Annotated in this window: 102 protein-coding genes and 1 tRNA gene (1 of these 103 running past the window's edge); 70 read left to right on the top strand and 33 right to left on the bottom strand. The window is 47.6% G+C overall.

Annotated elements, in window-relative coordinates; all coding sequences use genetic code 11:
- The 4 genes from EXY25_RS03815 to EXY25_RS03800 form a co-directional block, all read left to right on the top strand.
- The coding region annotated (locus EXY25_RS03815) for an RHS repeat protein (RefSeq protein ID WP_165419249.1) crosses the window boundary (this coding region is incomplete at its 5' end): on the top strand, positions 1-489 show 489 of its 1,323 nt. The annotated region extends 834 nt beyond the left edge of the window.
- A 5-nt stretch (positions 490-494) separates the two neighbouring features.
- Positions 495-4,133: an RHS repeat domain-containing protein gene (locus tag EXY25_RS03810; protein WP_130565771.1), complete on the top strand. Its 3,639-nt coding sequence runs from the start codon at positions 495-497 to the stop codon at positions 4,131-4,133.
- A gap of 40 nt (positions 4,134-4,173) precedes the next feature.
- Positions 4,174-9,051, top strand: coding sequence for an RHS repeat-associated core domain-containing protein (locus tag EXY25_RS03805; protein WP_165419248.1), 4,878 nt, complete (start codon positions 4,174-4,176; stop codon positions 9,049-9,051).
- A 12-nt stretch (positions 9,052-9,063) separates the two neighbouring features.
- The gene (locus EXY25_RS03800) at positions 9,064-9,498 is read left to right on the top strand and encodes a hypothetical protein (RefSeq protein ID WP_130565769.1); all 435 of its coding nucleotides are present in this window, start codon (positions 9,064-9,066) and stop codon (positions 9,496-9,498) included.
- A gap of 716 nt (positions 9,499-10,214) precedes the next feature.
- Here EXY25_RS03800 and EXY25_RS18720 read toward each other — a convergent pair.
- Positions 10,215-10,388 (bottom strand): hypothetical protein, encoded by a 174-nt coding sequence (locus EXY25_RS18720; protein WP_165419247.1) that lies wholly within the window; start codon positions 10,386-10,388, stop codon positions 10,215-10,217.
- Positions 10,389-10,645: 257 nt separating this feature from the next.
- On the opposite strand from EXY25_RS18720, the gene abiEi reads away from it, so the two are divergent.
- Both abiEi and EXY25_RS03785 read left to right on the top strand, forming a co-directional pair.
- On the top strand, positions 10,646-11,170 hold the full coding sequence (abiEi, locus tag EXY25_RS03790; protein ID WP_130565768.1) for a type IV toxin-antitoxin system AbiEi family antitoxin: 525 nt from the start codon (positions 10,646-10,648) through the stop codon (positions 11,168-11,170).
- Position 11,171: 1 nt separating this feature from the next.
- Positions 11,172-12,062 (top strand): nucleotidyl transferase AbiEii/AbiGii toxin family protein, encoded by an 891-nt coding sequence (locus tag EXY25_RS03785; RefSeq protein ID WP_130565767.1) that lies wholly within the window; start codon positions 11,172-11,174, stop codon positions 12,060-12,062.
- 735 nt (positions 12,063-12,797) lie between these two features.
- Here the strand turns inward: EXY25_RS03785 and EXY25_RS03780 are convergent.
- Positions 12,798-14,054 (bottom strand): L-lactate MFS transporter, encoded by a 1,257-nt coding sequence (locus EXY25_RS03780; protein ID WP_130565766.1) that lies wholly within the window; start codon positions 14,052-14,054, stop codon positions 12,798-12,800.
- A 221-nt stretch (positions 14,055-14,275) separates the two neighbouring features.
- On the opposite strand from EXY25_RS03780, the gene EXY25_RS03775 reads away from it, so the two are divergent.
- The 3 genes from EXY25_RS03775 to EXY25_RS03765 all read left to right on the top strand — a co-directional run bounded on the left by EXY25_RS03775 (position 14,276) and on the right by EXY25_RS03765 (position 16,018).
- Complete coding sequence (locus EXY25_RS03775) at positions 14,276-14,785, top strand: glycine cleavage system transcriptional repressor (protein ID WP_130565765.1); 510 nt, start codon at positions 14,276-14,278, stop codon at positions 14,783-14,785.
- A 382-nt stretch (positions 14,786-15,167) separates the two neighbouring features.
- Positions 15,168-15,653, top strand: a complete 486-nt coding sequence (locus tag EXY25_RS03770; protein ID WP_130565764.1) for a DUF3429 domain-containing protein — start codon at positions 15,168-15,170, stop codon at positions 15,651-15,653.
- Entirely contained in the window at positions 15,650-16,018 is a 369-nt protein-coding gene (locus EXY25_RS03765; RefSeq protein WP_130565763.1) for a thiol-disulfide oxidoreductase DCC family protein, read from the top strand. Before EXY25_RS03770 ends, EXY25_RS03765 begins: the two co-directional genes overlap by 4 nt.
- 64 nt (positions 16,019-16,082) lie before the next feature.
- Here the strand turns inward: EXY25_RS03765 and EXY25_RS03760 are convergent, their stop codons facing one another.
- Positions 16,083-17,057: an NAD(P)/FAD-dependent oxidoreductase gene (locus tag EXY25_RS03760; RefSeq protein ID WP_130565762.1), complete on the bottom strand. Its 975-nt coding sequence runs from the start codon at positions 17,055-17,057 to the stop codon at positions 16,083-16,085.
- 324 nt (positions 17,058-17,381) lie between these two features.
- Here EXY25_RS03760 and EXY25_RS03755 point away from each other — a divergent pair, with 324 nt between their 5' ends.
- From EXY25_RS03755 to EXY25_RS03735, 5 genes are all read left to right on the top strand, one after another.
- Entirely contained in the window at positions 17,382-17,945 is a 564-nt protein-coding gene (locus tag EXY25_RS03755; protein WP_130565761.1) for an SOUL family heme-binding protein, read from the top strand.
- 363 nt (positions 17,946-18,308) lie between these two features.
- On the top strand, positions 18,309-19,214 hold the full coding sequence (locus EXY25_RS03750; RefSeq protein WP_130565760.1) for a hypothetical protein: 906 nt from the start codon (positions 18,309-18,311) through the stop codon (positions 19,212-19,214).
- A 16-nt stretch (positions 19,215-19,230) separates the two neighbouring features.
- Positions 19,231-19,728 (top strand): hypothetical protein, encoded by a 498-nt coding sequence (locus EXY25_RS03745; RefSeq protein WP_130565759.1) that lies wholly within the window; start codon positions 19,231-19,233, stop codon positions 19,726-19,728.
- A gap of 531 nt (positions 19,729-20,259) precedes the next feature.
- Positions 20,260-21,198, top strand: coding sequence for a hypothetical protein (locus EXY25_RS03740; RefSeq protein WP_130565758.1), 939 nt, complete (start codon positions 20,260-20,262; stop codon positions 21,196-21,198).
- The gene (locus EXY25_RS03735) at positions 21,195-21,908 is read left to right on the top strand and encodes a hypothetical protein (RefSeq protein WP_130565757.1); all 714 of its coding nucleotides are present in this window, start codon (positions 21,195-21,197) and stop codon (positions 21,906-21,908) included. The genes EXY25_RS03740 and EXY25_RS03735 overlap by 4 nt, the downstream gene beginning before the upstream one ends.
- A gap of 385 nt (positions 21,909-22,293) precedes the next feature.
- On the opposite strand, the gene EXY25_RS03730 is transcribed toward EXY25_RS03735, so the two are convergent.
- The 3 genes from EXY25_RS03730 to EXY25_RS03720 form a co-directional block, all read right to left on the bottom strand.
- Complete coding sequence (locus EXY25_RS03730) at positions 22,294-23,073, bottom strand: MipA/OmpV family protein (RefSeq protein ID WP_130565756.1); 780 nt, start codon at positions 23,071-23,073, stop codon at positions 22,294-22,296.
- Between the two features lie 90 nt (positions 23,074-23,163).
- Positions 23,164-23,784, bottom strand: coding sequence for a TetR/AcrR family transcriptional regulator (locus EXY25_RS03725; protein ID WP_130565755.1), 621 nt, complete (start codon positions 23,782-23,784; stop codon positions 23,164-23,166).
- Between the two features lie 352 nt (positions 23,785-24,136).
- Positions 24,137-24,736, bottom strand: coding sequence for a TetR/AcrR family transcriptional regulator (locus tag EXY25_RS03720; protein ID WP_130565754.1), 600 nt, complete (start codon positions 24,734-24,736; stop codon positions 24,137-24,139).
- A gap of 226 nt (positions 24,737-24,962) precedes the next feature.
- Between EXY25_RS03720 and EXY25_RS03715 the strand changes: the two genes are divergently transcribed.
- The 5 genes from EXY25_RS03715 (at position 24,963) to EXY25_RS03695 (ending at position 31,675) form a co-directional block, all read left to right on the top strand.
- A complete protein-coding gene (locus EXY25_RS03715; RefSeq protein ID WP_246019488.1) occupies positions 24,963-26,069 on the top strand; it encodes an efflux RND transporter periplasmic adaptor subunit in 1,107 nt (368 codons plus the stop codon).
- Positions 26,070-29,147 carry an efflux RND transporter permease subunit gene (locus EXY25_RS03710; protein ID WP_130565753.1) on the top strand — a complete coding sequence of 1,026 codons (3,078 nt, stop codon included), beginning with the start codon at positions 26,070-26,072 and terminating at the stop codon, positions 29,145-29,147. It abuts the gene before it with no gap.
- A 20-nt stretch (positions 29,148-29,167) separates the two neighbouring features.
- The gene (locus tag EXY25_RS03705) at positions 29,168-29,530 is read left to right on the top strand and encodes a hypothetical protein (protein WP_130565752.1); all 363 of its coding nucleotides are present in this window, start codon (positions 29,168-29,170) and stop codon (positions 29,528-29,530) included.
- A gap of 338 nt (positions 29,531-29,868) precedes the next feature.
- A complete protein-coding gene (locus EXY25_RS03700; RefSeq protein WP_130565751.1) occupies positions 29,869-30,810 on the top strand; it encodes a YbgA family protein in 942 nt (313 codons plus the stop codon).
- Between the two features lie 157 nt (positions 30,811-30,967).
- Complete coding sequence (locus EXY25_RS03695) at positions 30,968-31,675, top strand: VC0807 family protein (RefSeq protein WP_114336364.1); 708 nt, start codon at positions 30,968-30,970, stop codon at positions 31,673-31,675.
- Between the two features lie 94 nt (positions 31,676-31,769).
- Here the strand turns inward: EXY25_RS03695 and EXY25_RS03690 are convergent, their stop codons facing one another.
- From EXY25_RS03690 to EXY25_RS03675, 4 genes are all read right to left on the bottom strand, one after another.
- The gene (locus EXY25_RS03690; protein WP_130565750.1) at positions 31,770-33,413 is read right to left on the bottom strand and encodes an alpha-amylase family glycosyl hydrolase; all 1,644 of its coding nucleotides are present in this window, start codon (positions 33,411-33,413) and stop codon (positions 31,770-31,772) included.
- A gap of 149 nt (positions 33,414-33,562) precedes the next feature.
- Complete coding sequence (locus tag EXY25_RS03685) at positions 33,563-34,858, bottom strand: sensor histidine kinase (RefSeq protein WP_130565749.1); 1,296 nt, start codon at positions 34,856-34,858, stop codon at positions 33,563-33,565.
- A gap of 3 nt (positions 34,859-34,861) precedes the next feature.
- A complete protein-coding gene (locus EXY25_RS03680) occupies positions 34,862-35,590 on the bottom strand; it encodes a response regulator (protein ID WP_130565748.1) in 729 nt (242 codons plus the stop codon).
- 1 nt (position 35,591) lies between these two features.
- The gene (locus tag EXY25_RS03675) at positions 35,592-36,449 is read right to left on the bottom strand and encodes a DUF3019 domain-containing protein (RefSeq protein ID WP_130565747.1); all 858 of its coding nucleotides are present in this window, start codon (positions 36,447-36,449) and stop codon (positions 35,592-35,594) included.
- Between the two features lie 454 nt (positions 36,450-36,903).
- Between EXY25_RS03675 and EXY25_RS03670 the strand changes: the two genes are divergently transcribed.
- Positions 36,904-37,110: a hypothetical protein gene (locus tag EXY25_RS03670; protein WP_114336365.1), complete on the top strand. Its 207-nt coding sequence runs from the start codon at positions 36,904-36,906 to the stop codon at positions 37,108-37,110.
- Between the two features lie 229 nt (positions 37,111-37,339).
- On the opposite strand, the gene EXY25_RS03665 is transcribed toward EXY25_RS03670, so the two are convergent.
- The 4 genes from EXY25_RS03665 to EXY25_RS03650 all read right to left on the bottom strand — a co-directional run bounded on the left by EXY25_RS03665 (position 37,340) and on the right by EXY25_RS03650 (position 41,039).
- A complete protein-coding gene (locus EXY25_RS03665; protein ID WP_130565746.1) occupies positions 37,340-37,720 on the bottom strand; it encodes a YbaN family protein in 381 nt (126 codons plus the stop codon).
- Between the two features lie 197 nt (positions 37,721-37,917).
- The gene (locus tag EXY25_RS03660) at positions 37,918-38,577 is read right to left on the bottom strand and encodes a DUF3313 family protein (protein WP_130565745.1); all 660 of its coding nucleotides are present in this window, start codon (positions 38,575-38,577) and stop codon (positions 37,918-37,920) included.
- A gap of 118 nt (positions 38,578-38,695) precedes the next feature.
- Positions 38,696-40,444: an amidohydrolase gene (locus EXY25_RS03655; protein WP_130565744.1), complete on the bottom strand. Its 1,749-nt coding sequence runs from the start codon at positions 40,442-40,444 to the stop codon at positions 38,696-38,698.
- A gap of 166 nt (positions 40,445-40,610) precedes the next feature.
- Positions 40,611-41,039, bottom strand: a complete 429-nt coding sequence (locus EXY25_RS03650) for a phosphate-starvation-inducible PsiE family protein (protein ID WP_114336369.1) — start codon at positions 41,037-41,039, stop codon at positions 40,611-40,613.
- A gap of 177 nt (positions 41,040-41,216) precedes the next feature.
- On the opposite strand from EXY25_RS03650, the gene EXY25_RS03645 reads away from it, so the two are divergent.
- Together EXY25_RS03645 and chrA are read left to right on the top strand one after the other, a co-directional pair.
- Positions 41,217-42,509, top strand: a complete 1,293-nt coding sequence (locus EXY25_RS03645) for a metal-dependent hydrolase family protein (protein WP_130565743.1) — start codon at positions 41,217-41,219, stop codon at positions 42,507-42,509.
- A 153-nt stretch (positions 42,510-42,662) separates the two neighbouring features.
- Positions 42,663-43,826 carry a chromate efflux transporter gene (gene chrA / locus EXY25_RS03640; RefSeq protein WP_130565742.1) on the top strand — a complete coding sequence of 388 codons (1,164 nt, stop codon included), beginning with the start codon at positions 42,663-42,665 and terminating at the stop codon, positions 43,824-43,826.
- 96 nt (positions 43,827-43,922) lie between these two features.
- On the opposite strand, the gene EXY25_RS03635 is transcribed toward chrA, so the two are convergent.
- The gene (locus EXY25_RS03635; RefSeq protein WP_130565741.1) at positions 43,923-44,456 is read right to left on the bottom strand and encodes a DUF2058 domain-containing protein; all 534 of its coding nucleotides are present in this window, start codon (positions 44,454-44,456) and stop codon (positions 43,923-43,925) included.
- 217 nt (positions 44,457-44,673) lie between these two features.
- Here EXY25_RS03635 and EXY25_RS03630 point away from each other — a divergent pair, with 217 nt between their 5' ends.
- From EXY25_RS03630 to EXY25_RS03620, 3 genes are all read left to right on the top strand, one after another.
- Positions 44,674-45,003 (top strand): hypothetical protein, encoded by a 330-nt coding sequence (locus EXY25_RS03630; RefSeq protein WP_130565740.1) that lies wholly within the window; start codon positions 44,674-44,676, stop codon positions 45,001-45,003.
- A 226-nt stretch (positions 45,004-45,229) separates the two neighbouring features.
- Complete coding sequence (locus tag EXY25_RS03625) at positions 45,230-45,514, top strand: DUF3081 family protein (protein ID WP_158537911.1); 285 nt, start codon at positions 45,230-45,232, stop codon at positions 45,512-45,514.
- A complete protein-coding gene (locus EXY25_RS03620; protein WP_246019487.1) occupies positions 45,477-46,187 on the top strand; it encodes an HAD family hydrolase in 711 nt (236 codons plus the stop codon). Before EXY25_RS03625 ends, EXY25_RS03620 begins: the two co-directional genes overlap by 38 nt.
- A gap of 40 nt (positions 46,188-46,227) precedes the next feature.
- On the opposite strand, the gene EXY25_RS03615 is transcribed toward EXY25_RS03620, so the two are convergent.
- On the bottom strand, positions 46,228-47,436 hold the full coding sequence (locus tag EXY25_RS03615; RefSeq protein WP_130565739.1) for an EAL domain-containing response regulator: 1,209 nt from the start codon (positions 47,434-47,436) through the stop codon (positions 46,228-46,230).
- Positions 47,430-49,106, bottom strand: coding sequence for a response regulator (locus EXY25_RS03610; RefSeq protein ID WP_130565738.1), 1,677 nt, complete (start codon positions 49,104-49,106; stop codon positions 47,430-47,432). The genes EXY25_RS03615 and EXY25_RS03610 overlap by 7 nt, the downstream gene beginning before the upstream one ends.
- Before the next feature lie 141 nt (positions 49,107-49,247).
- Between EXY25_RS03610 and EXY25_RS03605 the strand changes: the two genes are divergently transcribed.
- The 4 genes from EXY25_RS03605 to EXY25_RS03590 all read left to right on the top strand — a co-directional run bounded on the left by EXY25_RS03605 (position 49,248) and on the right by EXY25_RS03590 (position 56,681).
- Positions 49,248-52,829 (top strand): ATP-binding protein, encoded by a 3,582-nt coding sequence (locus EXY25_RS03605; protein WP_165419246.1) that lies wholly within the window; start codon positions 49,248-49,250, stop codon positions 52,827-52,829.
- A gap of 26 nt (positions 52,830-52,855) precedes the next feature.
- Positions 52,856-54,226: a CHASE4 domain-containing protein gene (locus tag EXY25_RS03600; RefSeq protein WP_165419245.1), complete on the top strand. Its 1,371-nt coding sequence runs from the start codon at positions 52,856-52,858 to the stop codon at positions 54,224-54,226.
- 10 nt (positions 54,227-54,236) lie between these two features.
- Positions 54,237-55,655 carry a CHASE4 domain-containing protein gene (locus EXY25_RS03595; RefSeq protein ID WP_130565735.1) on the top strand — a complete coding sequence of 473 codons (1,419 nt, stop codon included), beginning with the start codon at positions 54,237-54,239 and terminating at the stop codon, positions 55,653-55,655.
- Positions 55,656-55,967: 312 nt separating this feature from the next.
- Positions 55,968-56,681: a Crp/Fnr family transcriptional regulator gene (locus EXY25_RS03590; protein WP_165419244.1), complete on the top strand. Its 714-nt coding sequence runs from the start codon at positions 55,968-55,970 to the stop codon at positions 56,679-56,681.
- Positions 56,682-56,761: 80 nt separating this feature from the next.
- Here the strand turns inward: EXY25_RS03590 and yfcE are convergent, their stop codons facing one another.
- On the bottom strand, positions 56,762-57,310 hold the full coding sequence (yfcE, locus tag EXY25_RS03585) for a phosphodiesterase (RefSeq protein ID WP_130565733.1): 549 nt from the start codon (positions 57,308-57,310) through the stop codon (positions 56,762-56,764).
- Positions 57,311-57,700: 390 nt separating this feature from the next.
- Between yfcE and EXY25_RS03580 the strand changes: the two genes are divergently transcribed.
- Genes EXY25_RS03580 through EXY25_RS03565 form a run of 4 tightly spaced genes read left to right on the top strand, consistent with a single transcriptional unit; the run spans position 57,701 to position 63,447 of the window.
- Positions 57,701-58,381 carry an ABC transporter ATP-binding protein gene (locus EXY25_RS03580; RefSeq protein ID WP_130565732.1) on the top strand — a complete coding sequence of 227 codons (681 nt, stop codon included), beginning with the start codon at positions 57,701-57,703 and terminating at the stop codon, positions 58,379-58,381.
- Position 58,382: 1 nt separating this feature from the next.
- The gene (locus EXY25_RS03575; RefSeq protein ID WP_165419243.1) at positions 58,383-60,947 is read left to right on the top strand and encodes an ABC transporter permease; all 2,565 of its coding nucleotides are present in this window, start codon (positions 58,383-58,385) and stop codon (positions 60,945-60,947) included.
- Complete coding sequence (locus tag EXY25_RS03570) at positions 60,944-62,173, top strand: lipocalin-like domain-containing protein (RefSeq protein ID WP_130565730.1); 1,230 nt, start codon at positions 60,944-60,946, stop codon at positions 62,171-62,173. The genes EXY25_RS03575 and EXY25_RS03570 overlap by 4 nt, the downstream gene beginning before the upstream one ends.
- Positions 62,173-63,447, top strand: a complete 1,275-nt coding sequence (locus tag EXY25_RS03565; RefSeq protein ID WP_207232098.1) for a PQQ-dependent sugar dehydrogenase — start codon at positions 62,173-62,175, stop codon at positions 63,445-63,447. Before EXY25_RS03570 ends, EXY25_RS03565 begins: the two co-directional genes overlap by 1 nt.
- A gap of 36 nt (positions 63,448-63,483) precedes the next feature.
- Here EXY25_RS03565 and EXY25_RS03560 read toward each other — a convergent pair whose 3' ends face one another.
- Positions 63,484-63,981 carry an NUDIX domain-containing protein gene (locus tag EXY25_RS03560; RefSeq protein WP_130565729.1) on the bottom strand — a complete coding sequence of 166 codons (498 nt, stop codon included), beginning with the start codon at positions 63,979-63,981 and terminating at the stop codon, positions 63,484-63,486.
- A 254-nt stretch (positions 63,982-64,235) separates the two neighbouring features.
- Between EXY25_RS03560 and EXY25_RS18715 the strand changes: the two genes are divergently transcribed.
- Together EXY25_RS18715 and EXY25_RS03555 are read left to right on the top strand one after the other, a co-directional pair.
- Entirely contained in the window at positions 64,236-64,442 is a 207-nt protein-coding gene (locus EXY25_RS18715; RefSeq protein ID WP_131416245.1) for a hypothetical protein, read from the top strand.
- A 436-nt stretch (positions 64,443-64,878) separates the two neighbouring features.
- Positions 64,879-66,240: an SLC13 family permease gene (locus EXY25_RS03555; protein ID WP_130565728.1), complete on the top strand. Its 1,362-nt coding sequence runs from the start codon at positions 64,879-64,881 to the stop codon at positions 66,238-66,240.
- A 210-nt stretch (positions 66,241-66,450) separates the two neighbouring features.
- On the opposite strand, the gene EXY25_RS03550 is transcribed toward EXY25_RS03555, so the two are convergent.
- The 3 genes from EXY25_RS03550 to EXY25_RS03540 form a co-directional block, all read right to left on the bottom strand.
- A tRNA-Pro gene (locus EXY25_RS03550) sits at positions 66,451-66,527 on the bottom strand.
- A gap of 107 nt (positions 66,528-66,634) precedes the next feature.
- Complete coding sequence (locus EXY25_RS03545; RefSeq protein ID WP_130565727.1) at positions 66,635-68,506, bottom strand: DUF3413 domain-containing protein; 1,872 nt, start codon at positions 68,504-68,506, stop codon at positions 66,635-66,637.
- A gap of 30 nt (positions 68,507-68,536) precedes the next feature.
- The gene (locus EXY25_RS03540) at positions 68,537-68,746 is read right to left on the bottom strand and encodes a YejL family protein (RefSeq protein WP_114336400.1); all 210 of its coding nucleotides are present in this window, start codon (positions 68,744-68,746) and stop codon (positions 68,537-68,539) included.
- Positions 68,747-68,822: 76 nt separating this feature from the next.
- On the opposite strand from EXY25_RS03540, the gene EXY25_RS03535 reads away from it, so the two are divergent.
- The 14 genes from EXY25_RS03535 to cowN all read left to right on the top strand — a co-directional run bounded on the left by EXY25_RS03535 (position 68,823) and on the right by cowN (position 83,174).
- A complete protein-coding gene (locus tag EXY25_RS03535; RefSeq protein ID WP_114336401.1) occupies positions 68,823-69,833 on the top strand; it encodes a nucleoid-associated protein in 1,011 nt (336 codons plus the stop codon).
- A 411-nt stretch (positions 69,834-70,244) separates the two neighbouring features.
- On the top strand, positions 70,245-71,435 hold the full coding sequence (gene malE, locus EXY25_RS03530) for a maltose/maltodextrin ABC transporter substrate-binding protein MalE (RefSeq protein WP_114336402.1): 1,191 nt from the start codon (positions 70,245-70,247) through the stop codon (positions 71,433-71,435).
- Between the two features lie 70 nt (positions 71,436-71,505).
- Positions 71,506-73,155, top strand: coding sequence for a maltose ABC transporter permease MalF (gene malF, locus EXY25_RS03525; protein ID WP_130565726.1), 1,650 nt, complete (start codon positions 71,506-71,508; stop codon positions 73,153-73,155).
- 15 nt (positions 73,156-73,170) lie between these two features.
- Entirely contained in the window at positions 73,171-74,061 is an 891-nt protein-coding gene (gene malG / locus EXY25_RS03520; protein WP_114336404.1) for a maltose ABC transporter permease MalG, read from the top strand.
- Between the two features lie 52 nt (positions 74,062-74,113).
- Positions 74,114-75,277 (top strand): ABC transporter ATP-binding protein, encoded by a 1,164-nt coding sequence (locus EXY25_RS03515; protein ID WP_114336405.1) that lies wholly within the window; start codon positions 74,114-74,116, stop codon positions 75,275-75,277.
- 151 nt (positions 75,278-75,428) lie between these two features.
- Positions 75,429-76,310, top strand: a complete 882-nt coding sequence (locus EXY25_RS03510) for a 6-pyruvoyl trahydropterin synthase family protein (protein ID WP_130565725.1) — start codon at positions 75,429-75,431, stop codon at positions 76,308-76,310.
- Positions 76,261-77,100, top strand: coding sequence for a M23 family metallopeptidase (locus EXY25_RS03505; RefSeq protein ID WP_130565724.1), 840 nt, complete (start codon positions 76,261-76,263; stop codon positions 77,098-77,100). The genes EXY25_RS03510 and EXY25_RS03505 overlap by 50 nt, the downstream gene beginning before the upstream one ends.
- Positions 77,101-77,389: 289 nt before the next feature.
- Positions 77,390-78,271 carry a nitrogenase iron protein gene (gene nifH / locus EXY25_RS03500; RefSeq protein ID WP_114336408.1) on the top strand — a complete coding sequence of 294 codons (882 nt, stop codon included), beginning with the start codon at positions 77,390-77,392 and terminating at the stop codon, positions 78,269-78,271.
- 60 nt (positions 78,272-78,331) lie between these two features.
- Positions 78,332-79,798 carry a nitrogenase molybdenum-iron protein alpha chain gene (gene nifD / locus EXY25_RS03495; protein ID WP_114336409.1) on the top strand — a complete coding sequence of 489 codons (1,467 nt, stop codon included), beginning with the start codon at positions 78,332-78,334 and terminating at the stop codon, positions 79,796-79,798.
- Between the two features lie 95 nt (positions 79,799-79,893).
- Positions 79,894-81,465: a nitrogenase molybdenum-iron protein subunit beta gene (gene nifK / locus EXY25_RS03490; protein WP_114336410.1), complete on the top strand. Its 1,572-nt coding sequence runs from the start codon at positions 79,894-79,896 to the stop codon at positions 81,463-81,465.
- Positions 81,466-81,520: 55 nt separating this feature from the next.
- Positions 81,521-81,733 (top strand): putative nitrogen fixation protein NifT, encoded by a 213-nt coding sequence (gene nifT, locus EXY25_RS03485; RefSeq protein WP_114336411.1) that lies wholly within the window; start codon positions 81,521-81,523, stop codon positions 81,731-81,733.
- Positions 81,734-81,766: 33 nt separating this feature from the next.
- Positions 81,767-82,450 carry a NifB/NifX family molybdenum-iron cluster-binding protein gene (locus EXY25_RS03480; RefSeq protein WP_165419242.1) on the top strand — a complete coding sequence of 228 codons (684 nt, stop codon included), beginning with the start codon at positions 81,767-81,769 and terminating at the stop codon, positions 82,448-82,450.
- A complete protein-coding gene (locus tag EXY25_RS03475) occupies positions 82,444-82,776 on the top strand; it encodes a DUF6129 family protein (RefSeq protein WP_130565723.1) in 333 nt (110 codons plus the stop codon). Before EXY25_RS03480 ends, EXY25_RS03475 begins: the two co-directional genes overlap by 7 nt.
- Positions 82,773-83,174: a N(2)-fixation sustaining protein CowN gene (gene cowN / locus EXY25_RS03470; RefSeq protein WP_207232097.1), complete on the top strand. Its 402-nt coding sequence runs from the start codon at positions 82,773-82,775 to the stop codon at positions 83,172-83,174. Before EXY25_RS03475 ends, cowN begins: the two co-directional genes overlap by 4 nt.
- Before the next feature lie 57 nt (positions 83,175-83,231).
- On the opposite strand, the gene EXY25_RS03465 is transcribed toward cowN, so the two are convergent.
- The gene (locus EXY25_RS03465) at positions 83,232-83,786 is read right to left on the bottom strand and encodes a PEP-CTERM sorting domain-containing protein (protein WP_130565722.1); all 555 of its coding nucleotides are present in this window, start codon (positions 83,784-83,786) and stop codon (positions 83,232-83,234) included.
- A gap of 339 nt (positions 83,787-84,125) precedes the next feature.
- Here EXY25_RS03465 and EXY25_RS03460 point away from each other — a divergent pair, with 339 nt between their 5' ends.
- Positions 84,126-84,743, top strand: a complete 618-nt coding sequence (locus EXY25_RS03460) for a hypothetical protein (RefSeq protein WP_130565721.1) — start codon at positions 84,126-84,128, stop codon at positions 84,741-84,743.
- Positions 84,744-84,766: 23 nt separating this feature from the next.
- On the opposite strand, the gene EXY25_RS03455 is transcribed toward EXY25_RS03460, so the two are convergent.
- Entirely contained in the window at positions 84,767-85,354 is a 588-nt protein-coding gene (locus EXY25_RS03455) for a DUF938 domain-containing protein (protein ID WP_130565720.1), read from the bottom strand.
- Between the two features lie 222 nt (positions 85,355-85,576).
- Between EXY25_RS03455 and EXY25_RS03450 the strand changes: the two genes are divergently transcribed.
- Together EXY25_RS03450 and EXY25_RS03445 are read left to right on the top strand one after the other, a co-directional pair.
- Positions 85,577-87,292 carry an NAD-dependent malic enzyme gene (locus EXY25_RS03450; protein WP_130565719.1) on the top strand — a complete coding sequence of 572 codons (1,716 nt, stop codon included), beginning with the start codon at positions 85,577-85,579 and terminating at the stop codon, positions 87,290-87,292.
- Positions 87,293-87,316: 24 nt separating this feature from the next.
- The gene (locus EXY25_RS03445; RefSeq protein ID WP_207232096.1) at positions 87,317-88,459 is read left to right on the top strand and encodes a hypothetical protein; all 1,143 of its coding nucleotides are present in this window, start codon (positions 87,317-87,319) and stop codon (positions 88,457-88,459) included.
- A 254-nt stretch (positions 88,460-88,713) separates the two neighbouring features.
- On the opposite strand, the gene EXY25_RS03440 is transcribed toward EXY25_RS03445, so the two are convergent.
- The 4 genes from EXY25_RS03440 to EXY25_RS03425 all read right to left on the bottom strand — a co-directional run bounded on the left by EXY25_RS03440 (position 88,714) and on the right by EXY25_RS03425 (position 91,218).
- On the bottom strand, positions 88,714-89,160 hold the full coding sequence (locus EXY25_RS03440; RefSeq protein ID WP_130565718.1) for a hypothetical protein: 447 nt from the start codon (positions 89,158-89,160) through the stop codon (positions 88,714-88,716).
- A 112-nt stretch (positions 89,161-89,272) separates the two neighbouring features.
- Positions 89,273-89,686, bottom strand: a complete 414-nt coding sequence (locus tag EXY25_RS03435) for a DUF4279 domain-containing protein (RefSeq protein WP_130565717.1) — start codon at positions 89,684-89,686, stop codon at positions 89,273-89,275.
- 116 nt (positions 89,687-89,802) lie between these two features.
- The gene (locus tag EXY25_RS03430) at positions 89,803-90,675 is read right to left on the bottom strand and encodes a hypothetical protein (RefSeq protein ID WP_130565716.1); all 873 of its coding nucleotides are present in this window, start codon (positions 90,673-90,675) and stop codon (positions 89,803-89,805) included.
- 111 nt (positions 90,676-90,786) lie between these two features.
- On the bottom strand, positions 90,787-91,218 hold the full coding sequence (locus EXY25_RS03425) for a hypothetical protein (protein ID WP_130565715.1): 432 nt from the start codon (positions 91,216-91,218) through the stop codon (positions 90,787-90,789).
- Positions 91,219-91,250: 32 nt separating this feature from the next.
- On the opposite strand from EXY25_RS03425, the gene EXY25_RS03420 reads away from it, so the two are divergent.
- From EXY25_RS03420 to EXY25_RS03360, 13 genes are all read left to right on the top strand, one after another.
- Positions 91,251-91,565, top strand: coding sequence for a hypothetical protein (locus tag EXY25_RS03420; RefSeq protein WP_130565714.1), 315 nt, complete (start codon positions 91,251-91,253; stop codon positions 91,563-91,565).
- 307 nt (positions 91,566-91,872) lie between these two features.
- Positions 91,873-93,327 carry a nitrogenase iron-molybdenum cofactor biosynthesis protein NifE gene (nifE, locus tag EXY25_RS03415; RefSeq protein ID WP_114336421.1) on the top strand — a complete coding sequence of 485 codons (1,455 nt, stop codon included), beginning with the start codon at positions 91,873-91,875 and terminating at the stop codon, positions 93,325-93,327.
- Complete coding sequence (gene nifN / locus EXY25_RS03410; RefSeq protein WP_130565713.1) at positions 93,314-94,738, top strand: nitrogenase iron-molybdenum cofactor biosynthesis protein NifN; 1,425 nt, start codon at positions 93,314-93,316, stop codon at positions 94,736-94,738. The genes nifE and nifN overlap by 14 nt, the downstream gene beginning before the upstream one ends.
- Before the next feature lie 17 nt (positions 94,739-94,755).
- On the top strand, positions 94,756-95,238 hold the full coding sequence (locus EXY25_RS03405) for a NifB/NifX family molybdenum-iron cluster-binding protein (RefSeq protein WP_130565712.1): 483 nt from the start codon (positions 94,756-94,758) through the stop codon (positions 95,236-95,238).
- A gap of 444 nt (positions 95,239-95,682) precedes the next feature.
- Positions 95,683-95,985 carry a ferredoxin III, nif-specific gene (gene fdxB, locus EXY25_RS03400; protein ID WP_114336424.1) on the top strand — a complete coding sequence of 101 codons (303 nt, stop codon included), beginning with the start codon at positions 95,683-95,685 and terminating at the stop codon, positions 95,983-95,985.
- Between the two features lie 12 nt (positions 95,986-95,997).
- Positions 95,998-96,540, top strand: coding sequence for a SoxR reducing system RseC family protein (locus EXY25_RS03395; RefSeq protein WP_130565711.1), 543 nt, complete (start codon positions 95,998-96,000; stop codon positions 96,538-96,540).
- A 508-nt stretch (positions 96,541-97,048) separates the two neighbouring features.
- Complete coding sequence (nifU, locus tag EXY25_RS03390) at positions 97,049-97,921, top strand: Fe-S cluster assembly protein NifU (protein WP_130565710.1); 873 nt, start codon at positions 97,049-97,051, stop codon at positions 97,919-97,921.
- Complete coding sequence (gene nifS, locus EXY25_RS03385) at positions 97,918-99,171, top strand: cysteine desulfurase NifS (protein ID WP_130565709.1); 1,254 nt, start codon at positions 97,918-97,920, stop codon at positions 99,169-99,171. Before nifU ends, nifS begins: the two co-directional genes overlap by 4 nt.
- Before the next feature lie 69 nt (positions 99,172-99,240).
- On the top strand, positions 99,241-100,413 hold the full coding sequence (gene nifV / locus EXY25_RS03380) for a homocitrate synthase (RefSeq protein ID WP_130565708.1): 1,173 nt from the start codon (positions 99,241-99,243) through the stop codon (positions 100,411-100,413).
- Positions 100,414-100,423: 10 nt separating this feature from the next.
- Positions 100,424-100,747: a nitrogenase-stabilizing/protective protein NifW gene (locus EXY25_RS03375; RefSeq protein WP_114336429.1), complete on the top strand. Its 324-nt coding sequence runs from the start codon at positions 100,424-100,426 to the stop codon at positions 100,745-100,747.
- A gap of 30 nt (positions 100,748-100,777) precedes the next feature.
- Positions 100,778-101,248: a nitrogen fixation protein NifZ gene (locus EXY25_RS03370; RefSeq protein WP_130565707.1), complete on the top strand. Its 471-nt coding sequence runs from the start codon at positions 100,778-100,780 to the stop codon at positions 101,246-101,248.
- A 526-nt stretch (positions 101,249-101,774) separates the two neighbouring features.
- Positions 101,775-102,641, top strand: coding sequence for a nitrogen fixation protein NifM (gene nifM / locus EXY25_RS03365; protein ID WP_130565706.1), 867 nt, complete (start codon positions 101,775-101,777; stop codon positions 102,639-102,641).
- Between the two features lie 195 nt (positions 102,642-102,836).
- Positions 102,837-103,247, top strand: coding sequence for a hypothetical protein (locus EXY25_RS03360; protein WP_130565705.1), 411 nt, complete (start codon positions 102,837-102,839; stop codon positions 103,245-103,247).
- 27 nt (positions 103,248-103,274) lie between these two features.
- Here the strand turns inward: EXY25_RS03360 and EXY25_RS03355 are convergent, their stop codons facing one another.
- The gene (locus tag EXY25_RS03355; protein ID WP_130565704.1) at positions 103,275-104,018 is read right to left on the bottom strand and encodes a tRNA (adenine(22)-N(1))-methyltransferase; all 744 of its coding nucleotides are present in this window, start codon (positions 104,016-104,018) and stop codon (positions 103,275-103,277) included.
- A gap of 283 nt (positions 104,019-104,301) precedes the next feature.
- Here EXY25_RS03355 and EXY25_RS03350 point away from each other — a divergent pair, with 283 nt between their 5' ends.
- Complete coding sequence (locus tag EXY25_RS03350) at positions 104,302-105,666, top strand: hypothetical protein (RefSeq protein WP_130565703.1); 1,365 nt, start codon at positions 104,302-104,304, stop codon at positions 105,664-105,666.
- A gap of 163 nt (positions 105,667-105,829) precedes the next feature.
- Positions 105,830-106,171, top strand: a complete 342-nt coding sequence (locus tag EXY25_RS03345) for a hypothetical protein (protein WP_246019486.1) — start codon at positions 105,830-105,832, stop codon at positions 106,169-106,171.
- Here the strand turns inward: EXY25_RS03345 and EXY25_RS18950 are convergent.
- The 4 genes from EXY25_RS18950 to EXY25_RS03325 all read right to left on the bottom strand — a co-directional run bounded on the left by EXY25_RS18950 (position 106,168) and on the right by EXY25_RS03325 (position 111,554).
- Positions 106,168-106,485, bottom strand: coding sequence for an alpha/beta fold hydrolase (locus tag EXY25_RS18950; RefSeq protein WP_207232095.1), 318 nt, complete (start codon positions 106,483-106,485; stop codon positions 106,168-106,170). The genes EXY25_RS03345 and EXY25_RS18950 overlap by 4 nt on opposite strands.
- Positions 106,486-106,550: 65 nt before the next feature.
- A complete protein-coding gene (locus EXY25_RS03335) occupies positions 106,551-109,337 on the bottom strand; it encodes a choice-of-anchor Q domain-containing protein (RefSeq protein WP_130565701.1) in 2,787 nt (928 codons plus the stop codon).
- 397 nt (positions 109,338-109,734) lie between these two features.
- The gene (locus EXY25_RS03330) at positions 109,735-110,493 is read right to left on the bottom strand and encodes an alpha/beta fold hydrolase (RefSeq protein WP_130565700.1); all 759 of its coding nucleotides are present in this window, start codon (positions 110,491-110,493) and stop codon (positions 109,735-109,737) included.
- Entirely contained in the window at positions 110,490-111,554 is a 1,065-nt protein-coding gene (locus EXY25_RS03325; RefSeq protein WP_130565699.1) for a DUF2817 domain-containing protein, read from the bottom strand. Before EXY25_RS03325 ends, EXY25_RS03330 begins: the two co-directional genes overlap by 4 nt.
- Positions 111,555-111,780: 226 nt before the next feature.
- Between EXY25_RS03325 and EXY25_RS03320 the strand changes: the two genes are divergently transcribed.
- From EXY25_RS03320 to EXY25_RS03305, 3 genes are all read left to right on the top strand, one after another.
- Positions 111,781-112,266: a YcxB family protein gene (locus tag EXY25_RS03320; protein ID WP_130565698.1), complete on the top strand. Its 486-nt coding sequence runs from the start codon at positions 111,781-111,783 to the stop codon at positions 112,264-112,266.
- 189 nt (positions 112,267-112,455) lie between these two features.
- Positions 112,456-114,885 carry a hypothetical protein gene (locus EXY25_RS18710; RefSeq protein WP_246019483.1) on the top strand — a complete coding sequence of 810 codons (2,430 nt, stop codon included), beginning with the start codon at positions 112,456-112,458 and terminating at the stop codon, positions 114,883-114,885.
- Between the two features lie 76 nt (positions 114,886-114,961).
- Complete coding sequence (locus EXY25_RS03305) at positions 114,962-115,330, top strand: hypothetical protein (RefSeq protein ID WP_130565696.1); 369 nt, start codon at positions 114,962-114,964, stop codon at positions 115,328-115,330.
- Positions 115,331-115,343 lie beyond the last annotated feature (13 nt).

The raw sequence follows: 115,343 nt of genomic DNA, 5'->3' as shown, positions 1-115,343 counted from the left end.
ATCCGCCTGATGGAACAGCCTCATATGCCCGCACGTCAGCAACAGTTCAGCTATGACGCGCTAAACCGGTTGACCGAGGCCTATGGGGCTTACGGTGACTATGCGTACAACTACGATCCGGTGGGCAACCGTACTGCACTGACCCAGGATAATGATACTGACACCTGGCAGTACCAGGCGCAAAGTAATCGTCTGACGCTCCCGTACGCCCATGATGAAGCAGGTAACCGCATTGCTGACACCGCCCACCTTTATCGCTATGGCGCTCATAACCGGATGATAGAGCTAATAGATAGGCAGCGGCACATGAGTACCGACTATGGCTATAACGGTCTAGGACAGCGGGTCATCAAAGCCAATCTGTTTGGGCAGGTCGAGTTTATTTATGACGGCGCAGGTCAACTGATAGCGGAAGCGGACAGTGAAGGTTTGGTAGTAAAGGAATATATCCCGCTGGGCGGTCAGCCGCTAGTGATGGCGGTGGAGTAAGAAAAATGACAGGAAATAAAAGAACCAGGCGTGCTGGTATTGCTCTTTCAAAAATGTTCATTGGGTGGTTGATGTTCTGCGGCTCATTGCATGCAGCAATAGAGCCATATTTCGATGAAGTTCCAGCACAGCAGTTGTTTAAACCTTCAAGAATTGGTGCCGACTTTTTTATAAATGCGGATGAAGCCTGCAAGAGCATTATGCCGCCGCCACGCGGAACGAATCCCGAAATCACAACTCATGAGCCTGTTTACGCCCATGCTCACCCAGATTACGGATTAGGCTGCTGGATGACTGTGCAATGGGACTACCCGGGCGACCATGGTTTTGATGAGAAGAAACCTGTTTTCCATCAAGGCTGGGTTGGTGCCTACTGGTTCTGCCCGAAGGGTTATATCAATAAGAAAGGTGAGCCCCAGACGTGCCAGAAGCGCATTATCAGCAATGATGGAACTTGCCCCCTCGGTAACCCATTTCTGCTTGGAAGCGGGCAAAAAACAGAGCTGGATACCGACTACCAGAGCGCTTTCGCACACTCTCCTGAGTTAACACTCTCTCGAAGCTATACCAGCGGCCAATACAACAAGCCTCGTGGGGAGTTTGGAAACAACTGGTTTCTTCATCGATTCGGGCGTTCAGTATTGCTGGATGCAGACGGTCAGAGGCTGCACTATCGTTCTTCTCCGTCTAGGCTTATCAGCTTTACGCTCAACAGTGACAGCACCTTTCAGCACGACGGTGGTAAAACCTATCAGATCGATGCACTTGAGAACGGTAACTACCGAATTAAGGACATTGCCAATAATCGCGCCGAGGTCTTTAGCCCGGAAGGCCGGTTGCTGAGCATTGTTCAGTCCAGCGGCGTTGAACTGACACTGACCTATGAGCAAAATCTTAAGTACATTCAGAGCGCTTTTGGGCAGCGTATCGAGCTTCAGTGGACGAATGGCTTAATCACTAAAGCGCTCATGCCGGATGGAAGCACCGTTCGATACAGTTATACAAAGGTTAATGGAGCCGATGCGTTAACCTCCGTTCAGTACGACGATGGTTCATTGAAACGCTATGAATATGAAGCGCTTGCTGATCCTCTTCTGCCGTATGATGAGCAGGAGGAGGCCGCTCTCTCTGAAATCACCAGCCGTTTACTTGTGGCGGCCAACAAAGGGGAGAACAGTATTACAGGCGTTCCCTCCACTCAGAATCATTTGCTTGCTTTCAACAAAAGTCGTGCCGATCACTACGGTTTCTATCTATGGGGGCAAAACGTTAACCTCAAGCTAACTAAACGTATCGACGAGAACGGTATTGTTTATGGCACTTACGCATACAACGAAGAAGGGCAGGTAGTATCTGAGCATCATTACGGTAGTGCAGAGAGTTATCTGCTGGAACGGGATACATCAAACGGGCTGCTTGTTACCAGCCCGCTTGGCAACCAGGTACGGTATAAGTTTCAGATAACTGATGGCCGTATTGTCACATCTGAAATTCAAGGGGTGGAGACCGAAGGCTGCAGTATTGGACATTCCGCGTTTCACTATACGAGCGATGGAAAAATCTTAAGAAAATCTGACGCCAATGGTACCTATACCGATTACGTATACAACTCGGATGGATTGAAGTCAAAAGCTACAGTGGCAAACGGCAAGCCTGAGGAGATATCTACTAGTTACGAGTACTACTCTGAAGGTACTTTAAAGAGTACTGAAAACGGGGTAACCAGAACAGAGTACGGATATGACTCAGAAGGTCGTGTGACCAGTGTTCTGGAAAGAGATATCAGTTCCGGTGCTTATCGAGCGCATGCTTATGTTTATGGTGAAAATGGCTTACTAAAAAGCATTGATGGCCCACGTAGTGATGTCTCTGATAACACTACCTTCGGCTACGATGCTTATGGAAATATAACTACTATCACCAATGCGTTGGGACATGTCACCTCACTTAAGGATCATGACGCCAACGGTCAGCCTCTTAGTATCGCTGATGCGAACGGCGTTGCCATCACTTTTAAATACGACGTCCGCGGCCGGCTGACTGAAAGCAGCACTGCCGGTGAGACCACCCTGTACAGCTACGACAAGGTCGGTCAGCTGACACAGCTGACCTTGCCGGGTGGCGAGCAACTGTTCTACAGCTACAACGGCGCCCGCTATCTGACTGAAGTCAGGGACAGTGCTGGCAACAGCCTGAGCTACAGTCACGACCAGGCCGGTAACGTCACTGCCATCGAGGTGAAGGACAGCAGCGGCAACCTGGTGCAGACTCAAAATCAGGCGTACGACAGCCTTGGCCGGCTGGCCACCTACACCGATGCACTGGGCAATACCACCGCTTATGAATATGATCCGCTGGGTAATCTGCTGCGAAGCACCAGCCCGCTACTCAACGTCACGAAGTATGACTACAACGGCTTAGGTCAACAGACTGAAAGTACCGATCCTGCGGGCGGTAAAACGCATTATGCCTACGATAAAACAGGTCGGGTTACACAAGTGACCGATCCGAATGGTGCGATCACCCGCTATGAATATGACGGGTTGGGAAATCTGGTGAAACAGCACAGTGCAGATACCGGGGTGACAACTTATACCTACGACGCTGCCGGCAACCTGTTGACTAAAACAGATGCGAATAAGATCACCACCGCTTATCGTTACGATGCCCTGAACCGTCTGACGGCCATCGACTATACGGATGATGGTCTGGATGTGACGCTGACTTACGATGAAGGGGCTTACGGCAAAGGGCGGTTAACCACGCTCACTGATGGCAGTGGCAGCACCCGTTATCGTTATACCGCCCTGAGCCAGGTCGCAGAGCAGACGACCACCATAGGTCAACACAGTTATACGCTGACTTACCGCTATCGTCCCGGCGGAGCCCTGGCAGAGGTGACTTACCCAAGTGGACGGGTACTCACCTACCAGTACAACACACACGGGCAGTTAAGCGGGATCAGCCAGCAGCATCGTGAGCAAACCAAGGCACTGGTAACCGACATTATCTATCAGCCATTCGGTCCACTCAGTCGTTACACCCTGGGGAATGGCAAGACGGTGAGCCGCCAGTTCGATCTGGCGGGGCGGTTAACAGAGATCCACTTACTGGGTGTCTACCACAGTCAGCTGAGTTATGACGCTGACGGCAATATCCGCCTGATGGAACAGCCTCATATGCCCGCACGTCAGCAACAGTTCAGCTATGACGCGCTAAACCGGTTGACCGAGGCCTATGGGGATTACGGTGACTATGCGTACAACTACGATCCGGTGGGCAACCGTACTGCACTGACCCAGGATAATGATACTGACACCTGGCAGTACCAGGCGCAAAGTAATCGTCTGACGCTCCCGTACGCCCATGATGAAGCAGGTAACCGCATTGCTGACACCGCCCACCTTTATCGCTATGGCGCTCATAACCGGATGATAGAGCTAATAGACAGGCAGCGGCACATGAGTACCGACTATGGCTATAACGGTCTAGGACAGCGGGTCATCAAAGCCAATCTGTTTGGGCAGGTCGAGTTTATTTATGACGGCGCAGGTCAACTGATAGCGGAAGCGGACAGTGAAGGTCTGGTAGTAAAGGAATATATCCCGCTGGGCGGTCAGCCGCTCGTGATGGCGGTGGAGTAAAGGAATGCAAATCAGAATGGATACATTAAGGAAAGGCGCGATGAGGTTTTATACCGTTATTGGATTACTACTCTGGGCATGCCATTCGCCACTATTTGCACTCACGCTTGATGCTGACACAGTGTTGGCTTCCGGAGAGCATACTTACAGCGAAGATCTTGTTGTACCTACTGGTGTCACCCTTACTATCGAGCCCGGTGCAAAATTAGTATTTAGTGGCAGTAGAAAATTAAAAGTTGAGCAGGGGGCAGTGCTACTAGCAAGCGGCACATTAGATCGTCCAGTTGTATTTACCAGCAATGCACTATCGCCCACCAAGGGAAGTTGGGGAGGCATTCACGTATATGGTGGTCGTGCTGCTGACACTATTCAATTCGATCATGTTCGAATTGAATATGCAACTTATGGGATTAATCTAAGTGGGGCTGATGTAAAGGCTCGCCTGACCAACTCCGAGTTACATAGCAACACTTATGGCGTGTACGGTAATGGCAGTGAAACAGGTGGAGAGTTTCATGATAATTATGTACACGATAATAGCTATGGTTACTATTTTAACTGGAGCTACGGAAGTCCTCAGAATGGTATACCGATAAGCATTCATGGCAACGATTTTGAAGATAACAGCACTCGCCATTTGGAGGTGCGGTATTTCGGTGATGCCATCGATCATGTCATCGATGCCACAGGGAACTGGTGGGGCAGTGACGACCCGTATGTGATCGCCAGCAAAATATACGATGGTCAAGACTCTCTGAGTTACTCTCCCTGGGTTGATTTTAGTGGTTATCTTGACAGTCCCTCGGGGACGCCTGTCGCTGGTGATATGTATTTGTTGCCCGTGACAGAGAATACGGTTTGGCACAGCCTCAACGGGCGATTACTACGAACCGTGCCTGTACTTGATGGAGCTACACTGACGATCGCCGAAGGCACTGTTATAGAGGCGGAAAAAAATGCGGGGTTAACGGTTCAAACGGGCGCGCAACTTCATCTATCAGGGTCAGCAGATAATCCCGTAACGTTGACATCTTCTTCATTATCTCCAAAGAAAGGCGATTGGTTTGGTATCAAGGTGGAGGGGCAGAGAGAAGCGAACAGTATCCAGTTCAGCCACGCAATCATCGAGTATGCAACTTATGGTTTAACACTAAGCCAGACAGATACGAACGCACTGATTGCAGACAGTGAATTTCGCTACAACAGCTACGGTATTTACTTCAATGGTGCCCGCACAGGCGGGCAGGTTTATGCTAACTACCTTCACGATAATCAATATGCCATCTATTTAAATGGTGGCAGTAGTGTGCTTGCCGACCATCCTACACCCACCTTTAGGGAAAACCGGTTCGAAGAAAACAACTATCACCTTTATACGCTGGGCTTTAGAGATGAACTATTGGCGACGGTCGATGCTAAAGACAATTGGTGGGGCTCCCAAGATCTAAGTGATATTAATCGGAAAATCTACGATAGTCAGGACAGCACGAACCAGCGGCCTACGGTTGATTTCAGTGGGTTTTGGTTAGATCCAGACGGTACGGTGTCAGTTGGTACACAGTACTTAAAACCTATCGTGACAGATACAACCTGGTCGGCGACAGACGGGTGGGTATTGAAGCCAGTCAAAGTGGCCAACGGCGCCACGCTGACATTGGCCGCTGGCACACAACTGAAGTTCAGTGATGGCGCGGGATTGACGGTTGAAGAGGGAAGCTCTCTTAGAATACAGGGAACTGAGGCGCAACCAGTTTTCCTCACTTCAGATCGTGAACAGCCCTCCAAGGGAAGCTGGCAAGGTATCACTGTTAAAGGTCAGCGAGATGCAGATTCAATCGTGGTTGAACACGCTAAGTTGGCGTTTGCCAGTTATGCGTTAAAACTTGAGGCTGGGGCCAAGGCGATACTGCGGGACAGTTATCTGCACGATAATACGTATGCGATATATCTTTACGGCGCCAATAGTGGTGGCGAATTTACAACTAACCAGATTACTGAAAATAGTTATGGCTTTTATGTATACGGAGGAAACGCATCACCTGACCAACAGCCAGTTTTAACCGTTAGTCGAAACAGCATTTCAGATAACACAAGCTATAACTTCTATGTTCGAAACTACGGCAATGCAAGCTCATCCGTTGTCGATGTACGTCAAAACTGGTGGGGTAGTGCAGAGCCATCAGCCATTGACCAGAAAATCTATGATCAGAGTGATACGACTAGTGCGCCTTGGCTAGACTTTACTGAATACTTGCTCAGTGAAGGTGGGCAGGCGTCTGGCGGGACTCAGTACGGTGTCGGCATTTTTGAAGATACCATCTGGGATGCGCCGGACGGTGTTTTGCTTCGAAAAATCAAAGTAAGTGATGGCGCGACCTTATCTGTCATAGCTGGTGCCTATACGGAAGCGGTGAAAAATGCGGAAATTATCGTAGAGCAGGGGGCGAACTTGCACCTTCTAGGCTCAGCTCCTCAGCCAGTAGTGTTTACTTCCATTAAAGCGACGCCAGCCAAAAACGACTGGGCAGGGATAACCATTCGCGGGGTTCGCACACCTGACAGTGTTACGGTGCGTTATGCTGAAATTGCTTATGCATCAAAAGCAATAAATCTATCACAAAACGACACCGCAGCCCAAGTTGAAGACAGCGCACTCCATGACAGTACCTATGGCGTTTATGTATACGGACAGCGCGTAGATGCCTCAATTCAGCGAAGTAATATCCAAAACAACGGTTATGGCGTCTATATCAGTGGTGCTAATGGTGTTTTGGATAACCACCCCAGAGTGAGGATTAATCACAGTCGACTGGAAAGCAATAGTAGCTACAACGTATATGCCTCGTCCTTCAAAGACGCATCTAAAGCGCTTATAGACGCTACAAACAACTGGTGGGGTACTGCGGAGCCCAATCAGATAAACAATAAACTGTATGACTATCAGAAAAACAACAATAGCGGCGCGTGGGTTGATTTTCGAGGGTACTGGCTTGACGCTTCGGGTGAACATATTGCATCCACCGAACAACTCTTGGGCAGTATTCACGGAGAAACAAGGCTAAGTGGTAGCTATGAGCTAATAACAAAATTGTTCGTTGAACCGGGTGCGAGTCTCGTTTTTGCGCCAGGCACGGATATTCGAGCACATAGTCAAACCGGTATTACTGTAAGGAAAGATGCAAGCTTAATAAGCAACGGTGCGAGTGTGTCGCAGGTGGTGCTTCGAAGTGCCAAAAACGATGCTAGCCCCAGCGACTGGATTGGGGTGACTGTCGAGTCTGATAATGCCCAAGTGGCGATGCGGTATACCCGTATCTCAGATGCGGACAAGGCGCTGAATTTTTATGGCAAAAGAACCAAGGGTACCGTCACGCAGTCAACACTATCAGACAATCATTATGGTGTTTATGTCTATGGTGGTAATAGCTATTTTAATGACCACCCGGTTCCTGTCGTCAGCAGCACTCAGATCACTGGAAATACCAGTTACGGCTACTACAGCTCCGGTTTTTATGATGGTTCGCTAAGGATGCTAAATGCGCGAGGAAACGCGTGGGGCACAATGGATGAAGCGAGTATCGAGTCACTCGTTTACCATCACAATGATTACAGCAGAGCTCCTATCGTTGATTTTGGTGTATATCGTACTGTTGGTTCCGCACCTATTCTGGTTTCGGCTGAAGCTCCAGCAACGACCTATGCGGGGATGACGGTCAACTTAAGCGGTAGTGATACTATCGCAACAATGGGAGACGTAGCCAGTTATGAGTGGCGTCAGTTAACTGGTCCCGTGCTAGAGCTTATTGCAGGAGACAATGGCTCAGCCACGTTTATTTCTCCAGATTTAGACACCGCTCAATTGGCCACGCTATTGCTCACAGTAACCGACAGCAATGGCGTTGTGGCTACGGAGATAGTCAATATAAACCTGGCACCTTTGACTGATTACAACCAACCTCCCGCTATACAGTCAATGGCAACGCTTGTTGTTGATGCTGATACTGCAGTAGTGATTGCACCTGAAGTAATAGATGGTGACGGTGATACGTTGAGTTATCACTGGGAGCAGCTTAGCGGCCCAGAGGTATCGTTGGTTGCAAGTGACAGGATAGATCTTGAGTTTACATCACCGAGCTTAGGTCAGCCTGAGCTAATGAGTTTTGCCCTCACTGTGAGTGACGGTTACTACGATGTTCGGGAAGTTTACACGGTGGGAGCCAGAGCAAGGCGCGAATCTACCGGGGAGTATTACTTCGCGAATGACCATCTGGGCACACCGCAACGTTTGACTGACAGTGACGCTAACCTAGTTTGGGATGCCGTATACACGCCCTTTGGTCTTGCTGATGTTAAGCTGGAAACGGTCACCAATAACCTGCGCTTCCCGGGCCAATACTATGACGGTGAAAGTGGGTTGCATTATAACTACTTCCGGGATTATGACCCTAATACCGGGCGCTACATTCAGTCTGATCCGATTGGCCTGAACGGTGGGTTGAATACTTATGGGTATGTTGGTGGAAACCCCCTTAGATTTGTAGATCCTACTGGGGAAATTGCTATTTTGGCCGTTCCAGTCGCTCAGTTTGTAATTGATGCTCTGGCAGTTGGTATTGGAATCGTCATGATGATTGACGATAGGCCAGAACAACTTCAGTTCCCAGCAGCATCTGAGCGTTTAAGGTATAAGGATTTTTGTAACAACCCCCCTCCTGAGACAGGCAACAGATGCCATGATAAGAGGGCTAAGATTGAGTGGATGCAGACTTGTAGAGACATGAGGCAGCAATGGGATGACCGTTACTTTCCTGGTAGACATGAACCTGACATTCGAGATCTTGATAAAGGAATTAGAAAGTTGAAGAGACAATACGCTCGTTCTTGGGAGTGTAAAGATGAGCCATTAGATTGTGATTAAGGTGATTCGAACATGACACGTAAAATTCCTTGTTCTCAAGACTGGGGTGATTTATCAGACCCAGATGCATTTGATTCATATGAAAAGTTTTATCAAAAAAGCAATGATGAGATGCAGGTAGAGTTTAAAAAAAATGTAATTCAGAGTTGTAGTGGTTTGAGGTGGATGCCAATAAAGCCTTTCATGTATTACATCTTTGGTCTGAAGCAGTATATAGAGTCTAATGACTTCGGTTTTTATGATAAATCTGATGCTGTAAGCTGTTTCTTTGAATTGATTAATGAAAAAGCTGCAACCTACCCGGAAAATGTTAAGGAAATATATTCTGAGCTAAAACCTCTTCTGGATTATATTTCAGAAAACCAGAGTGAATATGATGCAGATGTTGATATTTACGGGGATTTTGGGCGGAAAAATGATGAGATAATTAAAATGATGAGTAACTGATTGGTTTTATCTCTTGCATTAGTGCTGACTGATTTAAATGGCTTGGATTAGTAGTAGGCTAAATTAAACAGCAGAACTGATCACTTCTAAACAGCAGCTATGTCAGGTTGGTGCAGCGCCGCTATCGTCATTTTGACCAGCAGCGTCTGCAAACCTTTCTGGCTTCAGTTGCAAGGCTTTGCAGTACCGTCTGCAATCAGGGGCAGCGTCTACACCTACGAAGTCTGGTAACGGAATTTTAGTCTCATATGGCACAAGTTCGTATGGGGCGGACCTTTCTGAGCATTCTGGGCTTTGGCGTGAAGCCAGGGGTGAAGGGATTAAAAGGTACAAACGGAAGTTTTTTTCAAACAGCCAGCGCTCAAGGCAGACTCTTTACGAAGGATTATACATTCCGAAAATAGCATTGGTTCTTATAACCAAATCAGCCTTTTACAACCAAAAGTGTGCTGATGTTTATTCGGAAAATCATAGTCTAGACGGCTTGCTCAAGGCGATTATGATGGGGATTTAAAATCCCTCGCTTGAAAGAGCGTGCCGGTTCAAGTCCGGCCCCGGGCACCAATTCTTAATCAATATATCCCTTAGTTCATCAATCTATTTGTGCCCCTTTTAACGGGATGGCAGATGGTTCAGTGTCGTGATCAATTCAAAATGAATTTAGATTGTGAGCAACGGAGTCCGCTGCTCTGCAAAATCTTTATCGAGTTCGGTTGTTACTGGATTGCCGGACACCAATACGGTATCAGCGTATACAGCCGGTCCACTCGACTCAATATCTGATGAAATAGCTTCGCCGTCTCATAGTAGATTTGGTGGTTTTCCATGCTGTCGAGAAACTGTTTCGGGATGCGATACAGTTCATACGGCAACATTCCTTGGGCAATCATAATATCGCTCGTTCAGTCATCATATTTGATAACGTCGAGCACCATCTGGCTCAAAACAGGCCATTGTTAAGCCGGATGTTAGCTTTCATTTCTTTCTTAACTAGTCGAGCGAAGTACACTAACGCAGGTTGTTTAGTTGGGAGGGGGCGATTAACAAAATATAACTATTTTAGTTTGGTTGTGTAGACCACTAATTGCTCTCTATAAGTATTAGGTCTACACTAAGTTACATATAAAGTAATTTTGTGTAGACCTAAATGACCAAAGCCAACGAGTTGCTGAGTGTGTTAGCCAATGCCGTTAAAGCGGGCGGCGGTATTCATACTGCTGCTGAGTTGGCATTGATGTTGGAGAGGCCCTGCGATCCGGTCTTTATCAAATTTCTGTCGGATAGGGTTAAAAAGGGTCAGCTTAGGCGTGTCGTGAAAGGCTTGTATGAAAGCACGTTGACGCCACCACCTCCCAATGCTGCGATCTATAAAATCATCAAAAAGATGCGCAGCGGTGTACTTAACTACATCAGTCTGGAAAGTCAGTTGAGTTATACCGGTGACATCTCACAAGTCGTGATGGACAGAGTCACTGTGGTGACTAAAGGACGAAGTGGCGTTTTTTCTACACCCTACGGCGTTATTGAATTTACCCACACCAAAAAGCCAATCGAGCAGATTGCGCCCAATTTGTATTTTGATCCCGACATTCAAATGTATCGTGCGACAACCGAACAAGCGGTAGCAGACCTAAAGCACTGCCGGCGCAACCTGCATATGCTGGAGAGTTAAAATGCTGAAAGAGCAGATCCGCCAAATCGTTCAAGCCAATCCTGATTATGCAGCTGTTGCTCCTGTGATAGAAAAAGAGATCCTGCACCACGACATTATGGATGTGTTGATTAAACAGGGCGCAATGCAAAAGCTTACCTTCATTGGTGGTACCTCATTGCGTATGTGCTACAACAGCGCCCGTTTGTCTGAAGATCTTGATTTTAATGGTGGCCACGACTTTCGACCGGCAGATTTTGATGGATTGGAAACTGAGATCCAACAATATATCCAGCACAAATACGAAACCGATGTCTGGGTAAATAAACCAACAGAAGACAGGCAGGGCGATACCGCATCTTGGAAAATCAGTATCGTCAAAGAAGCTAACCGGCCGGATCTGCCTAGGCAAAAAATGCATATTGATGTGTGTGCTATCCCATCCTTTGATGTAGAGAAAAAGCCTCTACTGAATCACTACAATGTAGTCGTGCCAACAGAAGGCCTCTTAGTTCCGGTGCAATCGCTGCAAGAGATACTGGCTGACAAGATGATCGCGCTGGCCTATCGCGCAAGAAGGATAAAACCCCGAGATATCTGGGACATCGTTTGGATAAAGCAGCGCGGTATCGCGTTGTCAAAAGCCTTGGTTGATCAGAAATTAGTTGCCAGAAACAAGCAAGCCGATGACTTTCGATCAGCGCTTGCCACTCAACGGACTAAATTGATGAATGACGATGAAGTGCGCAACGATTTCAATATGGAAATGAGCCGCTTTGTTCCGCAACAGATAAAAGAACGGACGCTGGATAATCCAGAATATTGGCCGTACCTGCAGTCCGAAGTCAGCGAGGTAGCATCTGTGCTGATCAACGATGAAGTAGCCAAGAGCAAGTTTGATATGGGGTTGTGACGACCTCGAAGAAAGCAGCGTTTACAGCGTAGCGTGACAGCCCCTCATTGCTGGCTGAACTAAATCAGCCTGCTTGAGTTCTTCAAAAGGCAAGGATGCTTATATGACGTGTTTCCGCTCGGGATTAGATTTACCCACCGTTCCCCTTTCTTATCACGGTGTTTACTGTCGAATTGTGTGCATATGCGGTGATTTCCAATCATTGTCATTTAGTAGACAGAGAAGTATCTGAACGTGGGCTGCCATTATGGTGGGTCACTCTCTAGCAGGAACGCTCATCAAGGATACGGAAAAGCTGGTCGTTGTCGATATCATCCCGAAATGAGGTCGTTAACAAGCCTCAAGTCATTTTTTAGCGCTAGCGCTATTGAATCAATCTTACTCGAAGGTGATGATTTGCTTTCATCTAGAGATGGCTGTCCTTGGTGCTTGGTCCTTGGCGTTTTGGTGTTTATCACGCTAGTTCAGATCCTACTATCCAGCAAACCGATACCTCACAGTGATATCCGCGTGATTTTCAGTGTGAGTGAAGCGTGTAAGTATTGATGCTGCAATTTTCTATGATTAGATATGCAATGGTTTTCTTGAGTTGTGCGCCTTTTGTCGCTGGTGCAGTGATCTTCGCTTCAAGGCAAGAGTGATGAAATTGGGGAGCTGCCAGCTTTGGATCATAAATGAATAACTAATTAAAAAGGAGCGCATCGCGCTCCTTTTCCCTAGCTAAAAGATGCAGGTTTATGCGTGCGCTGTATTTCCTGTTATCTCACGTTCTGCTCGCGCTTTATTCACGTAACGCTTCATCAGTATGGATACGATCAATGCAAGAATAAACACGGCAGCAAAGATGTAGAGCGTCATCTCATAACTTCCCGTTACTGTTCGCACATACGCTGCGATTTGTGGGCCTGCTAAGCCTGCCGCTGCCCAAGCGGTAAGGACATAACCATGAACCGCACCAAGTTCTTTGGTGCCAAATAGATCGCCGATATAGGCGGGTAGGGTAGCGAAGCCACCACCATAGCAGGTGAGGATGATGTACAGGACAACTTGGAACAGGATAACGCTGGTGATGTTGGGAAGCAGATAGAAGGCGACAATCTGTATGATGAAGAATGCCATGTAGGTGCTGGGGCGCCCCAAGTAATCTGACAGTGATGCCCAGGCTATTCTGCCCAGGCCATTAAATAGCGACATCAGACCGACGACGGCGGCAGCTTCTACAGCGGACAGGCCGATACTTTCTTGTGCCAGCGGTGAAGCAGAGTAGATCACGGCGATGCCGCAGCTAATGTTTATAAACATCATTATCCAAAGCCCATAGAAAGGGCCTGTTTTGGCTGCTTCATTTGCGGTTAACTGGGACAGGTCTTCTACTTTTTTTTGTTTACCAGATTCAATGGCTTCTTTCATATGCTCTGGCATCCACCCCTCTGGCGGACGTTCTAGGTAAAGTGCGGATGCATACATCAACACCATATACACGCCGCCCATAATGAAGAAAGTCATTGGAATACTGAGGGTGTCCATAATGGCGTTGAAGATGGGTGCGCCAATCATGGCACCAAAGCCAAAGCCCATGATGGCGAGCCCGGTGGCCATGCCCCGCCTATCAGGAAACCATTTGACCAAAGTTGATACCGGTGTGATATAGCCGATGCCAAGACCAATGCCCCCGATTAAACCGTAACTAAGCCAAAGCATTTCCAGACTACCAAGCGAGGTTGCAACCCCTGCGCCTAGCATGCCCAACCCCCAAAGCGTGCCGGCAACTAAGCCAGCGATTCTGGGGCCTCGCTTTTCGATAAAATGGCCGCCAATAGCAGCTGATAAGCCAAGGAAAAAGATGGCAAAGCTAAATGTCCAAGCCACTTCGTTTTTTGACCAGCCGAATGCTTGTTCCAATGGAAGATTGAAAACGCTCCAGGCATAAACAGAGCCAATCGACACATGAATGCCAACTGCGGCGGCGGCAATGAGCCAACGGTTTTTCATCGTAGGGCCTTTTCTTATTGGTGTTTATTTGTACTGAAATGTAGCGGAAGCATTAACTATGTTGGGTTGATGTTGATCAACTGATTAAAAGCTGACCAGATTAAACTCGTGAACAGTTGTAGTAAGTCACAAATGTGTCTGCTGTGACGTGCAGCTAGTGGTTTTACTCGAATTAAAAAAGCCTACCCCAAGGCTAATTCTAATAAGTAGGGATAACACGTATGACGGTCGTTACTTTGGTAAGTTTTGTTGGTAGTTCGCGCCCTGGACTCCTTAAAGATCTAGCAGAACAATGTCACCAGTTAGGTGCTAGATGGTTAAATAGTAAAGTGAGTTATCTTGGCGGACAAATCGCAGCACTGATCCGAGTTGAGATGCCAGAAGAAAAATCAGTGCAATTAGAGTCTGTTTTCAGGGGATGTGGTTGCATCAATGTGCGATTTTCAGAGGTTCAAGAAGAGAAACGGCAACAACGCTCACAACTGAAGCTATCGGTCGATGCTGAAGATCGCCCAGGGATTGTCAATGAACTCACCCAACTATTTGACCGGCAGGGGGTTGAGTTGGTCGATTTAGAAAGTCACAGGATGGGCGTGGTGGAGCTTGGTGGGAATGTTTTTACTGCTGGTATCACGTTGAACTTACCTCCCGAAATTACCCAGGAGCAACTGGTTACTGAGATTGAGTCTATTGCGGGTGATCTGGTCGTTCGTGACGCTGTGCCGGCTTAGCTCTCCTTTATGGCGCCAAATTAAAAAGCGCCGAACAGTGTTCGGCGCTTTTTTTACCTAACAGGTATCTCAGACAAGATAAGTGACAGACGCAGATCACGCTGTTCACGACAGTATTTGCCATTGCAATCAATGCGTACTTGTTGATGGGTGTTTGCTGATAGGTGGCAGCCAGCATATGCTCGCGCAGTTCAATCACTCACCTTGAAAATGGCAGATTTGCTTAGATATACAGCCTGTTTAAGCCATCGTTAAAGCTTTATTGCCAAGTGGCCACTGCTTGTTTAATAAAAATGAAATTGATACTTAGTCACGGATAAACTGATCGCTCAGCGGCAGCACACGTACCTTGTGTTAACTTATTATTTGTTGAGCGAGAAATATGAGCCGTTCTCAAACTGTTTCTGTGAGCCTGGGCTATGCGGGATTAATACCGTTTTTTATCGCCATCGCTTTGATCTTGATGGAGCAAACGATATGGGGTGTTGAGGGCTTGCTCCTCTTTACCTCTTACAGTGCGATTATCCTCAGTTTCTTGGCGGGCGCTCTGTGGGGACGTGTCATCGATCGCTCATCTGTTTTGCCCATCAAGCCTGCTATTTTGATCGTCAGCAATTTGTTCGCCTTATGGGCATGGGCGGGGATGCTTGCGGGGCGTGCCGACGCCGCCATTATCGTGTTAGCCATTGGTTTTGCCTTGTTGATTGCGGTAGAAACTTATCTGTTTAAAGAAAATGAGCCGGCGACTAAGCCGCTCGAACTCCAAGCCATTGATGGAGAAGCGCAGGGCCGTTTTTGTTACGTGCAATTACGCAGAAACCTGACGATCATGGTGGTCGGTTTGCACTTAGGGGTCATAGCGTTATGAGCATTCAAGCGACAGCGATAGAAACGCTGTACTTCGATGGTCGCTGCGCCATGTGTAGTCGCGAGATCGCCTTCTTAAAACGCCATGCAGACAGCGAGATCTGTTTTGTCGATATCCATGCCGGCGTGTTGCCGGACGGCAGTGATAAACAAGCCATGCTTGAAGTGCTTCACATGCAAGATGCCGATGGTGGTTGGCGTATGGGGATTGATGCAACCTTGTTGGCTTGGTCACACACCCCATTTAGTTGGATCGTCAGCCCATTAAAAATAGGGTGGCTCAGGCCGCTTTTCGAAACCTGCTACGCCAAATGGGCAAAGCGACGTTACTGTCGGTTGTATATGACGCAAGCTAAACAAAAATAGGCGTTGGCGGCCTATTTGCAGAGCTGCCGTCATAAGATTTTGTTATTGATGGTATCGAGTGACGCTATTTGAAATGCCGTGCAATCAGATCCATTGCCGACAAATAAGCTCCTTCAACTCGTCCACCCGAACACCAATCCCCAATGAGCGCGATGTTTGTATCAGGGTTAACCTTTGGACTTGTACTTTCAACGTCCTTATCTAGGTGGGCGTAGCGCCAAAAATGAAGATACTCATGTTCAACAGCTAACTCTGTTCCAAGCACATGACTAAGCCAATCCGCGCCGATTGCTGCCACCCGCTTTCTTGCGTCTTTGCCATGAGACTTAGACCACTCAGGGGAGAAGTGAAGGGTCCACAGATCATCACAACCATCGGGAACTGTACGTCCCGGCTTTGCCGACAGTCGTGATACCCAGGAGATCACATCATCGCCAAATACGCCTTGGATCTCTGGGTTTACATCACCGGCGGTGCCCAGCACCAATGCCCAGCAGGGCTTCATTAAAGATTCCGCAGATGCAATTGGCAGTGTGTTGCTTGGCATTAATTTTTGAGCCTGCGCGGCGGGGATAGCTAAGACCACCCAGTGGTAACCCTGCCACGCCTGCTGCTTCTGGTCTACAAGCGACCAATGGCTATCGCGCCTATCTATCTGTTCTATCTGAATGTTCAGGTTAACACTTAGGCTGTCAGCCAGATGGTGCGCCATGCTGTTCATGTTCGGCGTCCCAACAAACCGCAAAGTGTCGTCTGGTGATGGCTGAAGTTGTCCATCGATTAGTTTGTGTGGGGTAAATGGCCACAAAGCTGCGACGCCTGTGTTGCACCAATGCTTAACTTCTTGGATGAATCGTGGATCCCGCGCCGTAAAATACTGGGCTCCGGTGTCTGCTGCGCCCCAATCCAATCGCTTGGTTGCTAGTCTGCCGCCACGGCCACGGGATTTTTCAAATATATCGACATTGTGCCCAAGAGTTTGCAGCTCTCTAGCAGCTATTAAACCGGATAAACCCGCGCCAATCACTGCGATCTTCATACGTTACGCTCCGACAGTCCGTTGGAAACAACCTTTTTATCTCCCATCAGTTACGCGATGAAACGGTGAGTTGATCAATCAGTGCTGAATTTAGCTACTCACTCATGTTTCTACTCATGCTATGTACGCATGCTATTTACCATCTGTCTCGTGGGCGCAGTTCGCAGCACTGACTGAGCCAATAAAATTAGCGATCCAACACCCTCTTCATGACGTAGTTTTGGTAGAGATAAAAACATCCTCACGCAACTCATTTATTGAAGTGGTGATATATCAATGTATCGAATAGTCGGTTTACTGCTGTCCATATTTACTGGAGTGGCCATGGCAACTGAAGAGCCCAAATACACAGTTTTGGAAACATCAGAAACGTTTGAACTGCGTGCCTATGCTCCAATGATCATTGCTGAAACGCTGGTTGACGGGCAGATGGATGACGCATCCAGCGCCGGGTTCAAGGCCATTGCCAATTACATTTTTGGCAATAATACGGCCCCCTCTGGCAAAGCAGAAGAGATCAGTATGACAGCCCCCGTAGCCATGGCAGCAGGATCTGAAAACATCAATATGACCGCGCCGGTAACTATGCAAAGCGTTGACAGCAAGTGGCGAGTTCATTTTGTGATGCCCAGTGAATACACCATGGCAACCCTGCCAAAACCAAATAACCCAGCGGTTAAGATCCGGCAAATTCCGCCAACAAATTATGCAGTGATCCAATTTTCCGGTTTTACCGGAGAGGAGAAGGTAGCTAGCCAGACGACACAGCTACTCGAGTGGATGAAGACTAAGGGGATCACGCCGCGGGGGACACCTCAACTTGCTCGATACAACCCGCCGTGGACATTACCCTTCTTGCGCCGCAATGAGGTGATGATCGCTTACTGACTGTCGGCACATGGGTGTTGAGAAGGTCGCGGCATGGAAAGGGGCGGCCAGCTGTTCCGTTCTACAGCAGTGCAGGACAAAGGAAGCGGCACGCCCCTGGCTGTGGTGGCACGCTATCGTTGAGAGAACTTCGTTACACCCATCAACCGAAAATCACTGAACATTAAACCCACTGCCAAGTGGGTAACGTTTGCTATTTGTCGAAAGCGTCCAGAATGGACGTTCACAGCGGTAATGTTCGTATCAACAAGTGCTAAGTCATATTTCTAACTGAAAGAGCGTTGTGTCAGATTTGCTTCTGGGTGATTATTTGGTGCTATTGAGGGTTGAATACCCCTGCGCCATAGAAAGAGCTTTAGAACAATGGAAAATTTATTTTTACATACCAAAGATAAAAAGTGGATTAAACGGCGAGAAGCATTTTGGAACAAGCACCTTGAATACGATTTCAAAATGGAAGGGGTGACTAAAGCGCAAACTCAAGCCTATAAAAACTACTATTTAACCGGTGACATTGCCTTGCTTTTAAAGAAAGTAAGCAGAAAAAAGTTACCTGTATCTATGTTTGAAGTTGTAAGGTATGGTCCATTTGGAAGTCAGGCCGAATTTAACTTTGTTGTTCATTACTATTGTGAAAATTATCTGGCTGATAAAGTTAGCTGTAGTGATATTAATGTAGATGTCACCAAGGAAGAGATTCAAAGCTACTTGATCGATCTGGTTAATAAATTAGATGATGAGTTCATTGGTGATTTCGCCTATGGCATGGTTAAAATTTTGCACGGTGAGACAATTAGTGAAAAACCGGTGGAGTACCCCACTGAATTCTCTGTGATCGGTAAGCTGTCCTTGTCTTTTAATCCAAATAAAATTATCCAACGGCTTTTGTCAAAGTTTAGAGATTATCTATTTAATAAACAGAGGCATAAAACACATTATAAGTATAAAGAGTTAACCGGCTATTTGTTGTCTGTGCTGCCTATCATTGATACATTGCCTTTTAGTACAAAGTTGATAGAGAAAAAATATTACGGCGATGAATACGATTATGATCCTTATCTAAATCAAGGTTCCATTAGATTGTTCTTCTCTAACCTTTATGGCTATATGCATGATCTAAATGAGAAAAAGTACTTTGGATTTTTTGATCCTGAATATCAATCGTTTCTTAAGGATAAAGTGGAAGAATTAGAGTTGGGTGAAGAATTCAATGCGATGATCGATATGGTTCATCGCCATGAAGGAAAAATAATATATATTTCAGAGTGAGCAGGAGTTGTAAGTTATGAATGTAAGACCACAAGTGGAAGCTTGGCTTAATAAGTGCAATATACCCTTTACCAGTGATGTAACAGAATATTTGGAAGATGTTGACTTTCGTTATGAGGTTGAGGAAGTGCTGTATGGTATGGCTAAAAAGAACACATCTACATTTAGTTATGATGTTGAAGCGTTTGATGAAAGTTTTTACCAAGACTTACTGCAAAGCTATTTAACTCTAGCGGGAAAAGAGTGGGAATTTGTTTGTTCCGAAGATGTTGCTGGAGACGCAGCTGTCAAAATCATCATGCAGAAAGGAAGTGAACAGAGGGAGATTGTTGCCGGTGGTATTGAATTTGAAGGGGACTTTCCTGCAAGCTTGCATAGCGAGATGGAAAAATTTACAAGAAAGCACGCAAAAAAAACCGTATTGAGCTTCCATTGTGATGAATCTGTCGAGTTATATGGTTGTAGCCATGAGCAGGCCGATGAGCTGATAGCTATTTTTAAAAAGTTAAAATAAACAGCAGGACAAGTGCGAGGGTGCAGAAGATATATGTGGGCGCCCTCGGACATTACACGAGGCTATTCAGGAATAGGTATGCAAAGGATTGAGTAGCGCCATTTTTTCTTTCTTATTTTATTGCGTTAACGGCTCTCGCTTTGCCTCCCTCGACTGCTGCTGTGTCTGTGCGCTCGCTACAGGCTCACAGCTGAGGGCTAGGAGATTATTCGTCCTATGACTCAAATCTTCTTTTCCCATCAATCTCATAAATAAACCGGATCGTCACGACATTCTGCGCTGATGCTGATTGCGTTAAGCAATCCCTTCCATATATCCTACTTAAACATCTGCTTAACTAAGTCATTAAAAGGATTGTGGCAGCCAGCCACTGAACGGAAGCATTGCGTTGTAGCTGTCTATCCTACTCACCGAACTTCCTGCATACATCCCGACACTGGTAGTTAAAAGCATACGAAATTTTTGTGCTTTTTAAGTTCATCATGCTGAATTTAAAGAACACGTGTCTGTAGCTTTAAGGAGGAAGTGATATTGAATTTCTTTAGTTTACTAACCAAAGCGGTAATGCTGACTTGGATAAAAGACCTAGTCGTGGCCGCTATGCTGGGGGCTCTGCTAGCCATATTTTTTGGCTTTTTCTCTGATCGTTGGTTTGTCAGTGAAGCGTTTTTACTGTTTTTCTTGTGTACCTCAATATTTGCAACGCGCAGGTATATCAAAGATCAGAAAGTGGCGCAGCCGATTGCTGATGTATCCAATATGTTCAATCCAAAGGCATCCAAAGCGCAGAAACAGCGAGCGCTTAAATTGTTGATGGATGAAGCAAAAGAGGAGGAAGAGGCATTAGAAGAGATAGAAGCTCAAGATCCATCCTCTGATAACAACGCCGACTCGGAAGATGAACATGAACCGAGCTCGGAAGTACTCTTAGCCCAAGCTAAAGAGTCTGCCAAGACCATACTCAATATCTTTATACGAAACAAGATGCTAGCTAAAGACGCTAAGTTAGCCAGCAAGGTGAAAAGGTTTTTTGAAGAGTATGATGTTGCTGAATATGGCCTGGATACTAACGAGTTTGTTCAATACATGTTGCCCACGGCAAGCTTTCAGTGGGATGACGACGAGCTGGACGAAGATGAACAGGCTCTGTTCTATCAACAAGTTTTGCAAGCAGTCAGTTCCGAACCGCTCATGTTCAAAGTGCATGCAGCAGACTATGACGAAGCCACTAACAAAATCCAGCTAAAGCTGGATGTGAATGAGCATACAGAAGTGTGGGATTTCACCCATTATGACCGCCAACCATCCGAAAATTTCCTTATTCACCTCACGCTGTTGCTCAAAGAAAAAGCGAATACGCTACTCCACTGGCAATTAGGAGATGAATGGGCGTCGGCTACCTTAATCCCCGATAATGTGGCTTCAGAGCTTACTGCTAAAACAGATTTCGTACTGGGAGAGATACTATGATTGAACTTAGTTGGATCTGGTATCCATACGCGATTGTTTTCATGCTGTTAACCGTCTATCTAATCAAAGCGTTTGTGCAGGATGACGGTATATCATTTGGCCTCATTCCATTGATTGCCCAATTGGTTACGTTTCCTTGCCTGTTTGGCTTAATGCTGGGCTTTGACATCTTACCGGAACAACCTTACCTGTTGTTTGGGATCAGCTGCGTGCTGGGGTTAAGTGGTTTTTGGCTCTTTTTTGGAGTCTGTACTTGTCCTTACCCATGCCAATGGGCTGATGAAGACGAAGATGAGGATGAAAACGAAGACGACGAAGAGTTAGCGCCAATCAAGCAGGACGCCAGCGCTGAAGAGAGTGACACAATAGAAGAGGTAACTCCCGTAGAGTCTGCTATCTCATCCACATACCGTCTTGCGATCGCAACTGATGGTGTCGTCAGCCTTGATGGTTATCGCCCGCCCGTCGACCCCGCCGAGTTCGGCAGATCATTTGCCACGTTGTTTTCTGCTAATGCATCGCCAGATGAACTGGAAAAAGCGTTGGACACAATAGGTGACGCTGAAACCAGCCAAAGTAAAGAAGATGACGACGAAGATGAAGATTTAGGCATCATAGGTGTTTCCATCTATTTTGCGTTCATCGCGCCCTCTATCTACCTTGGCGTGCAAGTCGCTTTGTCTGAAGCGGTGAAGCTTGGTTGGCTTTAACGCGCCTTAAAACAGTGTGGTTCGATGATTGTGCAGATATTGTTTCTGTATTATCGAGCCACACAGTTATGAGTTACAACGACGGTAGAGCAGTCCTGTGTATTCCATCCGAAATCGTCTCAGTTACAGCAAAAGAAGCAAAGTTAACTTTCATCGGGGCTCTCCAATAGTTAAATAGGGGAATATCTCTGTTTCGTCGCGCAGCACAGCCATTCATGGACTCTGGTCTTTTAGTTGAAAGGCCAGAGTCCAATTAAAAAGAAATTAGGTTGTGATCAGCGGAGGGCATATTAATCACTGTGAGGTGTTTTTATAAGTTGTTGCTTGATACCTGGATGACACACAGCATCCGCAAACCATTAACACTACGTGCCGCCGGTCGGCACTACCAAAATTTATAGCTCACACCAGTAAATATAACGGTTTCATTGTCTCCACTTATCATGGGACTGTCTTTGATATTTGAGTCCAGCATCTGCAAGCGTGCGCCAGCACTCAGTTCCCAGGCGTTATTGATCCTGTAAGCACCAGCCAGCTCTACGCCATATTTATATGAACTGCCAGGGGCGTAAGCTGATGCGCCAATAGATTGAGCTTCGTTGTCACTGACACCGTAGTAATAGTTGGCGTAATCGTTATTCATCCATTTGGCAAACCCGCGTGGCATGATCGTGAGTCGGTCTGATACCTGGATAGGATAGCCATAGCCAATGCTGGCTACTGTGCCATCACTCTTGTCAGACACATCAAATGCTATTTTCGCATCCAAGATCCCCCAGCTATCCATATAGCGGTAGCGCGTGCCTGCCATGATGCTCATGTCTCTATCATCAAAGCTTTTCAAATGGTTGCTTTTAGAAGCATCAAACTCTTCTCCGCCAGCCCCTAAAAACAGACTGACGCGATGGTTTTGCTCTTCCCATGCTTTGTAACCAATCTCTAAGCCGTCCATGTAGAAGTTTTCGCTGTCATATTGGATTAGCGGTATCGCGGATTGCCTGTCGTCATAGCCTCGATAAGCATTTGAGCTGTTCGCAACACCCACACCGACTTTTAGTGAAGAGTTAGCTGCGGGTATACCATCCGAAATCGTCTCAATTCCAGCGAAAGCTGGTGTAGTACCAACAACGGCAGTGATGGCAATAGCAGCAAAGTTAACTTTCATATTGTTTCTCCAATAGTTAAATAGGGGGATATCGGTGCGCTATCGCGCAGCACTAGCTTGATTGGCAGTGTCATGGTTGACGGTACGAAATTAGTTTTTTGTGGTGGCGTATTGGCAGAGAAAAACATCCACAACCGCATCCACTTTTGCGGTTAGATCCGCTTGCAAGGGGGCAACTGATTGCTGGATAAGGTTCGGCCAGACAAACATGCCATTGAACAGCGCTTGGTAAAAGTTGAGCACAACACTCGTTTCCACCGGCTTCAGTGCACGGTCACTTATTGCGTCAGAAACCCAACGTATTAACGACTGTGAGGCACGCGTTTTAATTAAGAATAAGTTTGGCTCGGTGGGATGACTCAGCAACTCCATCATCAATATACGAAGGAATGGCAGGCAGCTTGGTTGCGCAAGCACTTGCACTTCATTGTAAGTCGCAGCCACCAATTGATCTCTTAGTGGTTGCGATGGTTCATAATCGTAATCAGGTAGGCGACTAGCATTTTGTAACTCTTGCTCCAGTATCACATGAAACAGCACATTTTTGCTTTCAAAGTAGCGGTACAGCGTTCGTTTCGACACTGACGCCTGTTGGCAAATTCGGTTGATGTTAGCGTGCTCAAATCCTCGTACGAAGAACTCCAGCCGTGACGCTGCAATAATGTCGGATAAGATGCGCTCGGAATTTTTCAATAATGGCTTTCTGGTCATTTATTCATCTTGTGTATACTGTTGAGTTTACATTTTTAATGGTAATCGCAAAATAAACCAATGTAAACTCTAGAGTGTACAAATTTGTTTTGGCGCTAGTTATTTAAATGGCCGAGATGAGCCTACTGGTTGATTTGTATACTGATAATTTGATTTTTGTTCACGTTAGATAGCTGGTTAGTACGCTAGCAAAGGCGTATCAATCAGCTTGTGCGACAATATGAAGACGCTTGGGCATTGTGATATCTGTGTCGAATTAGTCTGGCAAACTCATTTCGCCGTTGAATGATTGTACCGAGAGGATGGAATAGGGGGCACAAAGCTGAAGCCAGAAAAAATCAGAAGGAAGCGCTTATTCGCGCTGTCCATAAGTTTTCAGCACCGGCTCAACAACGGCTTGGATCTTTATCGCCAGTTCATTGCCTGATACTGGTTCAGCTACATGTAATAGCTGTGACCATAAAAACATACCATTAAATATCGATTCGTAGACGCTGGTGATCAGTGCAACATCCATCGGCTTAATCGCGCCTGCCGTTATCGCTTCGGCAAACCACTGACTGATGGCGGGGGTTTTATATAGGCGTTCCGATAGCGCTCTGGCAGTTTTAGGCTGTCTGAAAAGCTCCATGACCACCGTGCGCGCAAAGGCAATGCCATTAGGCCGGTAAAGTTTGGATACCTCTTGTTCAGTAATGGCTGTGAGTTGTTGCTGCAATGATTGTTCAGGCAGATAGCGATAGTCAGACTGGGCATTGTGTTCTGCCTGTTCCAGCGTCAGCACCGCTTCAAACAGCAGTTCTTTACTCTCGAAGTGTTTGTATAACGTGCGCTTGGAGACTTCGGCCAATTCACAAATCTTGTTCATATTTGCCGCTGCAAACCCTTTCTCAATAAATTCCTGCTTGGCGGCTGTAATAATGGACTGGTGCTTCAACTCTGTCAGCTTCATGTTGTTCTCTATTGAGTTATTGATCTAGCGTCACTGATATTAGCAGTCCAACGCAACAAAGTATACTTAGCAGTTTACATTAGGTGGGGAAAGTGATTTAATAGGTCGAAAGTAAACTGTTGGTTTTACCTTTGGTATCTTAGCCTAAGACGGTGTTAGTCACTACTAAAGTGAACCATTACTAAACAGCTTATCAATCCCAAGTTTTGGAAACGAGCGAGATAACGTGGTGAATTCAGCGAAAGTGATGACGAGTAAACGGTGGCAATTGTCAGTTTCTATTTGGTTTGGCTTATCCCTGACGGCCATGGTACTGACTGGTTGCGGCTCAGAACCAGAAAAGACAAAAGCCGTGGTCATTCGCCCCGTGCTCAGTGAGGTTGTAAAGCCAGGAACAAGCAGCGGTCTGGCGTTTACTGGCGTGGTACAAGCGGCTCAACGCGCCGATTTAGCGTTTCGTATTAATGGGCGCTTAACCGACATACGGGTTAATGAAGGGGATATCGTGAAAGCGGGGCAACTCATTGCCTCGCTGGACGCCAAAGACGCAGAATTGGCGCTTAAAGCGGCGCAACTGGAACTTAACAATACCCGAGCTGAATACGAGCGTGGCAAAGCGTTATTTGATCAGAGCCAAGCGATCTCTAAAAGTGACTTGGACAAATTATCCACCCGTTACCAACTTGCCGAAAATCGTGTCAGTGAAGCAACCCAGCAATTGGATTATACCCACTTGCACGCGCCCTTTGATGGCATCATTGCTCAGCGCATGGTCGACAATCATGTCCAGGTGCAAGCGAATGAAACGCTGTTTATGCTGCATGACTTGGACAATCTGGAAGTTGTGATCCAAGTACCTGATCACATCATGACAGACAAGCATGGTAATCAACGTGCCGTTGCTGAACTTTCAGTATTCCCCAATTACCAGTTCGATCTAAGCGTGAAGTCTTATGCCACCCACGCAGATCCTGCAACGCAAACCTATGCCGTCACTCTTAGTTTTAACGACTTGGATGGAAAAGCCATACTCCCTGGAATGACAGCACGGGTATTGCCTGCACCTGGAGAGCAACACGGCCAAAGCAAGGTGTTAGTGCCACTTTCTGCCGTCTCTCCTGACAACCTGGGGCAACAGTATGTGTGGGTGATTAACGACAAAAATCGTGTTGAACAACGCTTTGTTGAAACTGGTGAACTTTATGGTGATCGTATCGCTGTTATCCAACACTTGATGCCAGGCGAAATCATAGCGATCGCGGGCACAACAAGCTTGGTTGCAGAGATGGAAGTTCGCCCGACGCAAGAAGAAAGTACTCAGGAGAAGAAGTAGATGAACATCGCCCAATACACCATTACTAAGCGCACCAGCGTTTGGGTATTGATGCTGATGACCCTGCTGGGTGGCTATCTTAGCTACCAAAATTTGGGTCGATTTGAAGACCCTGAATTTGTTATTCGCCAAGCCGTGATTGTCACTCACTATGACGGTGCCACTGCACAAGAGGTTGCTGATGAGGTGACCGATCTGATTGAAGGTGCGGTGCAATCTCTACAGGAGCTGAAAGAGGTTGAATCGGTTTCTCGCCCGGGCGTGTCACAGGTCACTGTTGAGATGGATATGGCGTTTGCAAAAAGTGACGCCGACCTGCAACAGATCTGGGACAAGCTTCGCCGTAAGGTCAGTGACGTGCAGAACCAACTGCCGCCAGGTGCCGGCCCCTCTATCGTTAATGACGACTTTGGTGATGTTTATGCCCAGTTCTATGCCATCACAGGTGAAGGTTTTAGCGACAAACAATTGCAGGATTACGTAGACAATATTCGCAGAGAGCTGGCGCTGGTCCCCGGTGTTGCCAGAACAACGACCCTTGCCGAAAAACAGGAGGCGATTTTTGTCGAGTTTGCTCGCGAGCGTTTAGCCCAATCGGGCATCTCGATGGAACAGATATTTGACGTGCTCGCCCAGCAAAATCGGGTAACGGTTGCCGGAACCATCACCACCGAGAATATGCGTGTTCCGGTGATCCCTGCCAGTAATTTTCAGTCAACCGATGAACTGAAAAACCTTCACCTCACCATAGGATCCGACAACACGGTTATTCGCCTGGGCGATATCGCAAATGTAACCCGTGGCTATCAAGAGCCGTTTAACCAACTGATGCGTTATAACGGCGAGCGTGCGATAGGTTTGGGGATCTCAAACATGGCGGGTGGCAACGTTGTTACCATGGGCGACGCCGTTAAAGCACGCCTAGCAGAGCTGGAAGATCAACGTCCACTGGGGATCGAGCTGCACGAAGTCTCGTTACAATCAGACTCGGTGCGTGATTCTGTCGCTGATTTTGTCATTAACCTGATGATGGCTGTCGTCATTGTTTTTTGCGTACTGCTGATATTCATGGGGGCCCGCTCCGGCGTTATTATCGGCTTTGTGTTGCTGCTTACCGTGGCGGGTACGCTATGTATTATGCTGTTCGACGGCATCGCCATGCAGCGGATCTCGTTAGGGGCATTGATTATTGCGCTGGGCATGCTGGTGGATAACGCTATTGTGATTACTGATGGCATCCAGGTTCGCTTGCGCGAAAACCCTAATCTCGACCGTAAACAGGCCGTAAAAGAGGTTGTCAGTGCCACACAGTGGCCACTGCTTGGCGGCACGTTGGTGGGAATACTGGCGTTCAGCGCCATCGGGCTGTCACCCTCAAATATGGGAGAATACGCAGGCTCACTGTTCTGGGTGATCCTTTACTCCATGATATTGAGTTGGTTGTTTGCGATCACCATCACTCCAATGCTGTGCCATGATTTTTTAGAAGCGAATGATAAATCTAAATCAAGCCAAGGCGATGAATCTAAGTCAGTGGAAGATAAACCAAGTGCATTGATGAACCGCTACAAAGCCTTGCTTGAATGGGTACTGCAACATCGCAAGCTCACTTTGGCAGTTATCCTCGGTGTCTTGTTTACTGCGGTTTATGCGCTGCGTTTTGTCCCCCCTGGTTTTATGCCTGAATCTCAACGCCCGCAGTTTGTGGTGGATGTTTATTTGCCACAAGGGTCTGATATCCATCGCACCGAAAAAGTGATGGCCGCTATGGAGCAAGACGTTCTGGCTAAGGCTGGAGTCACCAATGTGACTGGTTTTATTGGCGGGGGTGGCCTGCGCTTTATGCTGACTTATTCGCCGGTTTCTGCTAACCCAAGTTATGGCCAGTTATTGGTGGATGTTGATGACTTCCATCGTATCAGCCCACTGTTGGCAGAGCTGCAAGGTGAGCTTAACGCTTCCTATCAAGACGCCAGCGTGATGGTATGGAAGTTTGTATTGGGCCCCGGTGGCGGTAAGAAAATCGAAGCGGGTTTCAGAGGCCCAGACAGTCAGGTGCTGCGGCAGTTAGCTGAACAGGCGAAAGCGAAAATGATCGCCAATCCGAACTTAATCGCGGTGCAGGATGACTGGCGCCAGCAAGTCCCCGTATTGCAACCTGTTTATGCGCCAGACCAGTTACAGCGTTTTGGCCTGACATCTCATGATGTTAACCAAGCCATTGCGCAAACCCTGACCGGCCGTAACGTGGGGGTATATCGTGAAGGTAATGATCTGATACCTATCATTGCCCGCTCACCGGAACATGAACGCGATCGTCAGCAGGCAATTGAAAATACTCAGGTATTCAGCGTCAAAACCGGACGTTTTATCCAGGTGAGTCAATTGATCGAATCGGTAGATGTGGTGTGGCAAGATGATGTACTCAAGCGTTTTGAACGTGTGCCTACCATTATGGCGCAGGCCGATCCTGCGCCCGGTATATTGACCGCCGAAGCGTTTGCCAGCATTCGTGATGAGATAGAAGCGATGCCACTGCCCCCTGGCTACTCACTGGATTGGTTTGGCGAGTACAAAGATGCGAAAGAAGCAGGTGAAGCCATCGCCATCTCTGCGCCCTATGGCTTTGCTGCGATGGTGTTGATTGTGGTACTGATGTTTAACGGTGTGCGTCAGGCGCTGGTTATCTGGCTTACCGTACCCTTGGCGGTTATCGGTGTTGCTGTTGGCCTGATCCTGTTCCAAACGCCATTTGAGTTTATGGCTACTCTGGGTTTCCTTAGCTTGGTGGGCATGATGGTAAAGAACGCGATTGTACTGGTGGATCAGGCTGATCAGGATATCCAAGCGGGTATAGAGCCTTACTTAGCTGTGATAAAAGCCGCCACTAGCCGAGCCCGCCCGGTCGCCCTCGGCGCTTGCACCACCATCTTAGGTGTGGCACCGCTGCTGGCAGACCCTTTCTTTAAGAGCATGGCTGTCACCATCATGTTTGGTTTACTGTTCGCTACGGTGCTGACGTTAGTGGTGATCCCGTTGTTCTATTCGATGATTTTCCGAGTAAAGATACCCGCTTAAACGGCGGGTAGGAGTGACAAATGATGAAATGCATAAAGAGTTCAATTAGACCCTTTAAAGCGCTGTACATTGGTTTAACTGCGCTCGGACTAACGCTGGTATCCATGTCGGCTTGGACGAAAGAGCAGCAAGTGCAGGATTGCCGTATCGTTGCGACCTATATCGAGCGTCAATTTCCTCCGTTTGCTCAAGACGTCGAGCATTCAGAAGCAGGTATGCAAAATTTACAAAGTAAAACAGAGTTACTTGCTGATCCAGACAACAAACAAAGACTGTCGATGTTTAGGCAGCAAGTATTAGCAATGAAGCAATCAACCGATATCAACAAAACAGCGTTGTGGAATGCTCAATACCAGAAGCGCTGTGCTTCCACGTTTTACTAGTCGATGGAGAGACGAGTACAACAGCTTATCGTTGGCGTGAAGTATTGTTCTTCGGCGCTGCGATAGAGGTCATGGCAGCAAGTCGTTACCTGGTGAGTCAGGTCAAAGGCTTGCTGCCAAAAGTTATTCCTATCCTCATAATCCCCTGAATAGCCTTGTTCAATATGCTAATCAGCATCCGCTGATGATTGTGAACTAAATATGATTTAACACCTTGTCGGTTTATTCTTGCCTTTTTATAAACGGCTATAAGCGTCAACGCATTCGCAATTGCCGCGGCAACAGATAGACTTCAGCATTAGATGGTTTTTAACTTGTTGATTTGAGAGGAAGACGCTTTGGCAAAAATCAAGGTTGGTATCAGTAGCTGCTTAGTTGGTGAGCCGGTGCGTTTTGATTCCGGGCACAAGCGAAATATCTATGTGACAAATGTCTTGCACGATTATTTTGAATTCGTGCCGTTTTGCCCTGAGGTCAGCATAGGTTTGGGGATCCCACGACAGACGATACGGCTGTCGTTACAGGATGATGAAGTGCGCTGTATTGGCTCTAAAGATCCAGCGTTGGATGTCACCGAGAAGCTGTATCAATCTGCCGAAGATCAGAAACACTGGCATGACGAGCTGTGTGGTTACATCCTCAAAAAAGACTCTCCTAGTTGTGGTATGGAACGCGTTCGACTGTATAAGGGGGATACGCCTGATCGTGTCGGTGTTGGTCTCTATGCCAAGCGTCTGATGGAGAACTTCCCCAATCTGCCGGTCGAAGAGGAGGGGCGATTAGGCGATCCAGTATTGCGTGAGAACTTTATCCAACGGGTTTTCGTCTACTATCGTTGGCGACAGATGATGTTAGAGCCATTGACGCTCGATAAACTGATGCAGTTTCACGCACGGCATAAGTTCATTTTTGTCAGCCATGATCAAAATTTGGCGAGCGAGTTGGGACGTTGGTTGTCTGAACAGGGTAAGGAGAGTCTGGCCGCAGTAAGCCAAGCCTATCTGACAAAGATGATGACGTTACTCAAGGTGAGAGCGACTCGTCAAAACCATGCCAACACGCTGACTCACATTCAAGGCTTTCTTAAAAAGCATGTGACTGGTTTGGATAAACAAGAGCTGGTTGAGACGATTAATAATTATCGCCTCGGCTTGCTGCCACTGATCGTCCCTTTAACGCTACTGCGGCATCATTTCTTACATCATCCGAATGATTACATTGATGGATCTTACTATATGCGGCCGCACCCCAGCGAGTTGATGCTGCTCAATCAGCTATAAGCGTGTTCAAACTGGGGGAGTTTGAGTTGTTTCATGTGCGGTTGATGTTTTCACAAGCCTGTTCGCTAAGAGAGATTGTTACAAGATCTTGATTGTTTAAGCCACGATAATTGGCTATAACCTTTCGCACTTACTATGGATCAATGAAGTTACGCTTATGAATAGCACGCCGACACACAAACCTAGACCGATGATTGACCTTATGGTCAGCGTCATTTTGCCCTCAATTATACTGATGAAGTTTAGTGGTGAAAGTGAGTTAGGTGCGGCGGGTGGCTTGATCGCTGCTCTGGCATTTCCTCTGGGCTGGGGCCTGTTTGAATTAGTTAGATATAGAAAGTACAACTTCATTGCTTTGTTGGGCTTAGCGAGTGTTTCTCTCACCGGCGGTATTGGACTATTTGAGCTTGATACCCAATGGTTAGCAATTAAAGAAGCGGCGATACCTGCGATCATAGGTATTGCGGTGTTGGTTTCGACCTTTACCCCTTATCCGTTAGTCAAAGCTTTGTTGTTCAATCCTGACGTTATGGATGTGAATAAAATCAAGCAAAGGCTAGAAGAGCATGATAGTGCCACTGCATTTGAACGGCGTTTGATGAAAGCCACATACTTTGTGGCTGGTTCTTTTGGTTTTTCAGCTGTGATGAATTACGTTCTCGCCAAGTATATAGTGACTAGCCCTGCGGGAACGCAGGCATTTAACGAAGAGCTTGGCCAGTTAACGCTCTATAGCTATCCAATGATTGCATTGCCGTCCATGGTGATGTTGATGGCTATCTTTTACTACCTATGGCGTACCATTCATGATCTGACGGGGCTTGAGCTAGAAGAAGTCTTATCATCGAAGATGCAGCAGAAATAGGGTGTTCTGCTGAAAAAAAGCCATTAAGAGGCGAGTGTTAACTGGATAAAAAAAGGGGAGCACTCTAGTGCTCCCAAATCAGGCGAAGGAGAAACTAGTAGCTGTAAATTCCTATAGAGTTAGGTTGCAGGTTGGTCGTTAACTCACCGTATTCACTGGTTGTTAGTGGACTTTCGCCAAAACCAGCCAGCGGCGTGAGTTCTGTCTCTTGGCCACCCAGATCCAAGTTTACGTTTACATCCGCAGTGCTCAGGTTAAGTATGACGAGTACGCTATTACCTTGATGTTCGCGGGTGTAGGCAAGCACTTCATCATCCTTCAGCACACTGATGCTGCCGTAGCGCAGGGCTGGAGTGTCTTTCCGAAGTTGTATCAGCGTTTTGTAATGGTTCAGCAATGAGTCAGGATCGGCCTCGGCGGTTTCTACGTTGAAGTCGGCGACATTGCCCGCATGGTTACGAAACGGCTCAGCAGCCTCGGTAAATCCACCTTCCGCGGTCCAACTCATTGGTGCCCGTAGTGCGTGGTCATTGGTTGCCCCGGCTGTATGGCCCATTCCTATTTCCTCACCGTAGTAGATGAAAGGGCGACCTGGCAGTGTTAACAGCGTGGCTGCAGCCAATTTGTACTTGTCGATGTTGCCATTCAGCTGTTCGTATACGCGATGTCCGGCAAATTCATCATGGTTGGCGAGAATAATCCCAGCTTCGTTTAAACGATCGTAACTGAGGTAGCCAGCCAAGTATTGGTCGGTTGAACGGTTTATTACCGTGCTCATGATTTGATAGTTAAGACCAAAGGCAAACGCCGAACCACAACCTTGCGGGCCGTTGGTATCACCCACATTGGCAGGGTTTTCGCAGACGATATAACGGTTGCTGTAGTCTTCCATGATCAGCTGTTGCAAGCCAAACAGTACATCCATGTTTTCTGGTTGGTTGGTTTGCCCTTCATGCCCTGGGCCATTTTCAAATAGTTGACCAACGGCGTCGAAGCGGAAGCCGTCGAGCCCGGCATTTAACCAATAGCGTAAGTTGTTGTGGTGGAAGTCGATAACATCCTGATTGTGTAAGTTAAAGTCAGGCATGTAGTGTTGAAATATGCCGTAGTAAAAGCCGCCATTCTGGCCCGGATGCCAGCCTGGACCCCAATATCCGATCCATCCATCCTCTTCTTCAACCGGGTTGGTTTCGCTCCACACGTACCAGTCACGCTTATCACCAACGCTATTGTCTGAATCGAGGAAAAGGGGATTGGCGCCAGAGCTGTGGTTGATGACATAGTCCATGATCACGCCGATCCCACGAGCGTGAGCTTGTGCTAAGAACTCATCGAAGTCTTCTCTGGTACCGTAGTCGGTTTCCATTGTTCGGTAGTTTTCCACTTCGTAGCCGTGGTCGTTGTCTGAACTTTCGTTGATAGGCAGCAACCAGATCCCTTCGACACCGAGTTCCTGCAAGTAGTCCAATTTAGATGTCAGACCTTGAAAGTCGCCGATACCATCACCGTCAGAGTCCATATAGCTGCGTACATATATTTCTGCAAACACAGCGCCCTCATGCCAACCTGCAGGCATCGCCGGCTGGTCATCCACGGCGACTACGCTCATATCCATCAGGACCTCTGCGGTACCGTCACTTGGAGTTGGCGTGGGGTCAGGGTTGCCACTGGAGGAACCACCACAGGCACTGAGTAGCATGGCTGCTGCGATAGCACTTAAAGAAAACTTCGTATTCATTTCATATTCCCTTTCTAAAACTGAACTTGCTAACTGTTTTGCTGCTAGGCAATGTTTTAGCTGATCACGGGTAGGGGAAAATAGGGGATGAATGTAATAGCCCGTAAGAATGTGTAAGTGAGCGGGTTAAGTCACATTTTCTTTATTATTTAGTGGGTTGGGAGTGATATTTCAAAGCAGGCACCGCTAAGGCTGGTTGAATTTTTTGCCTGCACGTGGCCGCCATGCCACTCAACCACACGGCTGACAATAGCTAAACCCAAGCCGTAATGCTCTTCTTTACGGGAGCGATCTGTAGCTAACTTAACGAATGGAGTGAATACGGTTTTGTATTGATCTGCTGGGATCCCGTCGCCGTCGTCCTCTACAGAGATATGAATATGTGTATTGTCAAAGCGCAGTGATACCAGCACCTCCGAGCGGGCGTAGTTGATTGCGTTGCTGACTAGGTTTTGCAAGGCGCGATAACACCAGTGATAGTCAAAGTTGTGCAGTACTGATTGCTCGGGATGGTATAGGGTAAGTGTTACCTCTTCCTGTTCAGCTATTACGCTATTTTCTGCGACCAGCTCTTGTAGCAGTTCGCTGAGGTTTTGATAGTCTCGTTGAATGCGTTTGCTGTGTTGCTCCATACAGGCATAGTCAAGAAACGCTGTGGTCATTGCTTCCATACGACTAAGTTCGGTATCCATCCGTGAAAGGTAGCCTCTGCATTTTTCAGGATCGGTGGTGTCTTGTGCTGCGTCCAGCCCAAAGCGCAGACAGGCCATGGGCGTACGAATGTCGTGCGACAGGCTACGCGCAAGGATCTGATTGTCGGTCATTAGTTTTTCTATCTGTGCAGCCATATGATTAAAACTGCTTTCCAGTTTTTCTAAATAAGAGAAGCGAGGCGATGCAACCCGTATCTGAAATTGGCCTTTCCCGATTTTGTCTGCTGCCTGATTTAGCCGAAAAAGGCTACGGGTTAATGGCCACAGCCACAAAACAAGCGTGCCGCACAAACCGATATAAAAGGCGATGCTGAGTGCCAGATCGACGGTCTGGCTTCGTGTGTTGGGTGGCGGGAGTTGCAGTTGCAGTAATAGTCCCGGGAATTCAGGGATTGCCCGGTATAGTAGTGGCCCGTTTTCGGAGGCCAATACTAAACCGCCAGGTTCAGTTAACTGGCTTTCTAATGCGGCAGGCAGAGCATAAAGCTCGCGGCTTTCTGTGCTGGCGGTGATGCCGAAGTCTGCGCTGAGTGCGGCTAGCACTTCGTCATGCTTGAATCTCGGAGTGTGGCTTAGGTGATTAGCTAGGCCGTCGGCTAGTTGACCATAGTGGCTGTCTTGTGATGTGCCTGCATTAAGATCTGCTTCGCTGGCTATCTGATCAAAACCCCATCCCAGTAAAAACAGTGCGCCCAGTGAGCAGCAGATAATGCTCAGATAAAGCCGCTTCATTGGTTAGACACTTTGTTCATAACTTGGTGCTGCCCATGCGTCTGGCACAAACAGGTAGCCTTTGCCCCAGACCGTTTTAAGCTTTTGCGGATGTTGTGGATCATCGCCAAAGGCTCGCCTGAGGTTAGATAACATGACGTCAAAACGGCGATCAATGCCGTCATACTCGAAGCCTCGTAAATTTTGGAAAACGGTTTCTCTGGAGACTATTTGCCCTGAATGCGTGGCTAAAAACCATAAAAATTCAAATAGTCCGCTAGACAGCTCTATCTCTTCTCCACACCAGCGAACGCGTTCGCAGTGTCGGTTAAGCTCTAGCGCACCAAATGTGAGTAGATCTAATTGGCTAGTGTCATTTTGGCGCCTAGAAACAGAGAGCAGGGCGTTGATCCTTGCTAACAGGGCGCGGGGACGTACTGGCTTTATTACATAATCGTTTGCCCCGGCTTCCAAACCCATTACCTCGTCGTACTCATCGCCGCGGGCACTCATGATTAATACCGGGATATCGGATTGCTGTCGGAGCTGACGGCAAGCTTCAATGCCATTCATGCCGGGGAGCATCACGTCTAGTAGAACGATATCGAAGTGACCGTCATTGAACACAGGCAGTACCTGGTCACCGCGTTCAACATGGACTACTGAAAAATCATGCTCAGCTAAAAACTCGGCGATCCAATCAGCCAGGGATGCATCGTCTTCTACCAGCAAGACCGAGTGTGTGTTGGTCATCTTAGAACAGCCTCCATCGGCGCGGTGTTTTCTGATGCTCATACACCCAAACCACGCTGATCCGTTTCTCTGCCAAGCGGCGCCTGTCAGGCATACGAGACAGCCAGAAATTTAGCGTTTGGGTTGAGTCAAATTCATAATGGAATACGCTGCTGGATTGGTTCTCCCAGCAGGCGAGGGGGCGGTAACGTCGGCCAATATGAAGGCAAACATCTTGTGGCGTGTCCAGCTGCCAGTTTAATGCGATGCGGGTGCGACAAGGCTCGCCCTTGTTCTGGACAACACATTTACTCGGTGTTGCTGTCAGCATTGAGGTATCTTGCAGTGCTGGGTCGATAACAATAGGCGAAGGGAAATGGCCATTGTCTGCCAGTACCTGAGCTTGAGTTGGTATGGTGACCTGACCGATGACGGTAAAGCGTGGACGGTTATTAAACTGATTGACGGCAATCACTTCAAAGTTGCTGTTTGAGAACTCTTTATAGTCAGCAATTGAGAATTCGGGCGCGCCGATGCTGCTATCCCGGTAATTCTTTAATACTGACTTCCAAAAATTCCGGTCATGTAGTGCACGTCCCTTTGGACGATTGACGATGACATATGTCGGCGCGACTGGCTTCCATTTCATCGTCATGCGGTCCTCATCGATGGTGATGTCAATCGGTTGGTAGGCATACCGAACACGAAGATAGTTAACCATTTCAGATGGTTGCAAAAGAGCCAGATCAACCTGTCTTGACTGACCTTTTGAGATAAATAGAGGTGATGGAATGTCGGTTGGGCGTGCTGGCGCATCTGTGGCTACTGCATTGAGAGGCAGCATGATCAGTAGGATGGATAGGAACAGGTTGTACTTCATCGGGCTGTCCTTGGTTTAATCTTACTGTCCTTGGTAAATGGCCACTAGCGTTATCGTTGGGTATGTCGCTGCAGCACCCAAAGCCGGTTTCGTTAACTGTTACGAGCGTGTTGCTACGTCGTTTGTTAACCGGCGTCGTTTGCTCTGAACGCGCGCTAAGCATCAGAATACATTTAATTAATTTAGCGTGAGTGTAATTAATCACAGGAGCGGGTTAAACCCATGAACGGCCTAGGATTGGTGTTTTTTTAAAAGAGGTGGGTGCGCTCACGTTTTCTTTGGTTGTTGAATAAAAATGCGATAAATTGAGAATTTTTGTCAAATGTAAACGCCAAAATGCGTTCAAGGTCGTATAGGACAACTCTTGGTGTGAATATCTATGCAATGATAAGTATGTTTTGGAAGTCGATCCGGGTTCGGATCAATCGATAGCCACTATCTATCAGGAGTATGAATGAGTAATCGAAATTATTTTAGCTGGCGTCACGCGGTTGTTGATATGGCGGCAGCCGAAGGCGTATCTCCAGAGACCATTTCTGAGCAACCAGCCAAAGTGTTTCAGGAGCAATATTTCAAGAAGAACTTGTCTGTGACTGACGCGGTTCAACGGTTAAAGCAGGCTGACTGTTCGGTACGACGAACGGCAGCTAGCGTTGTTTGAAAAACACCGGCTTAGGGGCATAAGGAATGGCATATTTAATATGGAGGCGTCATAAACCCTGGGCAGTGACGCTTTAACACAATCTTTGATAACTGAGGTTTGATGACTATGGATGGTCATCATCATCGTCGAAAAATACCCCTTCCTAATCACTTTTTGTCTTCACGGCGTAAAAGCTGAACTGTTCGCTACCTAAAGCGAAATCTCACGCTTACGCCATCGATATCCGCTAGCCGATCCGCTTTAGCTTCAAAAGGTAGATGCTGACCAACAGTGCAACGGTAAGGAGTAGTGCCGTTAGTGCGAGCTGCTGGGTAATAAGAATGCTCACGCAGATGCTTAACCAGAGTGTTATTAAAGCTGTTTTAAGTGTTTTGCGAGTGATCGCGCGTTCACGCAAATATCGGCGGATAGCGGAACCAAACACTGGATGTTTTAGTAATTTGTTTCTTAACCGTGGAGAGGCATTAAAGCTAAGGATGGTGGCCAATATAAGGAATGGGGTAGTAGGGATTACGGGTAAAAATATTCCCGCAGCACCTAATATCACGCATAGCATTGCTGCTGTGGTTAGGGCGGCACGTTTGAAGTGATAACTAGCATTTGCCATTGCTCTATTGTGCCGTAATTTGCTGACAAATTGAATGAAAGCTTAGGGCAAAAAATAGTTGGCTTTGCAACGGAACTGTTCGGAGGAAGATAACCGGTGTGGTGAGAGTGTAGTTTACTGAAGAAGGGCTCACTGATGGCAAAATCAGCGAACCCTGATCTATATCCGTACCGACTTAACCGTGTGGTTTAGCCGGGTTACTCTTCTTCGAAAGATTGTTCAAATTGCTTGCGCAGTTTTGCCACTGCTTTGTCTATTTCTGGTTTGATCGCATCAACGCCCATTTCATTGAGCTTATCTGGATCTACCGTTTCCATAACAATACGTTGCATCGCTTGCGAAACGATAACATTGGTCTCTGGGTCTATGGCTTCAAACTCAACAAACAACATCGGCATATCATCGCGGAAACCGGCAGTCGTGATGAAGGTGATTGGCAGGTATTGCCATGCAGCCAAATCTTCTTTTGAGTTGGTGATGCCAGTAAACGCCGTTTTTAATTGCAAGACTTTCGTTGATTCGCCGACTTTCTGCTCTGTACCGAACTCCGACACCATCTTTTGTGAAAAGTACTCCGCGAGCTCTTTTTGGGTTTCGATGTTAAGGGAGGACTCTTTCTTTAGTTCGTCAGATAAGATGACTTGGGTCGGCTCGAATTCTACCGTACCGTATTCATTAGGGTTGAATCCGTCTGCGCGCCAGCGTAAAAAATTTTCATCATCTTTCACTGGTTTCAATTGATCGTAGCTGCTTAAAAAACCACTGTGTGAATCTTCAACATCTGGTGCGGACGAACAGCCCATCATGCTGAATAGTGCTGTGGCTATAATTGAGCTAGTAATAAACTTTAACTTCATCTGAGAACTCTCCGTGTGACAACCTGTTCAATAGCTTTGGGCTGGTAATAGATATAGTGCGCTAACATAGTAAAGGTGCCTGACTAGACACCTTTTTACTATAGAGGCTCTTAATCCACTATTTACGTTTATACACGGTTTTTCCTTGAAGAACCGTAGTTAACACCTTGGTTTTATGAATATCTTGCACTGGGATCTGCAAAAGATTTTGGTCAATGACAATAAAGTCAGCTGATTTGCCAACTTCAATTGAGCCTGACTCATTCTCTTTTTCCATTGCCATGATGCCATTGCGGGTGAAGATCTGGATAGCGGTAGATATATCAATTCGCTCGTCAGGATTCAGCTGGCCATAATTGGGTTGACCAGGGTACTGACGTGTCACCATTCCTTCCATGGCAAACCAAGGGTCTGGATTGGCAATGTTGTCCCAATCACTGCCATAACTAACTAAAGCACCTGCATCTACGATACTTTTTAGTGGTGTCATTGTTTGATTGAAACGTTGTTCACCAATGATCTCTGCCCAATGGTGCACTGAGGGATCAGGCGTCCACACCTGATAAGGGGAAACTTCAGTGACGAAGTTATACTTCTCGAAGTTAAAGCGAGGCACCTCGTCTGGGTAGATGAGCATTGAATGTGCCATATGGTGGCGGGGGCCTTTGCCGTTGGCCCGACGGGTTGCCTCTATTGCATTGAGAAAGTGGCGAACAGACAGACTACCTGTGGCGTGTGCCATTACTTTGATGCCCTCTTTGTCAAAGCGCATCATCCAGGTGCTAAAGGTTGATTCATCAATGCTTGGGGTGCCGAAGGTTGGCGCAGTGGCATAGCTATCGATCATTGGTGAGCCGCCTTCCGCATCATTGGGTACACCATCCATATATATCTTCACACCATCAACGTTGATAAGCGGCGAGTTAGGGCCGCGTTTATCACGGGTCATGAAGGTTTTGGCTTGCTCTTCCAACGTTGTGGTGACATATCGCGTATTGAAGTCCCAACTACCCTGAATGCGAACGGTGAGTTTCCCTTTGGCTTCAAGGTCGCGATAGGCTTTTACTCGCATAGGATCGAGTTGCGGCGTGATAATGGCTGTCACGCCATACTTGTTCAGTTTGCTAAATATCCATTGGGCACGTTCTTCAACTACCTTTGGTGCCGGTTCTGGCATGACCGCGGTTATCAAACCTAATGCTTTATCGTGCAGCGTGCCTGTTGGCACTCCGTTACTGTCTCTGTCAATCACGCCAGCGGCAGGGTCAGGGGTGTCTTTGGTGATATTGGCGGCTTCTAATGCGGCAGAATTAACCCAAGCCAAATGATTGGTCCAGTCATGTAAAAACACCGGGTTGTCTGGGGCAATTTCATCCAGCATGGCTGCGGTCAGGGTATGATAATCAAGGCTCCATTTGGCGCCTTCTATCCAATCGCCTTTTTTCAATTTTTTATCTTTAATAAATTTTTTCAACGCCGTTTTAATTTCATCAACGGATGATTCCGCTGGGAAGGCCAGTCCTAGTGAAGTTAAAGCACCACGCAGGGCATGGATATGGCTATCCACTAAGCCCGGCATAACCATCTTGCCTTTTAAATTCACTACTTTAGTTTTCTTACCGATAAATGCTTTCATCTCTTCATCGCTACCTACAGCGATAAACTTGCCATCTTTCATGGCAAAACCTTCGGCAACCTGACGCAGGACGTTAACGGTATAAACGTAGCCATTCTTATAAACTACATCGGCGGGTTCTGCTTTTGTGGCGGCGAAGGCTGCCGTAGATAGGCTGATTAAACACAATATAAATGCTGTAGATATGGTCTTTAACAGGCTCTTCTTTGTTGTTTTGCAACACATGTTCATTGCTAAAGTTCCTTGCTCTGAAAGTTACTTTGTCATGACATTTTTAAGCTGTCTAAAGGTGGTATTTCAGAACATAACTCTAGTCAATTTTAATGATGTCGCTGGTTATTTATGCATTCGGTTGTGCAATATCAATTTTCTGCGGCATAAGCGTTAGTGCACGATATCAAGGGGTTTGTTTAGTGCTATCGATTTTCTTCGATTCTTCGTAGGGCAGGTACACGTGGCCAAGCCTTAATCCTAATGTGGCCAATACCATCACCAGCATTGCCATGGCGATCCAGAAGACACTGAGTGCGTCCATCTCTTTCATCCCGAGGGTTAAATAACGGGCGAGGGCAATCACCGCAATATAGATGGGGTAACGCACGGGGACGCGTCCAAGTTCGACGTAGAGGCGAGACATCGCCAGCACTTCCAGGTAGATAAACAGCAGCAAAATATCACTGAGGTAGACGGCTTTCGCTTTAATTACATGCTGTACTTCCATGCCTATGGCAATGAGTGTCGCCAATGCAATTAGCAGTAGTAAAATTTTCTCGACGATAGATATTCCCACTGTGAAGTAGTGTCGCAGCTGCGGTCTGATATCCATATGACAACGCCTTCTATATGCTCATGATATTCTGGTTTGACCAGAACAAGCATAGCGTATAAGTCATTCATTTTGATAGTTTCATTGCTGTTAGGTTGGCCAGTGGTGATCACTTTTGCCAATCAATACGCAAGAGGGGATACTGTTAGCGTGAAAATAATAATAGGAATAAAACTCATGGGATTACGTCGGCTGTTTGTTTTTGTTGCTAGCTGTTTTGTTACGTTAAACGTAGTGGCTCAAACCTCCGTGCTGCATGTGGGGGAAGTGTTGGCGGTGCCTGGTGAATCACCGCTTAAGCAACAAACCATTGTCATTAGTGATGGCGTGATCACCGATATGCAATCGGGTTACATAGAGCCGTCCAAGTTTGATGCGGATGCTGTTTATATTGACCTCAAGCAACAGTTCGTTTTGCCCGGCCTGATGGATATGCATGTTCATCTCCAAGGTGAGCTGGGGCCGAAAAATGATTCGGAAATGCTCAAAATGTCTAATCCATTGATGCAGATGCGCTCTTATATGTTCGCTATGCGCACGCTCAATGCGGGTTTTACTACGGTGCGAGATGTGGGCTCCAGTGGCCAAGAGATGTACGCCATGCGTGATGCCATCAACAAGGGCTGGATCGATGGTCCACGTATTATTGCTGCCGCGTTTGTGGGGATCACGGGAGGGCATGCAGATATTAGCGGCATTAAACCTGAGTTTATGGAATTCCTGGATGAACAGAATCATACCATTTGCGATGGCCCTTACGATTGCCGACGGGCAACTCGTCATGCCATTAAGTATGGGGCAGACTGGATAAAGATAACATCTACTGGCGGTGTGCTGACTGACCGTGCCACCGGCACTGGGCAGCAGATGGAGATGGATGAGTTGCAAGAGGTGGTATTAGCCGCCAAGCGCATGGGGCGTAAAGTGACCAGTCATGCCCACCAAGAAGATGGCATTATCGCTGCATTGCAGGCGGGTGTTGCCAGTATTGAACACGGTACTTATACCAGTGATAGTGCTATCCAACTGTTCAAACAGTCCGGGGCCTATCTCGTGCCTACATTGTTGGCGGGCGACACCGTGGTACAGATGGCAAATAACACCGATGTGCTGAGTGAAGCGCAAAAAGCCAAAGCTCTCAAAGTTGGGGCTGATATGCAGGGTAACTTCGCCAAAGCGTATAAAGCGGGGGTCAAAATCGCCTTTGGTACTGACAGTGGTGTATCTAAGCACGGCATCAATGCGCAAGAGTTTTTGTTGATGCACAAGGCAGGTATATCTCCGATGGAGGCGATTAAAACGGCCACTGTTAATGCCGCGGCACTGATCGACATGAGTGACACTTTGGGCACGATTGCTGTGGGTAAACAGGCAGATATCATCGCGGTAGATGCTTCGCCACTCGACAACCTAGAAGAGTTATTGGATGTCGATTTTGTAATGAAAGGCGGTAAGGTGATCAAGCAGTAGCCGTTAACAACGCTCAATCGCACAATAAAAAACGCACTTCGGTGCGTTTTTTATGTTCAGCGGGTGGGCTTATTTATCTGGCCTTGCCGTTGTCATGCCACTGTCATCTTGTTGTCATAAATTGTTTGCGGTTCTTTCGACTGAACGTTCATTATGTTGCATATTTTCCGACACTTCTTTTTGCTTGGGCTGACCAGTTTTGGCGGGCCCGCCGCTCACTTAGGCTATTTTCATCGCCTATTTGTTGTAAAGCTTGGGTGGCTTGATGATGCCGCCTACGCACGTTTGGTTGCACTTAGTCAGTTTTTGCCTGGGCCCGGCTCCAGCCAAGTGGGTTTCGCTATTGGCTTAAAGCGTGGGGGGCTTATTGGTGGGTTGATCGCCTTCACCGCCTTTACCTTACCTTCATTTTTAGTCTTATTAATACTTGCTGTGCTGGCGGCACAATTTGAACAAAATAGTTATTTGTTGGCGGCGATCCATGGCTTAAAACTGCTTGCCGTTATTGTGGTGGCCGATGCGACGATGAAAATGTTCAATAGCTTTTGCAAATGCAAAGTGACTGCTGGCTTGTGTGTTTTTACCTCGGTGGTGTTACTGCTGATGCCTGGGTTATGGGCCCAGTGTGGGGTACTTGTCATCGCGGCGACTATTGGTGCTATTGCACTACGCCAGTCTGATGTTGATACCAGCGCAGCAGCCTCGCGTACTGTAGCTGTGCCACCGCGTTGGTGGGCTTTACTACTGTTTGCAGCCCTGTTTTTAATATTGCCACTGCTGAGTCAAGATCATCTGTGGTTGGCTCTGTTCAGTGACTTCTTCCAAGCGGGCAGTTTGGTGTTCGGCGGTGGGCATGTTGTGCTGCCGCTGTTGCAGGTGACTGTTGGCGATAGCTTGAGTCAGTCGCAGTTTCTTACCGGCTATGCTGCTGCGCAGGCCGTTCCTGGACCAATGTTTACCCTGGCTACCTACTTAGGTGCCATGGTGATACCCAGTGCTCCTGTCGTCGGCGCAATTGTCGCCACTTTGGGGGTGTTCATGCCGGGGTTGTTGTTGATGCTGGCGCTGCATAACAGTTGGGAAGCAATGGCAAGACGCCCGCTGTTGGCTGGCGTGATTGCGGGGATAAATGCCGCCGTCGTTGGCTTACTGTTAGCGGCACTGTATCAACCGGTATTTAGTAGTGCGGTCGGCTCTGCGGTGGATTTTGCCTGGGTGGTGGTCGGTTTCTTTCTGTTGAATAAGGTAAAGATGCCCGTGTTCGCTTTGGTAGTGCTAAGTGCAGGGGTAGGGTTGGCCTTGTCGCTGATCGGCTAATTGTTGGAAAAAACAGATGTTCCCAACCTAAAAAGCTCAATCTTAATTATTGCTGAGCCTAAGGTCGGGGATCTGACTTCTATTGGGTGGACAGCATTACCACATCAGATCGTCTGGGATCTGGAAGTCTGCATAAGGATCTTCTTCATCGGTTTCAGGCGCTGTGCTCTGGTCTGCGCAATAGATGACATAGCTTTCATCGCGCTGGCGGATCTTATCGGCGGCTGCCGTCGGGATAAGCTTGTAGCTTTCATCCAGTTTGACGATAGTTAAACGACCCAAAGTGACTTGCTTGTGGGTGGCCGCGTCAGTGTATAGGCGTTTCACCTTGGTACCGTCGGTGAAATTATAAGCAATGTCACCATTATCTGTCGCCACAGTGTTGGTTTCTATAATTTGTCGGATCTGCGCGGTGATCGCTTTTTGTTCCGCCTCGAGCTTGCGTTGTTGGTTTAGCTCGCGGTCTTTGGCTAACTTCTCTTGCTTCGCTTGTTCAGCTAACTGCTTTGATTCGGCGGTTTCTACCTTTTTACTTTTGCGTTGCTGATGTTTCTGCTTATTAATTTTCAGCGCTTTTTTCTTGTCGGCCAAGCCGGCTTTGAGTAGTTGTTCCTGAAGCGACAGCGCCATGGAATACCTCATTTAATTGAATAGAGAATGTAGCCTGAGTGCTACTCGGGCTGCAAATTAGTGGCATTTTATAGGATGCTGCGGTTACGGTCATCCCTGTGTTTTAGATATGTCTGTGTAGTTAGCTTTTATCGTGAAGAAATAATGCAATAAAAACATAACTCTGTGAGGTTGTTTCCTATACTAATCAACAGTACTCATCAAGGAAGCATCAATCATGATCATAGAGCGCGTTAAACAGATTACTTCTAAACTTATCTTTGTCACCTTGTCACTCATCTTCGCTTTGGCCTCTTTCGGTTGTATGCAGCAGGAGATGGTTGGCGGCCCTTGTGAGTATCGATCGGAACAGGTTGCTGCCGTAGTCGATAAATTGCAGGACGAATATGTTTTGATGATGCATGAAGAAGATGATTTTGTTTATGTCGTTGATTATGGCTTATTTGATGGTAAGCCGACGCTCGGTGATCGATATATGTTAGCGATCGAAGTGATCACATCTGGTACTTGTACACCTTATGTGGTTCAGTCTGCGACAAAATCCTGAACCTCGTGATTTAGAGGGGGAATGACAGCCACCTCTATCATTCTAACTCTTCTAACCGCTGCTTTATTGTGGGTTGGCCACTGGCGTTAACCCGTTTGCTGTGGCGGTTATGATCTTAATCTCTTTCACTGTCGTTCAAAGACTGATAGCCGACAGTTGGCTCTGGTTACTTACTTGGGGTGAACAGCTTTAGGCTTGGTTGAGTCAGCTTTTGTTGGAGGTGAAGGTGAGAAATGAACTCGATATTCATCAATGTTTAAGGGTGTTTGATAAGGTACGCCGCCACGGTGTAAAAACGGAGAGTGGGCACCACTTCCAAGGGCTCACCGCGTCGTCTGATTTTGATGGTTATACTGCATTTCTTAGTTCTAACGACGTCACGCTGACGCTCTTCTTTCATAACAAATATGATTTGGACTACCGTCAGCATGGAGATGTTGATGCATTTGTAAAGTTGTTGTCGGTGATTGACCATGCAGCGAATAGTGAGCTTGTCGATGGCCGAGTGTAGTAACATAGAGATGCCGCTCTCTGATGCAGGGCGTGTATTTTATGGAGAGGACAGAGTGATCTGTAGCGATAAGCGTTCGCCTAGACAACTGTTGGCAGATATCAAAGGGGTCATTTTTGATCTGGATGGTACCCTAGTTGAATCCTCACTGAATTTTGCTCAGATAAGACAGGATATTGGCTGCCCAGAGGGTCATGATCTACTGGAATTTGTCGATGCTATCGTCTGTAACCAGCAGCGTACGCAAGCCTCTCTCAAGATCCAGCAGCATGAATTGGCTGATGCAGCGCAGGCTCGATGGCTTCCTGGTGCCAAACAGTTAGTTGAACATTTGTGTTTTCGTACTATTCCCCAGGCGATTGTTACGCGCAACTTCCAGCAAGCTGCGGCGATGAAAGTGGAACGCAATCGTATCCCCATTGAACGCATTGTAACGCGAGAAGATGCACCGCCTAAACCCGATCCCAGTGGCTTGATTGCGATAGCAAATGAATGGCAGATTGCGGTCAGTGACATTCTGTATGTCGGTGACTTTCTCTATGACATTCAAGCGGCGCAACGGGCAGGGATGGTATCGTGTTTATATGCACCGGCAGCGATCCCTGATTACGCAAAACACGCTGACATGATCTGCCATGATTTTGATCTGTTAACGGCGGCATTTGCAGTTTAACTGGTTTTGACTCTTTGAAAGAGAACATAGCTTTCATTCGTTAGATATGTTTTTTCGCCCAACTGACAAACTCCTGTTTCGGCATCGCTTTAGCGTAGTGAAACCCTTGCAACACATCACACCCCATTTTTTGTAGCATTTCTACGTGTTCATAGGTTTCCACACCTTCTGCGACGCTGGTGAGATTGAGGTTTTTTGCTAGTAACAGTGATGACTCAACCGCAGCACGGTGGCGACCGCTGACTAACATCTGTTGGACGAAAAATTGGTCTATTTTCAGTTCGGTAAATGGGCTGGTCAATAATTGGATCATGGAGGAATGCCCGGTACCAAAATCGTCCAATGAAACGCCAACACCATTGAGCCGTAAGCGACTCATTGTGTCTAATGAGCGGGCCAAATGTGGACAGATCTCAGTTTCAGTGACTTCAAGTATGAGTCTATTGGCTGGTAAGTTGTGTTCTTCCAGCAGACTAAAAACCATATCCGCAAAGCTGAGCTCTACTAGATCCGACGGTGCGACATTGACAGACACATGACATTCGAGTCCTTGTGAGTGCCATTCTGCGCAGGCTTTAATACTCGATGTGAGTACTTGTTGGGTCAATTTGTGGGTTAGTCCCAACTGAAAGATCCGATTAAGAAATTTATCCGGGGTCAGCATACCTGTGTCCGGCTTTATCCAGCGTATTAGTGCTTCTGCGCCAATGACTCGTCCTGTTTTGGCACAAATGTGGGGTTGGAAAAAAGGCTGCATCTGGCCGTTATCAATCGCCGATAACAGTTCGCTGTCGTTGAGCGTCAGTGATGTATTAACGGGCTGCTCAATTGAGCGCTGAGTCAGCTCTGTCAATAAGGTGGCAAGCTGTTGAAAATGAACAGGCTTGCGTAGCTGGGTTACATTACGAAGACCATAAGACATCGCCATCTGTTTGACGGATTCTATGACATCCTTCGTCGCTGCGCTGACAAGTGCAATATGAGATGAGACTTCGCGCTGAGCCAGCGTACGTAAAAATTCAACGCCATCCATTTCGGGCATATTCAGGTCACACAAAATCAAGGATGGGTCATCAATGGCGTCAAGCATCGCCAATGCTTCCTTACCGTTCCCTGCAACACTGATTCGCCCGCTGAACAGGTTGGATGCCATCCTCACCAAGAGGCTTCGCTGAAACTGGTCATCTTCAATAATCAGTATTGACGATCCGGCTTCATTATTCGGGACTGCTACTTGATGGCTTAACATTTGTTTGCAAACTCCAATTCGCGGATCTGTAATTGCGACGCAAGTATTTGGCTGGCTCGTTGAAATTCAGCTGAATAGATAGCTGATGTGTCTAACAGTAGGTCTCGGCAACGTACCGCGAGCTCGCCCACGGCGTTCTTACTCCAACCCATTGGCCATGCTTTGGTAAGACAAACCATCAAGGTTTTGGGGATATCAGGATCGGCGCGATTTAGTTCCAACGCCTGTGCTAAATAGCCGGCGGCGCGTTCGTAGTTGCCGTCTTTTATCTGTACTAAGCTTGATTCGCGCAGTCGGGTTGCCTTTTCCGCCATATCTTCAACTCTTGCGCGCCAGCCAGATATGTAGCGAAGAAAGCAGATATAGGCGACGTTTTGTTTATCTTTCGCTAGGGCCTCGCTTACTGACGTCATTAGCGCGTTGTAGCTTTTGGCATTACTTAGCAGCAATTGCACTTTAGCCAGTTCGATCATCTCATGTTGTTCGGACTGGTAATTGTCTAACTCTTTGATTGTTGCTTGATACTCTGCGAGACAGCTCCGCGCTTTACCTACATAACCCCGTAAAGCGTTAGCGCGAGCCAAAAACAGTAACTCCATCGGTTTATACTGATTGCGTTGGAAGTTACTGCGCCATTCGCGACACTGCTCTGTAAAGCGTGACAGCAGTTTTGTTCTTTCGGCTGCTTCGCTTAGCTGTGCGTTATCCAGTGTCAGCGACGCATTCAGCTGATGTATCTCAAGGGTTTCTCTGAAAGAGTGCTTAGATCTCAGCAAGGCTTGCTGGATATTCTGACTGGCGATGACGGGAGTAAACATGCCCATGGCTACCTGCGCCCTTAATTGATAACGGCTGACCTGTTTTGGTGACTGATTGATGGCAGCATCCAGTTTTTCGGCCGCGGCACTGAATTGGTGCTGTTGAATGAGTACGTTAGCGCTCATATCCATTGCTGCCGCGCAGAGGATGGGATCTTTTTCAATCGGCTCAAGTAGTGCCAGACAAGTTTTGTACTGCTTTTGCTTCATCGCAATGGTGGCCAACGCCATGGCCACCTGACCTTTTTCCGAGCCATTTCTCAGTGCGATCAACTGGTTTCTTGCTTCATCGAGCTTGTTGTTCTTTATCAGTGCTTTAGCCTTTATCAGCTGGGCACTGGTAGCCATTTCGCTCGCTTTGAATATCTCCTCATCTGCCTGTTGAACTGCGGCCTCATAGTCACCTTTTGCGTAACTTTCGAGCAATCCGCCTAGCTTACGTTTACGCCGAGCCATTTTGGGTAAACGCTCACCTAGCGTGACAAAATTAAGCGGTTTAACCAGGTATCCATCAGGTTCTAACTCGGCAAAGCTTCTTACGACCGGTGCTGATGCATCGCCAGTTACAATCACCACAACACAGTCAGCAGGTAAATGACCGTCATGCAATATTTCATCAAGTAATTGGTGGCCGTTGGTCTTATTACCTAGGTTGTAATCACACATCACCAGCTGTAATTGCTTTGTTTTTGCAACGGTGAGTGCGCTCGCCGCATCTTTTGCGACAAGTAGTTGTTCATTATGGAATCCCAATTTTTGCAGCATGCCTTTTGCCGCGGTGCGGTACATAGGGCAATCGTCCACGATGAGAACGGGCCTGGTTCTATCGAAGAGGTTCATTAGTGTGCTCATGGCTTGTCCTGCTTGGGTGATGATGGGACGTATTATGAAGCGGTCGATCGTGCTTATCTGTTCCCAAAGGAACAGAAGTGGTTAAAAAGTAGGCATACCATGTCGCCTTACTATTCGCAGAGAAGAAGAGAAAGGCTGGCTATGACGAACCGTTGGCAGAGATACTTAGCTGTATTCACCGTCACACTATTACTGGGAATCTCCACTCAGAATTATGTTCAGGCACAGCCTAAGTCGGGTGTCTCTTATGCCGACGACTTGCCGCATATTACGGTTGCGGTTCCTATGGGCTCTCAGGAAGGTGAGGTAAAAGGAGGAGGGCACGACAGGGTTTTAGAATATGTGGTGGCGCTATGGCGCTATATTGGTCAGCGAGAAGGGTTTGAACTGACTTTCATTCCTTTGACTATGTCAGAGGCAAGCGTTGCATTAGAGCGAGGCGATGTGGATGTCATCGCAGCAACCATGTATTCGGAAGCGCTAAATCAGACGGCGTATTTTAGTATTCCTTACATATTGGCTGATGGCGCTGTTTTTCGTCGCCACAACGTGGCAGGTGAAGTGAACCTGGCTGTCCATACTCCCATGTCTTTGCCAGTAGAGTTCTCTTTGGTTGACCCCTCACGCACGTCGACGAGTCGTGACTTGAATGAGCTGCTAATTGACCCCGACAGCGTTGATATGATCTATACCTGGTGCGCCGAGCTTTGTGCTCGCCCGATGTTGCAACAACTAGGGTTGGCTGATGACTTTATCCGTGTCCATGAAGATGTGCCTTCGTTTAGCTTCCGGGCAGCTGTTTCGCGCCGCAATAGAGAGTTGGCACTGGTTATTAATCGCGGGTTAAGAAGTATCGATCGCAACAGTGCAAAAAGGTTGTGGCAACGACACATGGGCGACACATTGGTCTCCTTTACGCCATTAATTGGCCAGTTTGTCACGCCGGTGTCTGATGCCCAGCAAAACTACTTGATTGATAATCCAGTTGAAACCATCGGCCTGGGCGATGACGGCTACCCGCCCTATAGTATTGTCGGCGATTTTTATGCGTCGGGCTTCTCAATCGAACTGATTAAGATCATTAGCCGCCGCGTGGGTTTTGAGGTGAGGTCAGAGACCTATGGTTCGTTCGAGAATTCGCTAGGTGAATTGAAAAAAAATAGCTACAGCATATACCCACACATGTATCAAACAGCGGAACGGAGTGAAAGCTTGCTCTTTACGTCTCCGATTGATGCTGCAAGTGGAACGGTATTTAGCCGCGATAATTTCCCGTTAGAATCAATCTCAGAGCTTGATGGGCATCGGATCGCCGTAGTCAAAGGGTTTCATGACACCTATCTATTAGAGCAGACGTTAAAAAAAGCAGAATTTATTTACATAAAGGGCATATCTGAAGCATTAGTGGCGGTCTCGGAAGGGTACGCAGATGCATATTTTGGTAAAGATCTTAGCACTGTATATGCGATAAATAAGTTGGGGCTAACCAATTTAGAGGCGCGTCAGGACAGTACTTTTGATATGCAGTTGATGGAAAGAATGGGCGTCAGTAAGCAGCGCCCTGAGCTTGCGGACCTTCTTGAATTCTCACTAAATTCGCTTTCTGAAGTTGAGCAAGCTGAGTTGTCTAGACGTTGGACACGGAATCGCTTTGAAGTGGGTACCGATAATCGCGAGATGATCCGTGACCTGTTGATCTATGGTAGTGGGCTGTCTCTCTTCGTCGCTGTCGTTTTTTTCTACCAGCGTCGCCAGCTATCCCGCCGTCGCCAAGCACAGCTGCACCTGGAAAAAGCGTTAGCCACAGCTGAGTTGGCAACGTCAGAAGCGACGCAGTCTGCGCGAGCCAAGACAGACTTCTTAGCACGCATGAGCCACGAAATACGTACCCCGATGAATGGTGTGTTGGGCATGGCTGAAGCATTGTCATTTACCCGATTAAGTGATGATCAAAAAGATTTACTGAGCACGCTGAATGGCTCGGCCCGCAACCTGATGGCACTTCTCAACGACGTCCTCGACTTTTCCAAAATGGATGCGGGACAGCTGAAGTTAGAAAGTATTCCGTTGAATCTCAATACTTGCCTGCAAAGTGCCATCGACAACTTTAGACATAAGGCTATTTCAGCTGATTTGCGGCTAGGTTTGCGCTTGGATCCGGGATTGGCCAGTCAATACCAAGGTGATCCAACACGGTTGATGCAGGTGGTAAATAACCTGGTCTCTAATTCAATCAAATTTACAGCACAAGGGTTTGTTGAAATATCAGCACAGCTGATTGCTGTCGATGAGAAAGACCATCTTAAGCACGTTATTCGCATTGACGTAAGAGACAGTGGTATTGGGATCCCGGAGGACAAGTTAGACACGTTGTTTAATCCGTTTGTACAAGCAGAAGGTGATACCACGCGCCGTTTTGGTGGCTCTGGTCTGGGCTTAAGTATCTGCAAAGAGATCATTGAGGTGATGGGGGGACAGATCCAAGTAGCGTCGATCGTCGGTCGAGGTAGCTTGTTCTCTATTGATCTAACCCTGCAAGCGATGGAAGCGGGCATTGAGGATAGCTCGCCTGTTGAGCTGGCGTCTCTATTTGATGCCACACCTAACGACGTTGATGTTTCCGTGTTGAAGGTTTTGGTAGCGGAAGATAACAAAGTGAACCTTAAGGTGATCTCTGGGCAGTTGGCACGGCTGGGTATTGATGCAGACACTGCAGAAAATGGCTTGATTGCTTATCAAATGTATCAGCAAAAGCACTATGACTTGGTGTTGTCGGATTGCCATATGCCTGAGATGGATGGCTTCGCTCTGGCTGCGAAGATATCCGAGGAGCGTGACGGCGAGGTGCCTTATCTGATCGCTGTCACCGCAGATGCTCAAAGTGGTGCAGCAGAGAAGTGTTACGCGGCGGGGTTTGATAGTTACATCTCAAAACCCTGTCCGGCAGAAGTGTTGGAGGCGAAATTAGCTGAGGCAGTTAGGCATATGGCGCAAGACTCAGCGCAGCTGATGACACCTGCTGATCCGTCACCCTTTGTGATGCAAGAAGATGCAGCGCAGTTTCCATCACTGCCAACCACTTCGGTGGATGAGGTGGCGCAGTCGGAGTTTGGCTGGATAGATGAGGCTGCTATCGACGAAGAGGATAGCTTGGTTGAGCTCGATGATGATCTAGCTGTTTTTGCCGCAACATTGTCGGAAGAGGGCGGTACGCAACAAAGTATTTCAGTACTGGAAGACACCACTTTGAACGCGGAACCGAGTGAAAACGCCACTGCAAGCAAAGGTCAAAAAATGATCAGTGTCGCCGCCCTGAAAATCAGCGATGTTGAGAACCTGCTAGATCGCGACCATGTGTTGACCCTTAGTGGCGATGATATAGAGATGGCGAAGGATGTCATGGGGGTTTATTTAGAGACCAACATGGAAGATCTCAGAGACATACAACAAGCGCTGGATGACGAAAATTACCCGCAAATAAAGGACGTTGCCCATCGCATAAAGGGCGGTGTTAGGTATTTGGGGGCGGTGCCATTGGGAGACTTGGCCCAGCATATTGAGGGGCTTGCACTGCAAAGACAGTCTGCTGCCGTCATCGAGTCTGTAGCTCAGCTGTGCGACGGACTGAGCTTACTTCGAAATGAAGTGGTGGAGTGGTTTGAAGAGCTGAATGGTGTTGGCGTCACGTCATGTCCCGAGCAAGACCTGGAGGTAGTGCAATGAGGTGGTATCGTTCGATAGAGACGCAGATGAGTGCGATATTACTAGTCGCAAGCACCGTGGTATGTGTTCTGTTGTCGGTGGGCTCTAGCTACTACATAAAGAAAGAAACCCATCAATTTGAGTTGGAAGTGCTCAAAAAAATTGCCAATGCAGCCGGTTACAATATCTCAGCTCAAAGTGAAGAGCTGTCTACAGTTGTTGCGGATTGGGCCCAGTGGGACGATACCTATCAGTACCTCGTTCAGCCATATCAAGCCTATCTCACTGATAATTTTAGTCAGGGAACGCTTGAACTATCTAAACTTGCTGGTGCCCAGTTGTATTCGGTGGATGGTGAACTTGTCGCAAGTAGTGAAGGATTTCTCGACGGCGCGAGTGGTATCAGTGTAGCGGTTGCTGGCGCTCTAGCTAGGGCAGGCGGATCTCAGGTGTCTGGGGTACTCGCTTACCGTAATACAACTCTCTTCTTTAGTGCCCATGCCGTCACAGATACCGACGGTGTTCGTCAAAGCAATGGTTGGTTAGTGATGTTTCGTCATCCAAACAGTTTACAGCTGGACCAGTTTGGACGGGCGCTAGGTGTCACCATCTCAGTTGAGCAATCGTTTAGGCCATCGGTTCCATTGGCATTCCTGATGCGGGGGACGCTGAGCGCAAAATATCGTCACAGTATCGAAGATGCGTCTGACTTGTTAAGTGCTAGCTATTATCTGGTATTCGATAATAGCCAACTACCGATTGTTTTGAATATTGGGGCAAAGCAGCCTCTGGGATTTATGAGTTCGCTAAAGCACCTCGTGGTGCCGTTAGTCACGCTGTTTTTTGGTATGAGCGGTATCCTTGTTTTGCTATTGCGCAGCCACGTAACGCGTCCCATTGTTAATATTTGTCGCGCTCTATCTGGTCCGAAGGTTGACGCCGAAAGGTTGAAGCTGATTGCTGCTGGACGTAATGATGAGTTCAGTCGTTTGGCATTCAGGGTGAAGTCACTGTTTGATCAGGTTTACGCAAAAAACAGTTTTAATGAGTTACTGCTGGATGCCATTGGTGATGAAATTCTAACCATCAATGAAAAGGGTGAAGTGGTCTACGTTAACCCCTCGGCCAGTGAATGGTTGAGCATGCCGATGGAACAGCTTCGTGGTCAGCGCCTCGACTTCTTGCTTAATAATTGTGATGACAATGGTTCAACGGCCTTTTGGGTAAATAGTGTCTTGGCGGGAAAAAGTCTGCACCAATATTGTCGTATTCGTGTGTTAGGACATTCTGACGAACAAACTGTTGAAGTGAAGGCACACCCGATAGCACCGAATGGTTCAGGTGACCAGGGAGGCATCTTTATCATCCGTCAGCACCTGGTTGGTATGAATGAGCATCAACGTCAGATGGTAGGGTGAGGGTCGCAGCATGAGCTGGAAAAAATCTGTAGAACGTCGTTTGCTTATCACTATCGGTGCATGTTGCTCGGTGCTGCTACTGGTCATGTTGCTGAGTACCGCTGTTTTTGTGCATCTAGAGCAGCAGTCGTGGGAGAACAATAGGGTCACGAGTTTAGGTGAAATGGCGAGTGAATTAATTGAAAATCGCTATCAGCAGCTAGCGGACTTGTCTCTTAAATACGCAAAAAATGATGCGACTTATCAATACATTGAAGATGCCAGTTATGATTTTGTAGTCAGCAATCTACAGCTGGAATCGTTACGGAATTCAAGGGTTGTTGGCATATTGATTCAAGATCATGAGGGCTATTTTATTAACAGTAAGAGCACCCTTAATGTCAAATTTAGCAATCTTATGACGGATGGGCTATTGGACTTGCCATTGCAAGAGAATGACGCGCTATACCAACAAGGTGTCATGACATTCCATAATCAAATTTACCTGTTTGTTAGAGTGCCTGTGACTGATTCCACCGGTACCGCATTAACGAATGGGGCTATTACGTTAATTCGAGAGTTTGATAATGAGATGATGAAGGACATTGGTAGTGATATGGGCGCTTTCTTTAATTTGGAAGTGGTCGCGCCGTCACTCGCTTTGAAGGTGTTCGCTCACGGTTTTAACAATGAAGCGACGCTGATGAATGTGGCAAGGGAAAGAGGCAAAGTGAGAGCACATTTTAGCCTTTACCCCACGGATAACGCTTACGTATTGCAAGGTCAGATTGTTTTCGACCAGTACCAAGGTGGCTGGACTAATTTATTGTGGCTGATTGTGATTATCTTAGTCGCGTTATCTGTTGCTGTTTATTTGATGCATTATTGGCTGAAACAACAGATCACCTTACCTGTACAAGAGCTGGTTAAGCACTTGGGCGAAAAACAATCGGTGGCCGATCCGTACCGCCCCATCATTAGCCATCGAGAAGATGAATTTGGTGCACTTTCAGCGCAAATTAATCGTGTGTTTAGCCAGTTGTATCAACAACACACGTTTAACCGCGTTCTTTTTGATGCTATCGGTGAAGCGATTGTTACTGTCGATTTCCAAGGGCGACTGACTTTCGCGAATCCTGCCGCCGTGTCATTTTTTGGTTTGGACGAATCACTCTTGTTACAGCAAAGACTCGATTTTTTGATCTCTAACCAAACGGTTGATTCACCTTGTGCCACTTCAATGGTTCGGAAGATCACGCAGCATGGTGAACATATTGATTTAGCCTGTCAGTTACGGGTGCTATCAAATAATGAAAAGGTTATTAGCACCGTCATTTGCGGGCATCCTATGCAACTGGATGATGATACTGCGATGGGAGCTGTTTTCATTATCCGCATAGTTAAGTCGCATGCTGTAGAGACTAAGACGGCGTCCTATTCAGCTGCTTAAGTCATTGGTTACATAGATTTTCTGTGTTCATCTAGATTGTTGGCGGGTAATTGTTTCGGTGATCCGTGATTTTTCTGGGGTGAGTACTACGGATTGCCAGTGTCGCGGTCGTTCATGACCGCGCTATGTCAGCTTGTTCGTTAGCTTGGCTTGGTCACTCTATTCAATGTGACTGTTCTCATCTCGCCCCTAGCCATCGCTCTTTGTTACCCACGCTAACTGCTTGGTGAAATTTATATTATTCAGTCTATTACGTTGCTATAACCCGACTATACTTTGCGTTAATTGCGAATGTATTGTGAGGGAAGCGTATTGGCTACCGGTGAAATCGGCGCAATTGAATGGCCATGTGAACTGACTCAAGCGCTGAAAGACGCGTTAATCAGTATCGCTCAACCAACCAATCAAATTGGTGAAGCTAGCACCCACGGCGGAATATGGACTGTAAAAGGTGTTGTTTATGTGGTGAGTGGCACAGTTAAACTTTGCCTTATGTCACAAGATGCGTCCAACCTGATGGGGGCGCTAATGGGACCGCACGATTGGGTTGGTGCTGCATCGGTCGACAACGATACAAACTTTTCTGTTTACGTTGAAGAAGTTGAACCCGTGCAGCTTTTGTATTTTCCTGCGAATCTTGTTCAGAAATTGTGTATTGAAAAGCCTGAATGCTACAAATGGTTGTTTCATTGCATAAGTCGAATGCAGCCTAAATGGTTTCAGGCAAAGCTGACATCGCTGCATGACAAAAAACTTCGGGTGGTTTATGCCCTGATGTCGCTGGCTTCAATGTCGCCAAAGATGGCAGGTGTTTTGCCAAAAATTAGAATATCACAACAGCAGCTGAGTGATGTTTGTGGTGTAAGTCGCCCCCGAGTTAATGGCGTATTAAAGAGTTTGGAAGGCGAGGGTAGCATCCAGGTTTCTCGCGGGGCAGTGCAGATCTTGGATACGGCCAAGCTGGGTCATCAACTGGATGATTTGAATCTAACCTTCCACGATCCCCGTGCAGTCGTTACGCGTTAGGCGCTTGGTCGAATAATCGATATGTTCTGGCGTGCTGTTGTAAGAGGGCAACGTCACCGCAATCTGTTATCCGGTAATCTTTAGTTCAGAGCATGTTGCTCGATGATTTCACCGTCATCTAATCGAATGATCTTCAATGTCTTGTCGGCGTAACAGCCAAATGTTGCAGGGTGACCCTCTCTGGGCATGGTGATGGAACCTGGGTTAAAAATGCGATGGCTTGGCTGTAAATCAATTTTTGGTACATGAAAGTGGCCATAGCAAAATAGGTCGTTGTCACTTAATGCTGGCATCTTGTCAGGTGAATACAGGTGGCCGTGGCTTAGAAACCAGCGTCGTCCATCCAACAATAGATGGTTGTAATCGGCTGTGATAGGGAAAGCGAGTAGCGCCTGATCGACCTCGCTGTCGCAGTTTCCTCTGACGGCAATAATTCGGTCAGCGTATTGGTTCAGCAAGGCTGCTGTTGTTTGCGGATCATAACCTAAAGGCAGCGGGTTTCGCGGGCCGTGGTTGAGCAGGTCGCCCAATAAAACAAGATAGTCAAATTTGCCATCAACAAAGTGTTTGAGTAGCTGTTTGGTTGCGTGGGCGCAGCCATGAATGTCTGATGCAATAAGTAATTTCATCTCGTTTCCATGCTTATTCAATTGTTGCCTGATACGCCATCATCCTGTTTATATGATCCAGCGTTCTTGGCGCCCAGAGCGTAGCAAAGGGCGATCTGGTTTAGTTTGAGTTTAGTCACTGTTGCCGATGCTTCTTGTCATTTTCAGGTTTTTTGATCATCGGAGTGCGCAAGAATTCGTAAATAAGTTCAACCATTTGTCGGTTTGTTTCGTAAGCTTGATGATAGCTACTTTGAGGCATTGGCAATGCTCCGAATGCCACCTCAATGTGAGGCTAACGATTATTCTTCGAAGTAATTTGTTGCGGGTGGATCAGGTAAACGCCGTTGTGACGTTTGCATCATTACGCAGGATCTGTTGCTAATAGAAATAGGTTGGTGGATTTAGTTCATGCTGAAATTATCCGGCGTTTACAAAGGTTACGCTGACGTGAGTAACGGTGAACAGGAGCCAGAAAACGATTGTGTTATTCGTGGGGTGGATCTTTCGTTAGCATCAGGTAAAAGCTTGGCATTGATGGGGGCAAGTGGCTCGGGGAAAAGTACGCTACTTCATCTTATTGGCGGTATGGATCAGGTGTCGGCGGGGCAGATCCATTTCAATGATCAACGTATCGACAATGCGAATGAGCAATGCTTGAGTGCCTATCGGCGCATCGAGCTCGGTTTTGTATTTCAACAGTTTAATTTACTGCCTACTTTGAGTGTTAGGGACAATATCGCCTTTCCTAGGCGGCTGTTGGGTTTGCCTGAACACGATGATCATACGGAAACGTTAATCTGCCGCCTGGCACTCGATGATTTGTTGGATCGTTGGCCGGATCAGCTGTCTGGTGGCCAGCAACAGCGTGTTGCAATCGCCAGGGCGTTGGCTCATCAACCCAAGTTGCTATTGGCTGATGAGCCGACCGGAAATCTCGATGATCATATGAGCCATGAAGTGATGGCACTGTTGGTTGATCTAAGCCGTCAGGCCGGTAGTGCACTGATCATGGTGACCCACAGCCGAGAGATGGCAAATTACCTTGGCTCGCAGATGCAGCTGCATGACGGTCAGCTTGAGGCGATCTGATATGTATTCTCGTGGCATCGTCGCTAAAGCGTTGTGGCAGCACTATCTGCGGCATCCGTTACAGTTAATCTTGCTGTTAGCGGGATTAGTCACGGGCGTGGTGATGGTCAATGGCGTTGCGCTGCTAAATCAAACAGCAACTGACGATTACTTGCGTGGCGAGCAGCTACTGGGTCGTCAGGCAAGTGCTTATGTTGTCGCGGTGAGCGAGCGTCAGTTAATCCCGCAAGCGCTTTATACTCGCCTACGAAATATGGGATTAGATAGTTTGGTGCCTGTGGTGTCGGGAACCATTACCGATGAAAGACAGCGGCTGCTATCTATTATCGCGACGGATCCTTTAGCGTTTGCCGCTGCGGAATCCATTTCAGCATTCAGCCAAGGCCAAAATCAGGGAAGTGCAAGCGGTGGTGGATTGGCTGAGTTCATTTTGCCTCCTTATGCTATCTGGATCAGTGTCGCTCGCGCCGAGCAGTTGGGCATCCAATCAGGACAGCGATTTCAGCTTAAAGGTGGCGAAGAGAGTGCACCGGTGTTTACTAAGCAGGGGCATGGGTTAGGCCATCGTTTATGGGTCGATATTGGGTATGGCCAGCAGCTGTTATCCATGGGGGAGCAACTCTCCTATCTTGCTGTGATGGGGGATGAGCAGCTCGACGATATTCGTGCAGCGCTGCCAGCAGGTTACAAAGTGCGATTGGCTAAAGACGCTTTAAGTTTGAAAACAATGACGCGCTCGCTACACATGAACTTAACTGCGATGGGATTGCTGGCCTGGGTGGTCGGCGTATTTATTGTATTCAATGCGGTTACTTTTTCATTGCAAGACAGGCGACCACTGGTGAGGCAGTTACAGATGGCGGGGGTGCCGAAGCCGCTTGTGATTCGGTTGTTTGTGATCGAGTTTCTGCTGCTTGCCTGTGTGGCCGCATTGTTAGCCGCTCCTCTGTCCGTGGCGATGGCTGAGGGATTACTGCCGATACTCGGACGTACGCTGGACAATCTTTATGGTGTGGCGCTGTCCTATCAATCCTTTTGGCGTGCAGATGTTCTCTATCGAGCGATCATTGTGTCTTTGGTGGGGGTCTGCTTGGCTGCTTCAGGTCCATTGTGGCAGCTCGCTTCGCGTCAGCCGCTGGTTGGTGTGAGCCAGCAGTATCAGCTACGTCAGGGCAAAGCACTGCAAGCAAAGCTAGCTTTGCTTGGTGTTAGCCTGCTGATTGCTGCCGCCTTCTTGGCTTGGCAATTGCCGGGTTTGCATACCGGGTTTGTGACTCTCGCTCTTCTGTTACTCGGCAGCGGTTTGCTTATCCCCTGGCTCTATTCCTTGTTGCTGCAGCGGATCATGGCTGCTTTACCTCGAACGCGGCCACTACTTGCATGGTCTTGCAGTGAGCTTGATTGGCAGTTAGGACGCAGTCACGTTGCAATGCTGGCGCTGGTGTTAGCACTGACGGCAAATGTCGGTGTGAATACTATGGTTGGTAGCTTTCGAGACGCTGTGACAACTTGGTTGGAGCAGCGTTTAGTGGCTGATATCTATCTACGCCCGGAAGGGCGTAGCGATGAGATCATCGCTTGGTTGCGGGACAGGGATGAGGTGGCATCGTTGCTATTGCAAAAGCAGATGCGCACAGAGTTTGTTTTAGTGTCCGCTAACCGTGCTGAAAATAATCAACCAATAAGGATTAACTTGCTTAGCTTGGCATCAGAACAATATGCGCGACAAGCTATCGCGCCAATACATCTGGTCGAAGACGGTTGGCAGCGCTTCGCCAATGGTGAAGGTGTGCTGATCAGCGAGCGCCTCAGTTTGTTAAATGGCCTTGAATTAGGGGATCGTATTGGTTTGCCCCTGGACTCGATTGATCAGCTTAATAACGTGAATAGTAACGCAAGCGGTGTCAGGCAGCAGATCTTTGAGGTGCTGGGGGTTTATTACGATTTTGGCAATCCGACCGGTCAGATGATGTTGGATGAGATAAGTTTTGAGCAGCATTGGCCGGGGCATCTGCTTTCGGGTATCGGTATCAAGTTGAACTCGGTTAAGGAGAAGGCTGGTATCTATGATCAGCTAGTGCATAGATTTCAGTTAAATGACCGACAGATTATTGATCAGCAACGAATGCGAGAGGTGGCGCTAGGGGTTTTTGAACAGACGTTTGTTGCTACCAAGGCATTGAATGTTTTGACCTTATTGGTTGCCGCAGCAGGTCTGGCGTGTGCATTGGTACTGCTTAATGAGCGGCGAAGATTGGCGTTGGCGGTGCTTGGTAGCTTGGGTGTGACTAAACGGGCACTGTTTCAATTGTCATTACTGCAGTGGGCAAGTGTTGGACTGATAACCGCTCTTTTATCCTTGCCTTTTGGTATCGGGCTGGCTTGGGTGTTGATTAATTTACTTAATGTGTATGGATTTGGCTGGAGCTATCCGGTCACTCTGCAATGGCTGGATTATGGTTATCTTATTCTGCTTAGCACAGTGATCACCGCGCTCACCGCAATATTACCGTTGCGCCGTTTATACAAGATGGCGTTAGCTCGGCAGTTGGCAGAGGGACAATGATGGTTGGTCGATTCAGTAAGCCACGCCACTGTGTTCAAGTTCTGTTTAGCGTTTTGCTGATATTGAGTGCTTGTTCGCCACTAGATCCTGACAGTATAAGTAACTCCGCTAAGGACGCTGGGAACTATACCCAGTTGTTGCAAGGTGGCGATACGCAGCGTTTTTTACAAGCTTTACCGGGTAAGCCGCTGCGTTTTCCGACTGATCATGGTGAGCATCCTGATTATCGTATTGAGTGGTGGTATTTGACTGCCAACCTTGAGGATGAAAGCGGTGCCCAGTATGGCGTGCAGTTCACTCTGTTCCGTTCCGCGTTGGCGCCCGGTGAAGGTGATGATGAACCGAGTGACCTGGGTGGTGTGAAGGATAAGCCCAACGCCTGGAACAACCGACAGATCTATATGGCGCACGCGGCTCTTACAACGCCAAGGTCACATTATCATGGGGAGAAATTTGTTCGTGGTGGCGTGGGGCTGGTCGACGTGTCAGCTCAGCCGTTCATGGTTCGAATTGAGCAGTGGCAATTGGCAACGATTAATCGGCAAGCAAACGGCCTAATGCCGCTGGTATTACAGGTGGATACGGCACAATTTACTATAGATCTCACTATCACTGGACAAGAGCGGCCGGTGCTTCATGGGCAACAGGGGTTTAGTCAAAAACACCCTGACGCTATGGTGGGCTCCTATTATTACAGCTTGCCCCATTTAGCGCTCACGGGAGAGATCACCCTGAAGGCAACTTTGCAAGCGGATAGCGATGCAGGCTTGGTTCCTGAGCCTAATCCGGTTGAGAGGACGTTGACTGTAACAGGTGAAGGCTGGTTAGACAGAGAGTGGAGTAGTCAGTATTTGGCCGTAGACCAATTGGGCTGGGACTGGTTGTCACTGCATCTGGATGATGGGCGGGCACTAATGGCATTTCGCTTGCGGCAAAAGAACGGCAAGCATTTTGTCTACGGTACACTGATTGACGCAGAGGGCAATGGAACGGCTTTAAGTGCGAATGACCTCAGCTTTCGGCCTGTTAGTTGGCAAACGGTTGATGGCAAAACACTCCCCTTGGCTTGGCGTGTGATATTGGCAGAGCACGATATTGACGTTGAAGTGGCAGCGCTTCATGGCGAACAATTTATGAAGACGCTATTTCCCTATTGGGAGGGCGTGGTGTTGTGTAAGTCTGAGCCGCGCTGTCGAGGGTACTTAGAATTGACCGGGTATGAGTGATGGTAAAGGTATCTATGCAAGCGATTATGCTGGTGTTTAAAAGCCTAAGGTGCGGGTGTGTCAGTGCCAAAATGGTAACGACGTTAATAGCTAGCCGTCTCTACGTTGCCAAGTTCATTGCAGCACTGACTATCGCAATGGGAGCTCCTGCTATTGTTCAGTCAGAAATACTGAGTTCCTCAGAAGCGTCAATGCAGAAGCCATTTCGTCAGATCCCATCGCTTGTTTTGTCCCCGGTTTTTCCTGATCTAGCCTTGAATAAACCGCTTTTTCTGACCCATGCTGGTGATGGCTCTGATCGCATATTTTTGGTTGAGCAGGGCGGAGCGATTAAGGTTGTCGCTAATGGCAGCGACGGCAGTGATGCTAAGCTATTTTTTGATATTCAAAGCGCGACAAAAAATCGATTTACCGTCAGCAACGAAGAGGGATTGCTAGGGTTAGCATTTGACCCAAACTATCGTACGAATGGTTACTTTTATGTTTACTATTCGGCGGTCTTGCCCCGGCGTTCTGTTATCTCTCGCTTTCGCGTGTCACCTGATGATCCAAACCGTTTTGAAGAGGCGAGTGAGCATATACTGCTGACGGTGGAACAAGACTATCGTAATCATAACGGCGGTATGTTGGTTTTTGGTCCTGACGACTATCTCTATGTTGGCTTAGGCGACGGCGGCAGTGCTGGTGATCCTCATCATCGGGCGCAGGATCTTAGTCAGCTTTTGGGCAAAATATTGCGACTTGATGTGCTGGGGCGTGCTGCACCGGACAATCCTTTTGCCGCGGTTGAAGGCGCACGTGATGAGATTTGGGCGTATGGCCTCCGTAATCCTTGGCGGTTTAGCTTTGATCGAAAAACGGGCGACTTATGGGCGGCAGATGTTGGCCAAAACAGTAGGGAAGAGGTAAACAAAATCGTTCGCGGGGGCAATTATGGCTGGCGCTGGTTCGAGGGCAATCACAGCTATCAGCTGGATGAGGATAGCTATAAACATAAAGTGATTATGCCTGTAGTTGACTACAGTCATCAGCTAGGACAATCGGTGACGGGTGGCTATGTGTACCGTGGTGCTCGATTTCCGCAACTGAATGGCTGGTATCTGTTTGGTGATTATGTCAGCGGTCGACTTTGGGCACTGGATACGGCTCTAGAAAAACCGTCAATGATTGCTGTTGGGCAAGTGGGACATCCCTCATCGTTCGGCGAAGACGAAGCGGGAGAGTTGTATATGGTGAGTTACGTTGGCCAGATTTATCTGCTGATGCCGGAGTGAGCCGTTGGCCTTGTTTTCTTTCAGAATCGAAGAGGGTTAGCGTTCCAGTGCCATCTGTTCCAATACCAATTTTTTTACCTTTGCCCACTGCGCTGGGTAGCGCCAAGTCTCGGCATTAATATCTGCAAGAGGTGTCCAGTTGACTGCGGCTATCTCTAGCCAATCGCCACCGTCAGCAAGAAATGCACTTTGCTGCTGGCAATGAAATAGCACAAACCCGTTTTCCAATGTTGTTAACTTGCTGCCCACGACGACCTCACCGCCCAATTCCTCTCGAGATTCACGCCAAGCCGTACAACTCGCGGGTTCATTACCGCTGCCTGTGCCTCCTGGTATGCCTATCGTTCCAGTGAAACGGTGGGTGACAGTCAATAGTTGGTTACCGTTAAAAATCAGGCAGCCAGCGTTACCGGGTTGAATTTTGTCGTTCTGATAGGGGCAGGGGGCGGCGTCATGATCGGAGCATGCTGTTAAAAAGAGAGTGGTAACAATGAGTACCATAGTTTTAATACTGTAGCGGCTATGAACTCTCACTCTGTTTGTCTCCGTTTGTTAATAAAAATCGTAAGATATTAATATTTAGCTCTGACTGAGGGTAATTACTCTCAACTGCATGAAATACTAACTAAAAATGAGTGGCTGATAGCCATACTAGCATATCAAACGTAGTTTTTTACGCGGATGAACTGCAAAAATACAGGCATTATCCGTTATCCGCGCTGGATTCTGTCGTTGGAATATAAGAAGATGTTAGTTAGCTTTTGCTGTAATGCCCTATTGGAGATGTTTTGGCTAGCTCAGTCCCATTACCTTTACTTGAAACTTGGTTGTCTATTCTTTCTGGGAACCATGACATGGTTGTGAAACGTCGTGCTTTTGAGGCGATCCAGAGTAATTTCCCCAGCCTAAGAGAAGCGATAGATCACCTTGAGGCAAAAAAAGGTGTCCTATCGGGTGATTTGAAGAAGTTGCGGGCAGCATTGCCTAACAACTAGGTGTTAATTGAACGAACTGTTTCGTCCAATATTTACTCATTAATCCGCTCTATGACTCAGCTCCTGTGGTTAGCGGTACGAGTAGAGATGTGACCGAAAGTATCAGTATATTAAGGTCTCATCGGTCTGTGTTGTTATTACCTAGTCTATTTGCATGCTTGCGATGCCGCCGCCCCTGAACTCTACTGACCTTATCTGATCTACTTATTATCTCGATATGATGGGATCTGCCTGATCTAACCCCGTACTCCTTTTCTATTCGCCGGTTCGATAGCTACTGAGGCTGACAAGCCGCATGATTACACTACGCAGCTGTGTTATTTTTCTTATCAGCTTAAGTGAATGATCGCGGTCAAAACCTGATCTTATTTTCCGAAATTACTTAGCCGCTTTTACTAAGCTCATGGTAACGCTACGTAAAGGGTGAGGTGGGTCGTTGGCAATTTCCATTTTTCGTCGTTCCTTTCGCCCAACGGTGTTGTTGCTCAACCTGTTGGTGCTGATCCTAATCGTCTTTTACAAACCATTTCCTGAGGGAATAAATCAGGGAATGGCGTTACTTATTTTTGTGGCAGTGTTGTGGTTTTCTGAGGCGATGCATATCACCATCACGGCACTGACGGTGCCAATTCTTGCTGTGCTGTTAGGTGTTTTCGAAACCAAGCAGGCACTGGCTAACTTTGCCCACCCAGTTATCTTCCTCTTTCTCGGGGGATTCGCATTGGCATCGGCTTTGCGCAGCCAGGGGCTAGATAAAGCATTGGCACAATTAATTGTTAGAGCGTCGGGTGGTCGCCCTTGGTTGGCGATCTTGTTGATGTTATGTAGTGTGTCGTTTTTGTCGATGTGGATATCAAACACAGCGACAACGGCGATGATGCTGCCGATGATGATTGGACTACTGGATGCTATCGCAATAGATAAATATCGCGATAACAATGCCAGGTTTGCGCTTCTGGGTTTAGCATATTGTGCCAGCCTTGGCGGCATGGCGACAATTGTTGGTAGCCCCCCTAACGCCATTGCGGCGGCACAGCTGAATCTGAGCTTTATAGATTGGATGCAGCTCGCCTTTCCGCTATTGCTGGTACTATTTCCCACCTGTCTGTTCATGCTGTGGCTGATGACACGTCCACGCTTTCCTAAACGCGTATCTGTTGTCGATGAACCATTTGTGTGGACGACTAAGAGGGTGCTCACTTCAGCTGTATTTCTCATCACTGTTCTAGCTTGGATGTTGTCTCGACCCTTGTCTGGCTTGCTCGGGGATCTGAATAACATCGATACGCTTATTGCTCTCACGAGTTTGGTTACGCTGGCGTTACTAAGGCTGTTGGATTGGAAGGCGTTTCAGCAGCAGACAGATTGGGGGGTATTGTTGCTCTTCGGCGGCGGATTAACGTTAAGCGCGGCACTCAAAACGACGGGAACCAGTATCTATTTAGCGGACGTTGTGGCGGGGCTGTTTTCAAATACTCCGCTACTACTCACCTTTATTGGTTTGGCTGCATTTGTTGTATTTCTTACTGAAGTGGCCAGTAATACGGCAAGCGCGGCATTACTGGTGCCGCTATTTGCATCGTTGGCGGTGCAATTGTATGTACCTGAACAGGCACTGGTGGTGATGGTGGGGCTCGCTTGTTCCTGCGCTTTTATGTTGCCTGTTGCTACACCGCCAAATGCCATCGTTTATGGCAGCGGAGAGCTGAAGCTAAGTGATTTTCTACGCCACGGTATTGTGTTGAACATTATCTGCAGTGTGCTGTTGGCCATCTATGCGTTGCTATTTATTGCGTAGTAAAGAGACAACAATGTTTGATGAGTAATAACTTGTCTGATGACTATTGATTAGTATTTCAGATGTTGGCACTGCAGTTGTGAGCTCAACCTTAATTGCTGCAACAGTTTGTCGCATGGAAGATGAGCATCTATTTACTTCGTTGCTGGATGAACTACGTCGCATAGAAAGGCAAAAGGCTCGCCATCGTTAAATAGCGAGCCTTTCTATTGGTCGGCGTGAGAGGATTTGAACCTCCGACCCCTGACACCCCATGACAGTGCGCTACCAAGCTGCGCTACACGCCGTCAACTACTTGTTTTACTTCAGAGGTGCGGCGCTTATGATAACGATCCGTAACTGGAATGCAATATGTCATTTGGCTTTCAGGTTTGTTTGGATGATTTATCGCCGTTTACTGACTGTTGCCGTAAAAACGGCGTAGCTCTTCAAGCACTTCGCGCATGGGCGTAACGCGGAGCCTAGCTTCTCTATCACGCTTATTCTGTCTCGTGTAGATCTTATATTGACCACTCATTTTTAACTCGGTCAGTCGATCGGACTCGAGAATGGCAAAATATTTGTCATTACCTAAAAATAGCCAAGGATGGACACCATCGCTAACCAGTGCAATGCCGCTTGTTAATGCCTTGGTATCTATATTGGAACCATATAATTGTTTAATTAACTGTGCACTCAAATCGTAATGTGAAGTCAATTTGGTGATTTCGCTGGCACCTACATCTGGCGCTACGTATATCAGTGGTACTTGGGTCTGGTAGCTTGAGTAGTTGCTGTTGTAGCCCCAATGATTACTGTTTTTGTCGCTCAACTGCATGCCATGATCGGAGGTGACAATGACGAGAGTGTGCTCAAGTGACGCATCTTTTGTTAGCGGAGCCAGTACCTGAGGGATCAGAGAGTCAACGTAGTGAAGCGAGTTTTTGTAGCGATTACTTAACTGCACTTGGTCGAGTAAGTCTGTATCACTAAACAGGTGTACCCCTTCAAAGTCGGGTTGAAAAGGCGAGTTGTAGCTTGTTGGTGTGGCGAAGTTGCTTGGTGATGAAAAACCCACAACGGCAAAGTAGGGCGTTTGCATATCACGTGATTTTACCCATTTTCGCCAGTTTCTTACGATATTCGTATCATTGGCTGCATTGCCAAGCGCTGGATCCCCACCTTGAACAATATCGAACTTACTAAAGGCGGTATCACTGAGTGTTTCCCCAAGCTTTCTGCTACTGGTGAATGCAACTTGTTGATAATTTGCGCTTTCAAACGCACTACTGATCACCGGTGGTGTATGTGTGCGTTTGATGTTGTCCATATAAGTGGCGGGAATGCCGTACAAAAGGCTGAAAAGTCCTTCTTGCGGGTTATTGCCCCCACTAAAGTGATTTCTGTAGTTTAACCCTGACTGCGCAAGTTGATGAAGGTTTGGTGTTGCTTCTTCATTCAGCATGTCAGAACGCCATGATTCTATGACGATCAAAAGTACATTCGGTCGCGATTGTGGTGCTTGCAACGGTAGCTTGGACTTTCCGTACTCAAGCGTTTTATTGCTTAGCGTTTGCTCTCGAAACTCTTTGGCGTATTTGTCTACATCTACCCAACCATGTTCCCGGAGAAAAGTCTTCGCTGTTGCAGGGTATGAAAGTGGGAAGTAATGCTGCTGACTGGTTATCGGCGTATAAAACAGTGCGTCTGCCCAAACGTGAATGAAATGACTTAGAAAAAAACTGACTGTTAATGCCGCCGCAGTCGTTCTTGCCCACTTCCGCGTGGTACTCCTGGTTGGGCGTCTCCACAACCATATACCGATAATGAGCTCTACAATAAATAGGCCAGAAAATAGTGCGCCGGCCTGCCATAGCTCGAGGTCAAGTAGACCACCTTCAGGCGACAGCGCCAGTTCAAATGCAAATAGATTGAGATGCAATCGATAGGCGTTAAAGAATAACAGATCTGCGATCAGTAAACTGACACCGATCGAAGCCAATACCGCCGAGGCTATCTGCATTATCAGTGGTTTGGTCAATATAAACGCGAGTGGGAAAAGCAGCACAAGAAAAATGATAAAAGTGATAAAAGAGAAGTGCCCGGCCCAATAGATGAAGAGAAATAGCTGCGCAAGTATTGTGTCAGGTATGCCAGCGACAAAAACGAACCCTAACGCGACAGCCATTGCAATCAAAGCATTGGCAAAGGTAAACCAGTGTCCCCAGCTCACTAGCCGGGAAACTTTATCTCTATAATCCAGTTCGCTGAATGTCATTTTTGTCATATGTCCGTTGACACTTCTAACCCTGTCAGTTTACGAGGCGGACTGTTTTAGTGCTTTCACAAAGCTTTCAAGTACAGCCATGCGTTGCTCACTCGGCACCTGATTTAGTACATGACTGGTTGCATTGCCTAGTGTCATCAAGCTGAAATCAATAGTTGCAGATTGATCTTGCAGAACAGAAAGAACGTCATTTAGTGCTTTTTCTATTTGGGCGTTACTATATTTTGAAACCTGAGGCATCGGGATTTACCTACACAGCGACATGCTAAAAAGCATATCATAGTTAAGTTATTGAAACGAATATGGCCAACTCACCATGTCTTTAGAAATTATTAACGCTGACGTTCATGCTATCGGCTTGGACGCAACAACAAACGGTTTACGGATTAAGAATCAAAATGGGTTGCCTCTAGGCGACCATGCTTTGCATGACTTAATCGATAATTGCCACAGCACATATAATGCAAAACCAGCCAAGGGATATGCGCAATTTACTACGCCTGAGGAGCAGCTTGAAAGTTCATTTTCTGAAATGTTGGCCGTGTATCTTAAACAAGATACAGATTTTAATGTCTTTTCCTCGCAGTGTGCGAAGCGACTGATTGGCGCGATGGGCGAGAATGAACATGTCGAAGAAGGCCTGTTGATCCTTTGCCATTATCGGTTTGTAGGTCGTGAATTTTTGCTGTTTATGTTCAGTAGCCAAACGGTGGCTTTGGCGTTTGACCAAGATCTGACATTGCATCAGTCCACCTACTTAGATTTAGCAAAACTGCAGCTGGCAGCGCGCCTTGATATTGATGCAATGCGAGAAGAACAACCGATGCCGTTGTCGTTTATCAGAGGCCGTGTAGGTAGAAAAGTGTCAGACTTCTTTCTGCAATTTCTCAATGCCGAAGAATTCAAAGAGGCAAAAAAACAAAATGAACAGCTTGTTGAAGCGGTGGAGACATATTGTAGCGTCGCTCAGCTAAACGCTGAGGAGAAACAACAGGTTCGCCTGGAGACCAGTAAATATAGTAAAGAGCAGCAGCAAATAGGTGAACGCCTAAATATTGCTCAGCTTTCCGAAGTGGTCGGCTCAGTGAGCGGCGATAGTCATGGTTTACTTAATCAGATTGCCGATGAGTTGCCGGAGGAGTTGCCTCCTGTGTCTTCGGTAATGAATAAAGTGACTCGGTATAGTGGACAGGGTAGAGGCGTAAGCTTGGGCTTCGATAGGGGGCTTTTAGGTGATACGGTTCTCTTTGATCCGGTAAACGAATCACTGACAATTACAAAGCTGCCACCTAACTTGCTTGATCAACTCAAGCGTTCGATAGGCTAGCGATAAGTTGATGGGTGTAACCTTGATAAGGGCGCTGATAGAGACTAACTTTCTCAAGTAGCTGCTGATTGAAAGGTTTCTTGTAAAAAAATTCCATGATATAAACATCAGCCCCGTTTTTACATGTGTGCAACCTTTTGTGCAGACAGGTTTTCTCTGCACACAGAATAAAAGCGGAATTGGTGACAATGGTGTTGTTTTACGACTTTTTCCAAGCGTAGGCTGAAAACTAAACAAAATGAAGGTGTTTATGGCGGTTAGGCTGCGAATACCTTGTAGTATAGTTTCAAAAGTTTGAGGCATGTCATGTGCGGTAGCCAATAGCATGTTCTAGAATGGCTTGCGACTGGGGGAACCCATTATCCAAACTGAGCTTTGCTCGCTAACAAAAAAAACACAAAGGAAAGGCTAATGAAAAAAACAATCCTTGCCTCAGCTGTTGCAGCAGTGACATTAGGGATGTCCGCAACCGCAAATGCCGCTATTGAAGAAGGTCAATTGACCATCTGGATCAATGGTGACAAAGGCTATAATGGACTGGCTGAAGTCGGTAAGAAATTCGAAGCTGATACTGGTGTAAAAGTTACTGTAGCTCACCCTGATGACGCCCCTGGTAAGTTCCAGCAGGCAGCATCAACTGGTAGCGGCCCTGACATCTTCTTCTGGGCACATGACCGTTTTGGTGATTGGGCATCTGCAGGTCTACTGACTGAGCTGAAGCCTAACGATAAGCTGAAAGGTGCTATCGAAGATTTCACTTGGGACGCGGTAACCATCGACGGTAAAATCTACGGCTACCCTGTAGCTGTTGAAGCTGTTGGCCTGATCTACAACAAAGACTTGGTTGCTGAGCCTCCGAAGACTTTCGAAGAGATCCCTGCTTTGGATAAGAAGCTGCAAGAAGGTTCTGACGGTAAAGTCAAAGCTATCTTGTGGGATTACAACAATACCTATTTCTCTTGGCCTCTGATCGCTGCTAACGGCGGTTATGTATTCAAGTACGAAAATGGTTCTTACGACATCAAAGATACTGGTGTTAATGTTCCAGGCGCTAAAGCTGGCGTTAACATGATCAAAGACTTCATTGATCAGGGCATCATGCCTAAAGGCGCAGACTACGGTGTAATGGACGCTGCGTTTAACAAGGGCGAGATCGCTATGATGATCAACGGTCCTTGGGCATGGAGCAACATCCAGAAGAGTGGCATCAACTACGGTGTGACTTACATTCCAAGCATTAACGGTTCTGCTGCTAAGCCTTTCGTAGGTGTATTGGCAGGTGCGGTTAACGCTGCAAGTCCAAACAAAGATTTGGCAGTGGAGTTCCTCGAGAACTACCTGCTAACTGTCGATGGTTTGAAGCAAGTTAATGACGATGTACCTTTAGGCGCTGTAGCGTATAAAGAGTTCATGAAGCAGTTGGCTAAAGATCCGAACATCGCTGCAACATTCGCTAACGCACAGGCTGGTGAGCCTATGCCGAATGTCGCTGCAATGGGCAAATTCTGGTCAGCAATGGCAACTGCTCTGTCTAACGTGACTTCTGGCCGTCAGACTGTTGACAAGGCCCTTGACGGCGCTGCTAAGCGTATCGTTAAGTAAAATAACTCACCAAGAATAAGGAAGGGGATTACCCCTTCCTTTGTTCTACCCATCAGGAAAGGTTGTGCAAATGGGTGCGTCTAACGCTGCTTCTACAACTGTCTCTAACGGTTATAACTGGTTAAAAATAGTGGTTCTGGCTCTGGTTATACTGGTCAGTGGCTATTCAGTTATCGTTATGTATGCAACGGGTGAGTATGCTTTCGCCATACTGACTCTGCTCATCGTCTCTCTCGGTGTGTACGTTTTTACCAATAGCAAGACATACGCCCATAGATATATTTTCCCCGGTGTTGCCGGGATGGTTATCTTTATCATTTTCCCTCTGGCTTATACGATAGGGATATCTTTCACTAACTACAGTGGTAGTAACTTACTATCGTTGGAGCGTGTGCAGGATTATCATCTCAAGCAGAGCTATCTGGCTAAAGGCGGGAATTACGATTTTTCACTCATTAAGACCGAGCAAGATCGTTTCAAGTTGGTTCTTCGATCTGAACTTGAACCTGAAAAGGTCTTTGTCAGTCCGACGATAAAGCTTTGGAACGCCGACGAGATTAAGTCTCGCAAAGCGCGTCCTGAAGATTTTCCTTATGTAGATAGTGGCATCCAGATGCGTGCTATTGAGGAGATACCTGAAGGTGAGAAGGCAACTTTACGAGATGTGATCTCGTTGCGAACTCATCTGCAGTCAATATACGTGACGCTGCCAGCGGGCGTTGAATTGAGTATGAGTGGATTACGCAAGTTTGCAGCCCTCAGACCTCTATTCTCGCGCCTCTCCGATGGTGTTGTTCTGGAAAATGGAACAATCATCAGCGACCCTAATACGTTACGAAATAATAAGTCTAACCAGCTGGTGCGCCCCAATTACCATACGGGCTTCTATCAGTATATCGATGCCAATGGTGAGTTTGTAGGTGATGCGTTGCCTCCTGGCTTCACTGTGTCGATTGGTTGGAATAACTACTGGCGCGTATTTACCGATAAAGGTATTCAGGGACCATTCCTTGAAATCTTTGTGTGGACAGTAATGTTTGCTGCGGGAAGTGTATTCTTTACCCTCGCAATCGGACTTGTCTTAGGTAACTTGGTGCAGTGGGAGTTTCTTGGTGGTAAGGCAATTTATCGAGTCATTTTGATTCTGCCTTATGCTGTCCCGGCGTTTATCTCAATCCTGGTGTTTAAGGGGTTATTCAACCAAAACTTTGGTGAGATAAACATGGTGCTGGAGGCGTTGTTTGGTATTAAACCTGATTGGTATACGACTCCTTCGTTAGCGCGAAGTATGATTCTGATTGTAAATACCTGGTTGGGTTATCCGTACATGATGATTCTGTCTATGGGCTTGCTTAAGTCTATTCCGGAAGATCTGTATGAAGCCTCGGCAATGGATGGTGCTGGTCCTATCAGCAACTTCTTCAACATTACCGTTCCGTTGTTAATTAAGCCGCTGACTCCACTACTGATTGCCTCTTTTGCTTTCAACTTCAATAACTTTGTATTGATTGCATTATTGACCAATGGTGGCCCGGATATCATCGGTGCAACGACACCTGCAGGTACAACTGACGTATTGGTTAGTTATACCTATCGTATCGCTTTCGAAGGCAGTGGTCAGGACTATGGTCTGGCAGCCGCTATTGCGACAGTTATCTTCATTCTGGTTGGTGCGATGGCCATCTTGAATCTGAAGTTGACCAAAATGGACAAGGTATAGAGGGGTTATCTAGTTATGCCAATGGTTCAACCTTCAAGCCTGAAATACCGCGTCTTTGCGACACATGTCGGCATGTGGTGCTTCTTGGCTCTCATTATTTTTCCGCTGTTGATGGTAATTGCCATCTCGTTCCGTCAAGGTAACTATGCGGTGGGGGAGATCATTCCTTCAAATCCTTCTTTGGAGCACTGGAAGCTAGCGCTTGGTATTCCAGTAGTCGAAGCTGATGGGCGTATTACGCCTCCTCCTTTCCCAGTACTGACTTGGCTGTGGAACTCTATTAAGGTTGCTGTTATCAGTGCCGCTCTTATCGTTTTACTTGCAACGACTAGCGCATACGCGTTTGCTCGTATGAAGTTTGCTGGTAAGAGCCTGATCTTGCAGGGTATGTTGGTTTTCCAAATGTTCCCAGCGGTATTGGCATTGGTAGCGATTTACGCAATGTTCGATAAGATCGGTCAATATTTCCCTTGGTTGGGATTGAATACGCACGCAGGTTTGGTATTCATCTACCTCAGCGGTATTGCGCTGCACGTTTGGACGATTAAAGGTTACTTTGAAACCATTGATCCTTCACTCGAAGAAGCCGCTGCAATTGATGGCGCTACGCCTTGGCAAGCATTCCGCTTAGTCTTGCTGCCATTAAGTGTGCCGATCCTCGCAGTTGTATTCATTCTTGCATTCATTGGTGCAATCACTGAGGTACCGGTTGCCTCCTTGTTATTGCAGGATGTAGAGATGCTTACGCTAGCTGTAGGTGCGCAACAGTACCTGTATCCGCAGAATTATCTGTGGGGCGACTTTGCCGCGGCGGCCGTATTGTCTGGCTTCCCCATCACCCTTGTGTTCCTGTTGGCCCAACGTTGGTTAGTTGGTGGTCTGACAGCCGGTGGTGTGAAGGGTTAATAGGTTTAGTATTTAAGGTTTTTAAGCTAACAATAGCTTTCTGGAGACAAGAATGGCTGAAGTCATCCTTAAGAATGTACGTAAGAACTACGATCCATCAATACACTTGGATGTATTACGAGATATTAACCTAGACATCGAAGATGGTGAGTTCATCGTTTTCGTCGGTCCATCAGGCTGTGGTAAATCTACACTGCTTCGTATGATCGCGGGTTTGGAAGACATCACAGACGGCGAGTTGGCTATTTCTGGTCGCCGTATGAACGAAGTTCCTCCGGTAGACCGTAACGTAGGTATGGTATTCCAGTCCTATGCGCTCTATCCACATATGGATCTGTTCGAGAACATGGCATTCGGCCTCAAGCTGAAGAAAGTACCTAAAGATGAAATCAAACGTCGCGTAGATAAGGCGTCTGAAATCTTGGGTCTGACTCATATGCTTGACCGTAAGCCTAAAGCTCTTTCTGGTGGTCAGCGTCAACGTGTTGCTATTGGCCGTTGTATTGTACAAGAGCCATCGGTATTCCTGTTCGATGAACCTTTATCGAACTTGGATGCGGCACTTCGTGTGAAGATGCGTATTGAAATTGCCAAGCTGCACAAAGATTTGCAGTCGACCATCATCTACGTAACACACGATCAGGTCGAAGCAATGACTTTGGCAGATCGTATCGTGGTACTGAGTCCATTAGATGATGAAGCGCCGAGCAACCTTGAGCAGTTTGGTAGCCCGCTTGATCTTTACCATACACCAGCAAATAAATTTGTTGCTGGCTTCATTGGTTCACCTAAGATGAACTTCTTGGCGGGTGAATTGGTTGAGATTGGTGACGACGAGTGTAAGGTTAAGCTGAGCACTGGTGACGTGGTCGTTGGTTGCATTGATGCTAGCAGTGCTAAAGTAGGTGATGCAGTTGAAGTTGGTGTTCGTCCTGAGCACGTTCTTCCTCGTGACCATGATGACTCTCACGGTCACGTAAGTGGTAGCGTACTGGTTGCTGAGCATTTAGGTGCCGAATCTTTCGTCTATATGACGATTGATGGTCGCGACTTCACTGTTAAAGCGCACTCTGATGTTGAAGCAACATCAGGCGAAGTGATGGAAGTTGGCTTCCCTAAAGAAGCTGTTTACCTGTTCACTGAAGCGGGTCAAGCATTCCCACGTACAGCGCGTTATAACCGTGAAAAAGGTGGCTTGCCGCTAGGCGACGAGTGATCCTTTAATCGTTAACAGAAAGCCGGCAGCTTATGCCGGCTTTTTTTTGCCCAAATTTTGTCGGCGTCTTAGTTAAGATTAATTCTCAACTCTTACTCTTGTCGCGTTATAATTCCTTTCGCTAATTATGTTTGCTCTGGAAAATGGTTTAATGCGTTTATTTGTAGATGGTTTGACGGTAATCGACAGTACGTTTTTATGCGCTCAGCGCGGGATGTTAGGTGAAAGCTGGATCGTAGACGTTGAACTGGCAGGTGAATTGAATGACGAGGGTATGCTTTTTGACTTCTCCCATGTAAAAAAGACCATCAAACATGCGCTGGATGCGACGGTAGATCATAAGCTGATTGTTCCAGAGCAAGCTGCCGAAACAACCATTGTCTCATCAGATAACGATATCCTGCTTTCATTTAAAGCTGCTAAAAGTGAGTTGGTGATACAGAGTCCACTGTCGGCCTTTGCTATTTTGCCATTGGCACAGATCACCGATAGCGCCTTTGCTCGTTATTTAGAAGTGATGTTACTTAAACTGTTGCCTGACAATGTGACTGGAATAACTGTTCATTTACGCCATGAAGCCGAAGGCCCCGCGTTTTATCATTACACTCATGGTTTGAAAAAACATGATGGGAATTGTCAGCGGATCGCTCACGGCCACCGTTCACGGATAGGGATCTGGCTTGATGGTGAAAAGCGCGCAGATTTGGAAAGTAACTGGGCCTCGCGTTGGCAAGATATCTATCTTGGTTCCGCAGATGATGAAGTCTCTGTCGAGACATTACCGTTTAGTGCACAATTTGGTTTAACTGACGCCAGCTTTTACGGTTTTCAATACAGTGCCAGCCAGGGGAATTATTATTTGGCGGTTAGCAAAAGCGCTACAGAAATAGTTGATTGCGATACAACCGTCGAATGCCTGGCTGACTACATTGCGCGTCAATTATCCTGTGACTATCCCGAACAATTAATTAAAGTCCGCGCCTATGAGGGTGTTGAGAAAGGAGCTATCTGTGAAATTTCCGCTTCTAGTTAGTATTTTTCTGCTGTTTTCTGCACAGACGTTGGCGATAGAGCTAAACGGTGAGTTTATTCAAGGTGGTATGGTTACGGGTAAGCTACCTCCCGGTAGTCAGTTATCGCTCGATGGCAATCCAGTAAAAATTTCTGCTGAGGGTATTTTTGTCATTGGCTTTGGTCGTGATGACACTGGTGAAGCGGAATTGCAATGGACGCTGCCTGGCGGAGAAAAGCAGCAAACGAGTTATAAGATAAAGCAACGGGAATATAATATTCAGTACGTTGAAGGGGTGGAGCAAAAATATGTGTCCCCGCCCGAGGAAGTGCTGGAGCGTATTCGTGATGATAATAGGCAGGTTGCTGCCGCCAGAAAGACCGATTCGGATCGCAAAGACTTTCTCATGCCTCTTATTTGGCCGGTTGATGGTCCTATATCTGGAGTTTATGGGAGCCAACGCTATTTTAATGGTGAACCAAAGCGCCCGCACTTTGGCTTGGATATCGCTGCGCCAACCGGCACTATTATCGTTGCCCCTGCCGACGGGGTGATCACTCTCTGGCACCCTGATATGTATTACAGTGGTGGCACCTTGTTGATGGATCATGGCTACGGTATTTCATCGACATTTATTCATCTCAGTGGATCATTGGTTAAAGCGGGTGACGTGGTTAAACAGGGCCAACCTATCGCGAAGGTTGGAGCGACAGGCAGAGTCACAGGGGCGCATCTTGATTGGCGCATCAATTGGTTTAAGGTTCGTTTAGATCCGCAGCTATTACTGCCACCAAAATCTAGCGAGCAATAAGTATTTTCCAGCTTGAGCTGACTTAGTTCTAGGTTAGCTCCTATTTTATCTTTTCTCCCATCAGATTATTCACACCCGCGTTTTTGTGGTCTTTTTGCTACAAATAACTATGTACACAACCCGACAACCGTTCATTAATGTGAGCTTTGTCGCCTATCTGTTTTTGTAACTCTCTCCATATAAACCATTAGAAAACAACAGGTTAATATGTTTTGCCTTGTCTGGCGCAGTTTTCGCAATATCCATATCGGGAACCTTTTTTGAATTGAACGATGTTGGAGGAAACACCATGGCTATTCGTCAATGTGCCATTTACGGCAAAGGCGGTATCGGTAAATCAACCACCACACAAAACCTGGTTGCTGCGCTGGCCGAAGCTGAGAAGAAAATTATGATCATCGGCTGTGATCCTAAAGCCGATTCAACCCGCTTGATCCTGCACGCAAAAGCGCAGAACACCATTATGGAGATGGCTGCTGAAGCCGGCTCTGTTGAAGATCTTGAGTTGGATGATGTACTGAAAGTTGGCTATGCCGGCGTTCGTTGTGTTGAGTCCGGTGGTCCAGAGCCAGGTGTAGGTTGTGCTGGTCGTGGTGTTATTACAGCGATCAACTTCCTCGAAGAAGAGGGCGCTTATGAAGAAGACCTCGACTTCGTGTTTTATGACGTACTGGGTGACGTGGTATGTGGTGGTTTCGCCATGCCTATCCGCGAGAACAAAGCACAGGAAATCTACATTGTTGTATCTGGTGAGATGATGGCGATGTATGCCGCTAACAACATCTCAAAAGGTATCTGTAAATACGCAGCGACCGGTAGTGTTCGCCTTGCAGGTCTGATCTGTAACTCTCGTAACACCGATCGTGAAGATGAGCTGATCATGGCATTAGCCGCCAAGATCGGTACACAAATGATCCATTTCGTACCACGTGACAACATTGTTCAGCGTGCTGAGATCCGTCGTATGACAGTGATCGAATACGATCCTAAGTGTAATCAGGCTGATGAGTATCGCGCTCTTGCACGTAAGATCATCGACAACGAACTGTTTGTTGTACCAGAGCCGGTCACCATGGATGAGCTTGAAGAGCTGTTGATGGAATTCGGCATCATGGAAGAGGAAGACACTTCAATTATCGGTAAGAAAGCGGAAGAAGAAGCGGTGGCTTAATCCATCTGCAGACACGGTTCTGATAAGAACAGGTGTTTAAAAACTCTTTAGGAGACTGTTATGTCTATGAAAAAAGAGGACACTCGAGCGCTTATCGATGAGGTGCTAGAGGTCTATCCAGAAAAGGCGAAAAAAGATCGTCTTAAGCATTTGACGGCGAATGATGCAGAAGCGTCATCAAATAAGTGTGTTACCGCCAACCGTAAGTCACTGCCCGGTGTGATGACAGCTCGTGGTTGTGCTTACGCAGGGTCAAAAGGGGTGGTATGGGGTCCAATCAAGGACATGATCCATATCTCTCATGGTCCAGTCGGTTGCGGTCAATACTCCCGTGCGGGTCGTCGTAACTATTACACCGGTTTTACTGGCGTAAATAGCTTCGGCACCATGAACTTCACCTCTGACTTCCAAGAGCGTGACATCGTTTTTGGTGGTGATAAAAAGCTATCCACCATCGTTGATGAAATCGAAACTCTGTTCCCATTATCGAAAGGGATCTCAATCCAATCGGAATGTCCGGTGGGCTTGATCGGTGACGATATCGAAGCAGTTGCCAAAGTGAAGGGCAAAGAGATCGGCAAAACCATTGTCCCAGTGCGTTGTGAAGGGTTCCGTGGTGTGAGTCAGTCTTTGGGTCACCACATTGCCAACGACACGCTGCGCGATCATGTCCTCGACAAGGTCGAAGACAAAGAGTTTGAAACTACACCGTATGACGTTGCCATTATTGGTGACTACAACATCGGTGGTGATGCTTGGTCTTCGCGTATTTTACTTGAAGAGATGGGTTTACGAGTTGTTTCACAGTGGTCTGGTGACGGTACTTTGCCAGAGATTGAAAACACACCCAAAGTAAAACTCAACTTAGTGCATTGTTATCGTTCAATGAACTATATCTGCCGCCACATGGAAGAGAAGTACGACATTCCATGGATGGAGTACAACCTGTTTGGCCCGACCAAGTGTGAAGAGTCACTGCGTAAAATCGCTGCGTTCTTCGATGAGTCGATTCAAGCGAAAGCGGAAGAAGTGATCGCCAAGTACAAGGCACAGTGGGAACCGATTATCGCTAAATACCGTCCACGTTTGGAAGGTAAGAAAGTGATGCTGTATGTCGGTGGCTTACGTCCACGCCACGTGATCGGTGCTTATGAAGATTTGGGCATGGAAATTGTTGGTACTGGCTATGAATTTGGCCATAACGATGACTACACCAAGACCATTCCTGAAGTGAAAGACGCCACGCTGATCTATGACGATGTCACAGGTTACGAGCTGGAAAAATTCGCTGAGCAGCTTAAGCCCGATTTGATTGGTGCCGGTGTGAAAGAGAAATACATCTTCCAGAAGATGGGCATCCCTTTCCGTCAGATGCACAGCTGGGACTATTCAGGCCCTTATCACGGCTTCGATGGCTTCGCCATTTTCGCCCGCGATATGGATATGACCCTGAACAACCCATGTTGGAGCAAGCTGACTGCACCTTGGAAAGCTGAAGCTGAAGAAAAACTGGTCGTTAACGGCTAAGTTGCAGCACGACGAAACAGGTTAGGCGGCATGCCGCTTATGTGTATCACTCGGCCCGTCAGTTCACAGATGAGTGGCGCGGGAGGAGAAAGATTATGAGTCAGACAGTAGATGATATCAAACCTGGCTATCCATTATTTGGACAGCCAGAGTACCAGGAGATGATGGCTCGCAAACGCGAGTTGTTTGAAGAAAGCCACGACGCCGACAAGGTGAAAGAGGTCTTTGAGTGGACGACCGGTGAAGAGTACAAAGAGCTTAACTTCAACCGGAAAAACCTAACAATTAACCCGGCCAAAGCCTGCCAACCACTGGGATCCGTCCTGTGTGCGCTCGGCTTTGAAAACACACTGCCCTATGTTCATGGTTCGCAGGGGTGTGTTGCCTATTTTCGTACCTATTTTAATCGTCATTTCAAAGAGCCCGTGGCTTGTGTCTCGGATTCAATGACCGAAGATGCCGCAGTATTCGGTGGCCAGAAGAATATGTTTGATGGCCTGCAAAACTCTTTGGCGCTGTATAAGCCAGAGATGATTGCTGTATCCACCACTTGTATGGCGGAAGTGATCGGGGATGACCTCAACGCGTTTATCGGTAACGCCAAAAAAGAGGGTTACATTCCTGAAGAGCTACCTACGCCATTCGCACATACGCCAAGTTTTGTTGGTAGTCATGTCAATGGCTGGGACGGTATGTTCGAAGGTGTTTTGCGTCATTTCAGCGTTAACAAGATGGAAGACAAAACCGTCGGCAGTAACGGTAAGATTAACCTGGTACCGGGCTTTGAAACCTATCTTGGTAACTACCGTGTGATGCACCGCATGATGCAGGAGATGGGCGTCGATTACACATTGCTGTGTGATCCGTCTGAAGTACTTGATACACCGGCTGATGGCGAATATCGCATGTACGCAGGCGGTACTCCATTAGCGGAAGTGGCTGACGCGCCAAACGCGATCACTACCATGTTCCTGCAGCCTGATCAGTTGGTGAAAACCAAGAAATACGTCGAAGGTATCTGGAAGCACGAAGTACCTGCAACCAACATCCCAATGGGTGTTGATTGGACAGATGACTTCCTGATGAAAGTATCTGAACTGTCAGGCAAGCCTATTCCTGAGTCGCTGGCAACAGAGCGTGGCCGTTTGGTGGATATGATCACCGACTCCCATACATGGCTGCACGGCACCAGTTTCTCTATCTATGGTGATCCAGATTACCTGATGGGCTTAACCAAATTCCTTATGGAATTAGGTTGTGAGATTAAGCATATCCTCTGCAACAACGGTAATAAGCGCTGGCGCAAGAAGATGGAAGCGTTGATCGCTGACTCTCCTTACACCGCTAATACAGAGATCTTTATTGGTAAGGACTTGTGGCATTTCCGTTCACTGGTGTTCACCAATAAGCCTGACTTCATGATTGGAAACTCTCACGCCAAGTTTATTCAGCGTGATACCAAGGCGAAAGGCGGTGAGTTTGAAGTGCCGCTGATCCGTCTCGGCTTCCCAATCTTCGACCGTCATCACCTGCATCGTAACACCACGCTAGGTTATGAAGGTGGCATGTACATGTTAACCACACTGGTTAACGCGGTACTTGAGAAGTTGGACGCTGATACTAGCGACATGGGTAGAACCGATTACGGTTACGACCTGGTACGTTAAAGAATGAAGTACCGGGGTGAAGGCCCCGGTACCTCTTTCAACCAAGGAGAAAGCAATGCCGAACGTAATGATCCGCCGGGAAGAAAGTGGCGAGCTTTCCTGTTACATCGCTAAGAAAGATCTCGAAGAGATGGTGACCTCGATTGAGTTTGATTCACCAGAACAACTGGGTGGCGAGATCCAACTGGCTGATGGTACTGGTTACTATTTCGAGCCCATCAGTCCGTCACCCAAGCTACCTGTGACTGTTCGTGCCCGTCGCGCGTAATAGTTCTAATGTCTAATTAGTCGGGAGATAATGATGACCGCACCAGTCTCTGAAACTGCAGCCTTACGCATCGCATTGGCTGCGAAGGCGTTACCTCAGATCCCTCTATCGCAGCTGCTGAGTTTATTGGTGGATACGCTGGGAGAACCGCTCACCGAGAAGAAACTACGGCAGTTGTCGCCGAAGCAGCTACGCGAGATCTTTTCTGCGCAGCCCGAGCAACCCGACAGAGTAAATCTTGCGCAGGCATTCGCCATCTTCAACAGCAACGAAGTTGATACCATGGAAGCGCCAGAAGTTCTCCCATCAGCCCCCCTCAGCGGTAAGAAATTGCGCGTGGCAATGACGTCGAATAACGGAGAGCGGCTTGATGGTCATTTCGGATCTTGCCTACGGGTACTGGTGTATGAGGTCAACGCAGAAAAGCATCAGCTTGTTGATGTAAGACCCGTGACATGTAGTGAGAGTGGCGAAAAGCGTTCCGAATTTATGCTGTCGCTAATCAGTGACTGCCATATCTTGTCGACCCTCTCTATCGGGGGGCCTGCTGCGGCGAAAGTGACTCGTGCCAACGTTCACCCTATTAAGCAAGCCCAACCGGGCGCGTGCAGCGACGTGCTTGAACGCATGCAACAGGTGGTGGGTGGTAAGCCAGCACCTTGGTTACAACGTTTGATGGAATCGACAGAAAGAGCAGTGGAGGGCGTGCCATGTTAGGGACTATGGGAGGACTGGAGGCACCAAAGGTGCAGCCGAATGATATGCTGATCGACGCGACACTCGATGAGCGTGTGTTGCAGCACAGCCTGCTTTTGCTGACCGAGTTAGGGGCAAAAGATCATACCTTAAGCATGTTACGTCAGGCGCATCCAGACGTTAGGTTTATACTCTGTTCTGAGGATGATATGGCTGAACGTGCGCCTTTTGTTAGCCAACCTGAGTTTGATGTTTTCTTGATGGCCGCCAGCATGGGTTGTGCCTGCTTTACCGACGACGTCAGACACAGCATAGGCCTGGTGATCGCCACAAGAGAGAATTGGTGAAGGCAGCCTTGCGGCCACAAATTGATTGGGGCCGCAAGGTGAACGAAGTTGAGGTAGATAAAATGGCGTGTGCATGCAAGCAGCACAAAGCGGCAGAGAGTGATAAATCAGAGCAGGCCGTTGATCGCTATGTGAGTTTTGCTGGCATTGACTGTGAGGGCAACGCCCAAAAGTTGATGGACCATCTACTCGCATTGACCGAACAACCAGGGATGGGGAATGCATTCTGGGATAAATTTCGCCAGCAATATGTCGACTATTTAGCTGGCAAAGGGCTTAAACATGACCCCCTGTATCTGTTGCACGCCAATGTGTTTTATATTCGCGATCTATTTGAAGAGCAGGGCGACGAACAGGGGCTGCAAGCGCTGGATCAGCTTGAGGAACTGTGTTTTTAGAAAAACGCCCCATCAAAGGTGAGGCGTTTTATCACTTCAGCGCGGTGACCGTATTACTTACTTTCTACGCGCAGCGGAAAAACCTAGTATAGACAGAGCAAACAGGGCGAGGATACCCGGCGCAGGAACCTCTGCACTGTAGCTAATAGTGACATCATCTAAATAGGTTCTGTCTTCATCTGGGCCTGCGCCTGAATAGCCATACAAGCCAAAACCAGTCAGTTCTTTGCCAGCGACTAACCAGCTGGTGATATCAAAAAATTCCCAGTCACTCGTCGTTAGGTTAACGATATCTCCTACTGAACTGCCGTCAGAGTAAAAAAGACCAACCCAAGAGATTGCTGCTTCTGGTTGCTTGAGCCAAAAGGAAACTTCGGAAACATTTTCTGTCGCAACAGCATCAAATGTCTGCTTGAGTTGAAAGTTGCCGACGTCGGTTGCGCTATAGCTTCCGGAATGGGATTCAGTGTCAGTGACATACCATTCTGGCGAAGATACGTTCACCCACGGCGACAAATCACCAGATTCAAAGCCACCATTAGTGAATGGAGCAGCGTAGGATGCTGTTGAAACGCTCAAAAGCGCGCCTAAGGCCAGATGTTTTAGCTTCATTATTGTTATTCCTTGGATACTAAATGTAATGGTATTAATTCTCATTGCAATGAAGCAGGAACCTGGCCATGTTGCTAATGTTTTGATAAGTAATATATATTTCTCACAAAGTCGGTGGAATATTTGAACCTTGTAAGAATTATCGACGCTATAGGTGTATTATCCCGCCATCGATGCCTGTTTATGTTTACCTCGGTCATGATTAGCAATTCAGCATGTTCATTTTTCGATCTCAAGCATTGTTGATTCAGGCAGAATACTTGTGGAAGGAGAGCCCAAGATGAGGTTAATCGTCGAGCTCTCTAAAAGCTGCTTCCATTCATAGCTTAGGATGTATAGATGTTGCACAAATTATGTTGTCTGATTTCATTGATGTTGTTGTTTGTGGCTGGACATAGCCAAGCGGATCCTTTCTATCATCAGATGAAAAACTCACCTGTGCCTGCTTATACAATTAAAGGCATGAAGAATTGTCAGCAGCACATGAAAGTGACTGACCACCATTATATCGCAGTGTGTCGAGCATCAATGTTAGATACCGATATTAACTATGGTTGGCGTGCTGTTTTGACATCAGATGCTGTCGATGGCACATCTCCAGTGTCTGTTTCCGATGGTTTTGGTGATGTTTATCAGGTCGCGCTACAGCTTCGTGGATACGACAATAAAGTACTTCTGCTTGTTGAATCAGTCACCGAATATTTTGATGGCGTAGCCGTTTATAAACTTGACCAGAGTCAGCTGCATGATATGGGCTATATTGCTTTGTCGGCTGGTCCTGCAGAGGCTGATGAGTCACTTTTGCCGTTGATGAGAATAATGGAAAAAGGGGGCGCATTAGTGGTTAATTTTAGTGGCCCAGTGACCTATGTTAATGATAAAGGCGTGGCTCTTACGCTCCGTCCTGAACAAATCAAATACGTAGGCATTGATAGATTGATTAAGCAGCTTCGTTAACTGAATTGCTGTATGGCGGATCTTTAACCGTGCTTGCGCCAAACCAATAGCAGGTTGTTAGCTGGCATCGCTATTTGCTCTACTAGCATCAATCCCTTCGCCCATCTTTCAAGCTCGGCAATATCCCTGATCCCACCACAACCTTCCTGCTGTAAAAATTGGTCGAACTCGTGGTTGCTGTCACTGGTATAGGTGCCATCAATGTTAAACGGCCCGTATTGTAAAAACAGCCCTTGGAGTGGTAAGTGCTCTGCAACTAACGCCATCATTATCTGCACTTCCTCGGATTGCATGATATGAGCGGTGTTGGCGGTAAATACGGTATCGATGGGCTGGTTAGGCCAATTGTCTTCACCAATAGTGAAAGACAGCGGGGAACGCAGGTTGGTCAGATTTAATTCTGCTATCCAGGCATCAATACTGGGGTGATTGTCTGGTCTGTCGCTGGTTTGCCAGCACAGATGGGGCAGATGCTTGGCAAAAAACTGCGCGTGTTGCCCGGTGCCCGAGCCTATTTCTAACAGATGGCGCTGGTTGACCAAGCGTGGCTTGAGTTGGTCTAAGATGGGCTGCTTGTTGTTTTCACAGGACTGGCTAAAACGTTTGCTCATGGGATTTTGGGTTCGTGTGGCAGACACCAGAATATATCAGTTCTGCCTAGTTAACGGCAGTGAAGGTTTTTCGTGATCTAACAACATATTTTGCGACCGCTGAGAGAGTAAGGTAAGGCTAAAAAATAACTCCTATTAATAGCGGGTTATGCAGATATCTTGGTGGGATCTTCTATCCTCTATTGAGTTGATCCCCTACCAATACAATCGCGGAGCAAACCGATGGCGACAGGTAAATACTTACGTTGGAAAGATGCGCAGGGTAACGAGTTTAGACCCGTATCGATTTCCGGTACCGAGCTGCTCAATGATCGCTTGCTAAATAAAAGTACCGGTTTCAGTTACGAAGAGCGTGAAGCATTTAATCTCAACGGTTTGTTACCACCGAAACCGCAAACCTTTGAAGACCAACTTAAACGCGCGTATCAGGGGTTTCTTAGCGCCTGCAGCGACATCGAACAGTACCTGTTTCTGCGTGCGCTACAAGATCGCAACGAAACGCTTTTTTATGCGTTATTGTCACGCCACGTAGAAGAGATGACACCTATTATCTACACGCCGACGGTAGGTAAAGCGTGTCAGGAATTCAGTCATCGTTACCAAAAAGCCCGCGGCCTGTATGTAACGGCAGACAATGTCGACAACATGGGGGAGATGGCGCGCCACTTCGCTGGCAAAGAGATCAAAATCATCGTCGTAACCGACAGTCAGGGCATTCTAGGCTTAGGTGATTTAGGTGCGGGCGGAATGGGGATCCCCATTGGTAAGTTGTCGCTCTATACCTTGGGGGCGGGAATTCACCCGGGTCATTGTTTACCGGTGGCGTTAGATGTCGGCACTGACAATCAGGATCTGCTGAATGATCCCATGTATCTGGGGATCCCGAAAAAACGGATGAAAGGGGAAGCGTACAAACTGTTTATCGACAAGTTTGTGCAACAAACCAAACTGCATTTTCCTAAAGCGGTGCTGCAGTGGGAGGATTTCAGTAAGTCCAACGCATTTAATAACCTGGCCAAGTATGAGGATGAGATCCCCTCTTTTAATGATGATATCCAAGGCACAGGCGCGGTGGTGTTGGCGGGTATTATTGGTGCCACCAAGATTAAAGGGGAAACTCTGGGCGAACAGATCTTTGCCGTTTATGGTGCCGGCGCCGGTGGTGTGGGTGTTGCGGATCAGATCTTTGCTGGCCTGCTAAAAGAGGGCGTGTCTCATCAGGCGGCCAGAGATCGTATCTTCATTTTGGATTCTCAAGGCGTGGTGTTCGATAACCGCGAAGGTCTGGATGAATACAAGCAGCGTTACGCTAAACCGGTTTCATTAGCCAGCGATTGGCAGTTAAAACAAGACAACAAAGCAGATCTTAGTGAGCTGATTGACAATGTCGCCGTGACGGTATTACTCGGCTGCAGTGGTGTTGGTGGTGCGTTTAAAGAAAATCACGTGAAGAAGATGCTTGATTACACGCAGCGCCCCATGGTGTTCCCGCTCTCTAACCCCACCAGTAACTGTGAAGCGTTACCAGAAGATATCTACCGGTGGAGCCAAGGGCAGGCGATTGTGGCAACCGGTAGCCCGTTTGATGATGTCGAATATGGCGGTAAGCCATACCGGATCGGTCAGGGGAATAATGTGTTCATTTTCCCCGCTGTTGGCTTAGCCACCATTGTCTCTGGTGTAAAAAAGATCACTATGGAGATGTTCACCACGGCGTCGTTTGCGCTGGCTGATTATGTACCGCAACAGGATCTCGATGAAGGTTGCGTGTTCCCACGTATCGGTGAATTAAAAGCGGTCTCTATGCATGTGGCCAAAGCCGTGCTTAAGCAAATTCAGGAAACAGATCCTGACGGATGTATGTGTGGCAAAGAGATAGATCAAGAGCTGGCTGCGCATATGTGGGAGCCCATTTACCTCCCTTACCGTCGAGTGTAGTGACTTAATAAATCGAGGTTGTTGATGTTTAGAACTCTTATTGCCATGGTGTTTTTGTGCGTTTCATTGGTATCCGCTGTGCTTGCCAATGATGTCAACAAACTCACCATCGAAGAACAGCGCTTGCCGGATGCGGAAAAAGCAATGACCGGCTTGCTGGCGCCTTTTGCAAAGCCCTTGGCGGCTATCGCTCGTCTGGATGCGTCAAACACGCTTGATCAGATCGCCGATATTGGCCGAGAGGGCTTCAACATCGGTAAAAAAATTGCCCAACAGCAGGCTGATGATCGGCCACTTTACTGGTTTCGTTTAGCCGCAAACGCCAAGTTTCGCAGCTTAGATCTGCCAGCAGAGACAAAAGCGCAATGGATAGACAGGTTCGAGCTGGAGAGTCGTGGCTTCGGCACCGCCGTGTTCTCAAAGGCAAAAAAACGTATCTTGGTGACCGGCTTTGACCCGTTCTTTTTAGATCGTCATATCGACCAATCCAACCCGTCGGGACTAGCTGCACTGCTGCTGGATAACGAACTGCTGACCGCCGATGGTACTTCGGCAGAGGTGCAAGCGGTGATGATCCCAGTACGTTTTGCTGACTTCGACGCAGGCATGATTGAAAAGCTGCTAATGCCCTATTTTAAGTACAATAAAGTCGACATGGTGGTCACCATTTCGATGGGGCGTGATGGCTTTGACTTGGAGCGTTTTCCAGGTCTAAGACGCAGTGCAGAGGCGCCGGGCAATCTGAATGTACTGACCGGAGCCACCAGCCAAGCGCCGTTAGTGCCGTTGTTACAAGGGCAGCCGCTAAGAGGCCCCGAGTTTTTAGAATATTCGTTACCTGCAGCTGAAATGATCAGCCTTGCCCAAGAGATGAATGCACCATTTCCTGTGACAGATAATCGTAACGTCGAAACTTTAACGGGGAAAAAGTCGCCCGCGTCATTGGCCGAGCTAAAAGGTGAAACCTCAGTACAAGGCTCGGGGGGAGGGTACTTGTCCAATGAGATCAGCTACCGCTCTATTCGCTTAAGAAATCTGATCGGTAGTAAGGTACCTGTTGGCCATATTCATACACCCAAGGTGAAAGCCTACGACAAAGAGAAAGAGCTGCAGATCGTTGACCAGATTAAGCTGATGCTAGCGGCGGCGATTCCAACGTTGCATTGATATTGATAGTGATGTTGGAGTAGTTCTGTTTACAGAATAGGTATGGCTAACTGTACTGGCTTGTACCCAATCTGACTGGCGGACGTGAACGGCTCCAATCAGGCCAGACAATCAGGCTTAAGCGAGGAGCTGTCATTCGCCGTAACTCACTGTTGGAAAGGAACAAGTTGGGGAATGGGTAACGCTCGCCTTTGGGGCAATTTGAACGAAGTGAAAATTGTCCCAACCGCGTAGCGGTTAATAAGAGGCGCTTGTTAGCGTGTATTTGGATATTCATCCATCAATCTCTGAAGTGCTTCGTTCTCTGAAATTTGATCCTGACCAATGTAGTTATGAACGTACTTTGCAACGATTCGCATTTTGCCCTCGCTCGATTGTATGGGTGAAAAAAGATGGAACCGTTCAAGTTTTGGCGTGTACCAAGCGAGCTGATCTTTGAATGAGTAGTAAGATTCGATTTCTCGGATTAGCATATCTTCTAATAAGACAATGGAGTCTGAACGCTCACTTTCTTCCATATGAAAAGCCGCTAACGTTAAAGCGCGAGCATTAGCTGTTGAGCTATTAAGCGTAACTTGAGACGTGGTTATAGATTCAGCAGTTCCAAGAGCATACCCCCCAATACCAAAAAGCCAACTGACACTAATCAGTGAAAGTGCCCAAACCACCGATATTAGTATGACTTGCTTATACTTCTTCATTGAACACTAACGCCTAAAGCACGGGCGGATTGAGCTGGCTAAACTTAGGAGCGAAGCGACGAAAGCCAGCGAAAAGGCCGTCCGCGTGAGTTGGTTTGTTAGCTCTTGTGACTTAGTGTTTGTAAGTATCAATATCAACGAATGCACCAATTGATCCAAGGAACTCAACCGTTTCTATTTCGAAACCTATTGCTGGAGTGGAATTATCTTCTTTCATCGAGAACCACAGAACAACTTCGAGCCTCGCGGATACATTGAAACGCTCCTTAGCCTGTAAAATCAGCTCTTTCTTGGTCCTGAGTTTGTCGACTATCTCAGTGGCCATTTCAAATACATCAATATAGTCATCAACGATGTTCTGAGTTGATAGCTGCCATGAACTCATTCGAGGAACACGGCCAGGAATTTTAGAGCCTTTACGCTTAACCGAGGTTGGTTCGATACCCAAGAACCTAGTGATCTCGTCCGGGTCGAAATCGTCTCCATCAAGCGCGAAGTAGACTCTTCCCTCATTGGTAGTGCTCAACAAATTCTCCCAGAGAGCTAACGCCTCAAACACCGGCCTGGTGAAGTTGGCGGCTTTTTTGGAACAAAAATGATGACAGCTTTACCAGGTCCGAGTGCTTTGACTTGTTCAATGTTTTAGTTTGCATTGGCCTCAATTCTAACGGACGGATTTCTCTCTACTTGATCGTCTGGCAAAACGTATAGTCTATCCGCAGTAACCCCTTTTACATTCTTGTGATTATTAATCAACTTCCATTGCTTTAGGGACAAGCATATCATTTTACGGCCAACATTATCTTCTATAACAAATGCCTTACTTAGATCGCTTGGAAGATCGGATTTAGAGCAAAAATCTGAGTACTTGTAATTGTCTGGCATATCTGGATGTGAGCATGAAAACGATTTGTGCCCACAAGATTGACATTCCCAGCTAGCGAGCGAGTTATACTTCCCCCCTTTAACACCCACCTGTTTCAAATTGGCCTCACCGTTAACTTCAAAAAATCTCTTTTTTCTTTTCTTAGTGGATATGACTTCTATTAGACCAAATGAACCTCTTTCTGAATCTGTAAAAAGATTCAATAAGTCTTCAGATAACAAAAGGGGGCTAAACATAATCTGATTAAAGTCACCAATGTTTCCTCTTGGAAAGTTTTCAGCTGTTAAGCTTTTAGATGTCCGTTTACCTATGCCACCTCTACATGCTTCACAATAACCGCCTTCGAATAACCCGTCCTGCCACTTTTGTCCTTCTGCTGCTTCATTCCAACTTAATTTCACCAATGCCGGATTCGCGTATTTGGATACTCCCGAAGGTTGCGGCGGTTCACGTAATAAATTTAAGATGGCTTCACCATCAGCATATCTATCGCAGATTTCGAGACACAGTTCTTCGCACGCAGTTTCAAAGTCTATATCCGACCCTTTCACAGATTTATCGTCATCAAGATAGACTAGGAATTTGTCCCCTTGCTTTTTCCATCTTGCTGGATAGGTATTACCTTCCAATGTAGTTACTCCAATGACATTGAACGCCCCAACCACTGGCGGGTTGAGCAGGCTAAACTAAGGAGCGGAGCGACGAAAGCCTGCGAAAAGCCGTCCGCGTGAGTTGGTTTGTTAGGCATTGCGGCTATGCCTGACTACCTTCATGACTTGGTAGAGCCCTAATAGTACAAGGGAGGCAATGACGACCTCAGCAAGCAGAAGGAGTAAAACAAATGCGCCAAGGTTTGCCGCAAGACTAAAGTAAACTAGCAATGATGTATGAAATGCCGCTGAATAACCCCACGACCACAATCGCCTTTTGACCGACTTGCTTGGCAAAGTTGCAACCAAGTAGACAGAGACGATGTAAAGCAGAGAAATAACTAGCGCCTTTACAGCAAATGGGCTAAATGAGCGTGATTCTCCGATAGTCACCACCGTGTATATGACAACTACCAATAGCCCGAATGCTAGGTATGAACCGCATGTTGCCCTGACAATCCAGCCTGATAACTTCTCTTCACTCATAAAGATGCCTAACAGTGTATTAGTACGACCTTGCAAGGTTAGCCTACCTTACAAGGTAGGAGGTGCGTATGTATCGTCGAACTAATAAATATCAGAAAAACATCGAACAATCATACAGCAAGCGAGCCGCGCAAGAATCTGAACCAAGTCAAGATTATGAGAAGCCTAAACAGCTACCCAAATTACGTCGAGTTATAGAGATTACCGACTTTGATGCTGGTGAAGCTATTGTTCACAGAATTGAGCTGTTTAAGACAGACCGCATTGATTGCTATGACGTAGTCATTGACGGGAAGTTGTGGCAGAGGCGAATGGGGTGGAGCCGGATCCTAGCTTCAATAAGAAAAGCAATGCCACGATTAACTGGCGAGTTGTATCCCTAGCAAGGAAAGGGGCAGAAGTGAGTGACACCACGATAAAGCGAATAGCTGTTCTCGCGTTCTTATGATGTCTGCCTTAATCCGTTTCCAACTTCAATTTCCTTATCATCCTTTGGCACCCACTCTTCGCAGTCTACATCCCACACCTCCACACACTTTGTCGCAAACCCCACAAACGCCAATTCAATAAAAACAACCACTTAACCGTGGCCTTGCTTTTGCAACTGTCATTGTGACGACAATTTTCCTTAGCCGGATGGCAAACGCGGGGCGGTTGAGTCTCTGTGTTGATAGCCATGCTGGAGGTGCCATGAAACGAAGTGAGATAGCGGCGTTACAGGATGAACCGGCTTGCAGTCATAACAAAACTGAAGGCAAGAGTGGTTGCAGTCGCCCTGTGCCTGGAGCGACGGCGGGGGGCTGCAGTTTTGATGGTGCGCAGATCAGTTTGTTGCCGATCGCGGATGTGGCTCATATCGTCCACGGCCCCATTGCTTGTGCGGGTAATAGCTGGAACAACCGCGGCACCCGTGCCAGTGGGCGAAACCTGTTTCGGTTGGGGTTTACTACTGACCTAAATGAACAGGATGTGATCATGGGGCGGGCGGAAAAACGTCTGTTGCATGCCATTCGTGAAGTGATTGAGAAGCACGATCCACCCGCGGTATTTGTTTATGTCACTTGCGTACCTGCGTTAGAGGGTAACGACGTTGATGCCATTTGTGAATTAGCCCAGTCCCGCTGGGGGCGACCCGTAGTCGCGGTCGATGCTGCCGGCTTTTATGGCAGCAAGAATCTGGGTAACCGTATTGCCGGTGATGTGATGGTGAAGAAGGTGGTGGGTACCGCTGAGCCGCCGCCGAAGCCGATGCAGCACCATCATCCTGAGCGTCCGGTGCACGATATCGTGTTTATCGGCGAGTACAACATTGCCGGTGAGTTTTGGCATGTGTCACCGCTATTTGAACAGCTGGGATATCGCATTCTCTGTTGTATGGCGGGCGACACGCGCTTCCACGAAATTCAGACCATGCACCGCGCTGACGCCGCCATGGTGGTGTGCTCGCGGGCACAGGTGAATGTGGCCAGAATGCTGGAAGAGCGCTGGGATATACCCTGGTTTGAAGGCAGCTTTTATGGCATCGAAGATACGTCCAATGCATTAAAGCAGTTTGCGCAATTAATTGGCGATGCCGATCTGATTGCCAATACCGATGAATTTACGGGCAGGAATGAATGCCGCATTCGATCGTTATTAGCCCCATATCGTGAACAGTTAAAAGGTAAAAAGGCGCTGCTTTATACGGGTGGGGTGAAGTCCTGGTCCATCGTTTCGGCGTTGCAGGAACTGGGCATTGAAGTGGTTGCGACCGGCACCAAGAAATCCACCGAAGAGGACAAAGCCCGCATTCGCGAGATTATGGGTGAAGACGCGCAGATGCTGGATGAGGGCGGGGCGCGTAACCTGCTGGATGTGGCCGCGCATTATCAAGCCGACTTAATGATTGCGGGTGGCCGCAATATGTACACCGCACTGAAAGCGCGCCTGCCATTCCTCGATATTAACCAAGAGCGTGAACACGCCTATGCAGGTTATGACGGTATGCTGACTTTTGCTAAAGAGCTATGCCGCACTATACAGAGCCCGATTTGGCAACATGTGCGCAGTGATGCCCCTTGGCAAACAGGGAAATTTCATGGTGCCTATGCACCCGCTATTTGCAGTGAACAGCGGCAGGGAGGTTACGATCATGAGTCAGAATAACTCATCATCACCGGCGTCATCTTCAGCAACACAGGGGTCAGTACCGCAGAAAGTGGAGCGTAATCGTCGCGCGTTAACCGAGCGCCCGTTAAAAACCAGCCAACCCACCGGGGCAACGCTGGCGACGCTGGGTATACGCAACAGTATTCCGTTGATGCATGGTTCGCAGGGCTGTTGCGCTTTTGCCAAGGTGTATTTGATCCAACACTTCCGTGAACCTGTGCCGATTCAAAACTCTGCGGTTGATCAGATCGCAGCCGTGATGGGTGCAGACAGTAACCTTATGGAAGCGTTGGTGTTGTTGTGTGAAAAGCATCAACCGGAACTGATTTCAGTGATCACCACCGGCCTGACAGAGATGCAGGGCAGTGATATCGACCGCGTGGTGAAAGAGTTTAAAGTCGCACATCCCCAGTTTAGCCATATCCATGTGGTCACCATGGCAACGCCAGATTTTGTGGGTTCTATGCAGACTGGCTTTGCCAATGGTGTCAGTGCTTTGGTCAAACAGATAGCCCGTGCACCGGTCGTTAAAGCCCGTCGTAAGCGGCAGGTGAACTTGCTTTGCTCGGTGGCGATGACGCCCGCCGATGTTGAGCTATTACATCGTTATTTGGATGCATTTGATCTCAGCACCATCATGTTGCCGGATCTGTCGGTCTCTATGGATGGCCATCTGGCTGATGATGACTTTTCGCCCACCAGTGCTGGCGGCACTTCGGTGCTGGAATTGGAAGAGATGGCGTCCAGTGCTGCGACCTTGGTGTTCGGTGAATCCCTGTTTGGTGTCGGGCAGTGGTTACAACAAAAATTTGCTGTGCCCAGTTTTGAATTCTCCTCATTAATGGGGATGGCGAACACCGACGCACTGGTGATGCGATTAGCTGAACTCAGTAGTAAGCCGGTGCCAGCGTGGTTAACCCGTGCCCGAAAGCGCTTGCAAGACGCGATGCTAGATAGCCATTTTCATCTCAGCACGGCACCCATCGCCATGGCGATGGAGAGTGATATGGCGCTGGGCTATACGGCCCTGCTGACCGAGCAAGGCTGTGAGATCTCGCGCTTAGTGACAGCCACCGACTCGCCGTTGTTAGCGCGCCTACCGATCAAGAAGATCGTGGTCGGTGATCTGTCGGATCTGGAGCCCGCCTTGGACAAAGTGTCGTTGGTGATCGGTAACACTCATACCGCCAATATGTGCGAGCCCAAATTGCCCGTGTTGCGTGCCGGCTACCCCTGCCATGACCGCTACGGTACGGCTGATCTATTGCAGATTGGCTACGAAGGCGCCCGTAGCAGACTGTTTGCCATGGTGAATATATTACTGGCGCAGCATCAGGATGAGGTGCCTGCCCATGTCAGCCGTTATCGTTTCGGGCCAGAAACAGTGAGTCAAAACGTCGCGGTTTAGAGCATAAGGAACTCGATATGAATCAACCGGAGCGGGTGTTGCATGTGGTGGAAGATGCGCATTCACCGATCAGTCAATTGCGCGTGGCGTTTGCCACTGGCGACAAAGAAACGGTCGATCAGCACTTTGGGTCGGCACGCAGCTTCATGATTTATGCCATCAACGAAGATGACTTTCACCTAGTGGAAGCGGTTGAATTTAAGCACGCTGCACAAGGCCATGATGATGGCAAATTACAGCCCAGGATTAATGCATTATCTGGCTGTGCTGCGGTGCACTTTATTGCCTGTGGGCCGCCAGCGATCCGCCAATTGCTGAATCAAGGCGTGCAGCCGCTGAAGCTGGAAGAGGGTAGTTGTATTCGCGGCTTACTGGAAGATATCCAGCAGCAGATGATCGCCGAACCGGAAAGCTGGCCTGCAAAAGCATTGCTAAAAAAGCGCCAGAGTCAGGTGGATGAACTGGAGCGCCTTGTCGGCTTGCTGGATGAAGATTGGTAGTTAATCGCTGACAACAGCAAGGGCAAATACCCCTCATCTCAATCTTCTCCCCAGGGGAGAAGAGGTTGCACATATTTTGCTCCCTCTCCTAGGTGAGAGGCATGTTTTACCAAAAAGAATGGTGAGGGGTCTTTGAGCGGCCGCCATTAGAAATGGATGAGGAAATCGCTGATAACAGCAAGAGCAAATACCCCTCATCTCAATCTTCTCCCCAGGGGAGAAGAGGTAAAAATACAGTGCGAAGAGCAGGCGGAATTTGACTGTTGGTCACTCTTCAAGGACGAGGGCAAACAATATTTTGCTGTTAGCACCTTCTCCAACAGGGGAACTGTTTGGCCTTGCATATTTGCTCCCTCTCCTAGGGGAGAGGGCTGGGGTGAGCGGTCTATATGCTTTTCAGCGGGAAACAGGATTTTTATCAAACTTAAGTATTAGGAGAGAACAATGAGTGCAGAAAAATATAAGGCGATCACCCGAGGCGGAACGCCATGGGAGCCAGAATTCGTTACCGAGGTTGATCAATCCACTTGTATCGGATGTGGCCGCTGTTACAAGGTGTGTCCGCGTGACGTATTTAATCTGGTTGAGCGTGAGATCGACGAAGATGATGATATGTACGACGATTATGAAGACGACGTGATGATGGTGATGGATGTCGAGAATGCCGATGATTGTATCGGTTGTAGCGCGTGTGCCCGTGTCTGTCCGAAGGATTGCCACACCCACGTTGCAGCCAGTGCGCTCTGAGTTTAGACGTCTATGAGTGATATCCCGGTTCGTGTCGTTGCAGTGGATGAAGAGTACCTGACGGTTGAAGGGCGACGGGCGGGTGGCTGTAGCGCCTGCGCCCAACAACAGCAGTGTGCTACCGGGGTGCTGCAACAAGCCGATCCCCGCACGTTTACGATGCGCATACACAAAGATGAAATAGATCGGGATGAGTTTGACCGCCACAGCGCTGTATCAATGGCTGATGGTCAACCGGCGGATCTATTTACGCCGCAGCAAGCGATCGTTATTAAGTGCGACGAAAAACAGATGTTGAGCGTGTTATTGCGTCTGTTCGTGCCGCCTTTATTGATGGTGGTGTCGGTACTCTTGTTATTCACATGGTTGATCACCACCAATTTAATACCGCCGCTTTCAGACCCATGGTTTGTCGGGCTAGCCTGTGCCGGTTTCGCTGGCGGCAGCTGGCTAAGCCATCGGTGGTTGGCTCACTACACCGCAACCCATGCACCACCGCAGGTTAAGCTGGTTGCCACTGAGTCAGAGGTACCGATCTCTGTCACCCATGACTGAATCTCTACCGATTTAGCTATGCTCAGCTATTCGCTGCACTCAAGTCTATTTGCGACGACTCACCAGTAATCTGTTCTCAGTTCAATTTTTCACGGGCAGCCGTTGCGGCCTCTATGCCCATTAGTGGCCAGCAACTCATGCTTCGGCTCACGTAGGGGATGACCACTTAGTTGCGACAGTGCCGATGTCGTTAATCCTACAAAGCTGACAAAAAGCGCTGTTAATGTGAGCCATGTCTCGTTTGTTGTTGCGTAGGTGTTAACAAAAAACCTTATTAAACCATTAGGTTAGGCTGATTAACCGCTCAGGCACCTGAATTGCAATAGTGACTGTGGGTGATAACCAGTGATTGCAACGAAGGTTTTTAGACAAGTGCCGGAGTCCGGACTCGAGCAGTGTTAACGGTTCCCACATCGTTTTAGCTGCACTCCCACTTGTCACTCTCTTTCCCTTCCTTGCAATCCTGGTTGTCTCCCTAACAAATTCATCAGTCAGTGGGGCGTCGGTTATGTGGAACTATTCAGAGAAAGTAAAAGAGCACTTTTTTACACCGCGAAATGCAAAAGTGGTCGAGCAGGCCAATGCGATTGGTGATGTCGGTTCTATCAGTTGTGGCGACGCGCTGCGTTTAACGCTTAAGGTCAATCCAGATACAGAGATTATTGAAGATGCCGGGTTTCAAACCTTTGGTTGCGGCAGTGCCATCGCCTCTTCATCTGCACTGACAGAGATCATTATTGGTAAAACCATCGATGAAGCGAAAAAGGTCAGTAACCAGGAGATCGCGGACTTTTTGGATGGTTTGCCGCCGGAAAAAATGCATTGCTCGGTGATGGGGATGGAAGCCCTGCACGCCGCCATTGCCCAGTATCGTGGCGAAGAGTTTGTTGATGACCATGAAGAGGGGGAATTGATCTGTAAGTGCTTTGCCATTGACGATGTGATGATCCGCCGCGTGGTGGCACAAAACAAACTCAGTACCCTTGAAGAGGTGATCAACTACACCAAAGCCGGCGGTGCTTGTTCTGCTTGTCATGAAAAGATTGAGTGGGTACTCGAGTCGTGCATCGAAGATTACGATGCCGCCAGTACACCAGCCAGCGTCGAACTGACGCCGCCAAAATCTATTGTCGAACGTGTGAAGCGTGTCGAAGCGGTGCTCGATGAACTTCGCCCCATGCTGCAGGCAGATGGTGGTGATGTACAGCTCGCAGATATTGACGATGACATGGTGTTTCTCACCCTCACCGGTGCGTGTTCTGGTTGCGGCCTGTCGGGTGCCACTTTGTCGATGATCGAACAACGCCTGAGCGAAGCTTTGGCGGAGCCCATTACTGTTTATCCGGTGGGCGGCGCTGCTCACGCAGGAGGTGTGTCATGAACTTGAACTACAAATGTTGTACCGGAACACCGGAAAGCGATCCCTTAGGCAGTGCCTATCTGGACAATAATGCGACGACGCAGGTCGATCCGAAAGTGGTTGAAGCGATGTTGCCTTTTTTGACGCAGTTTTATGGCAACCCCTCATCCATTCATAGCTTTGGTCGTCCGGTGGGGCAGGCGATCGAAACTGCGCGGCAGCAAGTTCAGGAATTGATCGGCGCTGAATTCAGCAGCGAAGTGGTGTTTACCTCTTGCGCCACCGAAGCCACGACCACGGCGATTTTATCCGCAGTGGAAGCGTTCCCAGAGCGCAAGGAGATCGTCACTTCGGTGGTTGAGCATCCAGCCACCTTGCAGATGTGTGAGCACCTGCAGCGCAGGGGTTACACCATTCATTGGATCCCGGTCGACAAGAAAGGCCGCATTGATATGGACGCTTATAAAGCCGCCTTGAGTGACCGCGTGGCGCTGGTGACCATGATGTGGGCGAACAACGAAACCGGTACATTGTTTCCGATCCGCGGTATGGCTGAACTGGCGAAAGCCCACGGCATTTTGTTTCACACTGATGCGGTTCAAGTAGCCGGTAAAGTGCCGATCCAGGTGGCCAATAGCGGTATCGATCTGTTGTCATTGTCGGGCCACAAATTTCACGCGCCAAAAGGTATCGGAGCACTCTATCTGCGCCGCGGCACCAAGTTCCGCCCACTGATGCGCGGTGGCCATCAAGAGCGCGGACGTCGAGCTGGTACCGAAAATGTCAGTGGTGTGGTTGCCCTTGGCGCAGCAGCGGCCATAGCCGCCGAGTCCGTCCGTACCGACACCGCTCGTATCAGTATGATGCGTGATCGTTTGGAGCAGGGATTGTTGGCGCGGGTGCCAAACGCCTTTGTTACCGGCGATCCAGGCAATCGCGTGCCTAATACCAGCAATGTGGCGTTTGAATATGTAGAAGGTGAATCGATCCTGTTGATGCTGAACCAGTTTGGTATTGCCGCGTCGTCAGGCTCCGCTTGCACCTCTGGCTCATTAGAGCCCAGTCACGTGATGCGCGCGATGGAGATCCCTTATACCGCAGCCCACGGCGCGATACGTTTTTCCCTCTCCCGTTTTACCACCGATGAGATGATCGATTCTGTGCTACAGGAGCTGCCGCCCATAGTTGCCAAACTACGCACCTTATCGCCGTACTGGAATGAAGCGGAAGGGGTGCCTCATACCGAAGAGTTTGCACCAGTATTTGGCTAACCGACTTGCCCCGTCTAACGGGGCAGAGGTAGGGCTAATAGGCATAGGGCGAAAAGTGGAGGTTAAGTTATGGCTGTGATCATTAATGACACCACGCTGCGGGATGGCGAACAGACCGCTGGGGTCGCTTTTTCACTGGCTGAGAAACTACAGATCGCTGAAGCGCTGCAGGCAGCCGGAGTTCCTGAACTGGAAATTGGTGTGCCGGCCATGGGCGAGATGGAGCGGGACGCTATTAGAGAGCTAGCTGCTGTCCTTACTCAGTCCCGGTCGATGGCTTGGTGCCGGATGACAACGTCAGACATTGATGCTTGTAGGGGCTTAGGGTTGGATTGGGTCGACTTGTCGATCCCTGTGTCTGAACAGCATCTGAAGCATAAACTTAATATCAGCAAAGCCACTATGCTCGGGCGTATAGAGCCTCATGTGAAGCAGGCCTTAGATATGGGGTTACAGGTGTGCATCGGCATGGAAGATGCGTCCCGCGCTGATCCCGCTTTGTTGTTACAAGTCGCCGAGCAGGCTGAGCTGGCGGGCGCTCAGCGACTGCGCTTTGCCGATACCCTAGGTATTCTTGACCCTTTTACCACCCATGAACTGATCTCTGCTTTGGTGGATTACACCTCACTACAGATTGAAATTCATGCGCACAATGATCTCGGCCTGGCGACAGCCAACACGCTTGCTGCGATCGCTGCTGGGGCCCATAGCGCCAACACCACGGTCACCGGCCTGGGCGAGCGCGCGGGCAATGCCCCGTTGGAAGAGGTGGCGATGGCGTTGGAGGTGATCCGTGGTGGCCGATATCGTGGCCAGAGCGGCATTCAAATAGCCAAATTACCGGAGATCTGCCAGCAGGTAGCGACCGCGTCGGGTCGTCGGATCTGCCAGCAAAAATGCATCGTCGGTAAAGGCGTGTTTACCCATGAGTCTGGTATTCATGTCGATGGTTTACTCAAAGATCCCAATAACTATCAGGGTTTCGATCCACAACTGTTGGGGCGACAGCATTCACTGGTGTTGGGTAAGCATTCCGGCTCGCGGGCGATCCAGAGCATTTGTCATTCGTTAGGCGTCTCTCTCAGCGACAGTGAATGTGAAAGCTTTAAGCTGCTGCTAACGCAATGGGTTGAGCAGTACAAACGTAGCCCGAAATCCGACGAATTGTTGCAACTGCTACAGCAGCAGTTGGCTGAGCCGCGCTTTGAAGCGCAGCGCTTGTATCCGCTATTACAGGCTTAAGGAGTACCTTATGACGAGTACAGCTGCAGCATCTAGTTCACCCCAATCAAGATTGCCGGCGACAGATCTCGATCTTGCATTGGCAGAGTTGGATTCTGCCGAAGATTTTCTGACGTTTTTTCAGGTCAGTTATCAACCGGAAGTGATCCAGCATCGCCGTATAGAGCTGTTACGCCAGTTCTATCAGCAACTGGCGAACACCCAAAAGCAAACCCCGATGCTGGGGTGGCAACACTATAAAAGTGCATTGAATAGAGCCTATTGCCTGATCCAGAAAGGTGAGCAGGTGGGGTTCGCTGCCAGTAAATGTGGCGACTGCCAAAAGTGCGATTAACAACCCGCTAAACGTAAACGGGGAGACGACATGCTAAATAGTAAGTTCGAGGTCGGCGGTAAGGTAAGGCTGATCCGTAATGTACGTGACGACGGTTCCTATATCGGCAAGCCGACCATTATTGACGGCGAAGAGATGCGCCGCGGTAAGCTACTGGTGCGTCGCGGAGAAGTTGGCTACGTCCGTCATGTCGGTATGTTCCTGCAAGATCAGGTGATCTATCAGGTGCACTTTCTCGATATCGACAAAACTGTTGGTTGCCGTGAAAACGAGCTAATAGATGGTGATGCCCTCTGGCAAGACAATCTGTTTGAGTACGGTGACAACGTGCAATTGGGGTTGTCGTTGTCACGGGATGGCGAGGTGTTTGCTAACAAAGGTGATCCGGTAAGTGTGCTGGGTGTGTATCGGCAACACAATGAACCAACCGAATACCGCGTGCAATGGCAAGACCAAGAACTGCTATTACCAGAAAAAGCGCTGATTGCAGTGAGTTGTTAGCCTTGTGGATCTCTCTAAGGGTTGAGGAGTTTTTCACCAAAAAGAACGGTGAAGGGCTTTGCAGTGGGCGTGGTTATTAGCTTTTTTTCCCTCTCCTAGGGGAGAGGCATTTCTCATCAAAAAGAATGGTGAGGGGTCTTAAGATTCAGAAGCCTTGGACGAAGCCTGATGAAGGGAAAGTACATAACAGAAAAGGCAAACACCCCTCATCTCAATCTTCTCCCCAAGGGAGAAGAGGTAAACAGAAAAAGCGCAGAGCTGAGAGGCTATGGCTGTTGATTACCTCTATTAGGAGCGAGGCACTTTGCAATGGGCTTGGTTATTAGCTTTTACTCCTTCTCCTAGGGGAGTTGTAATGTGCAGCGGCCTTGGTTATGGCTTTTACTCCCTCTCCTTGGGGAGAGGCATTTCTCATCAAAAAGATTGGTGAGGGGTCTTTAGAGCAAATAGTAACGGGACTTTTAGTTCAAATCGGTGAGAGTTTTTAGCCACCGCTTAGTTAAAGAAAACAGGCCAGGAGTACTTTATGAGCAACGTTCCACATGCATATCTATTGATGAAAGCCAGTCTTGCTCAGTTTGGCCTGAACCTCCAGCAGCTTAAGCCGGAGCAGCTTGCGCAAGCCGAGCGTGCAGCGGTTAATGCTCAGCAATTACAGCAGCGCGTGCTAAATAGTGCAGAGGCATCGAAAGTGGTGATTGGTGCATCGCAGGTGGAGCAGGCTATCAGTGAACTTCAATCGCGCTATCCACAGGTTGAGGAGTTTTACGACTCGTTGACCGTTAATGGATTAGATCTGCCTCAACTGCGCCAAGCGCTTAGAGACGAGATCCATAGCGAAACTGTGCTCGATTATATCTGTAAAGATCTGCCGGATCTGAGTCAGGAGCAGGCACTGGCTTACTATGACAAACAGCCGGAGAAGTTCTCCCAGCCAGAGCGGCGCCGGGTTAGTCATATTTTGCTGACTATCAATGACGAATTTCCAGAAAATACCGCCGAGCAAGCGTTAGCGAGGATCACTGAGTTGGCACAAAAGATAACCACTGACAACTTTGTTCATCTCGCCAAACGTTATTCTGAATGTCCCAGCGCCATGCGCGGTGGTGAACTGGGATTTAGCCACCAGGGACAACTCTATCCAGAGTTGGATCAGGTGCTATTTGGAATGTCGGCGAACGATATCTCCGCGCCGATCCAAAGTGAAATCGGTTATCACCTTATCTGGTGCCACGAGATCATGCCTGCCCATACCGTGAGTTTTGCTCAAGCTTACCCACAAATTAACCAAGCCCATATGAAGCGCGCCCGCGTTGCCAAGCAAAAACAGTGGCTGGCGGAGCTTGTTGTAGCAAATAGAGAGCAAACACAGCGCGATAAAGTCCTTAGTTAGTGGTTCTGCTAATTCGCGTGATCGCCGCAGCCTGCACGCCGGCTAAAGCGCCAATTGAAAACGAAATGGCGGATGGTATGCTTGATTCTTTTGACGCTGGACGCCAACTGCTCGAAAATAGTTTGTCACTAACTCAAGGAAGGTTGCCTCGACAAGTATCGGCGGTGCCTACATAACTCACCACTAGGCTGACAAATGATTAGTGTCTTTAGATGGATCTTAGTGATCCCTGCGGCTGTACTGGGATACTTGGCAAGCATGTTTATCGGCATGTCGACGCTTTTCGCATTTGAGAAATTTTGCCCTCCAGATCTGGTGATCTCAGAGATGTGTACGGCGGGTTATATGCACTATGTAGAAGCTATCTGTTTGCTGCTGTTCTCATCGTTGGCCGCTGTATTGGTTGTGTTGCTGCCTTCCCTTGTTGCGCCATCCAATAAACAGATGGTTGCCGGTGCGGCCTACATTGTTGGTGCTGTTACAGCGCTTTATATTGGGCTGGAGCTAAGCGCATACCTGGTTTTGTTGTCTGTATTGGCAAGTGGTGCGTTGACGTTATATTTGGTTCATCGTACGTCAACCAAGCATGCTTTGACCTGCGACTGAATGTGGTTCTAGTAACCCTTTACTATCTTACCGGCGCGCAGCAGGGTCGTTTCCGGAGTATCCGTGACTGCACAGTAGTGATTCCACGTGGCTATATGCTTTGAGAATATGCTCAACACTATCGTCGCGCCCTAGTTGAATGCGGCGGTAATGCGCGAGCGTTTTCTTTAGGTAGCTCTTTGCTAATTCGGCTTCTTCTGTTGAGGTTGAGCGCCAGATTTTGTCACCCACAGGGCTTATTGGGGCGCTACTATCTGTATTTGAAGAGACCTGTAGCACTTCGTAAAAGCGCCGGTTTTCAGTTACCAATACCTCATCAATTAAACTGAAATTTTGTGCGATCAGTGCTTGTCGTAAAGCGAACTGGTGGTGCACCGGGCACAGTAAAAAATCGATCGCTAAGTCTGGGTGCGCTCGGTGGATTTCTTGTATGAAACGGAGCATCAGATCGCCACCCACTCCAGCGATGATCACCAGATGTTTGCCTTGATATTGGCTCAGTGGCAGGGCTGCCACGTCCAAGCAGTGGGTTTGCCAAGTATGGGGTTGTCTGTCGGCATAAAAACGCGCGAGTTTCTCGTCTATCTGTGCCATTAACTCAGGCACGATATCGACAAAATGTACGGTATCTGCCGCCTTGTGTGTCAGCAGTGCAGCGCCAAGTAAGCCATGATCACAGCAGCAGTCCCAGACATGGCTATAACCTGCGTTCGCTTGCCGCGCGGTTAATACCATCTGTTCAATTTTCTGTAATCGTTTACCTAACTTCATCAGCGTCGTTTCACTAATTTTTTCAATGTAAGTTTCATTGCTACTTGGTTGGCCGCGTTATATCGCGACTCAATGAAGTTTAAAACTAAAATTGATGCCGCTTGCCGAGTGTTTGTTGTCGGTTCTTGGTGGCTTGTTTCAAGTGTGTACATTAATTGGTCTATTTTTAACCGGTAATCTTATACTGATTAAAGCGGGTTGCCCCTCACGGGGCATTCGCGTGGGCTCAGAGCGGTGTCCGTGAGTACTCTGATTATAATAATTATTAACGGATAACTAGCCGATGAATAGATCTCACACACCGATAGTGCCTCAGGAATCAAAGTGGGCAGTGCTTGCTGGCGTCGCTTTAATTTCGATGACTTTTTCTAGTTTTGCCCACCTTCCATCCTATGAAGGAGAACGAGTTAGAAACAGTGGGCACTTTGAAACCAGTGGCTTTTCTCAACCCGTTAGGGGGGAGTGTGATGTTAATGCGGTTGGGCCAACCGATCCCAACGCGGGTTCAGCCAATATCTACCTAGGTGCTGGCAACACGCCGCCGAATTTCTTCTGTCTATATGCCACACAGGATGATTGGAGTTTTAAATATCCGGTAGAGATAATTGAAAAATCACGTACCCCCGCGCCAGATTACGTACAAACGCTGGATCCATCATCAGATCCGTATGATACCTCTTACTTAGAAGAGGGATATATTCCCTGTGATCAATTTAATCCTGATCCATTCCAGTGCCCCCGTGAGATCCGTAATCCGGTGACCGGCCAAGTGACTGCGCTACCCGGTAACTGTATCGATACCGCCAAACCGGATGATCCCGCATTATGGAGAGAGCGAGAGGAGGCAGAGGCCAACGGTGAAGAGTTTCTTGGTGCACCAGATGGGATCTATCATTGTGCGATCCAATCAGGCTCACCTCGTCCGCGTACCAGCTCGGTACTGATGTCCACTCTCACGGGTGTAAATGATGTTGATTGGGGGCTCTATCGCTACAAACCTGCTTACAGGGAGCAGCCCATTGTTGCTGCACCGCAAGTGCCTGCATGTGAACAAAATCTTAAACAGTTTGTTAGTTTTGCCTACATGGGGCCGTTAGGCCTTCGGGATGCGCGGACGGGCGAAGAGTTATTTACGCCAGTAGGTGAGGTAGGTGACTTACCTGATGACGTAATTGACAATATCCCCAATGGCTACGGTATTCGGGTCAATTATCCGGATAAGTTTAATCCGCGCCGAAACAATCCAAGAATTGGCTATGCATCAGGTTTTGCCCAAAACGCTTGGTTACTGGCGCCGCATTCGATTAAAGAATGTATCGATAGCTTTGAAAAGTGCTTGGCAGAAGATGAGCTGCGTAGCCACTATGATGGCAACGACATCTTCTTTATTGATGAGCAAGAGTCAGTCGACCTTTATTTGGCGTGGTGGGTTAATGATCCGAGCAAGTATCGCTGGCAGGACTATTTAAAGCGCTACAAACTTTATGACGTCTCAATTACGACCGGTGTTATTGATCAATTCCTGTTAGGCGACTTTATCAGTATCGGTACTACTGGGCCATTTACCGCCAACGGGCGTTATGTGCATGGGCGTTGTTCTGATCCACGGCCAGGGGGCAGGGTGGATATGACCATAGAAACTAACTAACTTAATTGTCTGTCATGTGGAAAAGAGCGCTAAGGTTAGCGCTCTTTTTTTATGTTTGTTGCATGTTTGATCAGAGGGGCTAGACGTGGTTTCAGATCCCAGCAATATTAGTGTCGGCAGTCAGCCAAGTAATATTGTGTTGTTTATACCCAAGGAGCGTCAGGTGAAAACAAAATGGAGTTCGATGGCCGCAGTGGTGATGGCAATGCTACTGTCAGCATGCAGCGAACCGTTGCCTGTAGATAAGTTGAACTACGCCGGAGATTGGCAGAGTAGGGAGATGGAACTGCTAATTCTGACCGATGGCACGGTGGCCTATAAGCGATTACAAAAAGGCGGTACCACGTCTATCAATGCGCCTCTAAAAGAGTTTCAGGGTAACAACTTTATCGTCGGTGTTGGCCCTGTAACCACGACGTTTATTGTCGCTGAGCCCCCAACAGAGGTTGATGGCCAATGGCAGATGGTGGTTGATGGCGTGCGACTAACCAAAGCGCAGAATTAGCGTCTGATTATCATGTGTTCCATTATCACTTCCGCCAGCCAGTGCGGATCATCCAGTGGCAAGTCATGGCCTGAGTAGGGGTGAAGAGAAAGTGGACACTGCCATTGGCTGGCTATCTGTTTTGAACAAGTGGTATTGACCAATTGGTCGTGACTGGATGCGATTAATATCACTGGCACGTCGGGTTTTTGCCTGGGGGCACGATAACGCGCCGCGGCTAACCGGTTAGGCTCAGCCTTTGTCGCTCGTACACATTTTAAAGTGTTAGTTTGAAAAGATAGGAGGTTACTCTTAATAGAGGCCAAGCTGGTCATAATAGTCATAACGAAAGGAATAAGCGGATAGATAGTTATCTACCCGCCTTTTTAATTATTCAGGGCTATTGAGTATATTCGTAAGCACCAATATCAATTGCCATTCCGCTTGGTCTAATGTCTCCATCGATATCAACTAAAGGGATTCCGTTTTCTTCTATGCCGCTATCTATAGCGATACTATCAAAGAGTAAACTGAAATCATCATCTACATCGAACCCTGGAACATCGCTCACAGTGTTAAACTCATCCAGCTCGCTATTCTCAAAGCGTGCGGGAAGAATGTTATTTCTCACATCTGAGACTATGTTGTAGTAAGGGTTATTTCTAGCAATAGATAATGATATAGGGTTGTAAAAGATATTGTTTATAATTGATGAGTCTGTGTTTTTGTAAAAAGATAAAAACTCTTTTACGTTTATGAATGTATTATTGTAAATTTCAAACTTTTTACCATTATTGGCTTCATCTGCAGGGCGAATAACTTCAAATGCATCTTCATGTATGGCGGAAAAAATGTTGTTTATAATTTTTGAACCATGCGGGACTTTAAGAATGGTGCTAGCAAGGTAATAATCTGTTTTATTCTGGTAGATTCTATTGCCTATGAAGTCAACTTCTTTGTCGCTGTTAACTTGAATTCTTGTAGGTCGAACAATATGGAATGTGTTATTTGATATTTCTCCGCCAGAGATATCTAAGCCATATTCTCCAGTATAAATATCAAAACCTGAGATGTTAAATTTGTGTTCAGACTGAATGCCGTAGTCTTCATAATCTGGGCTAAGCCATAGTTCTGCACCTTCTGCTGCTTTAAGGTCAACAAATCTATCAAATTCTAACTGGCCGACATAGATTCCTGACTCTATTGAAAGGCTTCCTCCTTCAAGTGGGAGTTGCGAAGCAGCCTGAGAAATTGTATCTGTGGATTGCCCTATCGCAATAATTCTATCTTCAGAATTAGAAATAGACGTCTGTTCACTGTAAATATCAGTTAGTTCATAATTAATATTAATGTGACCTGTATTTATAGGGCTTGAAAACCTCAGGGTGATAGGTTGATAATAGTCAGATATGCACTCAAATCCATGAGCGTCAAAGTTACAGTTCATTATATCTATGGACGTGGGATCTATATCTAAACCAATTATCTCACTACCTGTATCGTTTGAGCTTAAATTACCTCTCACAATTATTTTATGACCTGGAATATATGGGCCATTACCAGAGTTCAAAATTAGGTCGTAGCTAAATCCATCAGATACACTGTTAATAGAGTATCCAATACTGTGAGAGTTCACGCTTGATGGCTCTATAGATGATGTCACATAGGTGTCTATTTTTTCACCAAAGGAAAAAACATATTCCAGTGATGGGGAAGCTATTTTTGCATAGAGAGTGAACCCCCCCCAGAATTCTGATGAAATAGAAGAGCTGAAAACATTGAGTTCACCTCTTGAGTTTAATCCTTGAAGATTACCAAGTTGGCACAAAACTTTGTTTTCTTGGTCGTCGGGAATCGATGTGCAATTATCACCGAAGTTTTCCAATTTAATATATGACGGAGTTTTTACTTCAACACTCCAATCATCAACGGAAGATAAAATTGCTGGCTCTATTTTTCCGAGTATTTTGAGATTTAATTCGTTTGACTCTTCTGAAAACAAATAAATAGAGTAATACTCTTGGTCATTCTCGTTGAGATACCAATCAAAATTGATTTCCATATTTGGACTATCCGCCATGGAACTAGGGGAGGTACCACTATAGAATTCGATTAAATTGCTCCAACCATCATAGTCTATATCCGCTTCAGAATCATCAAAGTTTGCATTTAGTCCGTAGTAAGTTTCCCAACCATTCCACATTCCATCGTTGTCATCGTCATTAAAATCACTGAGAACAGAATCTGTGACATACCACGATGGGTAACGAATTGGATCTTCAAATGTACCATCACCATCGTTATCAATCAGAAGTTCAGTTTTGGCAGAAAGATCAGTATCAGATTGCTCACCTCTGATCTGAGCAACGCCCAACGGGGTCGATAGCTCCATCAATCCACTCATTATGTGAAAATCTAAACTTCCCCAATCAACTAACATTGGTGTTAACGTTTCGACATTCACGTATCCATGCTTTCCAATATAGATTTCGCCGCCAATTTCTACTTCAAACCTATCTTGATCACTACATCGTTTTTGGGTTTGCAGATCCTTTAAATAGAAGTGTTCATTAATATTGTTTGTCGAGATCGCCATTGTGGTTTTTGTTACTGCATTACAGCTATTTAGTCCACTCTGATCCAAAACTCCATTTCGCTCTACATAGACACCATTTTGCGTTGCAATGCGAAGGTTCTCGTATGTGTATGTAAAATCAGTAAAGGTTAGATCGTATGAGTCAGCGATACTAGTAATTTTGGTTGTGAGCTTGCCCGTGATGACGGCGCTACCATAGGTGCAGTTTTGAAACTCAGCCTCAACCACACCAAGACCACTTGAATTTAAATCTTCATAGATCTCTATCCGACCTGAATCGCAATTTTCCGTAAACCGCGATGACTTTGCTTGTCTTCTTGTTGGAGCCAAAGGCTGGATAGCGCTTAAACTATTCGGGGGCGCAATACTTTCGGCAACATCAAGAGGGTTGGAGAATATGATTGACGAGAAGTCGGCGATAGCAGGGAGGGTTAGCTCTGCGGGTTCTTGGCTACCTAAGTAAAACTGAGCGATATTAGATTCTACAGGGGGCTCAACGACAACCTCATTACTTCCCCCTCCTCCACAAGCCGTTAGCAGGGTTGACACTACCAACATTGGAAAAACAACGCGCGGATGATTTTTGACCATGTCCATTTCCTTGGAATTACAACTTTGTAACAATTAGGCTAAAATACATGAAGCTAATAGAGTTTCAAAATCTTAAATTCTTTAATGAACGTTTACTGCGGGTGATCACCTTATTTCGCTGTTAATCGATCGTCAGCTTAATTCAGATTAGGCGTGATGTTAGGTTAGGCAAGAGATGTGGCTTTTGTTGCTGATTGAGCGCTTATCAGGGGTGGCAACGCTGGCGAAAAAGGGGGCGATTTACCTTGTCGGCAATACTTGCACGCGTATTACTGTACATGCACTCCCATAGGCGAGAGGTGCTTTTAGCTGTGTTTTGGTGGCTTTGAGGGGGTACTAATATCTGGACAAGATCTCTAGTGTAATCGTATACCACACTTGTCGTCTTTGCGCCGGTTTACGGTTTCTCCTGCAGTTTCTCTTTTATCACTTCCGCCAGCCAGTGCGGATCATCCAATGGCAAGTCATGGCCTGCGTAGGGGTGAAGATAAAGTGGACACTGCCATTGGCTGGCTATCTGTTTTGAACAAGTGGTATTGACCAATTGGTCGTGACTGGATGCGATTAATATCACTGGCACCTCGGGTTTTTGCCTGGGGGCACGATAACGTGCCGCGGCTAACAGTTGACGCAGGGCATTGGCTAGGCTGACGGGGGCTTCTCTGTGATACGCCACCCAGCGCTGCAGCAGCGGTTGATTGGTGGTGTGTCGATTTGAGGTCATTTGTAATATCAGTGCTTCTTTGGCTTGTAATGAGCGGGACAGCATAAAATGACGGATGATAGGCAGGTACCAGCGGCTAGCGAGGCGCTGAGTGATGTTGCTGAAGTTGGCAAAGCTGGTATTGATCAGAGCGATGCCGGAAAGCTCTTGCGGATATCGCTTTGCCCATTCGGTGGCAATCATTCCGCCCATGGAGATGGCGAGTAGGTAAGTTGCGCCTTGGTCGCGTTGCCGCTTTGTTTGCCGACGAAGATCTTCCACCATAGCGCTGATACTGCAAGCTGATGCTTCACCATGACGGCGACCATTTCCTGCCAGATCCGGTGTGATGATGGCTGTGTGGGGCAGTTTGTTACGCAATATCTCTGGTAGCGTTTCCCAATGGCGCTGTTCTCGCAAAAGCCCGCGAATAAGGATGATCTGGTGCTTCATTTGTTGCCTTTTCTACTATGGCTATACCAGTTTTTTAATCCGGCATTAAAGTCTTTGCGCTGTTGTTTCGCGGTTTGCGGCAACCATTCGGCGTAGCTGCGAGTTGCAGCCATTAAGAAGTCGATCAGTGCGTAATGTCGACGAAGGACGCGATTTTGTCGATGGGGTACGGTGGGGTTAAACAGATCGACAAACCGTAGCAGTTGCCGTGGGTTTTTCTTCACCCAAAGCCAGGAGCCCATCTCTAAGGTTAGGGGTAAAAAAGTGTGCTTGGGGTGCGTTTGCCTGCTTTCGTCGTAAAGTAGATCCCAGACATCGCCGTGGGTCGTGTAGCTGCTGGACTGTGGTTCAAATAGGTAGTTGGTGTTATGGCGATGGGCTTTATTAAACAAGCGGGATAACCGATAAGCGACCGCGAGATCTGCGATCGGTTGACGGGTACGGGCGTAGGGAAACCACACCCGATCGGTTAAGCCAAAGCCAGAATGACAATCGAGGCTGAGGCAGAACGGGCGTTGCAGTAGCTGCGTTTTTACCAACTGATAAACTGCGTTAATCTCCGACTCCATTGGTTGATTGGCTTTGCCTCGATACCAAGGCAGGTGGCGACTGAGTCGATGACCACCAGCGAGAAAAAGTACGCGTTCAGCAGATTCTATTGGTGCGTTGCGCATCAGATCGATGCCGTTGGGATTACACCGACGTCGCATCCACATGCCGCCTGGATTCACCAGAGGTACGAAGATCAAAGTCATCTGCTGCAGTTGCGCGTTTAGTCCCTTATCCCAGCGTAATCTTTCTAACAGGCTGCGCAGGAAGGCTAATAACACTTGGGTTCCAATGCGCTCTACACCATGGACACCACCTAATAAGACGAGGGCGGGGGCGGTGGGATCTTCACTGCCCAGCGTGAGTTGATAGACCGGCAGGGTGTGGGAACCACATTTTACTTGGGTCAGTACTCGCGATTTAATCTGGTTGTCGGCACGGTCAATCAGTTGCTGTAGTTCGAACAGCTCGGGTAAGTGTTTGTTTAACTCGTAGAGAAAGTCTGATCTCATTCATCGCCCTGTCATTGCGTCGTTAACTCCGGCCAATTCAATCTAGCGCGAGAATATGACAGTTTGGATATTTTCGATGATTGTTACAGTGCCGCTAAAGCTATTAATTCTTTGGTGCTGCGATGACGCGTTGTTTGCTGCCTGTGCCGGTCCAGTTTTGTTTTTTCATAACCGCCAATAAGGTATGGTGGGGCAACTAAGTGCCCGCTGAATAAATAGAAGATACATGCAACGTTTTACTACCCAATTTACTCTGTCTAAAAAATATCTGGCGGAATGCTACGATCAGTCTTTGCCCCATGGTAAGAACCCCAAGCCCAACTATATTTTTCCGGCATGTTTGTTTGTTGCTGGCACCGGTCTGCTGCTATTTACTGAACAAGCCAAGTTGGTCGGCATCATGTTGGTTGCGTTGGGTGGGCTGGAGCTTGTTCATATTCGATTTCGCCGCGCTTGGTGGTTAACACGGCAGATGTGGGGGCGCAGCTCGGGTAGTGAGGTGAAGCTAGCTATCGATGAAGATGGCATAAAGACACAAAATCCGTACACCCAAACAGCACTGCTATGGACAGATGTGGAACGCGTCATTGAAACCGAATTAGGGCTTATTCTGGTGGCCAAATCTGGTGCGCAACAGTATCTGTCTAAATCACTGTTCTCTGAGGAAGTGATAGGGGAGCTAGTAGCGTTGAATAGTTTGGGTGGCAGCTAGTTACTTTAGAACGAAAATTTTCAATAATCTGATAAGCATCAATGTAATTAACTTGTTGTTTAGTTAGTTTTTAATCGTTTTTAGAGGCAAGGATGTCGCCTTTAGCATCATTAACAGGGAGCTGGTTTCGTTAACCCTCCATATTCATCCCACTTACTATCAATTTCAAATTAATCAGGAATGCGTAGCGTGACTGTATTTACTCGGCAGATAATTCTCGCGCTTACCGTGCTTCTATTCGTAGGGTGCGGAAGTGAGTCTTCAGACGAAACAGTGGATCCTGTTGACGACACATCAGATCCTGTGGTGCCAGCAGATCCGGTCGTACCGACAGATCCGGTCGTGCCGACAGACCCTGTCACACCGATAGATCCGGCCATTCCGTCAAATCCAGTCACACCGACAGATCCGGTCATTCCGTCAAATCCAGTCATACCGACAGATCCGGTCATTCCGTCAAACCCAGTCATACCGACAGATCCGGTCGTGCCGACAGATCCGGTCATACCGACAGATCCGGTCATTCCGTCAAATCCAGTCATACCGACAGATCCGGTCATTCCGTCAAATCCAGTCATACCGACAGATCCAGTCGTACCGACAGATCCGGTCGTGCCGACAGATCCGGTCGTGCCGACAGATCCGGTCGTGCCGACAGATCCGGTCGTGCCGACAGATCCTGAAGACGATTCCCCGATAGTTCAGTATGTGACTACGACAAGTGCGAATGACTACATCAGCATTCCTGATTGGTCGCCCATCGATCCTGAACAGTTCAGTATTGTCATTTCGGGCTTGATTATCGCTGATGATCAGGAAGGGAATGCTTATGTTTTTGGTGGCAATGATTCAACCAAAAGCACATTGAGATATCGTACAACAAATTCTCAAGTGATGTTGTCTGGTAATTCAAATGCTTATATTTATCAGTCACTTAATTTGGGACAAGCGTATGATTGTACATTAAGTAAAAAAGCGGGGGATATCACGCTCGATTGTAATCAGGGAGCCATCCAACAACGTTTACAAGATCACCCCATGACATTTCGAAGTGTCAACCGCTTGCTGGGACATAGGGATAGCAATGAACTAATGGTTTCGTTAGCGGGTATCGAGTTTAACGATTTATTGGATACGGCCAATAGCCGCCACTATCGTTTTATAAACAAAGATGGCAGCTATAAGGTTGTTGACAGCTTAGGCAGCGACAATGATGGCGAGGTGATCGGTAACGTCGTTTTCACTGAGCTAGGTAAACCCATTGCCAATCTTCCGCCTAAACAGAGTGGTGCAGTCAACCTGCCTGATAGCCTGCAGAATCAACCGATTGATCTTACTGTACCCATGCTCACTTCTGGTATCCAAGATCCTGAAACTGATAATTTGGCCGTAAAATGGGATACGTTACGAGTTGTTTTTCCAGAAGGTACAGGTATTGAATATGATGCCGCTGAGGCTCCATCAATAAATAGTGCGTTGCTGACATTTGCCAACAACTATTACGGTAACTATCGCCTAGCCTACCAAGTTAACGACGGTGAGTATTCAATTGATGTGATTGCCAATGGCACCATTTCTGCGCCAGTTAGCGAAGCGCAGATCCCCGTTATTGATAGTGTGGAAGGCAACACAGGATTATTGTTGCAAGATCAGCAAATCACCTTTAATGGCCTCTTTTCAGCTAATCGTAACGGTCAACTGTTTTATGACAATGGTGAAGGTGTCGTTGGTGAACTTTCGCCTAATTTTAGTCACTATCGTGTCGTGGACACCAATACCTATTCAGGCACGCAAGTGCTAAATATGAAAGGTTTGAATAGTTCAGGTTGGCCGCCAATGCCCCTACCTGAAGCTCCTCTGTATGAAATATTTGTTTCCTATGTGGTTAAATTTGGTGCTGATCTGCCTGCTGAGCCCGTCAAGGACGGCATGATTAAAATGACCCGGGTAATTGGTCCTGGAACTGAGCATGGTGATCATCCCGCCTATGGCGTTACCACTTACGCAGCCTCAGCCGGTAGTACGGGCATTACTATGAATGGCACCAACTATTATCATGATGGTAATCCCATGTCACAATCGATGCGACGGGGTTGGACTAGGGTGATTGACCATGTACGCTTAAGCGATCCTGGTTTGCCAAATGGTGCGCGCATGCATCGACTCATCACCCCTGAAGGTTTACAAGTGTGGAAACACAAAGCATGGGGGGAGTTTGGCAATGTCTATTATAACTCTCCCGATGAACCTAATTATCCCCAAGCTGATATTGGTTGGCAGCTGCGCGAGAACGTCAAAACCAGGCTTGATGATAAGGGCGATGTTGGCTACGAACGGATTTTACCGCCTTTCTACTGGCGCCCAGAGGATTATGCCAACCTTTATTTGGCCGCGTTCTTTATTAACGATAGCGCAGAGCGTGTCGAGTTTTGTGATACCCCAACGTGGACTGAATGCGGAATGCCAGTGATCCAACCTATGGCTTATCGTAGTAGTACTCAAATTAATATTAATGTCGAGTTGGGCGAGTTAAACCCGGCGGAAAAACCAATTTACGCATACATATTTAATGCAGATGGTAGTTACAATGAAGATGGTGTTGAGGTTTCAAGGCCGTAATCTTCTATATAGGGTAGATGGTGCGCCTGACTAGAATCAGCATCTCAAATAATGCTGACATTGATTAAGGATATCTATGCAAGCATTAAGGCTACTTTTTCAATCGTATCACGCTGCATTTGAGCGTTTAGATCCTGCCGCTATCAGTGATTGCTATCTGTTGCCATGTGCCACTTCTGACGGTGATGGCAATGCAGTGTTTGCTGATTTGCAATCACTGCAGAATAAGTTCGCGCTGAACTGCCAGCAGTTACAAGCTGCTGGTTATACAAGTTCTGATTTTGAGATCCTGGAATATCAGCCTTTGGGTGACCGTGCGGCGTCGGTAAAGATAGCGTGGTCAGTCAGCTTTAATGAGCAGCAGCAACATTTTGGTACGCTTTACCTCTGCCATTTAGTCGCGGAAAGGTGGAAGATATTTAGCGCACAGGTTTTTCCGTTCTAACTAGTCAGTGTCG

The organism is Corallincola spongiicola (genome assembly GCF_004284785.1).
In the GTDB taxonomy this organism is placed as follows: domain Bacteria; phylum Pseudomonadota; class Gammaproteobacteria; order Enterobacterales; family Neiellaceae; genus Corallincola; species Corallincola holothuriorum.
Note: the sequence above shows the minus strand (reverse complement) of the source record. Positions and strands in the feature narration are given on the sequence as shown.

What these genes read in the sequence shown, in the direction of transcription:
- EXY25_RS03325 (WP_130565699.1), bottom strand. Translation starts at nt 111,554, where the DNA reads ATGAGATCAGACTTTCTCTACGAGTTAAACAAACACTTACCCGAGCTG.
- EXY25_RS03680 (WP_130565748.1), bottom strand. Translation starts at nt 35,590, where the DNA reads ATGACCAACACACACTCGGTCTTGCTGGTAGAAGACGATGCATCCCTG.
- EXY25_RS03505 (WP_130565724.1), top strand. Translation starts at nt 76,261, where the DNA reads ATGAGGGTGTTGAGAAAGGAGCTATCTGTGAAATTTCCGCTTCTAGTT.
- yfcE (WP_130565733.1), bottom strand. Translation starts at nt 57,310, where the DNA reads ATGAAATTACTTATTGCATCAGACATTCATGGCTGCGCCCACGCAACC.
- EXY25_RS03750 (WP_130565760.1), top strand. Translation starts at nt 18,309, where the DNA reads ATGGAAAATTTATTTTTACATACCAAAGATAAAAAGTGGATTAAACGG.
- EXY25_RS03650 (WP_114336369.1), bottom strand. Translation starts at nt 41,039, where the DNA reads ATGGATATCAGACCGCAGCTGCGACACTACTTCACAGTGGGAATATCT.
- nifN (WP_130565713.1), top strand. Translation starts at nt 93,314, where the DNA reads ATGAGTCAGAATAACTCATCATCACCGGCGTCATCTTCAGCAACACAG.
- EXY25_RS03760 (WP_130565762.1), bottom strand. Translation starts at nt 17,057, where the DNA reads ATGAAGATCGCAGTGATTGGCGCGGGTTTATCCGGTTTAATAGCTGCT.
- malG (WP_114336404.1), top strand. Translation starts at nt 73,171, where the DNA reads ATGCCAATGGTTCAACCTTCAAGCCTGAAATACCGCGTCTTTGCGACA.
- fdxB (WP_114336424.1), top strand. Translation starts at nt 95,683, where the DNA reads ATGAGTGCAGAAAAATATAAGGCGATCACCCGAGGCGGAACGCCATGG.
- EXY25_RS03455 (WP_130565720.1), bottom strand. Translation starts at nt 85,354, where the DNA reads ATGAGCAAACGTTTTAGCCAGTCCTGTGAAAACAACAAGCAGCCCATC.
- EXY25_RS03480 (WP_165419242.1), top strand. Translation starts at nt 81,767, where the DNA reads ATGACCGCACCAGTCTCTGAAACTGCAGCCTTACGCATCGCATTGGCT.
- EXY25_RS03450 (WP_130565719.1), top strand. Translation starts at nt 85,577, where the DNA reads ATGGCGACAGGTAAATACTTACGTTGGAAAGATGCGCAGGGTAACGAG.
- nifM (WP_130565706.1), top strand. Translation starts at nt 101,775, where the DNA reads ATGAGCAACGTTCCACATGCATATCTATTGATGAAAGCCAGTCTTGCT.
- nifU (WP_130565710.1), top strand. Translation starts at nt 97,049, where the DNA reads ATGTGGAACTATTCAGAGAAAGTAAAAGAGCACTTTTTTACACCGCGA.
- EXY25_RS03610 (WP_130565738.1), bottom strand. Translation starts at nt 49,106, where the DNA reads ATGAGCACACTAATGAACCTCTTCGATAGAACCAGGCCCGTTCTCATC.
- nifK (WP_114336410.1), top strand. Translation starts at nt 79,894, where the DNA reads ATGAGTCAGACAGTAGATGATATCAAACCTGGCTATCCATTATTTGGA.
- nifT (WP_114336411.1), top strand. Translation starts at nt 81,521, where the DNA reads ATGCCGAACGTAATGATCCGCCGGGAAGAAAGTGGCGAGCTTTCCTGT.
- EXY25_RS03545 (WP_130565727.1), bottom strand. Translation starts at nt 68,506, where the DNA reads ATGACAAAAATGACATTCAGCGAACTGGATTATAGAGATAAAGTTTCC.
- nifS (WP_130565709.1), top strand. Translation starts at nt 97,918, where the DNA reads ATGAACTTGAACTACAAATGTTGTACCGGAACACCGGAAAGCGATCCC.
- EXY25_RS03600 (WP_165419245.1), top strand. Translation starts at nt 52,856, where the DNA reads ATGAGTGCGATATTACTAGTCGCAAGCACCGTGGTATGTGTTCTGTTG.
- EXY25_RS03620 (WP_246019487.1), top strand. Translation starts at nt 45,477, where the DNA reads ATGCAGCGAATAGTGAGCTTGTCGATGGCCGAGTGTAGTAACATAGAG.
- EXY25_RS03515 (WP_114336405.1), top strand. Translation starts at nt 74,114, where the DNA reads ATGGCTGAAGTCATCCTTAAGAATGTACGTAAGAACTACGATCCATCA.
- EXY25_RS03535 (WP_114336401.1), top strand. Translation starts at nt 68,823, where the DNA reads ATGTCTTTAGAAATTATTAACGCTGACGTTCATGCTATCGGCTTGGAC.
- EXY25_RS03605 (WP_165419246.1), top strand. Translation starts at nt 49,248, where the DNA reads ATGACGAACCGTTGGCAGAGATACTTAGCTGTATTCACCGTCACACTA.
- EXY25_RS18720 (WP_165419247.1), bottom strand. Translation starts at nt 10,388, where the DNA reads ATGATTGCCCAAGGAATGTTGCCGTATGAACTGTATCGCATCCCGAAA.
- EXY25_RS03330 (WP_130565700.1), bottom strand. Translation starts at nt 110,493, where the DNA reads ATGAAGCACCAGATCATCCTTATTCGCGGGCTTTTGCGAGAACAGCGC.
- EXY25_RS03540 (WP_114336400.1), bottom strand. Translation starts at nt 68,746, where the DNA reads ATGCCTCAGGTTTCAAAATATAGTAACGCCCAAATAGAAAAAGCACTA.
- chrA (WP_130565742.1), top strand. Translation starts at nt 42,663, where the DNA reads ATGTTGCATATTTTCCGACACTTCTTTTTGCTTGGGCTGACCAGTTTT.
- EXY25_RS03775 (WP_130565765.1), top strand. Translation starts at nt 14,276, where the DNA reads ATGACGGTCGTTACTTTGGTAAGTTTTGTTGGTAGTTCGCGCCCTGGA.
- EXY25_RS03630 (WP_130565740.1), top strand. Translation starts at nt 44,674, where the DNA reads ATGATCATAGAGCGCGTTAAACAGATTACTTCTAAACTTATCTTTGTC.
- EXY25_RS03705 (WP_130565752.1), top strand. Translation starts at nt 29,168, where the DNA reads ATGATGAAATGCATAAAGAGTTCAATTAGACCCTTTAAAGCGCTGTAC.
- EXY25_RS03405 (WP_130565712.1), top strand. Translation starts at nt 94,756, where the DNA reads ATGAATCAACCGGAGCGGGTGTTGCATGTGGTGGAAGATGCGCATTCA.
- EXY25_RS03635 (WP_130565741.1), bottom strand. Translation starts at nt 44,456, where the DNA reads ATGGCGCTGTCGCTTCAGGAACAACTACTCAAAGCCGGCTTGGCCGAC.
- EXY25_RS03810 (WP_130565771.1), top strand. Translation starts at nt 495, where the DNA reads ATGACAGGAAATAAAAGAACCAGGCGTGCTGGTATTGCTCTTTCAAAA.
- EXY25_RS03510 (WP_130565725.1), top strand. Translation starts at nt 75,429, where the DNA reads ATGCGTTTATTTGTAGATGGTTTGACGGTAATCGACAGTACGTTTTTA.
- EXY25_RS03670 (WP_114336365.1), top strand. Translation starts at nt 36,904, where the DNA reads ATGAGTAATCGAAATTATTTTAGCTGGCGTCACGCGGTTGTTGATATG.
- EXY25_RS03320 (WP_130565698.1), top strand. Translation starts at nt 111,781, where the DNA reads ATGCAACGTTTTACTACCCAATTTACTCTGTCTAAAAAATATCTGGCG.
- EXY25_RS03675 (WP_130565747.1), bottom strand. Translation starts at nt 36,449, where the DNA reads ATGAAGTACAACCTGTTCCTATCCATCCTACTGATCATGCTGCCTCTC.
- EXY25_RS03465 (WP_130565722.1), bottom strand. Translation starts at nt 83,786, where the DNA reads ATGAAGCTAAAACATCTGGCCTTAGGCGCGCTTTTGAGCGTTTCAACA.
- EXY25_RS03730 (WP_130565756.1), bottom strand. Translation starts at nt 23,073, where the DNA reads ATGAAAGTTAACTTTGCTGCTATTGCCATCACTGCCGTTGTTGGTACT.
- EXY25_RS03695 (WP_114336364.1), top strand. Translation starts at nt 30,968, where the DNA reads ATGAATAGCACGCCGACACACAAACCTAGACCGATGATTGACCTTATG.
- EXY25_RS03305 (WP_130565696.1), top strand. Translation starts at nt 114,962, where the DNA reads ATGCAAGCATTAAGGCTACTTTTTCAATCGTATCACGCTGCATTTGAG.
- EXY25_RS03660 (WP_130565745.1), bottom strand. Translation starts at nt 38,577, where the DNA reads ATGAAGTTAAAGTTTATTACTAGCTCAATTATAGCCACAGCACTATTC.
- EXY25_RS03475 (WP_130565723.1), top strand. Translation starts at nt 82,444, where the DNA reads ATGTTAGGGACTATGGGAGGACTGGAGGCACCAAAGGTGCAGCCGAAT.
- EXY25_RS03735 (WP_130565757.1), top strand. Translation starts at nt 21,195, where the DNA reads ATGATTGAACTTAGTTGGATCTGGTATCCATACGCGATTGTTTTCATG.
- nifE (WP_114336421.1), top strand. Translation starts at nt 91,873, where the DNA reads ATGAAACGAAGTGAGATAGCGGCGTTACAGGATGAACCGGCTTGCAGT.
- EXY25_RS03350 (WP_130565703.1), top strand. Translation starts at nt 104,302, where the DNA reads ATGAATAGATCTCACACACCGATAGTGCCTCAGGAATCAAAGTGGGCA.
- EXY25_RS03720 (WP_130565754.1), bottom strand. Translation starts at nt 24,736, where the DNA reads ATGAAGCTGACAGAGTTGAAGCACCAGTCCATTATTACAGCCGCCAAG.
- EXY25_RS03460 (WP_130565721.1), top strand. Translation starts at nt 84,126, where the DNA reads ATGTTGCACAAATTATGTTGTCTGATTTCATTGATGTTGTTGTTTGTG.
- EXY25_RS03420 (WP_130565714.1), top strand. Translation starts at nt 91,251, where the DNA reads ATGTATCGTCGAACTAATAAATATCAGAAAAACATCGAACAATCATAC.
- nifD (WP_114336409.1), top strand. Translation starts at nt 78,332, where the DNA reads ATGTCTATGAAAAAAGAGGACACTCGAGCGCTTATCGATGAGGTGCTA.
- malF (WP_130565726.1), top strand. Translation starts at nt 71,506, where the DNA reads ATGGGTGCGTCTAACGCTGCTTCTACAACTGTCTCTAACGGTTATAAC.
- EXY25_RS03725 (WP_130565755.1), bottom strand. Translation starts at nt 23,784, where the DNA reads ATGACCAGAAAGCCATTATTGAAAAATTCCGAGCGCATCTTATCCGAC.
- EXY25_RS03800 (WP_130565769.1), top strand. Translation starts at nt 9,064, where the DNA reads ATGACACGTAAAATTCCTTGTTCTCAAGACTGGGGTGATTTATCAGAC.
- EXY25_RS18950 (WP_207232095.1), bottom strand. Translation starts at nt 106,485, where the DNA reads ATGACCAGCTTGGCCTCTATTAAGAGTAACCTCCTATCTTTTCAAACT.
- EXY25_RS03565 (WP_207232098.1), top strand. Translation starts at nt 62,173, where the DNA reads ATGGTAAAGGTATCTATGCAAGCGATTATGCTGGTGTTTAAAAGCCTA.
- nifV (WP_130565708.1), top strand. Translation starts at nt 99,241, where the DNA reads ATGGCTGTGATCATTAATGACACCACGCTGCGGGATGGCGAACAGACC.
- EXY25_RS03690 (WP_130565750.1), bottom strand. Translation starts at nt 33,413, where the DNA reads ATGAATACGAAGTTTTCTTTAAGTGCTATCGCAGCAGCCATGCTACTC.
- EXY25_RS03770 (WP_130565764.1), top strand. Translation starts at nt 15,168, where the DNA reads ATGAGCCGTTCTCAAACTGTTTCTGTGAGCCTGGGCTATGCGGGATTA.
- EXY25_RS03360 (WP_130565705.1), top strand. Translation starts at nt 102,837, where the DNA reads ATGATTAGTGTCTTTAGATGGATCTTAGTGATCCCTGCGGCTGTACTG.
- EXY25_RS03375 (WP_114336429.1), top strand. Translation starts at nt 100,424, where the DNA reads ATGACGAGTACAGCTGCAGCATCTAGTTCACCCCAATCAAGATTGCCG.
- EXY25_RS03665 (WP_130565746.1), bottom strand. Translation starts at nt 37,720, where the DNA reads ATGGCAAATGCTAGTTATCACTTCAAACGTGCCGCCCTAACCACAGCA.
- EXY25_RS03335 (WP_130565701.1), bottom strand. Translation starts at nt 109,337, where the DNA reads ATGGTCAAAAATCATCCGCGCGTTGTTTTTCCAATGTTGGTAGTGTCA.
- EXY25_RS03580 (WP_130565732.1), top strand. Translation starts at nt 57,701, where the DNA reads ATGCTGAAATTATCCGGCGTTTACAAAGGTTACGCTGACGTGAGTAAC.
- EXY25_RS03595 (WP_130565735.1), top strand. Translation starts at nt 54,237, where the DNA reads ATGAGCTGGAAAAAATCTGTAGAACGTCGTTTGCTTATCACTATCGGT.
- EXY25_RS03445 (WP_207232096.1), top strand. Translation starts at nt 87,317, where the DNA reads ATGTTTAGAACTCTTATTGCCATGGTGTTTTTGTGCGTTTCATTGGTA.
- EXY25_RS03570 (WP_130565730.1), top strand. Translation starts at nt 60,944, where the DNA reads ATGATGGTTGGTCGATTCAGTAAGCCACGCCACTGTGTTCAAGTTCTG.
- EXY25_RS03710 (WP_130565753.1), top strand. Translation starts at nt 26,070, where the DNA reads ATGAACATCGCCCAATACACCATTACTAAGCGCACCAGCGTTTGGGTA.
- EXY25_RS03575 (WP_165419243.1), top strand. Translation starts at nt 58,383, where the DNA reads ATGTATTCTCGTGGCATCGTCGCTAAAGCGTTGTGGCAGCACTATCTG.
- EXY25_RS03765 (WP_130565763.1), top strand. Translation starts at nt 15,650, where the DNA reads ATGAGCATTCAAGCGACAGCGATAGAAACGCTGTACTTCGATGGTCGC.
- EXY25_RS03615 (WP_130565739.1), bottom strand. Translation starts at nt 47,436, where the DNA reads ATGTTAAGCCATCAAGTAGCAGTCCCGAATAATGAAGCCGGATCGTCA.
- EXY25_RS03370 (WP_130565707.1), top strand. Translation starts at nt 100,778, where the DNA reads ATGCTAAATAGTAAGTTCGAGGTCGGCGGTAAGGTAAGGCTGATCCGT.
- EXY25_RS03785 (WP_130565767.1), top strand. Translation starts at nt 11,172, where the DNA reads ATGCTGAAAGAGCAGATCCGCCAAATCGTTCAAGCCAATCCTGATTAT.
- abiEi (WP_130565768.1), top strand. Translation starts at nt 10,646, where the DNA reads ATGACCAAAGCCAACGAGTTGCTGAGTGTGTTAGCCAATGCCGTTAAA.
- nifH (WP_114336408.1), top strand. Translation starts at nt 77,390, where the DNA reads ATGGCTATTCGTCAATGTGCCATTTACGGCAAAGGCGGTATCGGTAAA.
- EXY25_RS03355 (WP_130565704.1), bottom strand. Translation starts at nt 104,018, where the DNA reads ATGAAGTTAGGTAAACGATTACAGAAAATTGAACAGATGGTATTAACC.
- EXY25_RS03685 (WP_130565749.1), bottom strand. Translation starts at nt 34,858, where the DNA reads ATGAAGCGGCTTTATCTGAGCATTATCTGCTGCTCACTGGGCGCACTG.
- EXY25_RS03395 (WP_130565711.1), top strand. Translation starts at nt 95,998, where the DNA reads ATGAGTGATATCCCGGTTCGTGTCGTTGCAGTGGATGAAGAGTACCTG.
- EXY25_RS03655 (WP_130565744.1), bottom strand. Translation starts at nt 40,444, where the DNA reads ATGAACATGTGTTGCAAAACAACAAAGAAGAGCCTGTTAAAGACCATA.
- EXY25_RS03440 (WP_130565718.1), bottom strand. Translation starts at nt 89,160, where the DNA reads ATGAAGAAGTATAAGCAAGTCATACTAATATCGGTGGTTTGGGCACTT.
- EXY25_RS03755 (WP_130565761.1), top strand. Translation starts at nt 17,382, where the DNA reads ATGGCAACTGAAGAGCCCAAATACACAGTTTTGGAAACATCAGAAACG.
- malE (WP_114336402.1), top strand. Translation starts at nt 70,245, where the DNA reads ATGAAAAAAACAATCCTTGCCTCAGCTGTTGCAGCAGTGACATTAGGG.
- EXY25_RS03805 (WP_165419248.1), top strand. Translation starts at nt 4,174, where the DNA reads ATGAGGTTTTATACCGTTATTGGATTACTACTCTGGGCATGCCATTCG.
- EXY25_RS03745 (WP_130565759.1), top strand. Translation starts at nt 19,231, where the DNA reads ATGAATGTAAGACCACAAGTGGAAGCTTGGCTTAATAAGTGCAATATA.
- EXY25_RS03780 (WP_130565766.1), bottom strand. Translation starts at nt 14,054, where the DNA reads ATGAAAAACCGTTGGCTCATTGCCGCCGCCGCAGTTGGCATTCATGTG.
- EXY25_RS03645 (WP_130565743.1), top strand. Translation starts at nt 41,217, where the DNA reads ATGGGATTACGTCGGCTGTTTGTTTTTGTTGCTAGCTGTTTTGTTACG.